Consider the following 114509-nt stretch of genomic DNA (forward strand, 5'->3'; position numbering starts at 1 on the left):
TCTTTTAGCAGTTCAGTTCGGCTCAATACATCTTCCTTGCCTTTCTTGGAAGATTCTATTTTTTCGTTCAATGCCTTTACTTTTTCTTCGAGTCCACTGAACTCTTTGTTGTATTCTTCTAAAAGGCGTTTGTGCTTTGTGATCACATTCTTGATCAATTCATTTTTGTCAAGAATGGAAACTTCATTATTTTGTGTACTCTCACTCATAGTTCCACCAAATTCATGTCATAATTGTAATATTTTATAATTTATATAATTGTGCATGTGGTATTCCTTCAATATATATAACGCATCCGGAGTCGATCACGCCGGCATCGATGGCGCATTGTACTGCGCGACTGCCAAATATATTTGCGGTTGTGGCGTTTGATATAGCTTCGATGATCTTCTCTTCAGATGCTATCTCGCCTTTGTAGAATCCCTCACTAATCTCGATGACCAGTTCGCCTTTTTTAAGCTTTTTACCTATCAGTTCTTTATCGCAAATTGCAACGATCATCTGATTCCCGGACTTGTGTATTTTCAGGTACATGTGTTCACTTTATCATACTAATTTTATATGTTTATTATCGGGTGCAAGGAGGTCTCCCTGCCTTTTCATTTTTGTGACAAGCTCTTCTGCTCTTTCCCTGTCTATATTTTCAGTCTCAGCTTCTGCAAAGACCTCTTCAAGGGGTGCCTTTGAACCGGCATGCCTTTCACTGACGCGTGTAATGATCTCTTTTATCAGGTGTATCTTATCTCTCTGGCTCTTGCTTGTTCCGGATGCGACGACATCTACATCGAATGCGCCTGTATCCGGATCGACTCCTACCTGTCGCATGCATGCCATGGAAATTCTGGTGGTTCTTTTCGCATCATCCATTGTAACTACATTACTTAAACGTATGCGAGCACTTGCTTCAGCAAGTCTGACAAGGGCTTCGAGCTGTCTTGCGGTGACAGGCACTGGTGAATCTTTGCCTTCTCCCTGTCTCCTAAGGTCGAGATAGAAATTAATTATGTGTTCACGGGCATCGTCTTCCATGATTGGGAAAACTTTTCTTCGTGCATAAGCTACATATTTTCTCAACAGGTCATTTTCGATAGTAGGAAGTATGACATCTATATGTGCTTCTACATCCTCATTCGTCACCTTGGACGATGGGAGTCGACTCTTCTGTTCTAAAAGTTCTCCGGCATATTGGGATTTCAATATGTGGTTTGCGATGTTGCTATCCTTTGTGCGGTCAGGAACATCGAGAAGTATGAAAATAAGGTCGAACCTGGATATCAGTGCAGGTGGCATATTGATCTGTTCGGCAAGTCCTTCATATTTGTCGAATCTTCCATATTTAGGATTTGCAGCACCAAGGAGCGCACACCTTGATTTAAGCGTCGCTAGGATTCCTGCTTTTGCAACACTTATGGTCTGTTGTTCCATTGCTTCGTGCAATGCACTCTTATCTTCCCTGCTCATTTTATCCATCTCGTCCACTGCTGCAAGACCCATATCTGCCATTACCAGTGCACCGGCTTCCAGCGTCCAGCGTCCGTCTCCAAGGTCGTCTTTTACTGCTGCAGCTGTCAGACCACTGGATGATGCGCTTTTACCTGATGCGAACACACCACGGGGTGATATTTTCACCATGTAGCGAAGCAACTGACTTTTAGCGATACCCGGATCTCCGACTAGCAGTATGTGTATGTCTCCCCTGACGCGTGAACCATCGGGTAACATTTTAGGGACTGCTGAGAATAGCTGGAGGCTGAGTGCCTCTTTTATGTCCTCATAACCGTAGATGGACGGTGCGATCGATCCGGTTATATTTTTATAAATATTTGGATCATTGCCCATTTCGATAATCATTTCTTCGTCTTCGGGAGTTATGTCGAGTTCATCGAATTCCTGATCTACATATTCGATGGAATTCGCGTGAAGGACGAGGTCGTAAAACGTGGATTTTCCCTCTCTCAGGGTTCGCTGGTGTGAGCGTAGTATTCCGTTTATTACAAGACGATCGCCAGGCTTGACAAGTCCTGCAAGATCATCCTCTGCATCAACATCAAGGCTTTGTGGTTGTGTGCCGCCCTTGAGATTCTCTGGTGCTTCCTGTACCTGAAGCTTTTGTGCATCTACAAAGCTGGACTGGTCGATAAGCAATTTGAAAGGTCCCTTTTTGCCGCATGATTCATTCTCACACTCGTTAGGTTCTACGAACTTCGGTCCATCCTGTGGCTCATAGCTTGTGTTCTCACACCGCATACACATGAATGCTGCATTTGTGATCTTTGGCCTGACTTCCGTGGCTTTGCGTATCATTCCTTCAATGGATATGAACTTCAGCAAGTGCTTACTACGCAGATCCCTTATTGCAACACGGTTTGGGATGTTAATGAACTGTACGTGGGCATCATCGAGGTCTTTCTCGATAGGTATATCAATTTCACGAAGCGCCTGCTCAGCATATGGTATCACATCATCGGGATGCTCGAGTAGTTCATATGCAAGATCTGCATCGAATTGTTCAAGGTCCGGAAAATCGACTGTAATGCTACGTAGCTCGGGGTATTCATTAGCAAGCAGGAGTATATCGTCCCAGCAGTATCTTTTTAGAAAATCCCTGAATTTTTCATCCCATTTAACTTCACTCATTTGATTCACATTTTTCCTGTTTTGGAATGATACTTCATTTATCGAAGATTACAACATATCATAATACATATCAATATTTCGAGTCGGTATCATATTAAATAATAATTTGAGAAGATTAGTACTGGTCAAATCCGTTTGATGATCATTTCAGCAGTTGTTGTATCTTTCCAAAAAAGCCTCTCAATGTCTGCACTTCTCTTGGCATGAGTTGTGCCCTTCCGAATATCCTTTTGAACATAAGGTGTGTCTTTTCCTTTTTGTGTTCCGGGTATTGGATATCGTCCAGAAGTTCTCCAATATGCTCATGTAGGAGCTTGAGGTCGAAACCATCAGCAAGTTGCTGTTCTCCTGCATCGATCTGGCTTAATTCATATAGCATAATAGTTGTGGCATGTGACAGGTTCATTATTGGATATATTTCTGAAGTTGGGATGCTCACTATCATATCGCTTAGTTTTAGCTCATCATTGGTGAACCCATTATCTTCCCTGCCAAAGAGGATGGCAATCGTTCCATTCGTTCCATTGAACTTTTCTTTAAGTTCATGTGGTGTATATGGGGGCATGCGTATATGTTCATCTGTTTTAAGCCCAGTGATGCCTGTTGTTGCAACCACGACATCAGCTCCTTCAATGGCTTGTTCGATGTTGGTGACTATCCTTGCGCTGCTAAGTACATCCCATGCATGCGATGCCAAGGCTCGCGCTTCATTTTCCAGTTTGCATGGATTTACCAGCACAAGGTCACTGAATCCAAAATTTTTCATAGCTCTTGCTACTGATCCGACATTACCCTGGTATAAAGGTTCCACCAGAACTATCCTCAAATTAAAAGTCATCTCATCCTTCAATATCATCAATACATGTATATTTTGCGCAATCTGGAATATCATTCATTAATGGAATATATATGCGGAACTGCTATTAAACAACAGTATCTGTCAGTATTCCATAAACGTTATGAAGAATCCTGCTAATCTATACTATGCAATTTGTATCAAGGAGGTAAACAAATGAGTTTAGACAAGATTCTGAAAGCTACTTTTAAGGGTGAGACTACTGAAGTTGGATGGTACCTTGCAATGTCAAAACTGGCAGAGCGTGAAGGTCATTTTGATGCTGCTCTCTATTTCCGCCAGATCGCTATGGATGAGGCATGGCATGCTACAGAGGTTGCTGAGATCCTTGGTGCTATAAAAGGCACTACTATCGAGAACATCGAGATGATGCTCGAGGGTGAAGCCATGGCTGAGCAGGAGAAAGCTGATGCTGCACGTATCGCTCGCGAGGAGGGTAACGAAGCTGCTGCATTGTTCTTTGCAAGAGCATCACTTGATGAGGCAAGACATCATGCAGGTCTTGCAGGTCTCCTCAAAAAACTGAAAAAGATTGAATAAGTAATATATTAAAATCTTAAGTCGGATGTGGGACTATTGGTAAAGGATCTGTTAAATAAGAGTGCTATACTTCAGCGTGACAAGTGTTCTTATGCCATAGTTCCACAAACTCCGGCAGGCATCGTAAGTCCTGGTGAATTACAAAGGATAGTGGATGTTGCAAGGAAATATGGTGTTGAAGTTCTTAAATTTACATCGGCACAGCGTATTGCTATTGTCGGCTTAAAAGAAGAGGATCTTGATAATGCGTGGTTGGAACTTGAAATGGAACCTGCATCTGCGATCGGTAAATGCGTTCGTAGCATAAAGGTCTGCCCTGGTACTACTTTTTGTAAAAGAGCACAGCAGGACGCTGTTTCTCTTGGTTCTATTATTGATGAAAAATATCATGGCGTGCAGCTTCCCTCAAAGTTCAAAATGGCTGTAAGTGGGTGTATGAATTCCTGCTCCGAACCGGCTGTAAAGGATATTGGCATAATGGGAACTCCCCGGGGCTATACTGTGATGGTCGGGGGGAATGCTGGTATTAGACCAAGACTTGGTGATGTTATCAGTGAAGGTCTCAACGAGACTGAGGTTCTTGAACTTATAGAAAAAATCATTGGTATGTACAAAGGCTATGCTAAAAGATATCGTATTGGCAGACTTATCGATGATATGGGTCTGGATAATTTCAAGAAGGAGCTTGGCTTAATATAATTTCTATTTTTCTTAATCATCTGATAGCTTTATAATCTGTAATGAGTTTTTATCTCATATCTTTTCAAGTTTCTTATCTGTCTTTAAACATTCAGTTATTATAAAAATCATTTCTGATCTTAAACTGAGGCTATATCTAATAGATTTTTGACTATTTTTGACTCTTCTGATAAGCACTCTGCTAATGAAAATATTTAAATACAATAGGTTCCACCAATACACAAACCGTATTCGGTATCATTATACTTTTTAGAACTATGTAGTAATAATGTTTCGTAGCAATATCAGGAGAATAATTTATGAGTATGGAATATTTCAGTGGACTTACTGAGTCTACGGAGATCGTAAACAGTTTCGGGATGCTTACTGAATCTATGAGGATCACATTTGCAGCGGTCATGATCATGGCCACAATCTCAATCGCGATCTTCATGGTCGGTATGTATATCAATCTTAAAAAATGGGGCGAAGGTTCCGAAGGATACAGTCTTAAGCCTTCAGGAAGCATACTTGCATTCCCTAAAGCGTTAGCCTATCAGATGAGTGCAAAAGGACACGGCCATGGCCAGAACATATTTGTTACACTTATTCTTGATGCTCTCCTTCAGAGACGTGCTTTACAGCGCAGTCCTGCAAGATGGGCCATGCATCTAGCTATCTTTGGTGGATGGATCGCTCTTTGTATCATGTCAATAGCTATGTTCGTTGTTGAAGTAATTTACCTTCTTGGTGTACATGTTCTCTCACCTGAAGTTTTCAGAGAGATGCTCAGTTTCCCTAATGATGTATTCAGCTATATCCTGTTGTTCGGTATCATCATTGCAATTTTCAGGAGACTCTTCGTAACAAAAGCCCGTGAGAGCACTATTGCTTTTGATTCTGTCCTTCTTATCGGACTTACTATCATTGTCATCACAGGTTTCATTGCTGACGGTGTAAGGAATGGTACTTTCTGGGGTATGGGGATGCAATCCGATCTTGCACCACCTGCATCATTGTTCCACGTTGTGATCTCATTGTTCTTCTGTATTGCATATATCCCATTCAGCAAATATATGCATATGATCGCAGGACCACTTACTCTCATGGCTAACAAGGGAGGCGAATGATCATGAAAGGCGAACCTTCAATTAATACAAATAACTTTACTGCTGTGCAGCTCATGGAGCTCGATGCTTGTGTACGCTGTGGTGAATGTGTCAACTGGTGTCCAACCTATGATGCATCCGAAAAAGATCCTGGACTTGCACCAAGGGACAAGATCCTCAGGTGGAGACAGTTCATGAATAAGTCCTATGGTCTTCGTGCAAGGCTGTTCGGCCCAAAGGCAATTCCTGAGGAAGAGATCGAGCAGTTCAAGGATGATGTCTATGGATGTACTACCTGTGCAATGTGTGCAACTGTCTGTGAGGTCGGTATAAACACTGTTGAACTCTGGGAATCCATGCGTGCAAACCTTGTAAAGCGTGGAAACGGTCCATTCGGTAAGCAGGGAATGTTTGTTAAGCTCATCGGTGAGTACATGAACCCATACATGGCTGACAACAAGGACAGGCTCAACTGGATCACTGAAGATATCAAGATCGCTGACAAGGCAGAGCTCCTCTACTTCGGAGGATGTACTGCAGAACTCAGGGAAGCAAAGCTGGCATTAGCTACAGCACGTGTGCTTAACAAGCTTGGCATTGAGTTCACAATGCTTGGTGAAGACGAATGCTGCTGCTGTTCCGCACTTGTCAGGACCGGTCAGTATGAGATCGAGGACATTGCACGTAAGGCTGCAAGAAGCAATGTTGATGGTATCGTTGCAAAGGGTGCAAAGACTGTTGTCTATGCATGTGCAGGATGCTTCAGGGCTTCACTCGTTGATTGGCCAAGGCTTCTTGGTGAAGAGCTTCCTTTCAAGGTTGTTCATATCACAGAGTATCTTGAGGGACTTATCAAAGAAGGAAAGATCGAATGGGAAAAGCCATTTGACAACCTTACTGTAACATACCACGATCCATGCCACCTTGGTCGTCACGTAGGTGTCTTCCAGCCTCCAAGGAGTGTTCTTAACGCTATCCCTGGTATTACTCTGAAAGAGATGGACCGTATCAAAGAAAACCAGCGCTGCTGTGGAGCTGGCGGTGGTGTGAAGGCAGGTATTCCAGACCTTGCTCTCAAAGTCGCTGAGACTCGTGTTCAGGATGCTCTTGCAAAGAACCCTGATATTCTCTCAAGCGCATGTCCATTCTGTAGAAGGAACCTTTCTGATGGAAGGGATTCCCTTGGTGCAGATGAGCTTGTTGTTGAGGATGTTATCGTTCTTACAGCTGAAGCACTTGGAATTGAACTTGATGACTGAGTAGAGGGCTGAGCTCTCTACTTTTAATCTCTTTTTTTCTTATTTTTATTTTTAACGCAGTTCTTTTCCACAGTTACTTTTAAATATTGCTACTTCCTCTCTGATTCATGGAAATTCCCTATGAACTTCTGGGTAAGCTATTCGTATATATGCTTCTCTTTGCTCTACTGGGGATCGTTTTAGCTTTACTTGTTGGATCTTACAGTTTTAAGAAGAAAAAGGTTGTCTTCCCGAACTTTGTTCTATTCATGCTTTATCTGTTCTACTCGCCTGCCAAATGGATGTGTGGTGTCTTCTCTATAAGGGTTACTCTTGTGGATGAGATCCTTATTGAGGTAAGGAATGCAGTAATGCGTGATGATTTTATCAATGCAAAAGGCCCAAGGGCTGTATTTTTGCCCCAGTGTATGCGTCATGCCAATTGCAGGGCCCGATGTGATCCTATAATTGGATATGAATGCAAAAAGTGTGGTCTATGCGATATCGGAAACATCTGTGAAGCTGCTGATGAACATGGTTTCAGGGTTTACGTGATCCCTGGTGGTAGTTTTGTAAAGAAGATAATGAAAGCACACAGGCCCAATTCATGTATTGGTGTGGCATGCTATACTGACCTTTCGGAGTCGATGGGGGAAATGTCATTTATGCCGGTTCAGGGTGTTTGCCTCTTGAAGGATGGTTGCTTCAACACAAAAGTAGATGTTGCTGAAGTGATCGAAAAAATGGAGCTCTGCAATGTATAACTTGATAGGCAAATTATTATTGGTCTTTTTAGGGCTATCTATTTTTATTTCAGCTCTATCGCTTTATGTTAGCCGTGTAAGTCTTACTCGAAGCGTCTGGCTTTCCGGTTTTTTTGCGAATGTACTGGATTTCTTTTTCCTGCCACTTAAATATCTATTTTGTAAGTTCTCAGATCCAAGAAAACTTGATCGTTGGATGGTCTCTTTAAAGAATTCTGCACACAAGTCTGATTTTGCAAAGACAAAGAAACGGCTTATGTTCGTTCCGCATTGCATGCGTTCACTTGATTGTCCTGCATATGCAACGAAGTATGGTATACAGTGCAAGTCCTGTGGCAATTGCGTTATGGGCGAGTTGAAAGAAGATGCAAAAGAATATGGGTATGATCTCTACATTGTAACTGGTTCTTCTTTTGTCAAGAACATCCTGAGGGACCACTATGCAGATGGTGTACTGGTCATTGCATGTGACTATGAGATAAATAAGGGGATGAGGTCACTTGCAGGAACAAGTGTTGTGACCTATGGTGTCCCTATGCTGAACGATGGTTGCTATAATACAAAAGTAGATTACGATCTGGTCACTGACACTATGAAGATGTTTGCCTGATCGTTCCTGTAATTTTATTCCGAAACAAAAATGTGGTTTGTGAGTGAGGAGAGTAAGCTCCCTTCTGTTGGTGCAAAATTCCTTATCTGCAGGGCGGACAGGGAAGTTCCTTACGGACTCTTGCACTGACGACATTCGGCTAAGCGTTAATAACTTCGGGACGGTCCAGAAACCCGTTTTATCCCTACTTCCAACTTGCACCCACGAGGTTTCGCCGTTCCATCCACTTTCCATGCGACCTCAACCTTTCAGTATCATTGCATTAACATGGGGTGGTATCGTTTCTGTGCCAGCGCCCTGGCTCTCGCCAGATACCCTTCACAGGCGTTCGTGTATCTGGATGATGGGGAGACTTTCCTCAGGCCAAAGGCCCGGCGGTCGTCCTTCCTCTCTCGGGTGTAAGGTTGTGTATGTTAGATATATATCTGGCGCTAAAATCTGTCTTCTGTTCTGATCTTATTTTGTTTTATTTTTTCTTATTTGCATTTTGGTTAATTTTATTTCTTTTTGTCCTGCCGATTGAGTTTATTTCTATATTTGATTTTACAAAGGTTATAAATGGTATTATTTATATACTTTATATTGTTATTAGTACTCTTAAATGACTTTTTCTGTGGTGGAAATATGTCTGAAAAAACAGTGTTTGATCAATATAAAGAAATGGTCGAGAAGACCAAACAACTTCATTCGGAACTAGTGGTGTTGTCTTCAAAAGTAGGTGGTATGGTGGAAACTATCGATTCAGGTCTGCCTGGTTCAGTTACACCTGCACAAGGGGTTACTTTGCGTGGTTCTGATATTAATGCTGCCAATGGTTTTGGGAACTACTCTTCGAAGTCTGCTTCTTTGAAGGGACGTGAATCGGACATTAATGACTGAATTTATATTATCCTTTGATTGATTATTCCCTCATTATCTTTTCGATAAGTTTTTTATTGTCCCTCTCGATCAAGTTCTTTATTTTTTTAGGAATAATTAAAAAAGACGTAATATTTATGTACTGTTTAACATTAATGATTTATTGTAATGTCTATGTCATGTGAATTCATTGTTTATGAGGTCGATTAGGGGTTCTGTTGCATTGAACAAGAAAATAATGATAGTTGATGATGATGCTGACACCATTTATCTTGTCAGTTCTCTCCTTGAAACAGAAGGTTTCGAGGTGGTGGGGGCTGGCAGTGGTGCTAAATGTCTGGAAATGCTTGATATTGAAAAACCAGATGCTATATTGCTGGATCTAATGATGCCTGATATGGATGGCTGGGAAACTTTCCATAAGATCAAAAAAGAATTGCCTGATGTTCCGGTCTCGATCCTTTCCGCAAAAGGGCAGAAGTTCGACCGGATGCTTGGACTTAATGTCTTGAATGCAAATGATTACATTACAAAGCCATTTAATAATACTGAATTTGTAGGACGTATCAAGTCCCTTGTTGGGGATGCTTGATACAAACTAATTCTTGCATTTTTATTTATCTATTTATTTATCTTTCTGAAATCTAATTTTTGAACTTGCAAGTTCAATACATTATCTTGCATATGATGGCTTTCCCATCCTTTGCAAAAAGATGTACTGTACCTGAACCCGTTAGACCTTCCTCTATCTCATTTCGCATTTTCCAGTATCTTGCAGGATCAATTCCTGCTCTTAATATTACTGTGTCAACATCTTCTTTCCGGAGTTCCTTATTAATTAGTGCAGTGTCCAGCTCCACTACCTTAAGCACTTCATAATTGTTTTTTGCAATAGTGTTGTTTATCGGAGATTCGGACGTAAGCAGAATCCTCTTTTGGTCAATGTTAAAAAGGCTTACTTGCGAACTTGAATCTGTCATGATCGCAGCTGCAAACTCTGGGAGCAATTCGGCTTTGACGACTGAAGGTTCCGGTTCACAAGCAAATGGTCCAATATCTTCTGTTTTTACTACTTCTGCCTTTGGGTCATTCGAATCGATCCTTTTTTCGGAGGGTAGTGAAACTGCTGAACGGTCGCATGATCTGATATCTCCAAAGTACAGGTTCAATCGATTTAACTGTCCGTTAAGTGACAGGTACTCTTTCTCACAATCGAAAGGGATCCTGGCAGGAGTCATTTGTGGTGGTGCTTCGAATGCAAAATTATTCGTTTTTTCTGCATAGGCAGAAAGTACATTTGGAATTCCCGGTTCAAGGCTTGAAACGTGACGCTTATCTTCTGATGGTGGTCTTGCAGGATCTGAGAACAGGATATCTATCTTTGGGACCTGTTCGATCACTTCCTCTGAAAGTGCATCTCCGCAGATGAATTTCACGTTATCCAATCCATAACGTTTGCAGTTCTTTTCTGCATATTCTATCTTTTGAGGATCTATCTCTATGGCGTAGACCTTTTCACATTCTTTTGCAAAGAATATGGTCTGGCCACCAATCCCGCAACTTATATCTGCGATAGTTCGGCATTTGAGGCGTTTGGCACGGTAACTTGCAACTACTTCCGGTGTTGCAAAACGCAGGCCATCATTATCGGCTTTAATTCTGTTATCAAATTTCTTTTTTCGTGACACTTATGATCAGTATGAATGAAAGGTTCAATCGATTTAAATCCATCCAATGATTTGAGCTTTATTCTCCGGTACATTTAACTATGTCCGGGGATGTTCAGAAAATATCCATTAAAATCTCTGGATATGTTTAATGATTATCTCTATTTTTCATCGGTTGTGTGAAAACCCTTGGTCGTATGCATTTTCATCGGACCACTTAATATGGAATCCGTGCAAAACCTTTATATATTGAATCTAACATTTAGGAACCCTAAGTTAGGATTAAGTATGTAATTTGGCCTTGCCACTTTACAAAACTAAAGATCATAACGTAGGAATAAGCAAGTGTGAAAAGTCGGATTTAACAGGAAGTGTTCATGGGCCTCTTCACGGAATGCCCGCTCTTGTGTGCAAATGTGTGCAAGGGAGCACCGAATGGCTAGATCTTTTAGAGATGATTGAGTACGAACGTACGGAAGGATTCGTCCTATCCGTTATGACCAGTATGTTAGTTATCTTGCTTTCCGCGTAATGTGGGCAGTCAGTCTGCATAGCTCTGTTTTGAGCTATAAGATATGCTGCATACATTTTGGAATTTAAACTCTTTTCATTGTCTTGTCCTACATCATGAAAAAACGAAACGTTGTTTCAAAAAGAATCGTAAAAGAAGGAGAATACAAATGGCAAAAGGACACAGACCAAGACGGGGTTCCCTTGCATTCAGTCCACGCAAGCGAGCACAAAGTCACATTCCAAGGTTTAGATCATGGCCAGAGTCAAGCGCCGAACCTAAACTGCAGGGTTTTGCAGGTTACAAGGTCGGTATGACTCACGTTATCATGATCGATGACACAAAGAACAGTCTTACAGAGGGTACCGAAATATCCGTTCCTGTAACTGTCATTGAGACCCCAGCAATTCGTGTTGCAGCAATTCGTGCATACGGCGAGAACACTCATGGTGAGAAAGCTCTTGCAGAAGCATGGACAAATGTTCTGGACAGCGATCTTGACCGCAGGATCAAAGCTCCAAAGAACCATGACGTCAACGCAGCACTCGAAAAGATCGGGTCACTTGTCGAAAACGGCAAGGCAACAGATATCAGGGTCATCACATACACATTACCTTCAACACTTACTGGTGTTCCAAAGAAGGTACCGGATGTAATGGAAACTGGTGTAAGTGGATCTGATGTGGGTGCAAAGTTCGAGTTCGCAAAAACCATTCTGGGAACCATGGTGGATGTTTCAGATGTGTTTGACAATGGCGGAATCATCGATGTTGCAGCTATCACAACCGGTCACGGCACACAGGGCCCTGTAAAGAGATGGGGAATCAACCTCATGAAGAACAAACACTCCCGTCAGGGAAGTTTGAGACAGGTCGGTACCCTCGGTCCATGGACTCCTGCACACGTTAGCTGGAGAGTTCCGGCAATGGGTCAGATGGGTTACCATCAGAGAACTGAGTACAACAAGAGGATCTTAAAGATGTCTTCAGACGCTGAAGAGATCAATCCTGCAGGCGGATTTACCAACTATGGTGTTGTTCGTGGCAACTATATCTTGATCAAAGGCAGTGTTCCAGGTCCATCAAAGAGACTGATCAGACTCAGGGAACCAACCAGATCAAAGGTATCCAGCATGGGAGAACCTCAGATCGTTCACATTAGTACACAGTCCATGCAGGGGTGAAGTGAATGACCACAGCAAATATTATTGATTTATCAGGAAATGCTAAAGGCGAGATCGCATTGCCGGAAGTCTTTAATGAGATTTTCAGGCCGGATCTTATCAAGAAAGCAGTTCTTTCTGCACAGGCTAACAGACTCCAGCCATATGGTCCTAAGAAGTATTCAGGTATGGAAACATCAGCACACTCCTGGGGATCAGGCAGAGGTGTTGCACAGGTTCCAAGGATATCCAATGGAAGCCGTGTCGCAAGAATCCCACAGGCAGTGGGCGGAAGGCGTGCACATCCTCCAAAGCCGGAGACTGACCGTACAGAAAAGATCAACAAGAAAGAGAAGCGTCTGGCTATCAGATCCGCAATTGCAGCAACTATCGATGCTGACCTTGTAAAGGCACGCGGACACAGATTCGACGCAGAAGTTCCTCTTGTTGCAGAGAACACCATTGAAGGTCTTTTGAAGACAAAGGACGTAATCAGCTTCCTTCAGGCAGCTGGTGTCTATGATGATGTTATCCGCGCAAAGGAAGGTAAACACATAAGGGCCGGTAAAGGCAAGCGCAGGGGCCGTAAGTACAAGACAAGGAAGAGTGTTTTGATTGTGACTGGAGAGGAAAGTCCTATCCTTAAAGCAGCTAACAATCTTTCAGGTGTCGATGTTGCTACAGTAGACTCCCTGAATGCAGAACTTCTGGCACCAGGTACCCATGCAGGCAGACTTACTATATGGACTGAATCTGCAATAACCAACATGGAGGGTATGTTCATATGAGCGCTATTAGGTATCCATTCATTACTGAAAAAGCAATGATGCTTATGGATGATAATAAGCTTCAGTTCGTCGTCGACACACGCTCTAACAAGAAGCAGGTGGAGGCTGACGTGGTCAAGATGTATGGCTTTTCTGTAAAGTCAGTACGTACAATGACCACCATGAAAGGCTTAAAGAAGGCATTGGTCACATTCGAGGAACCGGATGCTGCACATGAGATCGCAACAAGGATCGGTTTGGTGTGAGGTGAAGGTACATGGCTAAAAGACTTATATCACAAAACAGAGGTCGAGGAAGTCCAACATACAGGGCTCCATCACACAAGTACAAAGCCGCACTCAAACACCCACGTGTGGATGAAGAGAGCGTTCTCAATGGTACAGTTATTGATATTACACATGATCCTGCAAGGTCAGCTCCTATTGTCAAAGTAGCCTTTGAGAATGGTGAGGAACAGTTGATCCTTGCTCCAGAAGGAATTGCTGTTGGTGAGAAGATCGCCTGTGGTGTTTCCGCAGAGGTCAAACCAGGTAACATTCTTCCTCTTGCAGAGATCCCTGAGGGTATTCCTGTATGCAACATTGAGTCAAAACCAAACGATGGCGGTCAGTTCGCAAGATCCTCAGGTGTTTATGCAACACTTGTTTCCCGTGAAGCTGCCAAGGTCGTTGTAAGGATGCCATCCGGTGTCTTGAAATGGTTCAATCCTAAATGCAGGGCAACAATCGGTATCGTTGCTGGCGGCGGAAGGGTTGACAGGCCATTCCTCAAGGCAGGTAAGAAATACCACAAGATGAAAGCAAGGGCTGCAAAATACCCACGCGTATCAGGAGTTGCCATGAACGTTATCGATCACCCGTTCGGTGGAGGTAACAGAAAGCACCCAGGAAGGCCAACTACTGTGAGCAGGAATGCACCACCAGGACGTAAGGTTGGTCAGATCGCAGCACGTAGGACCGGAAAACGTTAAACAAAGAGGTAATATACATGGCAAAGAAATCAACATCAAGATTACCAAAACGAAAGGGAGAGTTCATATTCCGTGGTCTTACGGTTGAGCAGCTCCAGCAATTGAGTTTTGATGAATTTGCAGAACTCCTGCCTGCTAAGGAACGCAGGTCTATACGCCGGGGTCTTTCTGATAATCAGAAGGATATTCTGCAACAGTTCAAGGACGGTAAGGAAAGCGTACGAACTCACTACAGGAACATGATCATCTATCCAGAAATGATCGGTAAGACCATCGAGGTCTACAATGGTAAGACGTTCGTAGCAACAGAGATAATGCCTGAAATGATCGGGCACAGATTCGGCGAGTTCGCTCCAACACGTAACAGGGTTTCACACGGAAGCGCTGGTGTCGGTGCAACACGTTCGAGTAAATTCGTACCATTGAAGTAAGGTGATGTGAATGGCAAGAATCAACTATACAACAGATCTCGATCCAGAGACCAGTTCAAAGGCAATGGGTTCAGAGCTTCATATCTCACCTAAGAAATCACGTGAACTCTGCAAAGCAGTTAAAGGTATGAAAACAAAGGCAGCAAAACGCTATCTCGAAGAGGTCGTCTCTTTGAAGCAGGCAGTGCCTTTTGGCAGGCACAATGACAGCCTTGGTCACAGAAAGGGTCCAATGGCAGCAGGTCGTTATCCTGTAAAGGTTGCATCTGAAATGCTTAAGTTGCTCAAGAATGCAGAGAGCAATGCAGAATACAAGGGTCTGAATGCAGATCACATGTACATTGCACATGCAGCAGCAAAGCGTGGACGTGTGATTCATGGTATGAGACCAAGGGCTCGCGGAAGGGCAAGTCCGAAAAACACGGAAACTGTCAATATTGAGATGATCATAAGCGAGGTGCGCTAATGGCTGTAGAGAAAAAGTTCGTTCAGGATGGATACATTAAGGCATCCATGGATGAATATTTTGCAAAACAATTAAGCAGGGCTGGTTATGGTGGTATGGAACTCAACCGTACTCCAATGGGTACCCAGATAACAGTCTATGCTGAGAAACCAGGTATGGTTATCGGAAAGGCTGGTAAGGTTATCCGTAAACTGACCCGTGATGTAGACAGGTTATATGACCTGGACAACCCTCAGATCGATGCACAGGAAGTCAAGAAGCCTGAACTGAATGCACAGATGATGGCATCAAGACTTGCTTCATCCATCGAAAGAGGATGGTATTTCAGGAAAGCCGGTCACAACACCATGCGTGCTATCATGAACGCTGGTGCGCTTGGCTGTGAGATCGTCATCTCCGGAAAACTGACCGGTGCAAGGTCAAGGGTGGAGAAGATGGTCAACGGTTATATCAAGCACGCAGGAAAACCTGCTGAAGATATTGTTGACGACGGTTTCGCTGTTGCTGTCAAGAAACTCGGTACCCTCGGATGCAGGGTACGTATCATTCATCCTAATGCAGTCCTTCCGGACGCATACAGAATGAAGACTGCCGAGGAACTTGCAGCATCAGGTGTCGTTGCTCCTGCTGAAGAAGCAAAGAGTGCAGGCATTGAGGAGCTTGTAGAAGCTGAAGGTGCAGTTGCAGAGGCTGAAGAAACAGTTGTTGAAGCAGCAACAGAAGTAGAAGCTGAAACTGTAGAAGCAGCAGTTGAAGAAACATCAGAAGCAGAAGTTGTAGCAGAAGAAACTATGGCTGAATCAGCAGACGATGAATCCGAAGCTACAATTGAGATCGTTGATGGGGAAGAACGCCGTGAGGTCAACAATGTATGGCAGCACAAACATGAAGGTCACGACTATTGGCACCCAATGGCCCGTGTCCACAGGGAGGGCTAATCATGGCAATTCTTCGTACAAAAGAAATAAGGGATATGAACCCACACGAACGTGTGGACGAACTTGAGAAGATCCGAAGTGAGCTTATCCGTGAGCGCGCACTTGCATCAGCAGGTGGAGCTCCTGATAATCCAGGTAGGATCGGTGAGCTTAGAAGGACAGTTGCAAAGATCAAAACGATCCAGAACGAACTGAAGGAGATCTGATTTGGAAGCATCGGCTTCTAATCTGATTTTCCACGAGCTTATCGGGCTTGTTACGGAAATAATCGAGTCAACAAATCCCACACTAAATAACATAAAAGGCAGAGTGGTCAACGAGACACGCAATATGCTTGTGATCGAAACGGAAGATATGGAAGAGAAAATGGTTCCTAAAGAGGGAACTGTTTTTATATTTCATATCCCATCCCATTCTGCTAATCAAGATCAACGTGTTATAACAGACGGGAAATTATTGCTCTCACAACCCGAGAATAGAGTCAAGAATCTTAAGAAAATACGCATGAGGTAATAATCATGGCAAAAGATATTGGATTGGATGTACCAGAGCCGTCCAAGGAATGTGATGACGTAAATTGTCCATTCCACGGCAACCTCTCCGTAAGGGGACAGATCCTCGTCGGTACTGTTGTAAGCGACAAGATGGACAAGACAGTGGTCATTCAACAAAGGCGTGAAAAGCTGATAAATAAATACCAGAGATATGAGAAGAGGCAATCAAAGATCCACGCTCACAATCCACCATGCATCGATGCAAAGGTTGGAGATATTGTGACATTCGCTGAATGTCGCCCTCTCAGCAAAACCAAATCATATGTAGTCGTTAAGTCGGAGGTGCAGGCGTGAGGGGTATTCGTTCAACGATCCCACGCGCACTGAATGCCGGCGCTAAGATCGAATGTGTTGATAACACTGGTGCACGTACTGTAGAGATCATCTCAGTCAAAAAGTACCGAGGTGTAAAGAACAGGATGCCAAAGGCAGGTATTGGCGACATGTGTGTCGTATCTGTAAAGAAGGGTACTCCTGAGATGCGCAAGCAGATCATTTACGCAGTCGTTGTACGCCAAAAGAAGGAATTCCGCCGCCCGGATGGTCTGAGAGTAAGTTTCGAAGACAACGCGGTAGTGATCGTAGATGATAAGGGTATCCCAAAGGGAACCGACATCAAAGGTCCTGTTGCAAGAGAAGCAGCAGAAAGATTCCCAAAGATCGGTACAACAGCATCCATGATCGTATGAGGTGTTAAATTATGGTATCAAATCAGCCAAGAAAACAGAGGAAAGCACGTTACAATGCACCCCTCCACATCAGGCAGAAATATATGGCTGCACCTCTTTCAAAGGAGCTTCGCGGCAAGTATGGTCGCAGTGCAAGCGTTATTGTCGGTGACACTGTTGTGGTAATGCGTGGTGACCATGCAGGTACTAAAGGAAAGGTCGAAGCATTGTCCTTGAAGAGCGGAACCATCGTAGTCGAAGGTGTTTCTGTTAGCAAGGTAGATGGAACCGAGGTTCCAAGACCGATCTATCCTTCAAATGTGATGATAACATCACTTGAACTGAACGATAAACGCAGAGAATCAATATTATCTAGAGGTAGGTGATTCTAGTGGGCAATCATCAAAAGAGAATATCTGTCCCAAATAGCTGGCAGATCTCAAAGAAGTCCAACAAATGGATAACATCCACAAGACCAGGTCCTCATAACAGATTACAGAGTCTTCCTCTTGCTGTTGTGCTTAGGGACATGCTTGGTGTCGTTGACAACCGGGCAGAAGCAAAGAGAATACTTTCAGAAGGCAAGGTCCTTGTTGACGGAGTCGCAAGGAAGGATCTAAGGTTCCCTGTAGGTTTGATGGATGTAATTAGCATCCCATTGAACAATACAGAATACCTTATATTGCTTGATGGTAAGGGAAGGCTTGTTCTGAACAAGCTTGAGGGTATGGGCGCAAACAAACTGTGCCGTATTGAAAATAAGACTGTCATCAAGGGCGGAAACGTACAGATGAACCTGAACGATGGTACAAACCTTAATGGTTCCAACGATTACAATACAAAGGATTCAATCATACTTTCCCTTCCTGACAAGTCAATTGTAAAACACATCAAGTACGAAGTAGGCAATCTTGCAATGATCGTTGGTGGAAGCCACTCTGGAGAGATCGGTACTATCAAAGAGATCAACAAGGTAAGGAGCTCTAAGTACAACACAGTGACCATCTCCGGTGAAACCGAGTTCGAGACAATCGAGAACTATGTTTTCGTAGTAGGCGAGAAGGAGCCAGAGATCAGCTTAGGTGGTGAGTCAATTGAGTAACTCAATGAGAGATCCTAAGGTCGATAAAGTGGTCGTCCACATGGGTGTTGGAGAAAGTGGTCAGCACCTTGTAGATGCAGAAGGGATCCTTGAAGCTGTTACCGGTCAGACCGTTATAAGAAGCTATGCAAAGAGAACTTTGCCTGCTTTCAGTATCAAAAAGAACGAGCCTATCGGATGCAAGGTAACTCTCCGTGGAGATGCTGCAGAAGATTTCCTGACAACATCTCTGGAAATTATCGAAAAAACACTCCGTGCATCCCAGTTCGATGACTATGGTAACGTTTCTTTTGGTGTTGAAGAACACACTGACTATCCTGGCATGAGGTACGATCCTAACATCGGTATCTTTGGAATGGATATAAATGTGGTTGTAAACCGTCCTGGTTACAGGGTAAACAAAAGAAGGGTCATGAAGCGAAAGATACCAACTTCCCACAAAATCTCAAAAGAGGATACGATATCTTTCTTTAAAGAAAATTATGGTGTGGAGGTAGAATAATGACTCAGACAGAGAAGAACTTTGGAAGAGGCGCAAACGAGTGTAAAAGATGCGGCAGAAAGCAGGGTCTCGTACGCAAGTATGGTATCTACCTTTGCAGGCATTGTTTCAGGGAAATTGCCCATGATATGGGATTTGAAAAATATACATGAGGTGAACAGGTATGGTATTATTAGATCCTCTTGCTGACGCGTTATCTATGATCAAGAACGCTGAAGCTGTTGGTAAAGATTCCTGCACTATCAAGCCCGCATCAAAGCTCATAGGGAATGTCCTTAAGGTCATGAAGGACCGTGGATATATCGGTGAGTTTGAGTTTGTGGAAGATGGTAAGGCTGGAGTATATACAGTAGAACTTATTGGACGTATTAACAAGTGTGGAGCTATCAAGCCACGTTATTCAGTTGGAGCAACCGAGTTCGAGAAATGGGAGAAACAGTTCCTTCCTGCAAAGAACTTTGGTGTTCTGATCCTTACAACACCTCAGGGAGTAATTTCCCAGTATGAGGCTCGTGAGAATAACGTTGGTGGCCAGTTATTATCATTTGTGTACTAATTTAAGGGTGAGATGATATGGCAAAAGAAATCAAAAAAATAATCTCGATTCCTGAAGGTGTGACAGTAACGTTAGAAAATAACGTTCTGTCCGCTTCAGGGCCCAAAGGTACTAACACAAGATTCGTGTGGTATCCAGGTGTAAACATTGAAGTGAACGGTTCAGAAGTGATCGTTGACTCTCCATCATCGAGGAAAAAACAGAAAGCAATGGTCGGAACGCTTTCTTCCCACATCAATAATATGATGAAGGGAGCTGTGGATGGATTTGAGTACCACATGAAAGTGGTCTACTCTCACTTTCCAATGCAGCTTAAGGTCGAAGGAAAGCAGTTTGTCATCAGTAACTTCCTTGGTGAGAAGAAGCCAAGGGTTTCCAAGATCCTTGGTGAGACAACTGTAAAAACAAGTGGTGACGAAGTCATTGTCTCCGGTATCAACAAGGAAGATGTCGGTCAGACCGCTGCTAACATAGAGCAGAAGACAAAGATCAAACGCTTTGATCCACGTGTGTTCCAGGATGGTATATACATCGTTGAGAAGAGGGTATGAGAGAGAAAGTGTAGGTGATCTGAATGGAAGATACAGTTAATGAAACTAACATGAAAGAAGCAGTTACCACTGAACTTGCACTTGATGATGAGTCCAAGAGACTTTTTAAAGTCAGGAAAGTCCAGAAGGCTAAGAAACCTGCATTCAAGAGGACTGATTCACACAAGTACAAGCGTCTGGATTCCAACTGGAGAAGGCCAAGAGGTCTTCAGGGCAAGCAGCGCAAGCACATTGCTGCAAAAGGTGCTCTTGCACAGGTAGGATATGGCAGTCCTGCAGCAGTAAAAGGTCTTCACCCATCCGGGTATGCAGAAGTTCTTGTGAACACCGTTAAAGACGTTGATGACGTTGATGCTTCCTTTGAAGCTATAAGGATCGCAAGGACCGTTGGTGGAAGGAAGAAAGCAATCATCGAGGCAAAAGCAACTGAAATGGGTATTAAGATATTGAACCCTACCAGGAGTGAGTAAGATGACTAATCTCACAAACCAGAAAAAACTTGCAGCAAAGGTCCTGGGATGCGGAGTCCACAAGGTCTGGTTAGATCCTGAAGCTTCTGCTGAAATAGCAGTTGCTATTACAAGAGAAGATATCCGTGGTCTTATCGCAGGCGGAAGCATAAAAGCAGAGCTTGTAAAGGGTGTTAGCCGCGGACGCGCAAGAGAAAGGGATGCAAAACGTAAATACGGCCACCGCAAGGGTCATGGTTCCCGTAAAGGTAGAAAGGGTGCACGTAACCCGAGGAAAGAGCAGTGGATGAAAAAAATCCGTGCTCTCAGAAGGAGGCTTAAAGAGCTTCGTGCAGATGGTACACTCGATAAGTCCACATACTGCAAGGTCTACCGTAAAGCAAAGGGTGGCGAGTATAGGAACTTAGCTCATATGGAAGCGCATCTTAATATTAAGAAGACAGAATGAGCCTGAGGAATAAACAATGAAGACAAATTTACATGTTAAGTTGATGTGGAGGATCTAATATGGCTACAGGAGCCCGTTATAAAGTCCCATTCAGGCGACGAAGGGAAGGGCGTACAGATTATCACCAGAGACTCAGGTTACTTCTGTCAAAAGAGGATCGTGTGGTTGTGCGTAAGAGCACAAGGCACATGCAGTTGCAACTTGTGGCACCAGATGCAAAGGGAGATATGACATTAACGTCAGCTATCTCTACTGAGCTTGGGAAATATGGATACGAGGAAGCAACCGGTAACACAACCGCAGCATACCTTACAGGTTTCTTGTTCGGACACAAGGCACTTAAGGAAGGCTATGAGAGCGGTGTACTGGATATCGGAATTCAGGCATCATCACCAGGATGTCGTGTATATGCAGCACTCAAAGGTGCTGTTGACGCAGGACTGGATGTGCCTCACAATTCCTCAGTATTCCCATCTGATGAGCGTATAAGAGGAGAACACGTTGCAGAATATATGGAAGGATCCAATCTGCCGGAAGTGTTCGAAGCAGTTAAGGAAAAGATCCTTGCAGAGTTCAGTTAAGGTGTGGTTATATGGCATATGAATATAATGAGGAATGGGTACCCAAGACAAGGCTTGGTACGCTTGTTTCAGAAGGACAGGTTACTTCCATGGATGAAGCCATGGATTCCGGTCTCCCTATAAGGGAATCAAAAATCGTTGATATATTATTACCTGATCTGGAGGATGAAGTTCTCGATATCAACATGGTTCAGAGGATGACTGACTCTGGAAGACGTGTCAAGTTCAGGGCAACCGTTATCGTTGGAAACGGCGATGGTTTTGTTGGACTTGGTCAGGCAAAGGATGTACAGGTAGGACCTGCTATCAGAAAGGCTATTGACAATGCAAAGATCAACATCACACGTATCAAACGTGGATGCGGTTCATGGGAATGCGGTTGTGGACTTCCACATACCGTTCCTTCCGAGGTCACTGGAAAGGTAGGTAGTGTCACTGTAGTATTGAAGCCTGCACCACGTGGACTTGGACTTGCTGCTGGAGGCACTGCAAAGAAAGTGCTTGAAAAAGCAGGTGTCAAGGACGTATGGACCCGCACAGAAGGTCAGACAAGGACCACTCTCAACTTCGCAAAGGCAACATACATTGCTCTGATGAACACAGGCACTGTAAGAAGGCCAATTGTATTTGATGAGACGGAGGACTGAATATGTTCGCAGTAGTCAGAATGAGGGGCCAGGTAAATGTTCGCGGTGAGATCGAGGATACTCTCGGTATGCTTCGCCTTCACAAGGTCAACCATTGCGTATTCCTTGCTGACAACCCTAACAACAAGGGTATGATCCAGAAAGCAAAGGATTACATTGCATACGGTGCTATTGATGCTGATACTCTGGCAGATATAATTGCCAAGCGCGGCAGGCTCGAGGGCGATGAACGTGTGACAGATGCTTATGTGAAGGAGAATACTGATTTCGACTCCATTAAAGCATTCGCAGAAGCTCTTGTCAGCGGTAATGCAAAGATCAATGACGTTCCTGGTCTGAAGCCGGTTTTCAGGCTTCACCCACCAAGGAAAGGTCATGCTGGTATCAAGAGGACCGCTCAGCAGGGCGGTGTCCTTGGAAACCATGGTGAAGACATAAAGACACTTTTGAACAAGATGAGGTGATGTTACTATGAGCAACAAAACCAACACAAAGAAGTTCAGGGGTTCCCGCACCTGTGGTGGCGGTACTACTAAGAATCGCCGTGGTGCAGGTAACCGTGGTGGACGTGGTAGATCAGGTGAAAATAAGCATCACTTCACAAGGGCTTTACAGGGTGGATACATCCGTGGAAGCGGTCGTGGTTTCTCCCGTCCTTTGAAGATGATCCGCGATGTTTCAGTTGTGAACGTCGGTGAACTTGACGAACTTGCAGATCAGCTTGTTGAAGATGGTTTTGCACAGCTTGAAGCTGGTGCATATTCTATCAATCTTGCAGATCTCGAAATTGAAAAAGTTCTTGGTACCGGAAAAGTAACAAAGAATATGGTTGTTACAGCAAGCAGCTTCTCAGGAGTTGCACGGAACAAGATCGAAAATGCAGGTGGATCCTGCGTAGAAACCGAAGAGTAATGTCTTTTCAGACATTACTTTTATATTTGTTGCGTTTTTATTACTGCTGATTAATTTGATTAAAGAGAGTCTAATGGACTTTCAATCCGAATAAAGGTGTAGTTAATGAGTCTCAGGGAGAGTTTGGAACCGTTTTTTAACAGATTGCCCGCCGTTGCAAGTCCAGAGGGGCATGTGCATTTTAAAAACAAGTTAATGTGGACTCTTGGAATACTGGTACTTTACTTTGCTCTTGCAAATGTACCACTGTTTGGTCTTTCAAGTGATTCCATTGATTTGTTCGAACAATATAGAGCGTTCTTTGCTGGAGCATCAGGATCACTAATGCTTCTTGGTATAGGTCCTATTGTTACCGCATCTATTGTCCTTCAGCTTCTTGTGGGAGCTGACGTTATCAAGCTCAACATGTCCGATCCTGCAGACCAGGCGTTCTTCCAGGGTGCACAGAAATTTATGGTCTTTGTAATGATCGTTCTTGAAGCTCTTCCACAGATCGTAGGAGGCTATATCCAGCCGGATGCCGGAGTAGCATCTGCTCTTGGAGTTGGTCTTGGAGTTGTTACGTTCATTATATTCATCCAGATCTGTATCGGCGGTATGCTTATCCTGTTCATGGATGAGATCGTGTCAAAATGGGGAATTGGTTCCGGTGTGGGACTGTTCATCGTTGCTGGTGTTTCGCAGCAGATCGTAACTGGATTGTTCAACTGGGAACTCGACACCGGAGGTCTTCCTATCGGAATTCTTCCAAAGTGGATATATATAGCTCAGAATGTGGGACTAGATTACATTTTCACAGGCGATGGGGCCATGTTCCTGCTTATCAGAGGTGGAATCCTGGCACTTGTGAGTACAGTTGCGATCTTCCTGCTGGTAGTATATGTAGAAAGTACCCGCATTGAGATCCCATTAGCACACAGCGCTGTAAGAGGTGCAAGGGGTAGGTTCCCTGTAAAGCTTATCTATGCATCCGTTCTTCCGATGATCCTTGTAAGGGCTCTCCAGGCGAACATACAGATGATAGGTCTGCTACTTTCAGGACGTGGTATTACTCTGTTTGGTGAATACTATGGTTCCACTCCTATTAACGGTGTGATGTATTATCTTTCACCTATAAACAGTCCATATGACTGGATACCTTCACTTGTACGGGAAACATTTACAGGATATGGTGCTCCGGTGCCTTCAATGTGGCAGGTAGGACTGCATGTTCTCGTTGATGCAACGTTCCTTATCGTTGGTGGTATCATATTCGCTCTGTTCTGGATCGAAACTACTGGCATGGGTGCCAAACCTACTGCACAGAAAGTGTTCAATTCAGGAATGCAGATCCCTGGTTTCAGGCGTAATGTTGGAAGTATTGAGAAGGTCATGGTCAGGTACATCCCGAAGGTAACCATTATTGGTGGTGCTTTCATTGGCGGACTTACACTTCTGGCAAGTTTGCTGGGTACCATTGGTGGTGCCGGAGGTACAGGGTTACTGCTTACAGTAAGTATTGTATATCGTTTGTATGAGGATATTGCATCTGAACAGATGATGGAAATGCATCCAATGGTCAGATCTTTCTTCGGACAAGAATAAACGAAAAAATGGAGATATTTAAATGAATGTTGTGTTATTTGGTCCACCGGGTGCAGGAAAAGGCACCCAGGCCAAGGAACTGGCTAAGCATTATCAGATCCCTCACATATCTACCGGTGATATTTTGAGGGCTAACGTGCGTGATGGTACCGAACTTGGACGTGAAGCCAAGGGATACATGGATAAAGGCGAACTTGTGCCTGATGAAGTGTTGATTGGCATTATCAAGAACCGTCTCACAGAGTCTGACTGCAAGACCGGTTATCTTCTTGATGGATATCCAAGGACAACTCCTCAGGCAGACGCTCTGTCAGGCATCCTCGATGATATTGGTATGCCTCTTGAAGTCGTCCTTAATATTGATGTTGCCGATGAGGAACTTGTAACCCGTCTTTGTGGAAGGTACATGTGTAATTGTGGTGAGAGTTATCACATCAAGTTCAACCCTCCAAAAGAAGAGGGTGTCTGTAACGCGTGTGGTGCACAGCTCTACCAGCGCGATGATGATAAAGAGGATGTCATCAGGCAAAGACTCGATTCCTATAAAGAGAAGACTCAGCCTCTTATCGATTATTACAAGGAGAAAGGTATCCTTGTTAATATTGATGGGGCTGGTGAGATCAGCAGGGTATTTTCAGATATCTGCGAAGTACTTGACCAGTACAAGTAAACTAATAGAAGGTGATGATGCATGGCAGATTCAAATTTCAAGAAAACAGCAGAAAGGTTTGTACTGGCGGTCGGTATCTCTTTAATGATAGGGATTCTTGTTCTCGGTGAGGAGGGCAGGGAGGGTATCGGAGCTATTGTTGGCATCCTGATGGATCCTATAAGTGCTATGGTCGGTGATGGCAACTTCCATATAATGTTGTTCATCATGGCAGCGATCACTGCTTTGTATGCATCACTTATTCAGAAATATACCATTAACTGGCAACTTATGCGCAACACACAGGAGCGCATGAAGTCCTTCCAGAAGGAATTCCGTGAGGCACAGCTCTCACAGAATACCTATATGGTCAAGAAATTGGAGGAACAGCGTGCTGATATGATGTCTGACCAGATGGAAATGTCAAAGCAGCAGTTCAAACCGATGGCATATATCAGTATTATCTCTTTGCCTCTTTTCATGTGGGCATATCATTACATTAGCCTGCATCCGGGTGCTTCACTGGTATTCCCATTTTGGGGAGAACAAGAGCTTGTGACTACTGTTCTGGGTCCGATCCAGTATTGGATATTCTGGTACTTCATTACATCACTGGCTATCAGTCAGGTAGTGCGTAAAGCACTGGACATTGGTGGCGTCTAAGCATGCTTTTAACTATTAGTGGGCTGCCGGGCAGCGGAACCACGACTGTGGGGAAACTACTGGCAGAACATTATGGTGTGGAGATTATCTCTGCGGGTGATGTTTTCAGAGGTCTTGCAAAAGAACGTGGAATGACACTTGCAGAGTTTGGTGCTCTTGCAGAGTCTGATCCTTCTATTGATATCGAGATCGATAAAAGGCAGAGCAAGATCGCGAATAGTTCTGATTGTCTTATTCTTGAAGGTCGCCTTGCAGGTCATATGGCTGAAACTGCTCTGAAGTTGTGGGTAAAAGCTCCAATGGAAGTCCGTGTAAGGAGGATAGTTGAAAGAGAAGGCTCTTCCTTTGATATACGCCTGAGGGAGACTGTGGAACGTGAAGCTTCAGAAGCATTACGTTACAAAGAGATACATTCAATTGACATTAACGATCTTTCTATTTATGATATGGTTATTGATTCCAGCCGCTGGGACCAATTTGTGATCACAGACATTCTCATAAAGGCCATCGATGGCTGTGGCGGATTTTAATAAATAACTTGTAGGTACTATGGTTTCATCACGAATTTCTAAAGACGTGGACATGATGGTCGTAAAGGCACATGCCACTACGAATGCCGCATACGGTTGCAAGCCTGAAGATCGTCCTATTCTTGATTATATTAATCTGGGTGTCGTGAACATCGACAAACCTGTTGGTCCAACCAGCCATGAGGTAACAGCATGGATAAGGGATATGCTGGGTGTAAGCAAAGCCGGTCATTCAGGTTCACTTGATCCTGGTGTAACAGGTGTGCTTCCAGTGATGCTTGGAAAAGCTACTAAAGCAGTCTCAGCCCTGCGCCTTTCAGGCAAAGAGTACATCTGCCTCATGCACCTTCACAATGACGTTCCTGAAATAAAGATCAAGCGTGTATGTAAGGACTTCAACGGTCCCATTTACCAGACCCCGCCTATTATCTCTGCTGTCAAGAGGCAGTTGCGGATCAGGAATATCTATTATCTTGATGTTCTGGAGATCGAAGGTAGGGAAGTGCTCATGAGGGTGGGCTGTGAGGCAGGGACATATCTGCGCAAGCTTTGTCATGATATTGGTCTCATACTGGGTTGTGGTGGCCACATGAAGCAGCTACGCAGGACAGGTACAGGTCCATTCAGGGAAGACACTCTGGTGACTCTCTACGATCTTAAGGATGCCTGTGTTTTCTGGCAAGAGGACAACGATGAGACCGAGCTTCGGAAGCTTATACTCCCAATGGAGGCTGGTTTGTCTCATCTGCCCCGCATTGTTATACGCGATACTGCCGTAGATGCGATATGCAGGGGTGCATACCTTGCAGTTTCAGGTATCGTTTCTTTTAGCAAGAGCATAAAAAAGGACGACAAGATCGCGTTATTTACCTTAAAAGGAGAAGCTGTGGCACTATGCAAGGCATCTATGGATTCCGATGAACTACTGAACAATGATCACGGAATAGCCTGTATCACCGAAAGAGTAATAATGGATGCCGCTATTTATCCAAGTTGCTGGACGACAAAATAAACGCCAGTCAGCACGAATAAGGCTTTTTTGCCGAGGTAGTCTAGTGGTAGGGCGCAAGCCTGGAAAGCTTGTGGGGCCTGTCCCCTCGGGAGTTCGAATCTCCCCCTCGGCGCTTTAATATTTTTCTGAAATTAATATTAAGCTCTTGATTACTATTTTTCTTCAATTATCCAAATATTCTTTGGTAATTTATATATCCCGAAAACTCACATTATTCTATGTGATAGGTATGTTGGGGGAAATAACAAAAACCATAGTAATAGTTTCAACAGTTTTAATTTTATTTACGACTGTGTGTATAGCGGTAGATTTTGATGATTGTACGGACTGTCATCAGGAATCTTATGATCAGTGGAGTTCTTCTGCTCATGGTACTGCAGATTGTGAGATATGTCATACTCCTGCTGAAGGAGGATTTGATGGTCATGTCGTGGATCCTTCTGGTTCAGTTCCAACTGCAGATCTGTCTTCAGAGGTTTGTGGGGATTGCCATGCTGCTATCTTTGATGAGTGGAATGAGTTTGCAGGCGAGGAGTTCGATATGGAAGCAATGGCAAGCCATTCCGAGCCGACGGAGGTCGCAGAACCATACGTATTGCATTCGGATGTCTCCTGCGTAGTGTGCAAGAGTACTGATGGTGCAATACTGAACCTTGAAGAGGCTGAGGTATATATGCTAAATGAGGAAGCTGCTCACGACCTTGAAGTGACCGAATGGGCAATAGCATGTGTTGCCTGCCATGATCCTCATGAAGGTGGCCTCTGGTTGGAGGAAAGCACACTTCTGTGTGGCAATTGTCATAATACGGAGGGAGTGGTTGCAGATGGTAAAACTCCTGTCGTCAGGCACGCTCAGTGGGATATGGTAAGTACTTCAGTATATGTTGACGGAACTCACCCTACGGGGATAGGTTGTGTTGACTGTCATATGTCAATGGTCCCATTGGATGGTGAAGTTACTACCGGTCATGACTTTGATTTTGATGCAGTGGCGCTTTCCGATCCTGATTCATCTAATGAATGTTATTCCTGCCATCTTGACTCATTATCATCATCTGTCGAGGTCAAACAGGAAACAGTTTCCCAGAGGCTCTCTTATCTTAATTCATTAAAAGAAGAATCAAATGTTGTCCTTGAAAGTTTCAATGGAACAGATGTCTATGGACCACAACTTGCCAACTATAACAACGGGCTTTTCTATCTTACAGAAGTTGAAAATGATGGGAGCCTTGGAATCCATAATATGTTCCGAACTGAGGACGATCTTGACATGGCAGAAAGGTACTTCAATTTGGTTATTGGGGAAAGTTTAGGGGTTGATGAACCTGTAGGCCAGGTTCCTGCACCAGGCGGAATTGTTGTGGTAATGATATTTGCTACAGTTGCCTTTTTAATAAAGAGGGATTGATGGCCATCCCTCTTACCTATCTATTTTATCTTTTTTAATTGAACGCTTTAAGGACTGCTTTTCCATACTCCTTAGCGCTTTTTGGATCTCTGCCGGTAACGATCTTTCCATCTGAGATTACACCTTTATCTTTGTGCTTGGCCCCTTTGTCCTTAAGTATGCTGACGGTCTCATCATTCTTGAAAACTGTACTTTTCTTTCCTTCAAGAACGCCTGCATTTGCTAGTACGACAGGTGAGATGCATATTGCAGCGACGACCTTACCCTTCTCATATGCTTTTTTGACGATATCCTGCAGTTCATTGTTGTTCCACAGGTATTGTCTGGAACCTCCACCACCGGTGATGGATATGGCATCATATTCATCAATGTTCACATCAGAGATGCTAAGGTCAGGTTTAACTTCGCCTCCGAGTATTCCCTTTGCCTTTTTTGTGGTATTACTGGCAACGGTGACCTTTGCACCACTTTTCTCAAACACTTCCTTTGGTTCAAAGAATTCCTCGTCCCTGAAGTTTTCCTGTGCAACTATCATGAGTATTTTCTTCTGCTCTGTCATTTGATCACCTTTAGATATTGTTTATGTTATCATTTTGAGAAATGTTTCTATTGATTCAATGTTCTTGCACCATCTTATAAATCAATGGCGAATTTTAATTCATTTTTTCTTCAATTCCTTTCTTCTTTTTTTTGTTCCTTTTTATTCTCTTCAGCTTAATTCTATCTTGTCTTTTTTCCTTCTCCTTGTCTACATTTAGAAAACTGTTTAAGCTAACAATACTTTAGAAAACTAGGTGTGAAAGAATGGAACGTATCTACAAGTATTATCCAGAGGATTTTGGAGAACTGACAGTAAAGGTCATTCATATGGACCTTTTGTTCGATGTTTATGATGATCACACTTATGTGAGTTCGGATCTCAATGTCAGGACCCTTGGAAAGCCGATAACATCACTTGATCTTAACTGCCGTGATCTCGATATCAAAAAAATTAGCTGCAAAGAATATGATGTTTCTTACGATTACAAGGCAGATGAATACATTCTCTCAATTGAATTTGGTTGCCAGGTCCCGGCAAACACAGAAATTGTGATCCACACGGAAACAATATGCAAGCCAACCTGGAACATTCTTGAAGGCCTTTATTATGACGAGACTCCTGCAGGGGCACCGCCACAACAGATAACACAGTGCCAGCAGTGGGGATTCCAGCGTATCGTTCCATGCATCGATGACATGACCGCTAAATGTACTTACACTACCACCATCATCGCAGACGAGCGTTATACCAATCTCATAACCAACGGTGATGTTGTGGAGGAAAAACATTCTATTGGTAATGGCAGGGCCAGGATCGTCTATGACAATTCCGTTACACCAATGGCAACTTACCTTTTCTTCCTCGGGGTTGGAACTTACCGGACATTTACAAGGGAGTTCGAGTATCCTGATGGACATACTTTCGATCTTGAGTTGCTGGTACCGCCGGAATCTGATGTTTATCCAGCAGAAAAGGCACTGGATGTACTTTATGATTCAGTGATGTGGACTTACCTTTTCACAGGTCCTGAGCAGTACACTGACATTGATAAAAGGAAGGAGATATATGATCTGATCCGGGTACGCGATGCTCTCAAGGCTGAAGGGAAGTCCGATGATCTGGTATTCTTACGGGATGAGCTCAAAAAACTCGACAGCTCGCTTACGATGGGGTACAAATATACAGGTACTGTCTATCGTGAGATCGGTATGCAAAACTCTGATTTTGGCGGCATGGAGAATGTTGGCAACACCACGATCACGACCAATCGTATCATGCCATATCCGGAAACTACGGATCCATCGTTTGAGTACATGGTACGTGTCAAGGTCCATGAATATTATCATAACATAAATGGTTCGGAGGTCACAGGCTGGAGCCCGTTCGAAATATGGCTAAATGAGGCAGTGACCGTTCACATCGAGCATCAGTTCCATGCATTTGTCTTCGGAGAGAACTACAGTCGTTTGTCCAACGTTCTTGATCTTCTGGCACCCGGGGTCGGTACCTTTGCACTGGACAGTGGTGCAGCTTCCATGTCCATTGTTCCTGAAGGCTTCAATGATCCCAATGATCTGATCACAGCGGTAACGTATGTAAAAGCTCCTGAATTCGTGAGAATGCTGGAAACCCTTATGGGCAAGGAAAATTTTGCCCGTGCTCTTGATATCTATCATACCAAGTTCAGCCATTCTAATGCAAAAGGTTCTGATTGGTTGAAGACCATGGAAGAGATTTCCGGAATGGACTTTTCCGAAATGTCGGAAACGTGGCTGACACAGACAAAATTCCCAATGGTTCAAATTGATACTTCTTATGATGCGGAAAGTATGTTCTTTACACTAGATATCCATCAGGAAGTTCCGGAGGGTGGTAAGCATTGGGAGTTCCCCTTTGTCGCAGCTCTGGTGGATGGGGATGGAAATGACATTGTGGAAATTAATGAATGGATATCTTCCGAGGATGCTAATATTGCCATAGAGAACGTTGAAACGCCTGCATTTGTATCTATAAATCGTGGCTATTCCTTCTATGGAAAGGTCGTTCGTGAGGTTTCTGATGAAGAACTTCTTCTGCAGGTAAGGAAGGACAGCGATATGATCAACCGTTTCATTGCCTACTATACACTTGTGGACAGGGAGAAAATGAGATTGCTGGCTGATCCTCAGGCAAAAGTATCTGAAATGTTCATCGAACTGTTCAATGGCCTCATTAGTGATGATGTCTTGATGGAAGAGGTGGGTGGTCAGTTCCTTGCCATCTTTGAATCAGTTGAAGATGAAAGATTAGCACATCGTTATCAGATGCTCTATGATGTGAAAAAACGTATCCTTGAAGGCATTGCAAGAAATAACACAGTGTCTCTCCTGAATCTTTACCACAAGTACCTGAAGGTGTCGATACCGCAGGATGATACGCTTGAAGAGCATGCTCGTGTTATTAAGGCACGTCAGGTGAAGAACACTGTATTACGAATCCTTGCTACCCTTGACACTCCATTTGTACATCAGTTATGCAATAAGCAGTTTGTTGAAGCATCATGTGCAAGTGACCGGCTTGTAGCATTTGACTGCTACATTAACAGCTCTGCTGAGGATAAGATCGAATTTTTGGAGAATTTCATGGAAGAATCCAGGAAGAACCTTGTTGCATGGGAAGCTTTCCTTTCAATAGTTGCAGGAAATAGTAGTTCCGATGCTGTTTCTCTTGTGAAGAACATTGAGGCTTCAGAGTCCTTCCGCATTGAACAGGCCAATGATCAGCGCGCTCTATATGGTGGTTTTGGAAGGAATCGGAAGATATCCCTGCAGACGGGAGCTGGACGTGAACTTCTTCGGTCCATTCTGCTCAAACTTGCAGCGGTTAATGAGTATAGCACTACAAATCTTCTCAATGTCTTTGCTAACATCGACCTCATGGAAGATGAATATCATGTGCCTTTGGTCTCAATACTTGCAGAGATGCTTGACAGCCTTGACGCAGAGAAAGTTCCAAGCGTTTACAACAGGATCAGAAAGCTGTTACAAGGTGCTCCAAATGCAGTGGAAGTTTATGAAGCACAGTTTGGAAAGATCAAAGCTATTTGATATCGAAATTGAAAGGAGAATCAAAGATATTCTCCTTGCTCTTTTAATTTATGAGGATAAAGTCCAGAACATCCGTAATGCCTGATAGTATTATATCTGCTTCAACCTCTTCTGAATAGTGCCGTCGATCTCCATAAGCAGCGTAAGCTGTTCTCATTCCTATTTGTTTTGCAGGTTCGATGTCTCTTCTGGGGCTATCTCCTACAAAAACTGCCTGTGATGGTTTTACTTCCAGAAGATCAAGTGCAAAATGGAATACTTTATGATCGGGTTTTTTAGCGCCTGTCATGTCGTTGGTCACAATGAAATCAAAATATTCTATTATTTGCATTCTTTCCAGTCTTTTGGTGGCATTGTGGGAATGGGCATCGGTGACAAGTGCCAGAGAAATTCGTTCTTCTTTCAGGACTTTTAGTGTATGCTTCACTCCGGGATACAGCACAAGGGCTTCTATTTTAATGGTTTCGTAGATAGTGCAACAGCTCTCATAATTATCTTTGGAGTAAAGGTCATTGTCCTGGAGGTAGTCCTTAATGTTCTCGAGATCTTCAAAACCGGGGTTGCCTCGCAGGAAATATCTGAGCATGGCTTCCGGATCTCCTGCACCGAGGTGCTTTACCATTTTTTTACATGCAGTAAGTTTAGCTTCAAGAAAATCAAATAGGGTGTTGTCCATATCAAAAAGGACAGCCTTTATGTTCCTTTCCATGGGGCAGGATTTCCTCCACTTTAATACTCGAAAAAGGCAAGATATCCGGGTAACCCCAAGTTAAGGATTGGTACTAATATGACAAGTCCCAACCATCGTGACTTGTTGACGGCATATGCTATTTCTCCCCAGATGTAGGCAGCATAAATGATGTTTATAAAAGGTATGAAAAATGGTATCAATGCTATGCCTGATAGTCTGCATATTCGTACCATCAGTAGAAGGTTCAGTATCGGTATCCATGCCATCCATACATTTACTGTCTGTGTCTTTGTAGCAATTACCTGTAATGAATAGGCGAAGTATATGTAGAAAAATAAAGCTGCGAACAAATGTGAGATTCCAAATCCCGGGAATAGTAGTCCTGTATCCATTTTATTCACCTATATTCAATAAGTTGTCAGATGTTGTATTTATCCATACTGGTGATACTAGCAATACTAGCAATACTGGAGATGTTCTATATAGTGTGTATTCCATATGATCGATCATGGGTTCAGCACCGATAAGGGGCTATCTGGAGATCACTTCCGGGTGTATAATATATGGTATGGTGGGAGTATTTCTCGCTTTCATACATGATATGGGCACTCTGCCGATCATATTTTACAAACTTTTGATAGGTATAGTGTTCATGCTGGTCTATCTCTACTTTACCGGAAAGGCAGGGATCCTGAGATTGAGTGGGAAAAAGCGCCATCTTCTGCTTCTTGGTGTTTTTAAGCTTATGACCATATCTTTCTATTTTACATGCATCATTTATTCAGGGCTTTCAATAGCAATACTCTTACTATATACTGCACCTATGTATGTGACCTTATTGTCTCCGATCGTACTCAAGGAGAAGCTGACGCGGTCTGGTCTTGCCGGACTGGTCCTGTCCATGATCGGGATATTCCTTATTGTGGATCCTGCAACGTTTATTCGCTCTGGTATCGGGGATATTCATTTTATCGGGATTTTGGCTGGTATTCTGTCGGGAATCTCTTTTAGTTGCATTATCATGACCGCCCGTTATGTCAGGGATGAGTATTCCGGCTTTTCACAGTTTTTCTGGGCAACTGCCTTCTGTGTTGTTGTGCTTGCGCCATTTGCCCCCACTGTGTCCATTCCAGTACTAAGGGAGAACTTCCTGATGCTCCTGCTTTTCGGGTTGGTGAATACAAGCATCAGTGGTGTTCTGTATTTCAACGGGCTTTCAAGGGTTCGGACCCAGGCTGCCAGCATACTAGCAATGCTGGAACCGGTTAGTGGTATCTTTTTTGATTATACTATTCTTCATAATGCGATCTTTGCCGAAACGATAGTTGGGTGTATGTTCATCATTACAGGTGCTCTCCTTGCCGTTACTGAACATATTTCCTTTGGAAAATATCTTGAATTTGGGACTTGAACTTCTGGTTATATGGTTTTCGATATTGGAATTTTTATTTGATTCTGTGCTGGGATTCGACATGGCTATATATGATATTGCTATTTGTAAGTCATATTCTGGTATTATTTGGTATGGGATGCTCTTATTGAACATGCCAAAGAATTGCAATAAATAATGTTATATACCAGAAATTGTATATTCAGCGGAGTCGCTTTTGAATTTATAAAAATTTAAAAAGCCACATGGCTGTGTCGGAACCAATGTGTTCCGAGGCTACGGGGTGTTGTTTACACCCTTAAGGAGGATATTATATGGCAGACGAAGAAATTAGACATCTGGTTCGTATAATGAATACTGACCTGCAGGGAAGCCAGCGGGTTAAGTACGCATTGACCGGTATCCGTGGTATCGGGTTAAGAGCCTCTCGTGTTATTGTAGATAGTACTGGTGTCGATCCAAATGCAGTGATCGGTTACCTACCTGATGAGGACGTTGAAAAACTTGATACTGCAATTGCGCAGTTCGAGCAGCACCTTCCTGTATGGATGCTCAACAGGCAGCGAGACCCAACAACCGGGGACAACAAGCATCTTCTTGGTCAGGATATCATTATGACCCTGAAGGAAGACCTTAACGATCTTAAGAAGGCACGCGCATACCGTGGTCTCAGACATGAGAGAGGTCTTAAGGTCAGAGGACAGAGAACCAAGTCCACTGGAAGACGTGGTAGCACCATTGGTGTAAGGAAGAAGAAATAAAGGTGATGCAATATGGTATATCCTGGTAAAAGCACAAAATCTTATGATACACCAAAGCACCCCTGGCAGGCTGCTAGGATGGCAAGCGAGGTTGAGCTCGTCAAAAAGTATGGTCTCCGTAACAAGAGGGAACTTTGGAAATCACACAGTGTACTGAGAAGGTTCAGGGCAGACGCAAGACGTCTTCTTGCTGAATCCGCAGAAGCTGATCTTTCCGGTCATGCAAAGACCGAAGCAGATCAGATCCTTGCAAAACTCATCAGATACTCAATTCTGAAATCTGATTCCAGCATTGATGATATTCTTGGTCTTCAGACCGAGGCTATTCTGGAGCGCAGACTTCAGACACAGGTTCACAGGCTTGGACTTGCCCGCACTGCACGTCAGGCAAGGCAGTTCATCACCCACGGTCACATCTCCATAGATGGAAAGAGGGTAACTGTGCCTGGTATGATGGTCACAAAGGAGCAGGAAATGGCAATCGACTACTATGGTAGGTCACCTATTTCCAAAGAAGCTCATCCTGAAAGACCTGCACAGATCGCATCATCACTCGTTGAGGAATAAGGAGGAGTAAAATATGGCAAACGGAATCTGGGGTGTTGCAAACATCAAATGTTCATTTAACAACACGATCATCACCGTGACAGATCTCACCGGTGCAGAAACCATCGCAAAATCCTCTGGTGGAATGGTTGTAAAGGCAGCAAGGGACGAAAGCTCCCCATACACTGCTATGCAGATGGCAAGCCAGCTTGCAGATACTCTTAAAGACAAGGGTATCGAGGGTGTTCACATCAAAGTAAGGGCACCTGGAGGAAACAAGCAGAGAAGTCCGGGTCCAGGCGCACAGGCCGCGATCAGGGCATTTGCAAGAGCAGGCGTCAGGATCGGAAGGATCGAAGACGTTACACCAGTACCCCATGATGGAACTCGTCCAAAAGGCGGAAGGCGTGTATAATCACAAAGAACAGAGGTTTTCCAATGGAAATAGATATACTTGAGTTATCCGATAGGTCAGCAAAGTTCATTTTATCAGGCACAACTGCAGCTTTTGCAAATGGTGTCCGTAGGGCAATGCTTGCCGATGTACCGACGCTAGCGATCGATGACGTGAATATCTATAATAATACTTCTGTTCTGTATGACGAGCAGCTGGCATTGAGGTTGGGTTTGATCCCCCTCACTTCCAGTCTTGAGGACTTTGTGCCGCAGGATAAGTGTACCTGTGAAGGTAGTGGCTGTCCTGCATGTACTGTCTCTCTGACTCTCAGCGCCGAAGCAGGTGAAGAGGAGCAGGTCATCGTTCATTCCGGTGACATTGTTTCATCTGACCCTAACGTACAACCAGCAGACAAGAACATCCCTATAATTGATCTCAGGACCGGCCAGAAGGTTGTGCTTGAGGCAATTGCTCACATGGGTTATGGAAACGAGCATGCAAAATGGCAGGCAGGCGTTGCTTGCGGCTATAAGAACATGCCAGTTATAACCTTTGAGGGGTGTGACAGGTGCGGCATATGCGTCAACGCATGCCCAAGAAACATAATTCAGCTAGGTGAAGAGACTGCTGAGATCTCCAAAGATGATCTTCTCAAGTGCTCATTATGCAGATTATGTCAGGATTCATGTGATATAGATGCTATTACCGTTGGTGTAGATGAAAGATCTTTCATTTTCACGATGGAATCCGATGGTTCCTACACTGCTCAACAGTTAATCTTAAATGCAGTGAATACGATTAAGGGAAAAGCCTCTGAGATGCAGGGCATCTTAGATACACTGTAAATCGGAAATACCAATTTCCTTTTTACTTTATTTAATTTCATAAGCATCCCGCGTGCGGGGGTTGCCCAGCCAGGCCAAAGGCGCTAGGTTGAGGGCCTAGTCTCGTAGGAGTTCGTGTGTTCGAATCACACCTCCCGCACCATACCACTTTCCGGTAAAGACCGGAACAATACGGTCCTGAGATCTTTCAGGATGGTAACTCGATAACTTAACAACAACCACTTTGCGGGGGTTGCCCAGCCAGGCCAAAGGCGCTAGGTTGAGGGCCTAGTCTCGTAGGAGTTCGTGTGTTCGAATCACACCTCCCGCACCATACCACTTTTCGGTAAAGACCGGAACAATGCGGTCCTGAGATCTTTCAGGATGGTAACTTGATAACTTAACAACAACCACTTTGCGGGGGTTGCCCAGCCAGGCCAAAGGCGCTAGGTTGAGGGCCTAGTCTCGTAGGAGTTCGTGTGTTCGAATCACACCTCCCGCACCATTTTCTTATTCTATTATTCTACTTTTGTTTCACTCTGATACTTTTGCTTAGTGATTCTATATTGTCGATAACATATGCTATGTGACAGTAACTGAAAAATCTAAAAAAGAGGGGAGGATGCAAAAGAATCTCTCTGAATATAATTTCGTGAATAGTTTCTCTTTTATTCGTCTTCTTCGATGTGCTCAGCAACACCCAGTACAACGATCTTTGCTTCTATCAGTGTATCAAGCCCTTCAAGAAGCACTTCATCCTTTTTGATGTCTATCTTAACTGAATCCGGATCAAGATCAGCTTCTTTCATGTATTTGTAGATTGTATCTTTGCCAAGACTTATTGCATGTTCTACTGCATCTTCATATTCGTAGAAGTTCTCTCTTCCCTTTTCTGAATAGACATAGAACTCCCATTCCGGTGCGGCCATGGAAGCGGGGCGTATCAATATCTCTACCCTCCTTATTCCTTTTGCAGCTAATGCTCCCGCAGCATTACCCACATTTGCAAATTCCGGCAGGATGATTTCTGCATCTATCAGTTTCTTCATCTCTTCAAGATATGCTACCACAGGGCCGCCGATCAGCACTACCGGCACATGCACTTTGAACTGGATTGGTGATTCTACATCGAATATATTACGAATTTCCTCTCTTGATATCTTTTCGAGGAAGAATGAAACAAGGTCTGCTGCCATGTTCTTGGCAAATTCTCTCTTTACATAGGCAGCGAACTCATCTCCTTCCATCTTATAAAGGGGAGCCAGGTGCTCTGCACCGATGCGTGAAGCCTCAGCATTATATTCCGTATACTCTCCTAGCACATGCAGGGCGTCCGTGGGTGTGAAGCTGATGGGTTGTATCAGCCTTTTCTGCATGAGGTTATCCAGATGTTTTGATGCCGGATATTTGTTGATACGCGAACGTATCTCCTTGAGTGATGTTGGTTCAGCAGGAATGGCATTGAGGATTTCTGTTTCCAGTTCGGTCAGCTCGAGTGGTTCATAGTCTGTCCTTATGTAGAACTTGGCGGGCTGGAAGTTCCTTCCCAGTAAAGCTTTTGAAGGCATTGGGTTGGTCGCGATCTGCTCGAGGAATTTTGGGAACTGTGCTGCTGCCCTGCATAGTGGTATGACCCTTCGCGGTCCGAAGTTTACCTTTCCTGAACCGATCCAGATATCACTATCACCTCCGAGTGCAGAGGTTTCCATCCTTATGGCCTTGACTCTGGTCTTCCATCCACCCACTACAGCACCGGATTCACTCATTTCCGGGACACCGCTTCTTATAACGGACACGTCAGTACTTGTTCCGCCTACATCTATAACTGCACAAGTATCCCTTTTTGAAAGGAATGATGCGCCTACCAGACTCCCTGCAGGGCCTGAGAAGATGGACTCGATCGGCTTTTCCACTGCACTCTTTATCCCGGTTACTGACCCGTCACATTTGAGCATGAATATCTTGGCTTTCATACCTCTGTTCCTGATCTCAGTTTCCACACTGGACATGAACTTCTCTGTTATGGGCAACAACTGGGCGTTAAAGAATGCTGTGACAGCTCTCTCAAATGCTCCCAGATCCTGTGATAGTTCATGTGCACATACTACAGGCATGCCAGTGATATTCCTGATGATCTCCTTGACTCTCAGCTCATGTTCGTTGTTACGAATACTGAAATACGAGGAAACTGCAAAGGCTGAAACATTCTCTTTTGCCTTCCGGGCAAATTCTTTCACTGCATTCTCATCAAGGGGTTCTGCTTCACCACCTCTGTGGTTGTGTCCGCCTTTGACCTGCACAAAGTGTTCTGTGGGAAGGTCATTGCTGATAAAAAAGTCCCCTACGAGGATGAGTCCAACCGGGAATCCTGTTCCTTCCAGGATGGTGTTGGTGGAAAGTGTTGTGGATACCGATACAACATCCACTTGTGAAAGTATGTCCTGATCAACTCCGTCGAGTGCTTCCCTGATGCCCTCCAGTGGATCTGGATATGTTGTCAAGGCCTTATAGGATGCAATTATGGCATCATCTGAGCTTCTTACAACTATGGCATCTGTATATGTGCCACCTGCATCAATTCCAAGATTTAATTTCATATTTATCTCCGTTATTTAAGTTACGCGAAATTATGCTGGCATCACAATTCTTTAAGCCTGTAGTCCATATAGAGTATGTCTTCTATCTTCTTTGGATTTTTCCTGATTGATACCAGACGTGTCTTTCCATACCTTCCTCTGCTACGCACAGGTGCTGAGATAATTCCTCTCATATCGAATTCTGAGACAATTCCTGAAACGCTTGTGCGTCCCAGGGGGTTAGTGCCTATACGATCACAAAACTTCCTGTATAGTGTATCTATCTGGCCTGTTGTGATCTTATCATTCAGCTCCTCGCTAAGTCTAATGATGCTGAGCAGTACAAGCTTTGAATTGATTGGCAGATTTTCCAGTGAGGTGAATAGGTCCTTTTCTCCCATCACTTCATTTGCGAGCAGAACATGTTTTTCAGTCACTCTTTCCTCATTCGAGATATCTGCGATAGCACCCGCCCTTTCAAGCAAAGTCAGGGCTTTTCCGCAATCATGTTCAGCTCCTGATATCTCTGCACATAGTGGTACTACTCCCCCATCCACAACATCTTCCACAAATGCAATTCTACAGCGGTCATTCAGTATCTGCTCAACCTCTTCCTCGTTGTAAGGTGGGAATACTATGTTCCTATACTGGAGTGCCGAAAGAATAGTATTCTCGGCCTTCCCGTAAAAGAAGATGTCATTACTAATTCCAATGATGCCTATGAATATGTCTTCTTCGATGCTCATATTCTCACCGGCATGGCTGAGTTCATTGAGTATATTTTTGTCTTTCAGAGTCTCGATCTCATCAAGGACCACAATTATTGTAGTCCTCTTTTCGTTCAGCGCTTTCCATAATGCTCTATAGTATTTTCCCATTGAGAGTCCCGTTCTTGGAACTTCTATTTCGGGTGATATCTTGCTCAGTATCTCAAGTATGATCTTACTGGTTGTGCTGATCTTCCGACAATTTATGAAGACCGGGACAACGCTAAGGCCTTTCATCTCAATGTTAGCGCTCAGTTTTTTCAGGACAAATTTCACAATAGTTGTCTTACCTGTCCCTTTAATTCCGGATATCAGTACATTAGCAGGCTCCCCTCGGTGGAGAACAGGTCTCATCAGTGAAGCAAGTTCTGTTACCTGCTTTTCTCTTCCAACAAGCCTGTCCGGAAGATGCCTTGGAGAAAGCGCTGCTCTGTTCCTGAATATCTGGATCCCATCTGTTCCGAAAATATCATTCATGTTGAGTCCACAGTTATCATTCGATTCCACAGTATTTTCTAACTTCAGCGAATACTTCCTTGTAGAGTTTCATATATTCATCTGTAGGCTTCATTTCATACTCTGATTTCACTTTATAGCATTCGTTGAAAGGTTTGCCTTCGGGAGCATGTACCAACAGATTCTCATATTTCCTATAGATGTTACGGGCAGCCTCATCTGCTTCTAAAAGTGACAGATCGGTTGCCATGTGTGCAACTTCTCCCATAAACCTGGATTCAAGTCCTGTGGAGTGATCGGTACCTGCTCCGCGGGCACCTACCGGTCCGATCAGCATGTCCCTTCCACAAACCGTATCTCCTATGGCCTGTGCAGCGGTCTCATAGAACATCATGTCAGTGCAGCATCCTGCAAGGTTCCAGTAATATCTTCCTATGTGATGGTGCATGTTGCGTGAAATGGCAAGGGATGACAGGTTAGAACCCCACATGATCTCTTTTGTTGAGGATGAATTGGTATTCACATGGACTGCACCGGAAACGTGTAAACTAGCACCTGTGATTATCTTTGACTGGATGGTCTCTGCAACATCAACGATAGCAAGTCCTTCGGGTGAGCCGATACCTGTTCCTCCAAAGACCGGACACTGGCCGCTCAGAAAATGGTTTCCGTGCTCAAGGTGGAATATGGATTTGTAGAATGTCTCATAGTCGGTCTTAAGCTCATCCAGCTGGTAGGCCTCCTGGACATCTGCACTGGAGTACAGTTCATCGGAAGAAACCAGCATGTATGCCTGTGAGACGGTTGGTGTGCCCGGTCCCATCAATGCAAGACCTTCACGTCCTGCAAGTTTTGTTGCGAGCCTTTCCTCTCTTGCTTCCTTCAGTGCAGCAAGCATCTCAAAGGGTGTTTTCCCGCGGATTCCTTTACCTCCCATCTTTTCAAGTGCGCCTGCATATATGCCCTGCACAATAGGCTCCATGGCAGAACTCAAATGAACCTCAAGGAAGTTTTCCTCGGAAACCGTACCTCCCATAGGACCTCCGATTATGACCGGTGGCTCAGAGTCCATAATGTACCTTAATGGAACTGTTACCTTTTCGTTCTTCCTTCCGATCTCAAGCGTTTCGGAAGTGTTCAGGGACTTTACAATATCCTCTTCTTCGATCTGTATCGCTCTCTTTGTGTCAATACAGTATATGCCCACAGATGTCAATAGCTGAACTGCAGCTTCAAATACGGAGTCTGCAAGGCTCGTATCTATTGGTACAATACTTTCTCCGTCATATTTGATATCGAATTCTTCCGCCAGTTCCTGTGACTTCATGAAGACTTCCATATCATGTTCATTTTCTGACTTCTCTTCGCCTGTGGTGGCAGATCTGAGATATTTGTAGATGTTGTTCATTGTATTGACTCCTTTGTTTTTCACTCGTGGATCTGGTCTATTTGTAGAATTTCCATGCAAATGCTTTCTATACCTATATTGACATGGAACTTTATATATAGTTTTCCATGTTTCTGAATTCTAACCATTATTGACATGGAAACCTCTAATGATTGAATACGATAATCTGTGGTTTTTAAAATATAACTGGTAAAATCAGAATACTTTCACCCCGCTTGGCAGTCCTTAATATATTCAGAAGTAATACTAGTAATTGAGGTGAAATATATGGATGATTTCTTTACAGAATTAGTAAACAGGGCAAGATACTATGAACAATTCGAAGAATTCGTAAGAGCACACAAATGAGCTCGCTTAAGCACTGGCCGTAGTTCCTCCATCCCGTCAGGATCGTTTGCTTTCGCTGCGGCCCATCTTTTTTAAATTGTTTTTCTGTTAAATAATTCTTGTTTACTTCTGCTTTGATGTATCCGAATGTGTTCGGTGATCAATATTGACTTTTACTCGTTTTCCGAACCTTATTAAGAAAACGTGTTGTACGATGTTTTTCCTTCATTTTTTGTTCAGCCAGACGTGCCTGGTATGTGCGAATTGAGCGTAAAAAGTCTATCTTGCGGAACTCCGGCCAGAATGGTGCACAGAAGTATGCGGCACATTCGTTCCCATTGGCCTGCCACGGAAGGAAATTCGAGATCCTTTCATTTCCTCCTGTGCGTATTATAAGGTCAACGTTAGATACCGCTGCTCCTTCTGCAGGATAGAAATGATCGCCAATTGTGTTCTCGTCAATATCTTCCAGTGATAATTGGTTTTTTAGTACCTTATCTGCCATTTTCCTGACAGCCTGTACGATATCCTGCCTTCCGCCATAAGCGAGTGCAACGTTCAGGTTGAATTTGTCATAATCCTTTGTCGCCTTTTCTATTCTTTCAGCTGATTCCTGAAGGTCCTCTGGTAGGAGGGTGCGGTCTCCTATCACTCGCACTCTGATCTTTTTTTGATGTGTACGTTCGCTCTCTCGCATATGATCGAACTTCTTTCCAATAAGCTCAAAGAGTTGCACAGTTTCATCGGTGGAGCGATTGAAGTTCTCCGTAGAAAATGCATATATAGTAAGTTCCTTAACACCGATCTCGTATGACCATTCTATGACCTGCTCGGTTATATCGGCTCCTCTTGTGTGCCCATAATTTGTCTTTTTCCCAAGTTTGTTGGCAAACCTGCGATTTCCGTCCATAATTATGGCTATATGTTCGGGAACATGTCCACTCTTGACGTCTTTTGAGAGGGACTTTTCATAAGTACTATAGAAAAGGTTCAGTATGGATCTCATCATGAAGATTCCACCCAATGAACTAGTAAAAAAGATTGGTTAACATCCTGTAGATGTTTAATAGTTGTCAAGAACCGCTTTAACTATAGGTTTATAGTCTTCTTTCAGCAGGTATATATTATGATCACCGGTAACGTCTATACTGAGTATACCAAGTCTTGTGTTCATGAGACCAACCATTGCTGAAACGCCTCTGTAACTTACATCAAATTCTTTCTCATTAAGATGTTTGTAGACATCGCCTGTAGTGAAGGTTCCTCCTTCCAGGAAGAGTTTCAAAACATCTTCACGTATACCTGTATCGTCGCGGCCTAAATATTTAATAAGCCTTGCTTTAACCCGGTCTTCAATAGTCTCCAGCACAAACACCTCATTTACATCTATGTAATTTCTATTTATAAACTTATGCTAATTTATTTGTTTTATGATACAGAACGCGTTTCCACTACAACATTAATCCTTATAAATGTTGGTATCAGAGTGGGATCACCTCAACGACCAGTCCCTTCTCAAAAGGGTATCTCTCAATGATCGATGGAACTAATCCTTCATCCTTTAATTCTTCTGCCATGTCCTCGATGAGCCACCAGGGCAACTCTATGGTTTTATCCTTTACTTCGAACATGTCATCAGATAGTTCGAACTGATGTAATACCTCGATAATCTTGTCAGTATCAGCACCTTCAATGGATCCATAAACAATGGTTCCTTCTTCTGTTATCTCATCGATATGGCGTGCTGTCTTTCTGGCTATCCTGAGCAGACGCTCACGCAGCTGCCCTGCATCCTTGTATCTTGACGAACAAAAATGTATCTTTGGAAGATTGTCTGCAAGTTCGATCGCATATGCTTCCGATCCTTCCACGGCGTTGCTCATATCGTTCTTAAGCAGGAATTTCCTCTCTTTCATAGCAATTGCATTCGTATCTGCGAATTCGAGTTCATTGAGGTTCAGGAAACAACCTGTATCTATGACAACATCCCTTACATCGCTCACTCCTTCTATAGAGGGAATTTCCATGCCTGCTTCCATGCCAAGTTCAATGGAATCTTTTATTGCACGTTCAAATTCAGACCCTTTGAGCTTCTTCCATAATTGTTGTGGGGGATGGAACCTGATCTCATCGAGTCCTGCTTCGGCGAGGGCTTTCAGTAGATCTCTCTCAGGGGCGATCGAAGTGTACAGATGTATATGATGTTCTTTACCAAACTGTTCTTTCAGAAGTTTGATGTAATGCAGGACAACGTCCGACCTTATAAGTGGCTCTCCACCTGTAATGCCTGTTCCCAAAGCATCCATCTGGAGCACTTCATTGATAACATCCTCATCACTTTTAACCAGACGTTCATTGGCATATGTCACATCCTTCTTTCGTTCCTCTGAAAGCGGACAATAGAAACAGCCCCTGCCGCATATGCCTGTGATGAAAAGCACCATCTTGGCACCTTGCTGGCATAGCTTGCAGCCTTCTGTGAGATAATTGTAGAAAGACCCTTTATCCGTATGGATGATCTCTTTCATATTGTCGTTCATATTTCCTCTTTGTATAAGTCTGATTTAGATGCAAAAGTGTATCTATTTTGTGATATTATTGTTTGAAGATGAGTCAGACAGAAGACTGTATAGCTGTCATCGGATGCAATAATTGTGGCAAATGTGATAACATTTGTCCCTACGGGGCTTTACAACGCAGGGACGGAAAGGTAAGCATCGATTATAGCAGATGCACGGTTTGTATGAAGTGCATCAACGTCTGTCCTGTGAAAGCTCTTGTATATGTGGATTGATCTCTTTTGAATTTTGTTTTTGATCATTCTCTTTTGAATATCAATCCCTTATTATTGCTTTTTGAATATCGGATTTTGGAGATTTTTTTTGAAATGGTCTTTTTGTTTGTCGTTTTTATCTTTAGCTTGAAGGATTCCTTTTCGGATATCATCATATAAGTCCTCTGAAGAATATCCTTGAGACTATTGCAGTGACAGTAAACACGATTATGGAGATCGGCAGTGATTGCCCGAGATCGTACATGAATTGTGTTCTTTCTCCTCCATTTTCGATCGTGCTTGAAAATCTCACAAGAATTGCTGTAATTAATATGAGGTATATCCCAATTGACAGCATGAACAGGTCCGGTGATATTGTCTGGTCAAGATTTTCCGGAGATATCTGTGCAGGTCCCGGGACGATGTTCTGAGGAAGTCTTGAAATCCCTTCTGCGACGTTCTGGAGGATCCTGGAGATAACTTCCGAGAGCGCTATGGTCACACCTGCGATGAGTGGTGCAAATATACAAGCGGTCGTTCTCATTGTTGATGTCATATCATACAATGAGTGCTTGATGTTCTTCTCCACGGCCTGCAACTCTTTCAGGTGATCAGCAAGTTTGATGATCGCAATACCTGCTGACAGATGACTTTTGTGCACACTTTCTGTGAACATGATCATTGTAGTCTGGATCCTGTCCGAATATATGTCCTTGAAAGCCCCGAACTCCTCATCGAATATTGCTGAACGTATGTTCGTTCGCATGGTTATCAGGTTGATGGAGATCCTTTCGAACACTTTTCCGATATGTGACCCCTTCATGGTCTTAGAGGTGTGTGCAAATGATTCTTCCGCAGAACGCCCTTCTGATATCCTTCTGCCAAGTATGAACAATGCATCTGCAAATTCACTTTCCATCTTGTGGATATCGTCGCGTATCTTCTTGTATGGTGAATATACCGCATTCATGTAGATGGAAAAAGCAATGACTATTCCCCATATGATGAGCAATGTTGGGGGCATTATTCCTTCAAGGGTCGCTGTTGAAATTATGTTCAGGGGATTTCCAAGATATATGTAAATGTAGCCTGAAAAACTGACGAATGCCCCGATCATAATTGCCATGGTAGTTGCAACTTTTCTCTTTTTCCTTATGTCCTTTAGTTGGGGGTGGCTTTCCGGAATGGCCTGAGGGAGAAATGTTGCCGGTCGCTGCATCAGGATATATTCAGCGTACACAAAAGTCGCAAGCGGCAATATCACATTGTAGAGTACTACAAGGGTCAAAGCATCGAACCTTATTCCTACAACTGTAATTGCAGGAAGTAATGCCACAAGTGCCAGGGGAATGAGTATAAAGATCGAATACAGGACGTATGTTGGGGTCTTCAGGCGTGCCGCATACTGTTCCATCATTTCCTTTGTACCATCCAGTACGATGTCAAGGGCACGGTTTAGTGTAATAACTCTCTGGGCTTCATCAGGTTCGCTGGTTGAACTTTTGATCAGGTGAAGGGAACGTTTGAAATGTTCGCTGTTCTTTCCCCACATCTCTGCAAAATCCAGCAATGCATCATCCATGCTTGAATACATGCGCACCTGAAGGTTCCAGAGCATCTTCCTGAGATCATTTGCAAGTGGCCGGTTTGAGTTCAGTGCAGCAAAATGGATTGCCTTCTCCATGTTCGAGACCAACCTCATGGACATTACCACATAGCTCAGGACCTCGGGTATATCTCCTATGGATCGTATTTTCATGTACTTCGCATGTATCTTCACATACTCGCTCAGGTAGAGCAGTATTCCTAAGGGTACAAGTAATGTCATCAAAGCTACGAATATCAGTACAGTTGGGTTGAACGTGGTGATCTGGAACAGTACTGCATCCATGATGAGAAAAAATATAAGAGCGATCAACGAACCTGCGTAAGAGAAAAGCACGGTTTCGAATGGCTCTATCACACATCCTGTAAAGATGATCGCATCCCGGTATTCCTGACTGACCGATCCTTCGGCTTTTTTAGAAAAAGCATCAATGTCTTTTATGAATCTGGAAAAGTGAAGTGATGTGAACTTGCAGCCACTCACATACCAGTTCTCTGACATTCCTGTTCCCATTTTACCACTCCTCTCGTATGTGGGTGGAGGTGAAATTATCAAACCAACTGTTCCATTTCTCATAGACATTTTCATAGTCTGGTCCATGGGTGCTGTTCTTTTCCATATCCATGTACAGCCAGAAAATATTGTTTGCTTTACTCACCATATCTGCTTCCACAAGCCTGGCATCCAGTGAACCTGCATGGGCAATTTTCTGTTTTATTCTTGCTCTTATACGTATGTTGAGCGATGCATCATCGATGGAGATGCCCCATTTGCGTGCGATCTTCTCAATGAGCTGGGATTGTCCCCTGTCCAGTATGTCTGTGGGGATCAATGAGTCATCAGCAGCACTGTATCGCATGATCTCTGTAAATATCTCCTCCGGGTCAGCATCGTCATCCCATCCAGTGGTAACCTCTGAGATCTGTGTGAGCCTGCGTTTCTTACTCATACCTCCTCCGACTCGTGTGTTGGTACAGACCACCACTGCATCAGTTGACTTGAAAGATGCAGGTGGCACTCCAAGGGTGTGTACTATCCGCTCATAGACCGTTCTTGTGGATGCTCCGTGTATGGTTCCCAGAACAGAATTGCCTGCAGTGCCTACCTGCATTGCTTCATAAAGCACTTTGACCTCAGGTCCTCTGACCTCTCCAATAACAAGCGAGGAATTCCCAAGACGCAGGGCTGCTCGTAATGCAACATCAGGGCTTACTTCGATACTGGTATTCAGTATCGATGAGCGTGAGCTCATGCCCTGTATCTTCCATCCCAGCTGCTGCAGTTCCTCAATGGGGATCTCTCTTGTATCTTCTATTGTCAGGATGCGGTATTTCTGAGGGATCTCCATCATCATTGCAGATAGCAGTGAGGTCTTGCCTGCTCCAACATCTCCTGCTACAAGGATCGATGCTTCCCCATCCATGAGGAAGCTCAGGAGGCCGGCTGTAAGCGGTGAGATCGATCCGGTATTGATGAGCTTTGGCAATGTCCATGGCGTTCTTGCATGTTTCCTGAATGCATAAGCAAGTCCATTGGCACTTAGGGGATCGCCGATAACGGATACACGCACTCCAAATTCCGGAAGCTCCATCTCCAGTACGGGTGTTGCTTCTCCGAAAGGTCTGCCGCTAATGGCTCGGAATCTTGAGACCATGGAGTCCAGATCGTCCTGTGAAAGAAAAATGTTGGTGATACATTCATCTCCATCCACTACCACATGGACCGGGTTGATGTCTGCAGGTGCGTTCACATAGACATCCGTGATCTTCGGGTCTGAAAGCACATCTTCCAGTATTCCCAGTCCGGTGGTGTATTTTGCAAGAATGTCAGAATATGTCCTCATTTCAAGTGGGTTAAGCGTTATCCCATGAACATTTGAATCCTCTTCAAGCATCTGTTTCCCGATCCTGCGAATATATTTTCTTGAGTTCACAGGATCTGCGAAGTTCATGTTGTCAGGGCGGAACCTTATCAGTTTTTTCCTGACCCTTTCGATAAGTCCGAGGTCTTCATGCTTCAGGTTGTATTCAAGGGGAATTGCCATGTACAGCTTTTCAGGTCGATCCGTCATTTCATATATGGATATCTGAAGCATTCTTCCATCATTGTTCCTGACGTCATAGCATTCCATGAATTGGGTATTCTCGGGTGGTTCCGTATATATGCGGGACGATGAAAAGGCGGGTCTTACGTGAGGCTTGATCTGTTTATCATAGTCATACTCAATTCGATCACTATCATTGTTCTCATTGCTACCAATGCTACCAATGCTACCAATGCTATCATCGTTGTCAGGATCGATGTCATTGTCGCAGACAATTTCACAGGTAATGTCGATGTTAAGTTCAGAAGCTATATCCTGCATTTCCCTGATAATTGAATGGTAGTTTGCAATACATCCGGGGCATTCCTGGCGGTCAGGAATCTTCATCATTTCAATGTCGCTCTTTTTTAGGAGCTTGTATGATGATGCAGGTTCACTCTTTGAGCAACTGATGATGTTATTTACCAGTTCTTTTCTATGGGACAGGCAGTCGGCATGTTCTCTGTGTGAACAATTGCATGTGACTCGAACATTATTGTAATTTGCAAGAGTATCTCCCAGCTTTGCAAGTTCATAAAGGGTCGAAAGTTCCTTTCCTTCATAATCTCGCTCGTAAAGGTGAGAAAGAATTAGCCTGTTGGATATGGGTTCTGTAAGAATTATGTTGAATATCATCTCACGGCAGACTGGATCATTAAGAGTAGAAGTGTGACTGCATTGAGAACAATTTATCTCTATGGTCCTTTGGTTCTTCGTCTGGCGGACCTTGTACTGACAGATATTTTCAGATTCGGTTTTCCTTTTTCGGATCGGATTGTGCAAATAACTTAGGAGTTTCACGTTTTTTATCCTTGGATGATTTGCACAAGCATATTGTCAGCAATTATTAAAATATTCCTAGATTCTTTAGTCTTCATATAAATTTAATATTGGTTCTATAATGTAAGGTAGATTCAGTTGCTAAAAATAGGTGAAGAAAGGCTGGAATTCTGATTATTCTGTTTTCTTTTCTTTTCCTTTCTTCTTTTGTCGGCTCAGCTCAGAGTACTGCTGATCAGGACTGAAGTGCCCTTGTGTTCAGATTGGTCAAACGATCGCATGATCGTTCTTGTCTCCCCTTCCAATTCCCTTGTACACAAAACCATTATTGATGTACGTGTCCGGATCCACAACATTCCTTCCATCGACAATTACTGTATTTTCCTTTCCGGTCAACTGTTTTAGTTGTTCTGGTCCAAGTTCAAAGTAACCTGAATGCCCTGTCATTATTGCAATAACATCTGCATCTTTTACAACTTTATCAAGGTCCTTTATGATCTCAACGTTCGGGTAACTCAGAACATGTGGGTCGTGTACCAAAACCTCTGCTCCTCCCTCTAACAGAAGGTCTCTGTAAGGCTCTGAAGGTGGGTTACGTGCATCATCTGAATCATTGATAAATGCCCATCCAAGAATAGCTACCTTTGAACCTTTCAGTTTCTTATCGATCCGTTCTAAGGCTGCGTTTGTAAGGTGATGCATGTGTTTTGGCATGAAGTCATTTACCTTTCTTGCAAGTACAAAAATGGAATCCAGATCCTCTGGGTAATCCAGTGTTCCTTCGCTGGTTGTAACTCCTCTTTCGAGGTGGTATGTATCCTTGGTCAGGCAATGCCCTCCCACTCCTGCGCCGGGGTAAAGTATTGCACGTGTGATTCCTTCACCCTTGAGGCTATCGATCCCTGCTCTCACATCGTAAACATTGATCCCCATGGCTTCACAGTATAATGCCAGCTGGTTAATGGCTGCTATCTGCAGGTCCCTGAAAGTGTTCTCCGCGGTTTTGGTAACCTCTGCAGCTCTTGCTGTCATTGGTATGATCCTGCCTTTTGTGAGTACCGGGCTGTAAAGTTCCACGGCGCGCTTTGTGCTGGCTTCATCGATACCACCTACAATGCGGTCGTGTTCCTGTATGTTCTTCAGCAGGCGGCCGACCATGACTCTTTCCGGTGCATGTGCAAGTGCAAAGTCCTCGCCGGCTTTAAGTCCGGACTCCTCTTCAAGTATCTGCCTGGCAAGTGTATCTGTGGTTCCGGGGGTGATGGTAGATTCCAGTACTACGAGCATACCTTCTTTCAGGTATTTTCCTACATTTCTTATGCCGTCAGTAAGTGCACTAAAATCTGGCTGGAGGCTTGCAGGGTCTGAGAATGGTGTTTGTATAGCAAGGGTAATCGCATCGAGTTCGGATATTCTTGAAAAGTCCGGTGTGCATTCGAACTTGCCTTCGTCCACTACGTTCTTTAGTAGCTCTTCAAGGCCTGGTTCCTCTCCTTTTAACGGGCTCTCTCCATTGTTGAGCATCCCGATCTTGTAACCGGAACTCTTGGAGTCCCTCTGGAATCCCAGAACATGGTAAAATTTATCGGAGTTGGCAAAAAGAACAGCTGCAGGGATTCCCACGTATCCCATTCCAAGCACTCCTATCTTTTTGATAGGACCTCTGTTTTCAAGGATCGAACCTAATTTGTTTGTCATGGCTACCACTATCTCCATTTTATATTGATGTATCTGCAAGTACCATAATATATATTCATTAAATAGTATTTAGTCTTTTCAAGTGACCGATCTATCACTTGATGAGGCCTTTGGATAATAGGGCAGAATTAACAGCATCAACCAGCTCTGTTCTTCTCTCAAATGTTGACATGATCGTTTCCGGTAATCTAATGATCGTTACCCTGTACCTTGTTGCGATGAAATAACTTACCATGGCTAGAATGAAACCTCCGATCATGTCAGTTATCCAGTGTATTCCAAGATAGAGTATCGTAAATTGAATCGCAATTGTAGTTGCCAGTGAAAAGATCTTAAACCTCGTAAGGTCGGTCCTGAATATCATCAACATGGCCATGATGGATAATGCTGCATGAAGGCTGGGGAAGCAATTGTCAAGGAAAGGGTCTACAATTGTAACTCCTTGCAGGATTATGGGACTCAGGTCATACAGCAGGGGGGCAACGGTTGGTAATGTAAAACCTGTTACTGATACAGGTACATAAATGTAAAATGGTAGTGCCACCAGATAGATCGCGACGAAAGCTATGGTATATTCCTGCAATACCTCAAGTTTCTGTGTGTGCATGAGCAACAGGAATGTGAAGATCAACAGGAAAGAAAATCCGATCAAATAAACGGCTGCACTGATATATGTCAACATTGGGCTTGCAAAATTCTGGAAATAAGAGACTGCATCTCCTTCGATGAGCATCATATATCCGGCATAGTTGGTGTATGTTCCTTTATCAAGAAAATTTGCAATTGCAAGCTGGGATTTCACAAGCATGTAGACAAAACATGCCGATAAAAAATATGGCAATGTATCCAGAGAATACATCCATCTGTAGTTCTTTTTATTATTATTCTTGAACTCTTCCGGCACAAAAATATAATACGCCAAAGCTATCATGCAGATAAGTATTGGCGTCATTATTAGAGACATTAAATATGAAGCTGTCATTCCCTATCAATCCATTTGGTTCAAATTAATCGATCAGACAGGCTCTTATTAAGCATATTTCGGGTATAAATGGTTTATGTACACTTGATCAAAATTATGCTTACAAATAAAATAATTACGATAAAATAAGTTATGCTATATAGGGCACGATTTAGGGTCCTATGTAAAGGTATGTTACATGAGCTGCTAAACACAGCATATTCATGTAACAAATAAGTCTTATGAAGGCCAGATCAGTTCTTTCTTTCTTTCTTTTTCTGAACGATCTTTTCCATCTTTTTAGCCCACATGTCTTCGTTCATATCAGTGTACTCACATTCAAGATAGTGTTCAACAGCGATGGTTAGTGCTTCCTTTGTAGATGAGCTGTTGCATTTTTTCTTTAATTCCTGTAGTTGCTCTTCTGCAAGGACTGTTTGTGCGTGTACTATCTTCATATGTTTATTCTCCTCTTTTGAAGTGGTTAACCCCAATGCCCCCTCATAATTATAATAATATATAATCTTGTCGAATTCTAATTATGGGAAGTTTCAGCTTTCAAATTATCAATGAAGTTCCTTTGCCCAGCATTTTAACCAATAAGTTTAAAAGAGTGATCGACATTACAGGAGTATCGCGAGGGCGTGTGGCCTAGCCAGGATATGGCGGCAGCCTCCTAAGCTGTAAACCAGGGGTTCAAATCCCTTCACGCCCGCCATTATTCTTCTATCATTTTTACAAACACAGGAGCTTGCATATTGATCAGAAAAGCTGAGTTAAGGGATGTTGATGCTATCAAAAAGATCATCAATTATTATGCAAGCCAGGATCAGATGCTACCTCGATCGGTCAGTGAACTCTATGAGGCGATCCGCAATTTTTATGTTTATGAAGTAGAAGAGGAAGTCGTTGGTTGTTGTGGACTTCAGGTCCTGTGGGTGGATCTTGCCGAGGTCCTGTCCTTTGCGATACTTCCGGAATATCGGGGAAAAGGGATCGGCACTCAACTTCTGGATGCATGTCTTAATGATGCCCGGGAACTTGGTGTTACAAAAGTATTCACATTAACCTATGCACCTGTCTTTTTTGAGAAGAATGGGTTCAAACGTGTGGACAAATCGTCCCTTCCCCATAAGATCTGGAGCGGCTGTATCAAATGCCATAAGTTCCCGGATTGTGATGAGATAGCGCTTTCCATGGATATTTCCTGATCTAATAGGCGATGTATGGTATTTATAAATCGTAAGATATATCTGTTGAGCTAGTTTCAGTAACTACGGGATGATCACAATGATAAAGACACGTATCAGAGATTTCATTATTACAAAAGATGACTGGATATTTGCAGTGGCTGACTACTTTCATCCTGATGGGGTGAGGTGTATATTAAGGTACGTTCCGGATGAATCTGGTGACCGTCAGCTAAACGGTATGAGCTATCGAAAATACGATTTCGATGTTTCTTTCGATTTTATGCGTGAGAACAAGCCTGAGTGGGTACAGGATGTTCACATCGTCCCTGAAGATCAGGTGAAGCAAGTTCTTTATCCCTCAGATCCTGTCCCTGAACTCATAAATCAGGATGGGAGGGTGAAGGCTGTTGCAGATGTGCTACTCAGTGCTGGCATTCCTCTTGAAAAAATGGGCGTTACCGGATCATTCCTTCCTGGATTGCAAAATGAACAGTCTGATGTTGATTTTGTTGTCTATGGCAATGATTGGTTCAGGGCAAGAGATGCAATTTCAGCTGCAAAGGAGAAGGGCGGTTTTATTGAAGATATCGATGAGGATATGTGGCATCGAATATACAACAAGCGCATCCCTGAGATCTCCTATGAGGAATTCATCCTTCATGAAAAGCGCAAGGGTAACAGGGGCATGGTTGGAGGTACCTATTTCGATCTGCTGTTCGTGCGTGACTGGGATCAGATAAATGAGCCACTTTCACGAGGCACAGACGTTGGTACTATGAGGATCGAAGCAACAGTTACTGATGATGGACTTGCTTTTGATAATCCTTCTGTTTACAAGGTTGACCACGATGAGATCGATCATGTGTTGTCATACACTCATACCTATGCAGGGCAGGCTCTGGAAGGAGAGGTCATTGATGCACAGGGTGTCGTCGAACAGGTGGGTGACATCAAGAGACTTGTAGTGGGCACTTCCAGAGAGCCAAAGGGTGAGTGGATAAGATCCCTGACATTGCTTGAGAAGAACAGTTAATAATGGGACGCCAGTGTTCCAAAATTCATATGTATGTTGTCTTTATCAGAAAGGGATAATATTAGGTAATAAACACTTGGAAGATAAACAATTACAAAAAAAGGTTAACAACGGAGGCAGGAAAATTAACCTCCTCCTGTTGCCTGGAATACTTCTTCCAATGTGCTTGATTGTGCATCTTCGGCTTGCCTTTTGATACGTTCTTTCATCTCTTCTTCTGAAATTGCGTATTCTTTGCCTGCACTTGCTTTTTTATCTGTGATCTGTAGAGTGTCCACCCTGTAATAAAGCTCGGTTGTATCGAGAAGTGCCCATGTGCCTTCATCATCTGTTTTGATTTCGACAATTTCTCCAATGGTATCTGTATTGATATACCTGACATTGCTGCCAATAGTTATTGGGGCACCGTTTACATCAACAACTACATCGACAACTGAAGCCTCTTCATCCAAGATGTGATCTCTCCTTAATTGTTCTCTATCTCGTCTCTTAGTTTACCGAGAAGTGCAACCCTTTCTGCAAATGCATTATGCCTGTGTATGCTCTCTTCGTTGATCTGCTTGATCGTAACAATAGCCTCGTCAGGGACATGTGTGAACTCGCTGACAATTTTCTTTGCCATTGTCCTGACACAATCTTCAACGAACTTAGGGTTCTTGTGAGCTCTTTCTACAACAAGTGCCTCGTCTGAACGTTTGAGAAGCTCGACAATACTGGAGCTCATTGAATTTTCAATGATCTCAATGATCGTATCCAGTGAGATCACTACGTCACCGCTGACCTCAAGTGAGATTATGCCACGTCCTCTCTGGTTGTGAGTTGCCATTGGGACCTTGTTCAGGAAATTAATGACGGTTTCGAGGTCAACACCAAGTTCGCGCAGTGCTGCCTTTGCATTGTCTCTCATAATTTCCTGGGCACATGGGCAGGCGGTCATGCCGACAACTTCTGCACCGATGAGCTTTTTGACATCAATATCTTCTTCGTTTGGTCTTGTGGCAATGGCCTCTGCAAATATATCCACAACTTCCTGACATTGCATTTTGGTGGATGGTGATTCTCTTTTGACCACGTATTCACTTTTCATGCGTACTTCGGAGCGTGTGGCATACTCGTGCCTGCCCAGAAGGTTCCTTGCAACATCGCTGCAGAGTTCCTCTATCTCATAAACAGGCATATTGATGGCCTTTTCAAGAACCTCATCGATTGCCTCAAAATTACGAGAGAGATTTGCACCTTTACGATCTGAAGGTAGGTCCACGAAGATTTCAAAAGTTGAAATAAGTACGATCGGACGCTTGTCTTTTCGTTTGATCTCAACAAGTTTTTTTACTTCGGTCACACCTACGCGTGTAAGGTTTATAGGTATTTGTGGTTTATTTGCTTGTACGTCAGGGAATTGCGCAACTGGAAGCTCCATTTTTATGACCTCTAATAAGAAATTAAAATAAATTACGTTTAAGTTATGCTTTTGGATTAATAACAATCACAAACATAGTCATTACATGTAAATGTTTTGTTGTGATGCATCATTTTAGCACCGGGTGCTGGGTGGCATACTTATATATTTTTGGGTATTGGGCAAATATATAAATCTTTTTTCATTATTTTTCCGAAGCAGTCCGTATGACAAATTAACTTGATTTGCAGAAACATGATCGAAAGGCAACATTAAAAGAAAACTATTTATACCTCGTAAGTACAAGTACATATAACCGATAACGGGTAAGTAAGGTGATAAAATGTCTGAAACAAGAAACTTTGTGTTACGAGACAGTAAGGGTAAAGAACATGGCGTATTCACCGGTAAACAGCCACGTCAGGCAGCTCTTAAAGTTGCTAACCGGGGCAAGGGTACCAAATCCAAGCCAGAAAAGATCATGCTTCGTGAGCGTGGCACTAAGAAAGTACATGTGTTCCTTGGATGGAAGCAAATGGTCGCTGCACCAAAGAACAAACCTGACTGGATGCCTGACAAGATCAACAAGCCATTCGTCAAGAAACAGAAGCCAGGTATTATCAAACTGGACAAGATCTAATCTTCTTACATTAATTTGTGAGGGTCTGCTTAAGGGCCCTGCAAATTCTACTTTTTGAGATATTTGTTCTGGTTCTTTTTTGTTTTTCTTTTCGTCCTTTCGTTTATCTATAAACTGGTGTTATTCTGTGAGCCAAGGCTATTCCTATATCAAAAAGCTTTATAAACTGGACTCCGCTATTGTATTCATATGACAGGAAAAAGAGAGAACGTTCTGATCGAAGCTCTTCCTTATATCCGGGATTTCCATGACTCTGTAATGGTGATCAAGGTCGGAGGGCATGCTATGGTCAATCCTTCTGTTATGAACGACATCATGCAGGATGTTGTCCTTTTACGTTTTGTAGGGATCCATCCGGTCATTGTTCATGGCGGTGGGCCTGAGATCACTGAAAAAATGGAGCGTATGGGGAAGAAACCTGAGTTCGTAGGTGGATTAAGGATAACCGATGATGAGACCATGGAGATCGCACGCATGGTTCTTGTGGGCAACATCAATACGAAGATCGTATCCCTGATAGGAAAACATGGTGGAAAGGGTGTAGGTCTTTCAGGAAAAGATGGGAAAATGATAATGGCCAGGAAAAAGGCCACTCAGCGGATTATGATCGAGGACGTCGAGCATGATGTGGACCTTGGCTGGGTCGGAGAGACCGAGATCATCAATCCGGAACTCATTAACATCGTCACAGCTAATGATTATATTCCTGTTATCTCGCCGATCGCAATGGATGTGGAAGGTAATGCATTGAACATCAATGCTGACACTGTCGCCGGTGATCTTGCAGATGCTTTGCACGCAAAGAAATTGATATTGATGACGGATGTTCCGGGAGTTCTCAGGGACCAGTCGGACAGGTCCAGCCGTATCTCCCGTATAAGGGTGGATGAAGTGGAGTCACTGATAGAAGAAGGCATTATAAGCGGCGGAATGATCCCAAAAATGAGAAGTGCCGGGGCAAGTGTACTTGGTGGCGTGGAGCGCGTCCACATAATAGATGGTAGTGTATCCCATTCTGTCCTGCTCGAGCTTTTCACCGATCAGGGAATTGGTACGATGGTATATCAGGACACGGAATAAACGTGTCCTTATCCATTCTTTTCTTTTTTATTTTAAAGTGCTGATATCTTAATCCAGTATGGGGCTTCCATAGGTAAGATCGTCCAGCTCAAGAACTTTCTTCCATAGATCCTTGCATTCGCAGTTAAGCTCTTCAAGTACCCTCAGGTCCTGAGTTCTGGAATAAAGATGTACGGCATCCGATACATCCCTGCTGCATTTCTTACAGTTATGCGGGCCACGTTTTGAGCCTGCACCTACCGGATCTGAAGTGATGACAAGTTCCGGATGCTTCTGTTTCGCTCGCTGAAGTATCTCAACAATACTCCATAACCATGGTGGCCTGTATTGACCTCTTTGCCACAGGTGTTCCACATAGGTACCGTTCTGCACATTGCACAGGTTGATTGAAATGGTCTGTGCATGTTCAGCAACGTCATCAATGGTCTTGACAATGTCTTCCAATGCTTCCTTTTCCGAGAGGAAAAGTGGTTTTAACAACAGGTAAGCTTTCATGGTTACCCCATTGTTTCTGGCCACTGTTGCCGCATTAGTATAATCAGTGAACTTGAATCCTTTGTTTATGGAATTCTTGCGAATATTATCTGAACTTGTTTCAAGACCGATGGCGACCTCAAATGGTGTATCTCCAAGAGCATCAATGCAGGACTTCAGGATCTCGTCGGTGACAAATTCTGGTCTGCTTTCAACGATAACTTTGAACACACGCTCATCCGCTGCCAGCTTTCCCAGTATGTTCTTCCTTGTCTCAACAGGTATCTCTTTTTCATCGAGGAAGCTGCCTGAGGTAAATATCTTGACCATGAATCGCTCAAGTCTTTCACCTTTGTGCATGGCATTCTCAAGCTGCTTCTCAAGTTCTTCAGGTGTTGGGGGAACCTTTGCACTATCATAGACAAAGCCACACATAGTGCAGCCGCCCGCCTTTCCCCACCAGCATCCTGATGTCTTGAAGATGATCGTCAGTGTATCTGCTGTTTCTCCGTTGAAGTGATCAGTACTCCTCCAGACAGCAGCAGGATAGTCATTAGATGATGGCTTTATACGCTGGCGGTTGCGTATGTCCAGTACGGCTTTGTTGAGTGACATTATTCGAACTCGATTGTTGCAGGTGGTTTTGGTGACAGGTCGTAGAGTACTCTGGCAACAGATGGTATCTCGCCGGAGATCCTTGTCTCGATCTTTTTAAGAGTTTCCCATGGAAGCTCAAGTGCTTCTGCGGTCATGCCATCTCTTGAGCCTACTGCACGAACTGCGACTATCCAGCCGTGTACCCTGACATCACCTTTGACACCGGTTCCCTTGCCGATAACTGCGGCGAAGGTCTGCCATGGCTTGAACTGCTCAAGCAGTTCTTCCTCAACGATAGCATTTGCCTCACGAACCACATCCACTTTCTCCTCGGTAACCTCTCCGATTATCCTTACAGAAAGTCCCGGTCCGGGGAATGGCATTCTCTCGCAGATCTCTTCAGGCAATCCAAGTTCCCATGCAACCTCGCGTACTTCATCCTTATACAGGTCATCTATAGGTTCGATTATCTCCTTGAAATCGATACGATCGGGCAGTCCTCCTACGTTGTGGTGGGATTTGATACCGCCTTCTGATTCGATCTTGTCCGGATAGATGGTTCCCTGAATAAGATATTCTGCTTCGAGCTCACGTGCTTCTTCTTCAAAAATACGGATGAATGTCTCACCGACGATCTTCCTTTTTTCCTCAGGGTCCTTTACTCCAACCAGTGCTTCGAGGAAACGGTCCTTGGCATGTATCACCTGAAGGTTCATGTCTGAAAATATCTTCTCGATGACTTCGGTCTCACCTTTTCTCATAAGTCCTGTGTCAATGTAGATCGGGAAGAACATGTCCCCAAGGGCACGGTTTGCAAGAACCGCACAGACCGAGCTGTCGACTCCGCCGGAAAGGCCTACGATAGTTTTTCCTTTGGCTTTTTCTTTTATCCTGTCTATGGCTTTAGGTATGAATTTTTCGACTTTTACCATGAAAATGAACTCCGGTTATGATGTGATGATAATCAATTAGTTAATATTGGTGGATTTCTTAAATAATGCTGTGCTTAATATGTTTGTTGGTTTTAATAGTATCGATGTTAGATTAGAATCTATTCAATATTTTGTTTTTGTAGAAATCCCCTATATTTAAGAGACAAATCTGATTGTGATTCTTTTAAACTTGTCCATCGATATTGACATAAAATTACTTTTTTTGGTAGGGAAATTGATTTTAATAGTTTTCTACAAACCAAAACGTATATTGCTAAATCATGTCTCGGAGCTACAATGATTCAAGATATATTGATTCCTTTCCTGCTGGTCGGGCTTGCTGAACTCGGCGATAAGACACAGCTTGCAGTGCTGCTTCTTTCTACAAAAACAAAAAAATATACATCACTGCTTTTGGGCATTATGCTGGCATTCTTCTTTACTACCGGGATTGCCATACTTTTTGGAAATTATATTGCCCAGAAAATTCCTGTGGATTATGTACGCATAGGCGCCGGATCATTGTTCATTTTGTTTGGTCTGCTTACCCTCTACAAAAGGGGCCAAACTGAAGAAGGGGATTCCAATGAACTTAAAGGTCCTTTCCTGTCAGGATTCTGGTTAATCCTCATTGCAGAGATGGGGGATAAAACACAGCTTGCTGCAGCCCTTTTTGCCACCCAGTACAACCCTTATCTGGTATTTGTCGGGGTGATGCTGGCTTTGTTCACAATGTCTGTTATGGCTGTGTATCTTGGGAAGATCATAATGGAAAGAGTGGATAAAAATATCATATCCACGATTGCAGGAATCCTGTTCATTGTGATAGGCGGTTCATTCTTCCTTTAAATTTGGGCTTTGCCTGAATCAGTTATGTAGAAAGTAGGTTTTCGACAGAGCTAATATTTTAGCCTTATGTAAACTCCTGGATCGGCATTTTATAATTTTTACTGTTGTGGTATGTGCATCACTTTCACCCCGCATGGTCTGCTCTTAAATATCTGTAGCCTCTTTAGTAGAATAAACATTAGATGATCATCGGTATTCACATGCACAGGACACTCCAGAAATATTTCGGTTATAGCGAATTCCGCCCCCTGCAGGAGGATATCATCAGTGATGTCCTTAACAAAAAGGACACATTCGTACTGATGCCCACCGGGGGCGGGAAGTCTATTTGTTATCAGATCCCGGCGCTGATGATGGATGGTCTTGCGATCGTAGTTTCTCCTTTGATATCCCTCATGAAGGATCAGGTAGATGGTCTGGTCAGCAACGGTATATCTGCAGCTTATCTTAACAGCACATTGAGCCATCGCGAGGTTCAGGAGACCACACGTGCTATTCTGGATGGCAACCTGAAGATCCTTTATGTTGCACCTGAAAGACTTTGCATGAAGAGTACACTGGACCTTCTCAGCTATGTCAATGTCAGTTTGTTCGCTATTGATGAGGCACATTGCATTTCTCAATGGGGTCACGACTTCAGACCCGAATACCACCGTCTGGGATTCCTGAAAGAGAAATTCCCTGATGTTCCTGTCATCGGGTTGACAGCTACTGCCACTCCAAAGGTCAAAGATGATACTATCAAGCTTCTGAAATTAAAGTCTCCTTCTGTTTATGTGGCGAGTTTCAACCGAAGTAATCTTACCTATGATATAAGGCCGAAAAAGGATTCATACGGCGATCTGGTTAAATATATTCAGGGGCAGGCCGGTAATTCCGGTATCATATACTGCAACAGCCGAAAGAGTGTGGAATCCATCTCCAAAAAGCTCAACAATAAAGGTTTTCACACGTTGCCCTATCATGCAGGTCTGTCTGATTCAAAAAGACATGAACATCAGGAACGTTTCATAAGGGATGATGTTGACATCATTGTGGCAACAGTTGCATTTGGAATGGGTATTGACAAACCGAATGTGAGATTTGTTATTCATTATGATCTTCCCAAGAACATTGAAGGCTATTATCAGGAAACTGGCAGGGGGGGCCGTGATGGTCTTGAATGTGAGTGCATCCTGTATTTCAGCCGTGGGGATTGGTACAAGATTAAGTACTTCATCGATCAGATGTCAAAAAAGTCAGAACGTGATATTGCAACTGTAAAGCTTCGGGACATGATCGATTATTGTGAAAGTACGACATGCCGCAGGAAGGTGCTACTGAGCTATTTCGGGGAGGAACTGGAGTCTGATTATTGTGGCGGATGCGATGTCTGCCTTAAGCCTCGTGATACTTTTGATGCTTCGGATGCTGCAAGAACACTGTTATCCTGTGTGGATGAGGTCAATGAACGTTTCGGGATGACTCACATAGTGGACATTATATCTGGTTCCATGGCAAAAAAGATCAAAAGTTACAAGCATGACAGGCTTAAAAGTCATGGCACTGGTGACGGGTACAGCAAATCTGAGTGGCTTGATATGGCAAGAGAGATGGTTCGTCTTGGTTATCTTGACGTGAAAGGTGCACGATACCCTCTCTTAAGCCTGAACAAAAAAAGCCGGGAAATACTTGCAGGAGGTGAGGTTTACCTGACGCGTTCCTCTGGTGCGGTTAGTGTGAAGTCCAGTAGATCTAAAAGCACTACTCCAAAGGTTTCTGTCTCAAAGAACGTTACTCCAAAGACCCCTGCTTCAAAGACTACTGCCTCGAAGACAACGAATTCAAAGGGTGCTACCTCAAAGAGATCTCCTGCTCCTAAAAAACCAAAGAGGGTTCCAACGCCGATATCCCGGCCTGACAAAAAACTGTTTGATAGGCTTAAGATATTACGGAAAAAACTGGCAGTGGATGAAGATGTTCCGCCTTACATCATCTTTGCGGATACCAGCCTTCGGCAGATGGCGGTAAAATATCCTATAAGGAATGAGGAATTCCTGGACATTACTGGTGTGGGTGAGTTCAAATTGAAAAAGTACGGGCCTGTCTTCATGGAAGAGATTGCCCGATACTTAAAAGGATCTAAGTGACCATTTCTCAAAAAAAGAAACTTAACGTTAGCTGGAATATAAGGTCTCCGTATATCACCGCCGCTATGAATCCTGCAGTTATGGGTATCATGAATGGTAGGCCGGGTGTGACCCATACTCTCTCACCAATAAGACCTTTTTCTGCATACATTTCCATTTTTGATATCGTATCCTCATCAAGTTTTGTACCATATTTGGTAAATTTATTCTTTATCTCATCATTGCCTTCTTCAAAGGTTTCCATCAGTCTTATATGAGGTTTATCAAGTTTTGATACCGGACATCTGTATCCGACGAACATGTAATGTGGTTTCTTCAGTGTCTCTTTCAATGAAGGCTGACTAAGATTGTAAAGGAACAATCCGATTGGTACTATTATTGTCAGTATGACTGAATTGCCAAAGACACTAAATGTGAAAAGGTTAAGCGGTGGAATCCCGTAAATTGGCAATTGTCTGCCGAATAGTTCCATTGCGGGATATATTGGCAATATAAGGGAAATAACCATCAGGACCTTTGCATCTGCGCCTCCAAAGGCATTCATGTAGAATAATATATAGACGAATGTAAAGATCAGTATGAATGAAATGGCTGTCCATTTTATGTAAGGTATGCCGTATCTGAAAGCATCATATGCCATGAAGATGGCACCTGCTCCTAGCATCTTGGGCCAGAGGCTGTTTGTCACTCTTCGTGTCTTGATGTCGGAGTAGCAGGCATATATAAGGAAGGGAGTGCAGACAAGCACCTTAAGTAGTTCGATCATTCACATTTTCTCCCATTTCTTAAGTTTAAGAACTTCGGAAAGCGTGCTTCCACGTTTTATCTCCTCGTACAGACGTTTCTCGTTCTTCTCAACCTCTTTTGCACGCCTTGCTATTTCATAAGCGCGTTCCTTTTCGATCACAACAACTCCGTTGTCATCACCTACGATGTAATCTCCGGGGTTGACAACCTGTGATCCGCAATTGATGGTGGCATTGATCTCGCCGAAACCTTTCGGATCACCTGCATTGGGGACGTTGGCGGTTGCAAATACGGGCAGTCCTATCCTTCTTATCTCATCAATATCCCTTACAGCACCATCAATGACTATGCCTGCAATTCCCTTGTTCAGGCAACTGAGTGTGGCAAGCCCGCCCCATGGTGCAATGTGTGGACTTCCGTTGTAGATCACAATGACATCTCCCTCTCCGGCGACTTCGATGGCCTCAACACTTTTTGCCCAGTCCCCTTCAAAGGTCTGTACTGTGACAGCTGTGCCGACCATCTTTTTGTCGGTTACCATGGAATGGATGTTCTTCATCGCACCTTTTCGATGCATGGCATCTGAGATATTTGGTGTGGAAACCTCTGATAGTAACTTTCTGGTCTCCTGTTCCAACGTCTGGCGTTCAAATTCAGGGATCTCAATGGCATCAACACTTTCACGTATCTTTTTTGCAGACGCTGTCACATCATCTGATTGTGTGATGTTCCCTCCGACAATGACAATACTGGCACCTGCTTTGACTGCCTGTGCAGATGTGTTGGCATCAAGTCCGCCTGCAGCTGCGACTGGTATGTTCACTCCCTGTATGATCCTTTCGAGCAAGGGGGTGGGGTCCTTTCCGGTCATCTGCTGGTCTATCCCTGCATGCATGTTGATATAGTCAATTCCCATCTTTTCCAGCTCTTGCGCCCTGGTGACCGGGTCTTCTACGATGATCAGGTCAGCCATAAGCTTGACACCGTATTTTCGTGCAGATCTGACTGCATCCTTTACCGTGGAATCATCTGCATTGCCGAGCAACATTACAATGTCGGCACCGGCTTTGGCAGCCATCTCCACTTCAAATGCACCTGTATCTGCAATTTTCATATCCGCAAGGATGGCGTGATCAGGGAATTCCTTCTTGAGCTGCCGGACAGCATTCATCCCTTCGCTTTTGATAAGTGGAGTTCCTGCTTCGATCCAGTTCGCGCCTCCCTGGATCGCTTCTCTTGCGATCTGTATGGCCCGGTCGATCTCCAGCAGGTCAAGTGCTACCTGAATTATTGTATTAATATGATCACCCATTTGGAGTTTAATAACGTAGTATACCTGAATAAGTATAAATCTAACCGGGTATATGGTTATAATACTTAAAAATTGATGGTATTTTTTCCTCAATTGTGGGTCTGTTGAGTATGGTGGATGATCAGCTAATAACCAAAAATCAGCGTGCAAAGCTTTTAGCCCGACTTCACAGGCACTTGTTCTGGTGTGGTGAGCGAATACCTGATGAGGTTGAGATCGAAGGTAAAATGATACCACTACATGAGATCATATGGAAGCTTATCAATAAACCGAAGCTGACCGGGGAAGATAGGGTGTACATTGATCACTTTATCGTTGCTCTCAGGAAAAAAGCAAGGTCTTGTGAAAATTATCTTGAGAAAACTGATCTGACCCTTGAACAGGCCAAAGACGTTTTTGACAAGACTGCCGGACTTCTGCGTGCCATAATGGACCTTAAGGATATTGAAGAGCTTTCCGGTCCTGAACGCATGAAAAAGTATCAGGAAGAAGCTGAAAAGTGTAAACTTAAGGATGCAAAGAGCTGGATGAACTTCATAGCTGAACTTGAAGGCTGATCCTTCAGCGTTCTCTTGTATTTTTCATATCTTTTTATATTCTCTTTTTTCATAGGCAAATATTATATTTCATGCAATTCTTTTCTCTACGAATGACATTCAAAGACCTTCATATCATTTCGATGAAATCCTTTTCCCGGGATATGATCGATCATATACTTGATACTGCTGAAAAGCTTGAACCAATAGCAAGCAGCAAATCGAAGTCCGATCTGCTGAAAGGTAAAGTGTTGGCTGTCATGTTCTTTGAACCCAGTACCAGGACACGCATGTCCTTTGAGACCGCAATGATGCGTCTTGGGGGGGATGTTCTAAGCCTTGGTTCTGTTGATGCAAGTTCTATTGCAAAAGGGGAGACACTTGCTGATACCATTCGTGTTGTTGAAGGTTATTCCAATGCAATTGTGTTGCGTCATAACAAAGAGGGTGCTGCCCAGCTTGCTTCGGAGTTCTCTTCGGTTCCTATTATCAATGCAGGCGATGGGGCAGGTCATCATCCTACGCAGACATTCCTTGATCTTTACACCATAAGGCGGGAAAGTCATCTTGATGGGCTTAAGATAGCTCTTGCAGGTGATCTGAAATATGGCCGGACAGTGCATTCGTTATGTTATGCTCTTTCTCTTTATGGGGCCGAGATCACACTTGTATCTCCGAAAGAGTTGCGTATGCCTGCTGAGATAATAGATGACCTTAAAAGTCACAACATAAAGGTCAGGGAAACCGATTCTATCGAAGAGGCCATCAGTGATGTAGACGTACTTTATGCTACAAGAATACAGAAGGAACGTTTCCCTGATCCTGCTGAGTATCGTAAAGTTGCTAATAGTCTTCAGATAACTCCTGAGCTTCTGGAAAAAGCAAAACCGGAGCTTAAGGTCATGCATCCTCTGCCAAGGACAAATGAGATCGATCCGAGGGTTGATGGTACGCCCCATGCCTGCTACTTCAGGCAGTCTTTCTACGGTGTCCCGGTAAGGATGGCATTACTTGCACTTGTCATGGGGGCATTGAAATGAGTATGGAAGAAACTCCCATCCCGGAGATCCGGGTACATCCGATAAGAAATGGAACTGTCATCGATCACATTACTGCAGGGCAGGCACTGAATGTTCTGAACATCCTTAATATTCCCAACCCCTCTTCAGGTGTTGTAAGCATAATTATCAATGCTCCGAGTGTTCATGGGATCAAAGATGTTGTTAAGATCGAAGGCAGAGAGCTGAATGTAGAAGAGGTTGACAGGATATCCCTGATCGCACCGAAAGCTACGATCAATATTATCAGGAATTTTGAAGTATCAGGGAAAACACATGTGCACATTCCGGAAAAGGTGAGTGGTGTGGTAAAATGCATAAATCCAAATTGTATTTCCAACAGTAACGAACCTGTCACATCTAGGTTTACTGTTAAGCCGGATGGACGAAAGATAACTCTCCGTTGTTCTTATTGTGAAAGAACAATTTCAGAAGATATCGGGAATCACCTTCTCTGATCCTTCCCGAATTCTTTTCATTCAAACCTTTGTATTATTTTTAAAAATTAGAGCTCATATAGAATTCTCTATTAAATTATCAATGAGTTCTATATGAAAAATTAATTAAGCTTAAAAAAAGAGTTAGATGCCCAGGATATCATCCATTGTATAGATGCCTGGTTCTGCGTTTGCTATCCAGATAGCTGACTTCACAGCTCCTGATGCAAATGCATTTCTTGAGTGAGCCTGGTGTTTGATCTCTATGCGCTCACTACCACCGGCGAAGAGGACTGTGTGATCGCCTACGATATCTCCACCGCGTACTGCGTGGATGCCGATTTCTTTCTCCCTTGGGGCGAGACCTTCTCTTCCGTATACGAAGTCCTTTCCGCCCAGTGTTTCACTGATCACTTCAGCAGCTCTCATTGCGGTGCCGCTGGGTGCATCCTTTTTCTGGTTGTGGTGAGCTTCGATGACCTCTATGTCATAATCGGAAAGGTATTTTGCAGTTTCCTGTAGTATCTTGAAAAAGACATTAACGCCCATGGAGTAATTTGGCGAGATTATGCCTGTAGTATTGTTCCTGTTAATTGCGTCCTCGATAATTGAACGCTGCTCCGGGCTGAAACCGGTAGTTCCAATTACAAGGTCAACGCCTGCATCTGCTACAATTGGTGCGTTCACAACTGTTGCAGCTGCAATTGTAAAGTCTATTACTACATCCGTTTTTGACTCTTTGAGAACGATTGCCATATCAGCAACATCGGAGACCTCAACATCAAGCTTTCCTAACTGTGCAACCTCTCCTACATCCTTGCCAATGTTCACAAGGTCGAAGGCAGCAGAAAGCTGGATCCCATCCATCTCGATTATGTTCTCGATAAGGAGTTTCCCCATTCTTCCTGAAGCGCCGGTAACTGCTGCGTTGATCATCAGATACACCCAAGTCCTTTCAGGCAACTGATCAGGGTCTGTTCATTCTCACTGCTGATAGGTGCAAGAGGCAATCTCAGATGACCTGCATTAAGTCCTATTAGCTCCACTGCACGCTTGACAGGGACTGGATTTGTTTCCGTGAACAATGCACGGATAAGTGGTGCTATCTCGTAGTGGATCTGTCTTGCTGTTCTCATGTCACCTTCATTGGTGGCATTTACCAGCTTGACCATCTTTTCCGGTACAACGTTTGCGACCACGGAGATAACTCCGCTTCCACCAAGGCACGTTATGGGCATGGTCAGTCCATCATCGCCGGATATGACATTAAAGTCCTCATCCATCGTATTTTCGATGATCTGTGAAACCTTGTCCAGATCGCCACTTGCTTCCTTGATGGCAACGATGTTATCAACTTTTGCAAGTTCGATGATGGCATCAAGTGGCATGTCCTGGCTTGTACGTGATGGTACGTTGTAAAGGACGATGGGCATTTCCACAGCGTCTGCGATAGCCTTAAAATGAGCAATAAGTCCTGCTTTGTTCGGTTTATTATAGTAAGGAGATATTACAAGAGCGCCAGCTGCCCCTGCATCTTCTGCATGCTTTGTCAGCTCTATTGCCTCTGCCGTATTGTTAGAACCGGTTCCGGCAAGAATAGGCACCTTTGCACAATCAACTGCGATATCAATAAGCTCCATGTGTTCCGCAGTGGACAATGTGGCTGATTCGCCAGTTGTCCCGCAAGCGGTAATTCCGGAAACTCCACCATTTTCGACAAATTCGATATTCTGCTGAAGACCTGTCTTGTCTATGGTGTCAGCTTTTGTGAAAGGAGTTATGATGGCAGGTAATACTCCTTCGAACATAAAGATCCACTTCCCGAAATTAGATCTTCTTTGGGTGTGTGATCTTACGTGTAACGTAGCCTGCGACACGGTTTCTGATGACCTTGCTCTCGATAGTTGTGTATTGTGAAACGAGAAGCTTGTTCTGGTCAAAGTCTGTTGTGAATACGTCTCCGTGGTTGTCGATCAGGCGAAATGCAATGTTCTTGATGTTTGTCTGTCTAATATTTCCCATTATATATCTCCAGTATAATTTAGATAGATATGATTAAGATTATCGCCATAATAGAAAACCTTTACATTTATATCTTTTGGATTGAGGGCACATCTTTCAGCTCTTCATTTGCTTGCATGTGGCCTATAGTGGCTTGCATGTACTTACTCTATGTCTGTTTTTCCCCAAAGTCGCTCCTGGGTGGTTGCATCATTGAAAACATTTTCGCGCACACCTTTGCGATTTATATAAAGGCCTATGAACACAATTACCAGTCCAAGTTCGGCATTAATGCCTACCAAGATGATGCCTGCAAGTATCACGGTAGATGCCACGAGTCCTTTAAGTGCGCCTTTCCTGTATGATGCCAGTCGTGTACGACGGAATATCCTGATGTCTCTCAGGGTCAGGAAAAGGACTACGCAATATGCTGCAATGGCTATGTATTGGTACATTTTTACCTTCCGTGTATTTTTGATATTTATGTCGATATCTTACTCATCTTCATACATTCCATGCATAAAATCCTTTGCCAGGCTGCATGCTATCTTATCAGCAATTGTATTTGGACAGCTAATAAGTGTGTTCCTTGTAATGTCCATAAACATTTTTAATAATGCCACTCATGAGCTTGACCGGTGAAAAACATTAAGATAATATTCCATGTGGATATGGACAGCTTCTATTCATCAGTAGAGGTTGCAGTAGACACGAATCTAAAAGGTCTGCCTGTAGTTGTCGGCTCTGATCCAATGAATGGTGAGGGCAGGGGTGTCGTCAGCACCTGTTCCTATGAGGCACGTGAATATGGTATACATTCGGCCATGCCTATCTCAAAGGCCTATCGTCTTTGTCCAAATGCTGTCTATCTCCGTGTAAATATGCCCCTTTACAAAAAGGTCTCCGCAAATATCATGGATATTCTAAGGAGTTACTCTTCTAAGTTCCAGCAAGTAAGTGTGGATGAAGCTTATCTTGATGTAACTGACCTTGTATCTGATTTTGATGCAGCGGCTGATCTTGCATTGAAGATAAAGGAGGAGGTCCATCTCAAAGAAGGGATCACCTGCTCTATAGGAGTAGCTCCTAACAAGTCCATTGCAAAGATAGCTTCTGATTACCAGAAACCCGATGGATTGACTGTGGTAAGGCCGGATGATGTGGGAAGTTTCCTGTTTCCACTGGATGTCTCCAGGATATCCGGCGTAGGCAAAAAGACCTCTTCCTTGCTTAACGGTATCGGCATCCGGACCATTGGTGATCTGGCAGGATATGATGTGCAGGCTCTGCGTGAACGTTTCGGTAAGTTTGGTCTTGTGATGCACCAGCTTGCAAATGGGTTGGATGATCGAAGTGTTATGGAAAGGGGGGATGTAAAATCGATCAGCAAGGAAGATACGTTTGACCGTGACACTTCTGATATGGATCTTGTGGAAAATGTGATCGATACTCTTTCAGAGAATGTACATACTTCCCTTTTGAAAAAGAAATACCTGTTCAAGACAGTTACCATAAAAGTGAGACTTGAAGACTTCACAACATACACAAGGGCAAAGACATTGGGCGCTTATTCAAATGATCTTTCTGCCATCAAAAGGACTTCAAAGGTGCTTCTTCAGGAATTCAGGGGCAGGGGCAAGCTCCGACTGGTGGGTGTTGGGGTTACTAAGCTTGATAAAATGGATGAAAAGCAAACGCGACTGACTGATTTTGTTTGATTTATGGGTAAAGCTGACTCAAATCTGCAATGCCTGTGGCGTATAATAATATCACGAGTACCGGTTGATGGAACAAATAGATCATCAATGATCTCTCTCCCATGTAACAGAGAGTTTTTACAGGCAAAAGGTCTGAAATATTCGGCATCCTGGATATCGGGGATGTCCTGTTGTAGTCTGGATATAATGAATTTCCCAGAAAGATTCCAAGGAGCAAAATTCCGAACCACGGGAAAAGTGGGAAGTAATCATATGAATGAAACCCGTCCGATCGAAGTCCAAGCCAGAAAAGCCATGTACTTCCTATGGCAAAGGTCTGCATCCACGATCCGATGACAATAACGGGTATGGCAAGCATGAGGTTTGCTACCTTATATCTTAGGAATGGGTATGCAAGGATGATGGCAACTCCGATGAAATGGAGTATGCCAAACACGATCACACCGTCCCTGAGGAAAATGTAGCTGCCAGCAGTTATGATCATTCCCCAGAGGAAAATCTTAACCCCCCTTTTTGTGTATTTCATGAGTCCGTTTTCTGGATCATGTATTCTCTTTTTTCTGGAATTACTAAGGGATAGTGAGATCCCGACGATTATTATGAACAGTATTGCACTGAGCCTTCCGAAAATGAATCCTGCTCCTGATGCGAGGTTGATATCATAGGCGCCCATGTGGTTGATATCGTATAGTAGATGAAATCCAACCATCATTATGATAGCTATGCCTCTTAGAAGGTCTATTTCCCAGAATCGTTCATGAAGTTCTGTCATCCGTTCCCCGGCTTATCAGAATTAAGTTATAATATCTAAAAAATGTATGTCAGAATAAATGCTAAAGTAAAAAAATATGGGTGCAAGTTATCACTCAGGTTTCTTTCTTTTCTTGCGGAATGCAGATGAGAGATCAACTGCGTATGTTCCGTCCTGTTTTATTGCCATCACAATTTCGTCACGCTCAAGAAGTGAGTTAAGGTTCAGTTCATAGGATCCAGGTCCGAGTATCCTTACGGATTCCACTCTTTCTCCTTCTTCCTCAACTACCTCTCTTTCCTGGTGCTCAATGCCAATGATGTCATCTATTTCCTTGATGAACTGGTCTGCGGGATCGGTTACTTCTGTCTCTTCTTTTTCAGGCAGCTCTTCAGCAACAGCATCTTCGATATCTGTTTCTGGTTCCATGTCCTTGACGTAGAGGAACTTGTTCCATCCACAGTTCGGACAGCCGCTTAGAATTACCTCGGCCCCGTCTTCAAATATTTTTTCGCATCGGGTACATTTGTGTGGCATCTATTCACCGATTCTCCTATTGGTTGTGATATATTTAAAGATTTATGGCACGAACTTGTTGGAAGATGGTCATATCTCTGGTAAATATTGCCAAAATCTAAATGCGGAAGCGTGATATGCGCAACCTTTATCTACCATCAAATCGTTGGGAGGGCTGCAAGCGTGAATACTCACTCTGAAGCGGGGTGGGGTAGCCAGGAGATCCCGACGGGCTCATAACCCGTAGACCGATGGTTCGAATCCATCCCCCGCTATAAACTTTCTTTCTGAGATTGTTTTGCTAAGAGATAACTTATTTCTCTTCGAGTTTTTTGTATTGTCGCTTTACTTCAATATCTTTGACATCCGGTCGTTCATCGTTGAACGGTTCGTTGTTATTGCGTTGGCAACCTTTATCTACCATCAAATCGTTAGAAGGGCTGCAAGCGTGAATACTCACTCTGAAGCGGGGTGGGGTAGCCAGGAGATCCCGACGGGCTCATAACCCGTAGACCGATGGTTCGAATCCATCCCCCGCTATATTCTTTCCTTTTGATATAAATCTGATAAGAGCTTTCTATGTGTTTTTCTTGTTCTTAGAGGCCTTTTTTCAAAAGGTTATTAAATAAAGATGGCATTTTTGTGTCAGGTCAATTTAATATTGCTACTTTCATATGAAAATTATACAGGATGATTCTTAAATGGTAATGGACAAACTCGGCAGCTCCCTGCAGGATGCACTAAAAAAACTGGTTGGCGCCGGCCGTATAGATGAGAAAACGGTCAATGAGGTTGTAAAAGATATACAGAGGGCATTACTTCAGGCAGATGTCAATGTCAAGCTTGTTATGAAGATGTCCAGTCACATAAAGGAGCGTGCATTGAAGGAGGAAGTCCCTTCAGGCATGAATCCCCGTGAACATGTTATCAGGATCGTCTATCAGGAACTTATCAATATTGTAGGCAAGAGTGCAGACATTCCTCTAAAGCCGCAGAAGATCATGATGATCGGTCTGCAGGGCAGTGGTAAGACAACTACTACCTCAAAGCTTTCACGCTATTTCCAGAGGAAAGGTTTGAAACCAGCTGTCGTTTGTGCTGACACCTTCCGTCCGGGAGCATTCCAGCAGCTAAGCACTCTCTGTACTAAACTGAACGTGCCGTTCTACGGTGAAGAGGGCAATCCTGATGCAGTTGGCATTGTGGAAAGGGGTCTGAAAGAGCTCGAAAAGAACGATGTCCTTATTGTGGATACAGCTGGCAGACACTCGCTGGAAGCTGATCTTATCGATGAGATGGAGCAGATCCACAAGGTCGCACAGCCTGATTATAAATTGCTTGTACTTGACGGTGCTATTGGTCAGCAGGCAAGTGAACAGGCAAAGGCATTCAATGATTCGGTTGGCATTTCCGGTGTTGTTATCTCCAAACTGGATGGTACTGCCAAGGGTGGTGGCGCACTATCTGCTGTTTCTGAAACGAATTCATCCATTGCATTTATTGGGGTGGGTGAGACTCCGGATGATCTTGAGAAATTCGAGCCGGACAGGTTCATCTCCAGGCTTCTGGGAATGGGCGACATTAAATCACTTATTGAAAAAGCAGAGGAGACATTTTCTGAAGAAGACATTGACATGGAAGCCATGATGAAGGGTCGTTTCACTCTCAAGGATATGTACTCTCAGCTTGAAGCCATGAACAAGATGGGTCCAATGAAGCAGATCATGCAGATGCTGCCTATGGGTGGTATGGGTATGAAACTTTCAGACGATGCATACAAGGTCACCGAGGATAAAATGGGACGTTATCGTATCCTGATGGATTCCATGACTGAGGAAGAATTGCTTAACCCAAGGCTTATCGGCAGTTCCAGGATCAAAAGGATCTCAATGGGTTCAGGAAGCAATCCTGAGGATGTGCGTGAACTTTTGAAGTATCATAAGATGATGCAAAACGCAATGAAAGGACTTCGTGGCGGCAAGTTCAATATGCAGAAAATGATGAAAAAGTTCGGTATGTGAATAGACATGGAGGTTTATCCTCTCTCTATCCTTTTTTATATTACAAAATAAGGTCACTGGCAGACCACGATCTGCCAGTATTTTTCATTATCTCTTTTTTAGTTATTAAGGCTGGGATTTACTCAGTTCTGATTTAGCCATCATGTTGGAACCGAATACGTATACTATAATAATGAAGCCAAGCCACATGAAATGTTTTCCGATTTCAGCTCCTCCAGCATATATGCCAGCTTGGTCCGCATATTTGAGCAAAAGACCAGTACCAAGAATCAGCATGTCGATTTTAGCGATCTTCCTGTTTCGTCTTGTGATCTCCAGATATTCCTGCCTTGCGACATTATACTCTTTTTTCTCTGCTTTCAATTGATCCCTTCCGTTTATGCATTGATTATCCTGTCAGCTGCTTTCCTCAATCGATTAAAGACCGCTGCTCCAATACCTTCCTTATTCAGTGTCCCATCGACTATGATGAGATCAATATTTGTACTATCAAGATGTCGCAGACCCATAAATATACTACGGGCAGCCTGTGATGGTGTATTCCTTTTCCCGAGGGAGTATATTTCATCGGCATTAACGACTTTTGCAGTTTCCTCGGTAACAAAAAGACCTACTCTTTCTCCTTCCCGATGGCAGTCCAACACAATCTCGGTCATTGCTTTGTGGACATCTTTAATGTTGCCTTCGATAAGAATTACCTTCGTCTTTGGTGAGTAGTGAGTATATTTCATGCCTGGTGAGCGTGCGACCTCACTCTCTTCAAGTGTTCTGTCTGCATATCCGATCCGTACATCACCAACACATTTCCTGATGTCTTCTGCGGTGATATGTCCAGGGCGCAATATGGTAGGTATGTCGCCTGTCATATCAACAACAGTGGATTCAAGTCCTATGTCTGTAGGGCCACCATCCAGAATGGCATCGATCTTACCATCCAGGTCGTTAAAAACATGCTCAGCAGTTGTGGGGCTTGGACTTCCGGATGTATTGGCGCTGGGCGCAGCTAATGTTTTATCTGATCTTTGGATAAGCTCAAGGGCTACGGGGTTGTCTGGCACCCTCAGGCCTACGGTGTTAAGCCCGCCGGTGGTTACATCGGGAACAACGTCCTTTGCCTTTAGAATGAGGGTAAGGGGCCCTGGCCAGAATTGTTCCATAAGTTTGAAAGCGTTTGCAGGTATCTCTTCTGCAAGTTCAGAACACTGGTCTATATTTGCTATATGAACTATGAGGGGATTGTCGGCAGGCCTGCCTTTTGCCTTGAATATCTTATGTACTGCATCGGCGTTCAGTGCATCGGCACCGAGGCCATACACGGTCTCGGTCGGAAAGGCAACTGTTCCTCCTTCCCTGATTATGCCGGCAGCTTGTTTAAGTCCTGCTTCAAAGTCTTTATCATCACTTTTAAAGACCAATGTCCTGCTTTTCATGTTCATCTTGCGGGATACTTTATTCAGACTTTGCTTTTAATTTGCCTATGGGGCAAGATTCTTTTTGGCAGTCTTTGCCATACTCGTCGATGACTGATCCCTTGCATAGGCCAACGCCATGCCTGTGAGCTGCTCTTCCGATCATATGGGCTGCAATAGGTGCGGTCAGGAACAGGAACAGTCCAACTGTTATGGCCTTTACTCCTATAGGGCTGAACCCTACCTTTGCAAGGATGCTCATCATCACTCCGAAGGTGCCCAGGGTGCCGATCTTTGTGGTTGCATGGAGTCTGTTATAGACATCCGGCAGGCGCAGTAGTCCGACCATGCCCAGGAACACGAAGAATACTCCGATCAGGAGCAGTATGGTACTTGCTACGTCCAGTGCAATATCCATTGTTGTCAGAATACCGCCCCCTCATCAAGGTATTTTGATATTGTAACGGTGCCGACAAATGATATTATCGCAAGTACAAGGGCAACATCCATGAAGAATACTGATCCCTGCACGTATGAGTAGATACCAAGTATTGCAACAATGACCGTTGTCATGGCATCCACGGCTATCACACGATCGGGTATTGTAGGTCCTTTAATGACCCTGTATATGCATGGTATGATTGCGATGACCATGAATGTCAGTGATATGTCAAGTAGTAATGAGTTCATTCGAATGCCTCCAGTACATATTTTTCAAGATCATCCCTGATGGACTCACGCAATCCTTCTGGATCGGATGCATCGATGGCATGCACATAAAGCACTTTCCTGTCATCTGACACATCGATTGTAAGTGTTCCAGGGGTCAAGGTGATCGTATTGGCAATAGCAGTTATGCCTATATCGGTCTCTGTGCGTATTGGAACTGCAACAATTCCCGGTTTTATGTCCAGCTTAGGACTGAGGACGATCTTTGCGACTATGATGTTCGCTTTTATGATCTCGATCAGAAGGACTGCCAGGAACTTCAGCTGTTTTGGTATCTTCATTATTGTATTGGCGTATGACTTTTTCCTTGTGAAATCGTACAGTTCCCGGAATGGGTATATCACTATAGGTCCGAGTATCAGTCCCACCAGGAAGTTTGTAGCACTTATTGTACCGTGTACAAAGCACCATACAAGTCCAAGAGCTACTGAGTATATGAAATATCGTTTCATCTTACCACCCTCGTCATCACTGCATCAATATAGGGTTGTGGATCGATCAGTTGTTCCGCTATTGCCTGTGACAGGGCTATCAGCGGTTCAGCATAGATTCCAAAGACGAATGCCAGTGCTGCAAGTGTTATTATGGGTATTACTATCATGTAGGAAGGTTTGTGTGAGGAGTATTCTCCGTATTTTTCGACGTCCCTTATTTCTCCCCAGAACATCAGGAGCCATGCCCTGAACATGTAGAACAGGGTGAAGACTGCAAAGAAAAGGGCTATGGCAATGGGTATGTAATACTCTGCAAGAAGTCCTGCGTCAAAGAGCACGAACTTTGCAATGAAACCACCCATTGGTGGTAATCCTGCAATGGACATGGCACCTATCAGGAAAGCCACGCTCATTACCGGGCTTGTCTTCATCATTCCTCCCATTTTGGTCATGTCCCTTGTTCCTGCATGGTGGATGATCCCTCCTGAGGTCAGGAACAACATGGACTTTGCAATCGCATGGTTCACCAGGAACACAAGAGCTGCTGCGAGTGCATAGACAGTTCCGAAACCAATTCCCAGGAATACATATCCTATCTGGCTAACACTGGAATATGCTAACAGTCTCTTGACATCCTTTTGTCCGACCGCGGATACTGCTCCGATGATGATCGTTGCGAGAGCCAGGAATATTATGATGGGTTGGAATATGTATGTTGCATCCCTGAATATCAGGAAGAAAACCCTGAGCATGCCGTAAGCACCGACCTTTATCATCACTCCGCTAAGCATTGCGCTGATGGGTGATGGTGCAGTGGGGTGCACATCCGGAAGCCAGTAGTGCATCGGGAATATTGCTGCTTTGTTCCCGAATACAACGATGAAGAGCAATGCAATAGCGAATATGTGCCATGGTAGGGTTCCGGCAGCGCTCATTGCGCTGATCTTGACAGAGAGGTCTGCCATGTTGAGAGTTCCTACGGTGGCGTAAAGGGAAGCTACTGCTATAAGCATTACAATGGAGCCTATCATGTTCAGTACAAGGTACTTGAATGTGGCTTCCATCTTGTCGGAACTTTTTGTGACTCCTCCTTTCTCGTTTGCGACTACGAGTGCGCAGGAGGACAACAGGAGTATCTCAAAGAATACGAACATATTGAATATGTCTCCTGTCAGGAAAGTTCCGTTAAGTCCTGCTACAAGCAGGTTGAAGAGTGAATGGTAACTGGAGCTTAATGACTTGCCTTCTATGTAGTCCAGTGAGTAGAGGAGTGCGAGGAAGGATACAAGTGAGCTTAGTACTACCATTCCTGAACTTAGCAGGTCGGCTACAAGTATGATGCCGTATTTGCCCCATTCTCCTACTTCATATACCTGGATTCCTCCGTTCCAGACCTGCCAGAGGAGCACGAAGCTCAATGCCATCATAATGAATGATACTGTAATGTTCACTCCTTTCTGCAACCCTGCGTTGGAGCGCAAAAAGAGCATGATGGCAGCCATGAGTATTGGCACGGCTATCAGTAGTATTGGTAGGTGTGATATTTCTGCGATCATCCCCACAGCCTCCTGAGCTCGCGTATGTCAGTAGTCCCATATTCTTCATATATCCTGTAAGCAAGGATCAGTATGAATGCTGTTGTTGCGAGACTGATCACAATTGCAGTTAGTACAAGTGCCTGAACAAGCGGGTCAACGAAGTCCACATGCGTTGAGGCAGAGACTACAGGTGCCAGCACACCATCTGCAAGATTATCGTTGAATATTATGCCGGATGCTTCTCCTTCGTGCCCGGAGCCTGTGATGATGGGTACTTTTGTGCCATCAAATATTCCTGTAGAGACGATAAGCAGGTTCACCGCATGGGATAAAACTGACAGTCCGATTATGACCTTTATGATGTCCCTTCTTAGCATAAGGAATGTGCCTATGCCGAAGAGTAGTGAGATCGTAATTGTAAGTAATGTATTATTCATTGTCATCACCTACGTTCTTGAAGATGAATAGTAGTGATCCTATCACTACGAAATAAACGCCGATATCAAAGAGTCCGGCAGACACGAGTTCAATTTCTCCGAAAAGTGGAATGTGGACGAACTCCACAGCACTCCTGAAGAAGTTATGTCCGAAGAACATCGCTGCGAATGCGGTCAATGATGCCAGCGTGAGCCCGAATCCGAACCACTTGGCCCAGTCAGGGTTAAAGAATGTTTTTACATATTTCAGTCCGAATACTACATACATCAGTGCAATGACTGATGCGAACATCACGCCTCCGATAAATCCTCCTCCTGGGTTATTATGACCTGCAAGTAGCAGGGATATAGAGAAGAGGATGACCAAGGGGATGCATACTTTCGTTATTGTTTTAGTTATTATTGTGGTCATTGTTCCTCACCTCGGCTGTGTATCAGGTTGTATACTCCGAGTGCTGCAAGACAGAGTACTGATATTTCTCCAAGGGTATCATAACCTCTGAAATCCACGATGATCACATTGACGATGTTGTGCCCTCCTGCAAGTGGGAGGCTGTTCTCAATGAAGTAGTGGGACAGTGATTCAAATGGTGCCACTATTCCCTGTGTCGCGTTGAGCAATACTACAAATACGCTTGCTGCAACTGCCAGGGAAATTGCGAGGTCCCTGAAAAGGACCGATTTTGGTATTATCTCCTTGTACTTCTGTGGTATCTTTGTGATAGCAAGCAGGAATATTATGGTAGAAAGGGTTTCCACCAATATCTGTGTCAGGGCAAGGTCGGGTGCTTTCAGGTAAATGAAAAGCAGGCTTACTCCATACCCAAGCGCAGATAATGCAATAATGGCTGGCAGGTATTTCGGGAGAACTGCTGCAGCCAGGGCTGCCACAATTAGCAATAGTAGTAGAATTGCTTCATATGGGGCGATGCTAAAGTTCAATGTGGACGGTACTATGTTAGTAGCCAGGGTGATGACTGGGATCGCTACCAATGCTATCATGAGAAGCAGCATTGCGGTCATGTAGTACTTGATGTTTCCTGGCTGTGTGATGGTAGAGAATCTGAATGCTCTTTCTTTTGCAGAATTCACTGCATTGTCATAGTAGTAATTGACGCTGATCCATGGGAACCTTGCGTTGAACTTATCCTGCCAGGCGGCGATCCTGTCGTATCTGGTGTATATGAGTATGCCCAGTATGAATGTGACAATGGTCATCATCAGGGATGTTGTAAAACCATGCCAGAGCTTCACGTGCAGGTGTGCTGTTTCCAGCAGGATGCCTGATACGGTTGGTTCAATTATGGTGTGTATCGGCAGGGATGGGACAAGTCCGAAAAGTATTACAAGCAGTGCAAGGAATGCCGGTGGTATCAGCATTGTAAGTGGTGGCTCGTGTATATGTTCCGGGAGATGCTCTTTTGAGCGTTCTCCAAGGAATATTCCGTCGATGAGCTTTATGGAATATGCGAAAGTGAAAACACCACCAAGGACTGCGCATGCAGGGATCAGGAATGTGAATCCTCCTCCAAGTAGTGCTCCCATCTCAAGGGACGATTCATAGAACATTTCCTTACTAAGGAAGCCGTTAAGTGGTGGTACGCCTGCCATTGAAAGGGCGGCAATGCTCGCCACGATGAAAGTTATCGGCATCTCACGCCGCAACCCACCAAGCTTTCTTATGTCACGCGTAGCGGCTTCATGTGCAACGATACCCGCTACAAGGAAAAGGCAGGCTTTGAATGTTGCGTGATTTAGGAGGTGGAATGTTGCTGCTGCCACGCCGATTCCCGGTTCGTGATGGGTGGTGTAACCATACATGGTCATGATGTATGCCAGCTGACTGATGGTGGAATATGCGAGGATACCTTTAATGTCGGTCTGCCTGAATGCAAGGAATCCGGCTACAAGCATTGTAAAGATACCTATTCCACTTACAAGGATGAACCATGCATCTGTTCCTGAGAATATCGGGTGTATCCTTGCAACGAGGTAGATACCTGCTTTGACCATTGTTGCTGAGTGCAGGAAAGCACTGACTGGGGTTGGAGCTTCCATTGCGTTTGGAAGCCATATGTAGAACGGACCCTGTGCAGATTTTGCTGCTGCACCGATCAATATGAGTATAAGTGTTATAAGGAAGAGCTCGTGTTCCTTGACTGCATTGATGACCTGTGGGTCACTCAGTATGGTGGCAAGGTCGAAAGATCCTGTGATGGTGCGTAACAGAAGGAAACCTGCAAGCATTGCAAGCCCACCGGCAGCGGTGATGAGGAGGGATTTTGTGGCACCATAGATGGATTCGGGCTTGTGCCTCCAATATCCGATAAGCATGAAAGATGTGATACTGGTAAGTTCCCAGAAAATGAACAATTGTATCGTATTTGCGGAAAAGACCATTCCAATCATGGATCCCATGAAGAGAAGCAGATACTGGTAATATCTTTTCAGATCCTCTTTCTGGGACATGTATCCATTGGAGTAGGACATGATAAGGACTCCGATCCCGGATGCGATAAATCCGATCATCATTGCGAGTCCGTCTGCGTAGATCGCAAAGTTAACTCCTGCAGAGGGTATCCATGATATTGAGCCCTGTACGATATGCCCTTCTCCAAGTACTTCCGGCGCTGCCAGGCCGATGAGTGTGAAGGATGTAAGGGCTGTGGCTGCTGCAAACCAGCCCACGCGTTGCTTTAATAACTTTTCCATTACGGGTATGAGCCCGGCAAATATGAACGGCAGGAATATAGCTGCCGTTATTGCATTAAATGAATCCATGTCTTCTCCCTAAATATAGTCACTATATATAACTGTTTTTCATTACAATTATAAACCATGATAAATCCCTTTTCCATCTCCGGTCTATTTATAAGATTTTATGGGTATATATTAGATTTATGAAATTAACTTCTGATCAAAAGGAGCGGTATGCAAAGCACATCATGATGAAATCTATGGGTGAGGATGGACAAAAGCTATTGCTGGAGTCCCGAGTTCTTTGCGTAGGTTCAGGTGGGCTTGGTTCTCCTGTGATACAGTATCTTGCTGCAGCAGGCATTGGAACTCTTGGTATTATCGATGATGATGTTGTGGAGATGAGCAACCTTCAACGCCAGGTGATCCATGCAGGCAACCTTGGCAGGTCTAAAGTAGAGTCTGCAAAGGAATATGTGGAAAGCCTGAACCCTGATGTTAAAGTGCTGGCGTATGACCTGCGCTTGAGTCCTGATAATGTTGAGGAGCTTATCGTTGATTACGATGTTGTTGTGGATTGCTCTGATAATTTTGCTACTCGCTATCTCCTGAATGATGTATGTGTGTTGCAGAACAAACCTCTATTCCACGGCAGCATCTTTATGTTCGAGGGCCAGGTCATGACAATTCTTCCTCACGAGGGGCCATGCTATCGATGTATTTTTTCCAGTTCTCCTTCAACTGATGCTGCAAGGGCTGCTGGGGTTATGGGCATTCTTCCAGGTGTGATCGGGACTATGCAGGCAACAGAGGTGGTGAAGTACATTTCTCGTCTCGGAAAGTCGCTGGTAGGGCGCATGATCTACTATGATGCCCTCGGAATGAGGTTCGATGAGATAAAAGTTAACAAGAATCCGAAATGTCCAGTTTGTGGTAAAAACCCAAAAATAACGTCGATTGATGCTGAAAATTACTAAATTCACGTGTTTTTGCAGGTGGGCTGCAATAGCCTTCAATTGCACGATTAATAGAAATGTTTTTATACCATATGTCGGTTATAGGAGTTTGCTTCGGGCAGCATGGTTCGAAGCAAATACGAAACAGACGCGTTGTTCAGGATTCAATTTTACTGGACAACAAACAAGCAGAATGGGCTCGTGGTCTAGATGGTTATGACGTCGCCTTGACATGGCGGAGGTCCGGAGTTCGACTCTCCGCGGGCCCACCACAAATCTTTAAATTATGTCGATTCGATAGGTTTATATCGAAAAACGATATGTATTGGTTGCTCTCAAAGCCCAGGTAGCTCAGTGGGAGAGCGCTGCCCTGAAGAGGCAGTTGTCCCCGGTTCGAATCCGGGTCTGGGCACCAAAAAAATGCATATCACACCAGTAGTGTAGCGGTTATCACCGGGCGTTGCCAACGCTCGAACCCGGGTTCGATTCCCGGCTGGTGTATTCTCTTATTTTTTCTTGTTTTATTTCTCTAATTAATTATATTTTTTGATCATGTTTCATTTTCATGTGCCTTTGCTCATAGAGTTTTAACGAATCAACCTAGGGCTCAATCCAATTAATTTGCCTCTATTTTTACCCATCTTATATCGGGTAATTTTTCATTTATTTCTATTATTGCCAAAGGGATCTGTTATATTCCGTTCAAAGAGGTCAGGTCTATATTTTTGAACGCTATCCTTTGTTTGACCATATCCTGGATCTGTCGTGATCTAATAAGGGTAGTAATCTTTAATTGTGACTTGGATGTTTTCTAGATATCCTGCATAATGATATTTGGATGAATGTTTATTTTTGCTTGATTAATTAGTAACTTTGGTGTAAAAAAGTCATCAATTTATGTGGTGGGGTCGTGTTGCAAAATTCTCCGATCCTATAATGTATTCTAGTCCCTCTGTTTATTTTCAAGATTGTTATTGGTGGACAAATTTACATTGATTTCTGGTTCTTAAAAAGCAATGCTGATGCAAATCTGCATTAATATTTGATCGTTCGAAGTATCAAATCACCCTTGCATATATATCCATGTCACTCACTGACACACAATATATAAATACGAGTGAGCTATTGTAGGGGTGCTCTCAGTGAGCTGGTCGCTGTCGATTCTGACACGATCTACTGAGAGTTCGAAAAACGTCATAGATTTCACGTATATCGGCACATTCTCCAAAAATGTGTCATAATCTTCCGATCAGGAAGGTATATATGCGATGAGATATATTATGAGAATCCCGCACAACGTGCGTGGAATTTCAATCACCTCCATTTCAAAATCATTAGTGGAGACCGGAGCTTTTCCGGTCTGACGTTGAAAGTGGCAGTTCGGTTAATTCTGACTGATAGTGACTTTATCTATCAAACAGAACTAACCAACATTGTGCAAAGAAAACAACTCTCTAATTAAACAAAAGAGTTCTTTTCCGACAATTTTCTTAGTTAACTTCCAAATTTTGTGTGCTTTAACAAATAACTCTGGTTGATCCTGCCAGAGGTTACTGCTATCGGTATTCGACTAAGCCATGCGAGTTAAATGTTCTTCGTGAACATAGCGAACTGCTCAGTAACACGTGGATAACCTGCCCTTAGGTTCGGCATAACTCCGGGAAACTGGAGATAATTCCGAATAAACCATTCATGCTGGAATGCTTTTTGGTTCAAAGACTTCGGTTGCCTAAGGATGGATCTGCGGTCTATCAGGTAGTAGTGGGTGTAAGGTACCTACTAGCCTACGACGGATATGGGTTGTGAGAGCAAGAGCCCAGAGATGGATTCTGAGACATGAATCCAGGCCCTACGGGGCGCAGCAGGCGCGAAAACTTTACAATGCGGGAAACCGCGATAAGGGGATACCGAGTGCCAGCATATTATGTTGGCTGTCCACATGTGTAAACGGCATGTGTTAGCAAGGGCCGGGCAAGACCGGTGCCAGCCGCCGCGGTAACACCGGCGGCCCGAGTGGTAATCACTTTTATTGGGTCTAAAGGGTCCGTAGCCGGTTTGATCAGTTCTTCGGGAAATCTGACAGCTTAACTGTTAGGCTTCCGGGGAATACTGTCAGACTTGGGACCGGGAGAGGTAAGAGGTACTACAGGGGTAGGAGTGAAATCTTGTAATCCCTGTGGGACCACCAGTGGCGAAGGCGTCTTACCAGAACGGGTCCGACGGTGAGGGACGAAAGCTGGGGGCACGAACCGGATTAGATACCCGGGTAGTCCCAGCCGTAAACGATGTTCGCTAGGTGTCAGGGACGGTGCGACCGTTTCTGGTGCCGTAGGGAAGCCGTGAAGCGAACCACCTGGGAAGTACGGCCGCAAGGCTGAAACTTAAAGGAATTGGCGGGGGAGCACTACAACGGGTGGAGCCTGCGGTTTAATTGGACTCAACGCCGGAAAACTCACCGGGGGCGACAGCAAGATGTAGGTCAAGCTAAAGACTTTACCTGAATCGCTGAGAGGAGGTGCATGGCCGTCGTCAGTTCGTACTGTGAAGCATCCTGTTAAGTCAGGCAACGAGCGAGACCCGTGCCCACTGTTGCCAGCATGTCCTTCGGGATGATGGGTACTCTGTGGGGACCGCTGGTGCTAAACCAGAGGAAGGTGCGGGCTACGGTAGGTCAGTATGCCCCGAATCTCCCGGGCTACACGCGGGCTACAATGGCTGGGACAATGGGTTCCTACACCGAAAGGTGATGGTAATCTCCTAAACCCAGCCGTAGTTCGAATCGAGGACTGTAACTCGTCCTCGTGAAGCTGGAATCCGTAGTAATCGCGTTTCAACATAGCGCGGTGAATACGTCCCTGCTCCTTGCACACACCGCCCGTCAAACCACCCGAGTGAGGTATGGGTGAGGGCACGGATTTTGTGCCGTGTTCGAACCTAAATTTCGCAAGGGGGGTTAAGTCGTAACAAGGTAGCCGTAGGGGAATCTGCGGCTGGATCACCTCCTAAGCAACGATCCGCACAAAGCGGATCAACGCTATCAGTCAGAAATCGATAAACTGCCACTTTCAACAAACCACTTCAATGAAACAAGATTTCGCTGGAAAAAATGCGAGCGAGGGCTTGTAGATCAGTTGGAAGATCGTCGCCTTTGCAAGGCGAAGGCCCTGGGTTCGAATCCCAGCAAGTCCATTGGATCAATTACGATTCACAATCATCAAGTGCACCGAGCAAGTAATGTTGCTTGGGAAGGATGGATGCGCCCTTTCCCCGATATTGGGCGCTATGAGATCATGTATATATTACATATCAGACGCTCACTGGACAAAGTGAGATGGACTCTGGTAATTATGCCGTCAGGTGGATGGCTCGGCTCAAGCGCTGATGAAGGACGTGCCAAGCTGCGATAAGCTCAGGGTAGACGCATGGAATCTATGAACCTGAGATTTCCTAATGAGACCTCTTAGCACATTTGTGCTGATCAGTCATGATCGGGAACGCCCCGAATTGAAACATCTTAGTAGGGGCAGGAAGAGAAATCGAAGAGATGCCGTTAGTAATGGCGAATGAACACGGCAAAGTTCAAACTGAATCCCTCCAGTAATGTGAGGGAGATGTGGTGTTGTAGGAACTTTCTAAGGTTCCGACCTTTTCTTAGCTGAACTTTTCTGGAACGTTAGACCGTAGAGTGTGAAAGTCACGTAAGCAAAGAAAAGAGGAACTGGAAATGTTCCTGAGTACCGTGTGTTGGAAATCACGCGGGAATTTGGGAGGCACCAACTTCCAAAACTAAATACGTCTTGAGACCGATAGCGAAGTAGTAGGGTGACCGAAAACTGAAAAGTACCCCCAAAAGGGAGGTTAAAAGTGCCTGAAACCTGATGGTGATGGAGCGATATGGCATGAAAGGATCTTTAGTTCGAAGGAATCAACCGCGAGGTTGTAGTACGAGTTCTAATGCCGATGTCATATCATACGTTTTGAAGAACGGGCCAGGGAGTGTAACTAAGTGGCGATGGCTAACCTTTTATCTGGGAAGCCGAAGCGAAAGCAACAAGCACGCAACCCCTCACGGGGTGAGGTGCGGCGTATACAAGTGCGTGGAGTCACTAAGTTACGACCCGAAGCCGGGTGATCTAGGCGTGGGCAGGTTGAAGCGTGGCGAAAGCTACGTGGAGGACCGCAAGCGGTATTGATCTGCAAATCATTCGTGTGACCTGCGTCTCGGAGTGAAAGGCTAATCTAACCCGGCATCAGCTGGTTCCTTCCAAAACATGTCGCAGCATGACCTAACTGGAGATAGTCGGTGGAGTAGAGCACTGATTGGTGGTCCCGGGGGAGAAATCCCTCAGCCGCTTGTCAAACTCCGAACCCACCGTCGTCGTAGAAGGTTGGAGTCCGGGCTACTGGGGTAAGCTTGTAGTCCGTAAGGGAGACAACCCAGCCCGTGGTTAAGGTCCCTAAGTGTCGACTAAGTGTTAATACTAAAGGGCGTCCTAAGCCCTAGACAGCTGGAAGGTTAGCTTAGAAGCAGCTATCCTTTAAAGAGTGCGTAACAGCCCACCAGTCGAGGTTTGGGGCCCCGAAAATGGACGGGGCTCAAGTCGACCACCGATACCACGGAGTACCGAAAGGTAATCTTGTAGGAAGGCGTTGCGTTTGGGCAGAAGCAGGGCTGTGAAGTCCTGTGGACCGAGCGGAAACGAAAATCCTGGTAATAGTAGCAGCATAGTCAGGTGAGAATCCTGACCGCCGAAGGGGCTAGGTTTCCTCGGCAATGATCGTCAGCCGAGGGTTAGTCGGTCCTAAGTTGTACCGTAATTCGAGTACATCAAAAGGGAAACAGGTTAATATTCCTGTACCATTTAACAATAAAACTGACGTTTCGGGGCAGGCTGAGCGGCGCCGTCGCGCCGTCTAAGCATCGAACTCTGTGGAGAGCCGTAATGGCGAGAAGCAGACGAATATGTTATGGCGAAAGTCAGCTTCACCCTGGAACCCGTGAAAAGGGAGTTAAATGTCCGTACCGAGATCTGACACAGGTGCCCCTAGCTGAAAAGGCTAAGGCGTGTCGGAATAATTTGGCTAAGGGAATTCGGCAAATTGGCTCCGTAACTTCGGGAGAAGGAGTGCCTGCCGTGTAGACGGCAGGTCGCAGTGACCAGAGAACTCTAACTGTCTAATATCAACATAGGAGATCGCAAACCCGTAAGGGCTAGTACGATCTCTGAATCCTGCTCAGTGCAGGTACCTGAAACTTCGGTTCAACGGAAAGAAGGGCCTGTAAACAGCGGGGGTAACTATGACCCTCTTAAGGTAGCGTAGTACCTTGTCGCTTAATTGGCGACTTGCATGAATGGATCAATGAGAGTTCTACTGTCCCTAGCCAGAGTCCGGTGAAGCTTACATTCTAGTGCAGAGTCTAGAGACCTCTAGGGGGAAGTGAAGACCCCGTGGAGCTTTACTGCAGCCTGTCGCTGGGGTGTGATTTTGGATGTACAGTGTAGGTAGGAGACGTCGAAGCCGGTGCGCCAGCATCGGTGGAGTCAATTGGGACACTACCCTTCCAAAGTTACGCCCCTTACTCCGAGAGGAGGACCCCGATAGGTGGGCAGTTTGCCTGGGGCGGGACGCCCTTGAAAAGATATCAAGGGCGCGCAATGGTTAACTCAAGTGGGTCGGAAACCTACTGAAGAGTGCAAGAGCATAAGTTAGCCTGACGTGATTCGGCACAGTAGCGGATCACGAGACGAAAGTCGGTTCTAGCGAACCTTTATGTCCCGCTTGGTGCGGGCTAAAGATGACAGAAAAGTTACCCCGGGGATAATTGAGTCGTTGCCGGCAAGAGCACATATCGACCCGGCAGCTTGCTACCTCGATGTCGGTTCTTTCCATCCTGGCTGTGCAGCAGCAGCCAAGGGTGAGGTTGTTCGCCTATTAAAGGAGATCGTGAGCTGGGTTTAGACCGTCGTGAGACAGGTCGGTTACTATCTACTAGAGGTGTCTGTAGTCTGAGGGTAAGTTGCTTTTAGTACGAGAGGAACAGAGCAACGGCGCCACTGGTCGATCGGTTGTCTGACAAGGCACTGCCGAGCAGCTACGCGCTAAGGAATAAGAGCTGAATGCATCTAAGCTCGAAATCTGACCTAAAAAGAGACTACGTTAAGGATTCCGGTAAAAGACCGGATTGATAGAGTCGGGATGTACGCACCAAGGCAACGAGGTGTTCAGTCCGCGGCCACTAATATCTGTGCCTCATCCGTTTTGCTTTGTCCAGGCGAAATCTGATATGTAATATAATAACATGATCATTTCCAGTATTAGAGATGAGTATGGCGGCCATAGCGGCAGGGCAACTCCTGTTCCCATTCCGAACACAGAAGATAAGCCTGCCCACGTTGCTTACTGTACTGAGGTACGAGAGTCCTCGGGAAATCTGCGTCGCTGCTATGCTCACTCTTTACCTTAACTTTTCTTCGATCTGCTACAACTCATGAGTAGTAACTTTATCTTTTTTCTTGTATTCAACAGTCCTTGAGCTTTGCTTAAAGTTAGTACTGAGCGGGTGACTAATCATCAGACTTGTGCCTTCATTGTCGGAATGTAAAGGCTTATATGCCTGTATTACCTACTAGGATTCGTTCAAATGCCAAGGTGGCGGAGCGGCTACGCAATCGCCTGCAGAGCGATTCCATTCCGGTTCGAATCCGGACCTTGGCTTTCATTCATTAACAAAAGTAAGGTCTTATTCAGTATCCTGATTTCTTGAGCAAAGCTCAAAGGTCGCGCGCTGCAGAAGCGCTGATCTGGATTCGGATCTTGGCTTTCATCCATTAATAAGAGTCAGAGTACGGCGGCCATAGCGGCAGACACACTCCTTTTCTACTCAATTGCCCCTTTTCTTTAACTGATCTTAACTCACTAGCTTTGGGTTTGCTGTTCTGATATGTTCTTATTCATGATCACAGTTTTGCAGATCATAGTTGCTATACTTATCTGATTATTTTTAGTTTAGTTGAATGATCTCTACAGCCTGCAGTATGCCTTCTAACTAATAATTAAACCATTGGATAATAGAGATAATTGAAAATATGGGATTGTTTCTTGATCTGAATAAACCATTCCAATCATGTTGGTGATCTGACTATAATTTCAATACTCTTCATATATCTAATCTGAAGATGTATCCTAATGATAATTTATTTTCATTATCGATTTACAAACGATATTTTGGGAAAATAAAAAATAGTTAAAAATGAGTAATGAGCTCATTATTCTCACAATGAGTTCGCCATTGGTTGTAACACCTTTTACCAATTGATTTTGATAATTGGTTTCCAGGTTATTAAGTTGATCTTTTTTTACAGAATTAAATTTATGTTGCCAATACTTCGTACTCCTTAGGTACAGTATATACATTGGCAAAATCAAATTCAGCCTGTGAAACTGTTTCGCCTGCTGCCTGCTGGTTGGTCATTTCTTTCAGACCATACAGGCTTTGCCTCGCGTCTTTGAAGTAGAATCTTTCTTGCAGGAAATTCTCATCCTTCAGTCTTCCCAATGCATATCGGATAGTGCGTGGGGGAAGATAACTTTGTTCGGCGATTTCTTTCTGTGTCAGAAGACCACCGTATTCAAGTACCTTGTAGACAAGTTTTGCAGAAGGTGGCAACGCTTCAATTGTCTTTCTCAGGTGTTTGTCCTTTGGCTCTTCGATGCTTTTCTTTATCTGTACGTTTTTCTCGTGATTGTCAACAAAAGCGATCCCTCATTTTCATTACTCCTTTGTATAGGTTGAATATAGTCGCACCATAGTTTGATATGGTACGTTGCAAATTCACTATTGTGAAGTCACACTTGTGAATACAAGTCTCTAATATATAAGCATATCGGCAATACACATCTGTTAAATAAGATCTACGGCATATTTTGTATTCTGGTCTTACAGTGGATTGATGAAGAATACGTCTTTATTTGCCTGTATCTTAGCTCTTATATCTTTAGAAGTAGAGCTATTTTCATTCCAATATTAATGACCAAAGGTGAAAAAATGACTGAAGACTCGATCGAATTAGATCTTAGGGGGGAGATTTGTCCCTTTACTTTCGTAAAAACCAAATTACAATTAGAGGAGCTGGAAAGTGGTGATAATCTCACGGTCGTTTTTGATTATGCACCTGCGATTTCAAATGTTCCTAAAAGTGTGAAGAATGAGGGTCATACGATTCTTGGTATTGACAAAGAAGAAAATAACATCTGGAAAGTTCACATTAAAAAAGCCTGATCTCTCGGTAAAGCCTTATTTTTAATTATTTTATTCTTTTAAAAGTAAACAAAAGTAGATCTTCTACAACTCATGTGAGATCCACTTTTACTAAAAATTCACTGTATCGTCTTGCGCTTGAATTTAGCAACACGGTCCAGCATTACTTCTATTCCGTTGTTAACAAGTGCGTTGAACTTTTCAGGTTTCATGGCTGCACGTCTTATCGGTTCGTGGAGTTCGATCAGCAATATTGCATCCATCCAGTTGTCCCTGAGGCGATAGTTCATCGGTTCCTCGAACAGGTAGGATGCCATATCATCTGAAGCTTTTGCTGCAGCCGCATCTTTGAATTTGACTGGAACATGCAGTGTAACTGAAGAGCTCTTCCCGCTTTCGTCTTTTGGAATGTATAGCCTTACGATCTCATCCCCGAAACGTCCGATGAAATGATCCGTGCCTTTCGTGAAACCAAGTGCAAGGATTGCATCCACCAAACGTGCCGGCAGGTCATCCATAAGACAGCCACAAAGTGCTTTTGTGATACTCTCTTCCTTCAGTGATTCTGTGAGCTCAACAAAGGCCTCCATAGGGAACCCGAACACGATCTCATCGTTCCTGTAATCGCTGAACATACGAGCTCCGGCACACAAAAGTGAGAGGTTCACCTTGTTCTCCATTAACGGGATGGTCGTACATTCTCCACAGACAGCGAATTCACCTTTAAATTTTGCATTAACCATATCTCCTTTCACTTTGGAGAGTGTTGCAGCTACACGCATGAGTTTACTTGCGGTTCCTACAACCACCACAACATCAGGTTCGAATTCACATCTGTCAAGCGGTGTGACGGTCATTGTCCTGGTATCCGCAGGTTTCATTCTTGGATACACATCCCCATAAGCAGGTTCTGTGAAACCAAGTGCCAGTTCTGCGCTTGCACATGACATATCATCAGCTGAACAAGTATAGGATGTACCAAAGGCTGCTGCTTTTCTCACGATCTCACAATAACGCATTGGGTGCGGAATATTTGGCTCATCGTCGCTATTGAACTTCACGGCAACCGGTGTAAGCGGCAACTCGAAGAATTGTCTGAACTGTTTTGTCAGTTCCGTATATTTCATGCTTCATCCTCCACCGGTATATCATATTTCCTTGCTATCTCAATGAAAGCGTTTGCGACGTATTCTACCTGAACTCTGCTGAGTCCGAATGTATTTAATTTGAAACTTTTGCTCATCCCGGGCTGGATTCCAATTATCTTTCGCTTCTTAAGTTCATGGTATAGGAAATAACCACGTTTCTTGGTCTTGGCAGCAGCTTCAAAGAGCGGGAGGGATTCGAATGCTACAAGTGTATGTTCTGTTGGCTTGACACCCATCTGGTGAAATCCTTCTATACGCTCGAGCTGAGATGCAAGGTATCTTGCATTCTCGACATGTTCATCCCAGTGCTTCACACGTTCCACAACACTCGGGAATGATGCCATAAGTGACATCACCGGAACTCCAAATACAGGTGAGCATCCAAACAGGGCAACCTCCTTTTTAGTGAAGCCACGTCCACTCCAGTCACCTCGGATGGTTGACTTATCGAATACCTGCTGGTTCCATTCAAAGGTAGTTGCAAGTATTCCCATTGGGGCGGATGCCGCCCAGCTTTTGTGTCCGGAAGCACACAGGAAGTCCACACCAAGTTTCTTTCCATCAATAGGCATTATTCCTGAAGAGTAAGCTGTATTCAGCAGGAACGGAACACCGTATTCTTTACAGATCTTCCCAACGGATGCAGCATCTGCCACATTTCCATAACGATAATCAACATGTGTAAGCAATGCCAGTGCTGGTAGTGAACCGGTATTGCGTTCAACTTCCTCGAACTTTTCTGCGTATCCTTCAGGATCGATTGTAAATTCCGGGTAGCCGCTATGTGGTACCTCAACGACCTTCAGCTGGTTCGCCTCTGCTGCAAGATATGATGTATAATGTGCAAGTGAATCCAGTACAAGGGTCTCACCGGGTTCTGTGACCATGTGCATTGCTGCCCATTTTGCATGGCGGCAACCGGCTGTGAACCTCACGTCATCCATATTCAGGAATTCTGCAATATCTGCTGTAAGATTCCTTACAGGGGGGTTTTGGACAAGATCGACCCTTGATTCGAAACAGAAGTCACAAACTGAATAACCATCCGCAAATTCAAGTGCTGCTTTTCTGGCCTCAGCGGTAAGCACTCCTCCCCGCTGGATCGGGTTCAGGTTAATGTATGTGCTTTCAATACCCCTGTTTAAATTTTTATAAATATCAAGATTCAGTTGGAATTCCTCCTGTATTCTGTTGGTCTAATACAATTCTTCTTGCTCAGAGGAAGCCTTCAAGTTCCTCTTGTATCTCGTCCTTTTCCACTCGACCGATAAACACAACTTCCTCATTAATAGTGATAGTAGGCACTTCTTCTATCCCGAGTTGCTTTGCTCTTTCAGCACCTTCCAGGCTTGTTACGTTTATTTCCTTGAACATAACACCTTCGGGGAGAACTTCTATTATCTGGTTCCTGACATAATGGCAGTTCATGCAAATATCGGAATAATACAGTTCTATTAATGTCATCGATGGTCTATTAACTGCCAGATAAATAACAAATGGTATCCTGACAATTATTGCCTCCCCCATTACCTTATTAATATCTTGCATATATAAGAAGTTCTATGGACGCTACAACGATCAACAGGACAAAGTCAGCGATAGACGCTCTTATCGAGGTACAACAGTTGTGGATAGACAATGTACCTGAGTATGATCTTTCAGACAGGGAACTTGTACTATTGAAAAAGCGCCTTAATCGCGCAATGGACAATGTCCGGAAGATCTATGAAGACAATGAAGAAATTATGACCAGGGCAGAAGAATCGCTTAAAAAAGAAAATGCCAGATGAAACTGTCAGAGCTGATCACTAATATTACGCATTTTAATATTGAGTGAAAAGATATTATATTCCATAATGCATCGATCCGAATTAATATTATCCGGATCGGGTATACTTATCTTTTTATGAAACAAGACTGATGGCAGTATATGCTATCAGACCTGCTACCAGTGGTGATGTGATCCACATGGTCACGATCCGTTTTACAGTTTTGTTCTTTATTGTATCTATGCCCCTATTAGCACATCCAATACCAATGACAGCTGCAGGTACTAACTGGCCAAGTGCCACAGGAATGCCGTAATGGGATGCACCATGTACGATGATAGCTGCAATGGCTTCGATGAAGATCGCACGTATAGTACAGATCTCCGCGATGTCCGTTCCAACTGTCTGAAGGATACGGCCACCTATCAGTATAGCTCCAATGCCAAGTGTAAGCCCTCCGATAACAGCTCCGGTTGTCGGATCCATAAATCCTGCTCCCACAATAGGACCAACAGCATTTGCAGCATTGTTAGCACCTGCTGAATAAGCAACATAACAACCGGTCACAGTCAGGAGTTTTGCAATAGTGCTTCTTATCTGTGCTTCAGATTCATGTTCTACAAGCCAGACCACAAGCCTGGGGTGAATATATTTGCCAGAAAGATACGCAAGCACGAAGGCAAGTACCGGTGTGGCTATCCACCAACCCACGATCTGTGATAGCAGCTGGGTATCGAGTACCCCGTAGAATATGCCAATTCCGACAATAGCTCCTACAGCTGACTGACTGGCTGATATGGGGACCTTCAGTATATTTCCGATGAACAGGCTGATGGCAGCTGCACTTGTTGCAATGATCGCTGCAGTAAGGGTTATCGTGTTGCCTGGAACAATTCCCTCACCAAGGGTCCTGATAACTTCCTCACCACTAAGTACAGCACCAAGCAGGGAAAATATTGCAATTAATGTTACTGCCTGTCTTTTGGTACGGGCTCGTGCACCATATGCTGCTCCCATGGCAGCGGCTGCATTGTTCCCGCCAATGTTGATCCCCATGAAGATCGCAGATGCAATGGCAGCCAGTGCTATGATCATTTGTTAGTAACTCCCTTGATTTCGTTCCGTTTACTTTATAGCTCTCGATTTACTTAGCTTTATTTACAAGTTTTATTTACAAGTTTTATTTTTGGAGTAAATATATAGCATATGAAAGGTAATTTGTTATATAGCAGTGGGGAATGGGGCTAAAATTACCACTAAAAAGAGTGCAACTTTTGCCTTTTTATATACATATATATCTATATCTGCGGAACTTACGGTGATAATACATGGGTAATAAGACTATCAACTATGACAGGCTCAAACAGGGCGGTTTTCTTCGCCAGAGGCAGAAGGAAGACCTTTTCTCAATGCGGCTTCGCGTTGTCGGTGGTCAGCTGACCGCTGATCAGCTTCGGGCACTCGCTGATGCTTCTGAGAAGTATGGCAAGGGTGAGGTTCACATAACTGCACGACAGGGGCTTGAGATATCATATATTCCTTTTGATGATGCAGAGAACCTTCTTGACGAACTCGAGAACAGAAATGTTCGCCAGGGTACCTGTGGTCCGAGAGTTCGTGGAGTAGTTGCCTGCCAGGGGAATCTCATCTGTCCGCGTGGACTGATCGATGCAGAGGATATCGCAAAAAAGATCGATGAGAAGTACTTTGCCATGGAACTTCCCGGCAAGTTCAAATTTGCAGTTACAGGCTGTCCATCATCATGTATGAAACCACAGGAGAACGACCTTGGTGTAATGGGTGGGCTTGAACCAAAATGGGTAGAGGATAAATGTACCTATTGTGGTCTCTGCCAAACAGTATGTCCAGTAGATGCTATCAAGGTCGAGGATGGTGCCCTGCATTATTACAGGGACAAATGCAACTTGTGTGGTCAGTGTCTCCTGATATGCCCAACTGAGGCATGGGTCAAGTCAAGAGAAGGGTACACGGTCTACGTTGGTGGCAAGGTTGGAAAACATCCAAGACTTGGTATCAGACTGACCGAGCTTGTAGACGAAGATACTCTGTTCAGGATCATTGAGAGGTCTGTGGAGTTCTTCAATATAGAAGCAACTTCAGGAGAACGATTTGGAGATACTATCCAGCGTGTAGGGCTTGAAGAGTTCAAGGCCTTTGTGCTGGAATAATTTGAGAGTTTGTACCATCAGTAAGGAACTGCTGGTACGGACCTCATTTTATTTATGCTTATAATCACAGTTTCTCATAATATTTCATCAAGATCACAGGAAAAAGAGATCATGCCAGAAAAGGATCCGGAAATAATAAAAGAGATCGAACAATTTGCTGAAGATTATAAAGACAGTTCACCGCAGGAGATCCTTGAGTATGCACTGAACAGGTTTGGCTCAGGCATATCTATTGCATTCAGTGGTGCTGAGGATGTTGTGCTCATTGATATGGCAACTAAGATCAAGGCACAAGTCAGTGTATTTTCCCTTGATACAGGTCGTTTGCACTCTGAAACCTACAAGTTCTTCGACGTGGTGCGGGAGCATTATAACATCCCACTGGAGATCTTCTTTGCTAACAGGGAAAAGACCGAAGAACTTGTCCTCAAGAAGGGTATGTTCTCATTCTACAAGGACGGTCACCAGGAATGTTGTGGTGCCAGAAAGGTCGATCCACTAAGACGTTCCCTTAGCAAGAGGTCTGCATGGATCACAGGCCAGCGTAAAGACCAGAGTCCTAACACGCGTGCAGAAATACCCGTGGCTGAATTTGATTTGGCATTTGGTGACGGTACACTTGTGAAGTTCAATCCTCTGGCCAACTGGACTTCCAAACAGGTCTGGGATTATATAAGGGAAAACGATGTTCCGTACAACGAACTCCATGAGAAGGGATATGTCAGCATTGGCTGTGAACCATGTACCAGACCTGTACTGCCGGGACAGCATGAACGTGAAGGACGCTGGTGGTGGGAAGAAGCAACCAAGAAAGAATGTGGACTTCATTCAGGAAATGTTAGATCACAGTCTTAAAAATCAGAATCAAGATTTCAGAATAAAAGATCACAGGTTCAATTGAGAACGTCATTGAATATATTTATCAAAAAATAAGTGGAGGGTCAAATATGGTCACTACGGAAGAATCTTATCGGCTTTCAAATCTAAAGACACTTGAAGCAGAAAGCATAGGCATTATCAGAGAAGTTGCTGCAGAATTTGAAAATCCAGTGATGTTGTATTCGGTAGGTAAGGACTCGTCGGTCATGGCCCATCTGGCGATTAAGGCCTTTTATCCGAAAAAAGTGCCTTTCCCTTTATTGCATATTGACACCGGATACAAGTTTCCTGAAATGTACGAATTCAGGGATTATTATACAAAAAAACACAACCTTGATCTGAAGGTTCACAGGAACGAAGAAGCCCTCAAAAAAGGGATAAATCCACTTACGGTGGGGACGGTCAAATGTTGTGCCGAGCTTAAAACAAAAGCACTCCTTGATGGTTTAAATGAAGGTGGCTATGATGCAGCGTTTGGTGGTGCCCGGAGAGATGAAGAAAAATCAAGGGCAAAGGAAAGAATTTATTCATTCCGCGACAAGCATGGCCAGTGGAATCCAAAGGACCAGAAACCTGAATTATGGAATCTCTTTAATTCAAAAATAGATCCCGGGGAATCCATAAGGGTATTCCCGCTCTCGAACTGGACAGAACTTGATATCTGGACATATATTTACCATGAAAATATTGAGATCGTTCCTCTTTACTTCGCAAAGAAAAGACCGGTCATTGAGAAGCATGGTCAACTAATTCCGGTTTATACGGATGAGCACGAGGAAGAGGTCAAGGAGGTCATGTGCCGCTTCAGGACACTGGGATGCCACTACTGTACAGGTGCAGTAAGGTCAGAGGCAGACACTCTGCCGAAGATCATTGAGGAGATGATGGTTGCCCGCCATTCCGAGCGTATCACAAGGGTGATCGACCACGACCAGGATAGCTCCATGGAGCAAAAGAAGAAGGAGGGATACTTTTGAAGGGTTCCGAATCTTTAGTTGAACAAAATCAGAATATTGATCTATTACGCTTTGCCACTGCAGGAAGTGTGGATGATGGTAAATCAACCCTTATTGGGAGATTACTATATGATTCAAAATCAATATTTGAGGATCAACTGAATTTAATAAAGACATTCTCGAAAGCCCACAGAAACCAGGAAATAGATTATTCTCTGGTAACTGATGGTCTTAAATCTGAAAGGGAGCAGGGAATTACAATTGATGTTGCATACAGGTTCTACTCGACCCCTAAAAGGCGCTTTATTATTTCAGATACCCCAGGGCATGAGCAATATACAAGGAACATGGCTACAGGTGCATCAAATGCATCTCTCGCCCTAATCCTCATTGACGCCAGGAACGGAGTTGTAACACAGACAAAACGTCACTCATTTATCTCATCGCTTCTTGGTATCCGGAACTTTGTAGTTGCCGTCAATAAAATGGATCTTGTTGACTACTCAGAAGAAGTGTTCGAGAATATTGTAAGTGAGTTCAATGCCTTTGCTGATAAATTATCGGATGAATCAATTTACTTCATACCCCTAAGTGCCCTCAAAGGTGACAATGTAATCGAAAGAAGCGACAATATGCCTTGGTATAAGGGATCTACGTTGCTTGATTATTTGGAGAACGTAAATGTGACCGGTGGTCGCAACCTGACAGAATTCAGATTCCCCGTCCAGTATGTTAACTGGGGAGGGGGCGATGATTTCAGGGGTTATTGTGGCACAATAGCTTCAGGCGTGGTCCACAAAGGAGATAAGGTAAGAGTTCTCCCTTCGGGAAAAACCAGTAAGATCTCAAGTATCGTTACGTATGATGGTGATCTGGATTATGCTTATGCTCCTATGGCAGTAACCCTTTGCCTTGAGGATGACGTTGACATAAGTCGCGGTGATCTGATCGCAAAGGTTGATGACCTTCCTGTAATTGCCGGCAGTCTGGAGGCAAACTTGGTCTGGATGGATAATGCTCCCATGGAGGTCGGGAAAGATTATGTGATCAAGCATACTACCAGCATGGTTAAAGGAAATTTCTCAGAAGTACTTCATGAGTTCGATCCTGAAGACATCAGCATGAAAACTTCGGAGTTCTTGAGCTTAAATGAGATCGGAAAAGTTAAGATCGATTTAAAGGCCCCGATATTTGCCGACATTTATTCTGAGAACAAGATCACAGGTTCATTTATTGTAATTGATCCTCACACCAACCAGACTGCTGCTGCGGGTATGATCACGAAATACAATCAGGTATCTCCTGACAAAGCATGCAAGGCTGTGACTGCGAAGGTTATCCGTTATCCTGGAGATAAAAGGGAAGAGGCACAGTCCAATTATGACCGCCTTTCCATGAAGGGTACACATTGTATCTACGTGGATGATGATCTGCTACAGGAAACCCTTTGCAAAGGAGTCCCGGTTGGAAGTGAGCAATATTCCGACACAATTGAGGATCTGTGCAAGATCGTTACGAGATCAGGCGTATCAGTAGTTTTGTGCTCTGATCATTTGAGCAGTTGAATTGATTGAGATGGGATGCCTCTGCATTTAATAGATAGGTGCAGAGTTATTTCCTCTCTATTCTGGACACATTTCCGATTGGTATGCTGCTGATGAGGTTATTGCAGATGTAGCTTCTTCTTTAAAATCTTTTTTCAGAGCTTAAAACCGAAAAAGCTAATTTAAGATAAAAATGACTAAAAAACAAAAAATGTGTATGCGAAAAAAGCTATGAATATAAAAAAGTACAAAGGTAAAATGGTTAGTTTAACGTCCCAATTTTTCAACAAACCGAAGGTCGAAGATATCCTTCTGATTGAGTTTCTTTGAAATATATCCAAGTTCGTTCAGTACATCTACAAATCTCATGGTGGAGCTGATATATTCTTCTGATATGCCTGCTGAGTATTTTGGTGATACTTTATACATCTCGTTCACAAAATCAGAATCAATTATCTCTATGGTCTCGGCAACCAATTTTGCTGCTTCTTCAGTGTTCTCACGAATGAATACACAGGCTTTCTCATGCAACTTTATGAACTTCAAAAGAACATCCGGTGAGCTTTCGATCATCTCAGAGGTTGCAACTATACCGTAACTTGGATTGTCAGGCCATAGTTTTTCAGGCGGGGTCACTATCTTTGTATCACAGTATCTCTTTGCCACAACAGCCAGTGATGGTGTTCCAACTGCAACTTTGATCTCCCCGTCTGCTATTGCTTCGGGGATCATGTCAGCCCACTCATAGTTGAGGACATCAATGTCATTCTCAAGCCCTGCTTCTTTGATATAGTTCTTTATAATCACATCATGAATGGAGCCGGAAGGAGGGCAGGCTACCGTATAGCCTTTGAATTGCTCCAAAAAAAGTGTTCGGTCATTTCTACATTCATCGAGTGTTAGAAATTCGGGATTAGCGATCATCACTGTGCCTTCGACATGACCGCCTGCAATGCACTTGATCTTCAAACCGTGATCTATTCCTATCATTGCAGGAGGAAGTCCGATATATCCGATATCAAGCTCGTTGTTCTCAAGCGCCCGGACAATTGCAGGCCCTCCTCCAAAAAGTTTCCACTCAGGTTCTATGCCTGCGTTTTTAAGCCAGTCCATTCCCATCAGTATGAATGAGGTATGGTACATGGTTGAAAGGTGTCCGATTCTCAATTTCATCATAGGTTCACCACTCCAAGGACTGGCAGGCCTTTTGTGCTCGATCATTTTTTCGGATTTACCGGCCTGCTTTCCCCTGTTATTTTAAAGATCAGCCTCCGCTTACTGCTGGCAATATTGAAATTTCGTCAGCATCGGTAATTTCTGTAGCAAGACCTGAAAGATGTCTTATATCTTCCCCATTGACGTAGACATTAACGAATCTTCGCACCTCTCCATCATGAAGCAGGCGTCTTTCAAACTCTTCGCCGTACTCAGTAGTAAGTGTATCAAAAAGGGTCTTTACTGTAGTATCACCCAGATCGATGCTTGTTGATCTTGTTTTCGTTATGTTGTTCAATGCTGATGAAAATCTTATAGATACCATTTTACTTCACCTCTTGATCATTAGTTATTGTTTTTTGTAATATTGCTGTACTTCTTCGTGAATTCGGAATATAACGGCTTGATTGATTCAGGACTCTCAACTGCTCCTGCAATCGTATCCTGTGCTTTTAGACCATTACCTGTTACATATACAACTGTTCTTTCATCGGGGTCAATATGGCCGCTTTCTACAAGTCTCTTAAGACCTGCAACCGTTGTCCCGCCGGCAGGTTCTGTGAAAATACCTTCAGTTCTTGCAAGCAGGAATATGGCCTCAAGTATCTCCTCATTCGTCACAGATGCAGCATATCCATCGGAATTCTGGATCTCCTGCTTTGCATAATATCCATCAGCAGGGTTTCCGATCGCAAGGCTGTGGGCTATCGTGTCAAGTTCCCTTATTGGGATAACTTCCGTGTCGTTCTGGACAGCAGTCGAGATCGGAGAACAACCTGTTGGCTGTGAACCTGATATCCTGATCTTCCTTTCGGGTTCAACAAAACCTATCTTTTCAAGTTCTCTGTAACCTCTGGTAAGGGCACAGAGCAGTGCTCCGCTTCCAAGTGGTGCAACGATGTGATCCGGAGCATTCCATCCGAGCTGTTCAGCAGTTTCAAACGCAAGTGTCCTGGAACCTTCCGTATAATATGGTCTTATGTTTATGTTGACAAATGCCCAGTCGGGATTCTGGTCTGCGACCTCACTTGCAAGGCGATTTGCATCATCATAGGTGCCATCAACTGCTACGACGTTTGGTTCGTATGCGAGCATCTGTGTTATCTTTCCAAGCTCGATCGAGGAAGGTATGAAGATATATGATGGAATCCCTGCTTTTGCAGCATGTGCTCCTACAGCGGATGCGAGGTTTCCTGTGGATGCACATCCAATTGCGGTGGCGCCGAGTTCTAATGCCTTGCTTACAGCCACGGATGTTACCCTGTCCTTGAACGAATTTGTGGGATTGACAGAATCATCAAGAATGTATAATTCTTTAAGTCCCAGTTCCTTTCCAAGGTTCTTTGCATGATGTAACTTGTTGTAACCTGAACCAAGGTCAACATAATTCGTACCATCTATTGGAAGCAGGTCTGCATATCTCCATATGGACGGAGGGCCTCTGGCGATCTTCTCCTTACTTACTGTGTTCTGTATCTCGTCCCAGTCGTAGTGCACTTCAAGAGGTCCGAAACATTCATAGCAGGTATTCTGGATTCCACTCGGATATTCAGCACCACATTCTCTGCATTTTAATCCAATTACTTTACTCATTTTATTTGTCTCCTAATAATGTATGAATATTAACTATTAAACATAAAAACACATTATAATATTACCATTGGTTATGGGGCAATAATTGCCTATATTCTAATTTGATGTCTTATGAGTTGGGTTTTGTGATATTTGGGGCGTGGTTGCACAAAATTGCCGCTTTCTATACCTATTTATTAGGAAATTACACTTTTTTGAAAATGACAGTACGAATTGCAATCCCTCACAGAAATTGTGAAAGGATCATGGTCGATGCAATTCATTGCGATAAATTATTTCAGGGAGGCAAAAATGTTAGGCGAATTTACTGAAGAACAGATCCGGCGGTATTCAAGACACATCATACTGCAGGAAGTTGGCGGAAAGGGACAACAAAAACTGTTGTCTTCCAGGGTACTCTGTATAGGTGCAGGAGGACTTGGATCTCCTATCATACAATACCTGGCTGCTGCCGGGGTTGGGACTATCGGGATAGTTGACGATGATGTTGTGGATCTCAGCAATCTTCAAAGACAGGTCATACATGGTGGGAATGTCGACATTCCAAAAGTTGAATCTGCAAGACAATATGTTGAGAATTTAAATCCCGATGTGAAGGTTATCACTTATCAGAAAAGGATAAGTCCTGACAATATTCTTGATATAATAAACGATTACGACATCGTAGTGGATGGTTCCGACAATTTTGCAACCCGCTATCTAGTAAACGATGCCTGTGTGCTTGCAAAAAAACCTCTGTCACATGGCAGTATTTTCCGATTCGAAGGTCAGGTCACGACCATCCTTCCGGATGAAGGTCCCTGTTACAGGTGTCTTTTTGAACATGCACCACCTGCCGGAATGGTTCCAAGCTGTCAGGAAGCCGGAGTTATCGGAGTACTTCCGGGAATCATTGGTGTTATTCAGGCAACGGAGGTCATCAAATACCTGCTGGGATTCGGAGACCTGTTGAAAGGTCGGCTTATATTCTATGATGCCTTTGGAATGTCTTTCGATGAGATTAAGGTCCGTAAGAACCCTTCATGTCCGGTATGTGGTGAAGATCCGTCGATAACATCAATTGAGGATGAGAACTACCAGGACGGTGGCGGCGTCTGTAGTATTGGATAAAAAGGTCAAAGTATTATAGCATCAGAGAACAAAAACATCAACGGGAATGAATATCAGGCTTTGCGGACGTATATGTTGAAAATGCCTCCCTCTTCTTCAACAGCAAGCAGTACATTCCCTGTCTTTTTTGCCCAGGTGGCGATGTTTTGAGGTGTCATGGCCTCATTTGCTATGACCAGCAGTATTTCATTTGTTTCCATCTCATCCACCATCTCCTTTGTCCTGATAAGTGGGTAAGGGCAGCACTGTCCTCTTACATCAAGTTCAAAGTCTGCTATTATTTTATCCATTTGAATCAACCATAATTATTATCTGTTTAATATTGTAGATATTCAATGAGGCAATATTTGTTATCACTATATCTATATTCTTCTGTTTTTCTCTTCATCGGCACTTCTTACCGCAAACAGTGCTGCTATGTATGTGAGAATATTTTACTAACCTAATTCAATACTTTAACAATGATGTAACCTTAGAAAAAGCCTGCTATAATATTTTACAATATCATTAACGGAGGATAAGGATCCATGAAAATGCTAATGTTCGATACGGAATATTTTTGGTTTGAAACCTTCAGCAAGACCCTTGATCACGTAGATGATGCTGAAAGAGAGGAAAAGATAGAAGATACGGCAGTTGTTTTCATTCATGTTGAGGCAGAGGATGAATTAAGAAAGAACAAAGTGGTAAAAAGTGCAGTGGCAAATTTGAAATGGTACCTCAATAAAGTAAATAAAAAAAGAATAGTCCTTCATTCATTTGCTCATCTCTCTTCTAGCAAATCTTCTCCTGAGTTCGCAGTAGAGGTAATTTTAGCTATCAAAGAAAAGCTGGATAGTAAAGGATTTGATGTTCACACTACTGTCTTTGGATACTTCTCTGAATTTTCGATCCATGTTCGTGGCGAGTCAATGGCAAAAGTGTTCAAAGAGATCTAAAAAGCAGATCATCTTTTCTTATTTTATTACATATCTATAATTAACAAAAGCAACATTCTCCAAATGTATGGGTAATGAGGATGAACTTCCTAAAAGTGAAGGCTTTGAAGAACTTATCAGGTATACTGTTCCCGGATACGTCCTGGGACTTATTGCAGGTATTTTCCTTGATATGCAGGGTTATCAGACAAGTCCTGTGGGGCAATGGCTTGTCAGGACATTATCCGGTGAAGGCGAAAGCATACTGGAAGGTATCTATTCGATTCGTCAGCGCTTTCTTGGTGGAGCGAGTACAATGGCAGAAGCCTACGGTTGGGGCAAGCTATTTGGATTGGCAATTCCCTGGATTATCGATATTGCCAGTCGCCTTGCAGGTGTTAATGTATATGGTGTTGAGGGTTTCTATATCCCTTACTTCTATGCACTTAGTGACCAGATCGGTGCAAACATTTCCGGGATGCTTTTCCTGAAGAAAAAGGAAGGTAACTGGGTCGGAGCGTTCAATAGATATGTGCATCATCCTGTTATGCTCGCAAGCCTTGCAATAATTATTATCGTACCTGTCGGTCTTTTACTTTTACGCATATATGGTTTCAGCCCGACCACCCAAACATTTACTGCCCTTGAGACCATTGTGGCAAACCTATGCTGGGTTCCACCTCTTGTGGGCTGGTATGTACAGAAAAAAAGAGGGATATGAGGATATTCTATGGCAAAAGATGATGTAAGTAAGATCGTTGAGAGGTACATTGCTTCCGGCAGATCTGAAAAGGATGCTGAAAGGAAGGAACATTACTTCAAGATGGCTTTGCAGCTGCAGCCTAAAAATGTCCACGCATTGAACAATATGGCTCTTCTTTTGCAGCAGGAACGAAAATTCAGGAAAGCTGTAGATATCTATGAAAAGATCCTGAGCATAGGTGTTGTGGCACGACCATATCCTGTATTTTATAATATCTCACTTTGCCTGAAAAGTCTTGGTAACCTTGAAGGTGCAAAAACATACATAAACAGGGCACTGGCAATAAAGCCTGACGATGAAATATTTCTTGAGTTAAAAGAAGAGATTATTGATCTTTTAAGTAGTGGTTCAAAAGAATCAGCTCCAAAGATAACTTCGAATGCTCTGGAGATCGGTGCAACCTATGGTGAATGGGATCCTCCGGCAGTTTCGACACTTACCAGCCAGATATATTATGCTGACTGGAATGATTACAAATATCATCGTGGATTGGGTGAGGCCGATCTTCACGAAAAGTTTGTCCGGGACAAATTGGAACAGCGGGTCTACTGCTGCAATTCATGTCGTTATTTCTCTGCAGGTAAATGCAGGAAAAAAGGGAAAGTTGGCAGGAAAGTATTGCCGGATTCGATATGCAAAAGTTTTTATCCGGAAAAGCATTGATTCAATTTTGATTTTCACGAAATGTATTATTATATTTCAAGCAATAAGTAAGTTATTTTTAGAAAATCAATTTCTTTTTTAAAAAAACCCGTTCATTTATGGAAAGGTTTATCTATTAAGCAATTATAGTATATTTTGTCCTTAGGAGAGAACATTGAGACCATTCCTGAACACAAATACATAAACTATTGTACCACCAACATATTCCCCCACTCAAACTCAAAGTTCTCTTCTAGTGGTTCCAATCAACAGATAGATATGTTAGAGTGGACTAATTTTTTCTTATAAGTGGTGCTCAATATGATCAATAAAAATATAGTTCCAGATAGTTTTACGATTAGTCAGCTAAAAATCCTTGATTCTAATTTGCCCAGATATTTCTTGATGGCTTTTATGTTGGTACTATCAATATGTGCTATCATGAGCCCGGTCTCTGCAGAAACAGGCGTGAGTCTTTCTCCGGCTAACCAATCCGTGGGATTGGGATCGGAAATTGTTGTCAATGTCTACGTCGAGCCAGACATGCCTATATCCGGGGCACAGTTTGATCTTTATTTTGATGGTTCTGTACTTGATGTGAAAAGTGTATCTGAGGGTGATCTGTTTAGCAAAACCGGAAACACTTTTTTTGATGGAGGTACTGTTGATAATTCAGCTGGGACCATCATATATGCACATAGTGTTATTTTGGGAAAAGATGAGGTCACGAGTCCAGGAATACTTGCAACGATCGTTTTTAAAACAACCGGTTCTGGTCAATCCAACTTGCAATTGGCCAATGTTGTGGTAAGTAATTCCACTGGGGCAGCAGTCCCGATAACTGTGGGAAATGCTGTGGTGAGCATATCTGATACGTCTTCATCCGGAGGGAGTACTGACAGTGCTGGTTCAGGAAGTAGTGGGGGTGGAGGTGCCGGTGATTCAGGCGAGCAATTTGGGAATATTGAATTTAAAGATGTTACTGAAAGGACGGTTAATAAGGGTATGAATGTGTCTTATACTTTTAAATCTCCTGAGAACCCTATTGTGAACGTAAATTTCACTCCACTAAAAAATTCAGGTTCTATAACTACAACGATTGAAGTTTTGAATGAGAGGTCTGCTCTTGTCTCGGATGATCCTGAGGGTCTTGTTTATCGGAACATGAACATTTGGGTTGGCAAATACGGCTTTGCAACTCCTGCAAACATTGAAGCTATGACAATTGGTTTCAAGGTAGAAAGTTCATGGATGGAGGCAAACGGCGTAAATAGTTCTGCTATCAGGTTGAACAGGCATTCTGATGGTAAATGGGATATTCTTCCAACAATGATCGCAGGTGAGCAAGATGAGTATGTTTACTTTGAATCTTCAACACCAGGGTTTTCACCATTTGCAATAACTGCAGTTCCAGATTCAAGTGTAATCTCAGATGATGTTTCTCTAGAGGATTCAGCATCTGAAGATTATGAAGATCAAACCCTGGACCAAAATTTGGCTTTGGTACTTTTTATTGTGCTTATGGTCCTGATTGCAAAACGTGGCAGAGATACATAATCTCTGTCAATAAACTTTTATCATTTATACTTGCCTTGGATCAACAAATTCACTAAAGTAGAATAAGTCTGTCCGGAGTACATTGCAGATATTGCCTGCTTCCCGATTTGGTTAATATAATAATGAAGTCTCCGTTTCAACATATCTGGAGTTGGAACTTCAAGTATATTGTCGCCTTTATTATAATCTTCAAGGGTTTTGTACTTAATAAAAAAGGTAAAGGTCCTAAAAAATCACATTAAGGCTGGACCAATTCAGTCGATCTTTATTATGCCGCCCCTATTGTAGGATCCTATGGCTGCGAGTGCAACTTTTAATGCATGTTTTCCGTCAATGCCTGATTCGAGTGGCGTCTCGCCTGTCTCTACACAGTTGATGAAATGTTCGAGTTCCTTTTGCAATGGTTCAGCTTTCTCAACCTTTGCATCTCTTATCCATTTAGCATCATGTATTGTAACTGTTTGATCGATATAGTCCAGGTATCCGACCCCATTTACTCCAATAACTTCCATTTTTCTCACTCTGTGTGGGGTCAACCAGTTAACATTAACTACGCCTGCCTGTTCATCATCAAATCTAAGCATTATGGATGCGTGGTCTTCCTTTGAATGAATATCCTTGCCGGCAATAGCGTAGACTTCTGTAGCATTGCTGCCGTACATATAGGATATAGCATCGATGTCATGTACTCCAAGATCTAAGATGATTCCCACATCCCTTATCCTCGGGTTGTACGGGCCAACTCTCTTTGTGGAAATAGATACTATCTTTCCAAGGAGTCCGCTATCGATTATTTCTTTCATTTTTGTAGTTGCAGGGTTGAATCTCTCGATCTGTCCTACCATAAGGATAACTCCTGCTTTTTCAGCGGCTTCTATCATTATGTCGGCATTTTCAAGTGTATCTGCAATGGGTTTTTCTACAAGTACATTCGTATTTGAATTTATAGCATCTAATGTGACATTTTTGTGGAGTGTAGTTGGGACAACAATACTTACTGCATCAAGATTCTCTTTTAAGAGTTTTTCATAATCGGTATAAGCTTTAACATCATATTCTGCTGCCAGTTCTTCGGCTCTTTCCTTATCAACATCAGATATTCCTACAAGTTCTACTCCTTCCATTTCTTTGTAGATCCTGACATGGTGCTGGCCCATAGCACCAACCCCTATAACTCCTACACGTATCATTTTACTTGACCCCCTCGATTACAGTTTTGATTATATGTTTAAGGTCGTTCTCTAAAATACCCGGGTGTACCGGGAGTGAGATCACTTCCTTTGCTGCCTTTTCACATACTGGCAGATCGTAATTGTATCCCGCTTCAATATATGTCGGCTGCATATGTATTGGTATTGGATAATAGATGCCTGTACCAATGCCATTCTCAGTCAGTTTTTTGATAAGACCATCGCGTGATTCCACTCTTATGGTGTATTGGTGGAACATGTGCTCACATCCTTTCCTGATAGTTGGAATGGTAATGCCACGTGTACTTTTCAGTCCTTCTGAAAGGATATGTGCATTCTTCTGGCGCTTAAGGTTGAACCCATCGATCTTTTTGAGCTGAACAAGACCAATTGCAGCTGAAATATCGGTCATTCTGAAATTATAGCCTACCATTTCGTGAAGGTAACGTTCCTGTGAACCATGTGCACGTATCATCCTGGCTTTTCTGGCAACTTCGCTGTCATTGGTAGTTATTATTCCGCCTTCGCCGGTGGTCATGTTCTTTGTAGGGTAGAAACTGAACGCTCCTGTTCCGAAGGAACCTACTTTCTTACCTTGATAAGTTGCACCATGGGCCTGGCATGCATCTTCAATAATGGTCAGATCGTGATCTTCTGCAATTTCATTTATCTGCTTCATCTCTGCTGGATGGCCGTAGAGGTGTACTGGCATCAGTGCCTTTGTGTCTTTGGTTATACTCTTCTCTATCAAACTTGTATCAATATTGAACGTTTCAGGTTCAATATCTACGAATACTGGCCTTGCACCGGTATACATGATACTGTTACCAGTTGCTATGAAGCTAAAGGACGTTGTGATGACCTCATCGCCTTTACCTATTCCATGTGCCATTAGTGCGGCATGAAGAGCAGCTGTCCCCGAGTTCACCGCGATCGCATGCTCTGTTCCGATAAATTCTGCAAAAGCACTTTCAAACTCTGCAACACGCTTTCCTTCCGCAATAATTCCTGAAGCCAGCACCTCGGACACTGCCTCTATCTCTTCATTGCCAAGATTGGGTTTTGCTATTGGGATCATTTTATTCCTCGTGTGTTTGGAATTATTCAAATGGCTGATTAGATTAGATTGATTAGATCAACTGGGGTGGGCTAAATTAGATGCTATTTAAGGATCTCAGCTCTTCTGGGAGCTCTTCTATCTTTGCGGGACATCCGATTGCAAGTTTCCATGGGGGGACTTCACGTGTCACCAGTGCCCCACCTGCTATAAATGCACCTTCTCCTATCTCAACTCCCGGGAGTATGGTTGCATTTGCACCAATTGATGCTCCTTTTCGAATGATGGGGCCTTCAGGCCTGTATTCTTTACGAATTGGATATTTATCATTTGCAAGTACTGCACATGGACCAATGAAGACGTTGTCCTCTATCATTACATTAGTGGGGATATAGGCATTCCCTTGTATACTGACATTATTCCCGATAGTCACATTTCCGTCGATGATAACGTTGGTCCCTATCAGGACATTATTGCCAATGGTGGTGTTCTCACGTATCATGCAGTTGTGTCCGGTCTTGAAATTGCTACCTGTCCTGACATTACTGAAGATCGTTGTATTTGGTCTTATGAATGAGTTTGGTCCAATTTCGCATCCTTGAAAATCAGAATCTTCGATGCGGGTATCGTCCTCTACTATTCGGGAGAGGATCTTATGTTCCGGATATCCAAGTATAACGTTCTCAAGTACTACTGAATTTTCTCCTATGGTGCTTGATCCATATATTTTGGCAGAAGAATGTATTTTCAAATTTATATTATTCAATATAAGCTCCCCGGAATCTTATATGTCAGTAATATATTGATAATGTTTATGGTTTGTACCATATAGTATTTTGGAAGTATTCTTTGAAATTGACAGTACCTGTTGGTGGTATTTTTTCATCTAATGGACAATTTACTGTTGACTTACACTTATATTCAGTTGGAATGAGTGATCTAATATTGTTCCCATTCTCTGTGTCAATTATTATTTCAGTAGCAAAACGATGCCAATTTTCTTAAAATCTCCAATGTTGCCAAATGCTTTATATGTATAAACTGCAATTTCCCCCTCTATGTTTACTATTCTGACAGGATCACAGTTTGGTGATGAAGGAAAAGGAAAGATCGTTGATCTGCTCTCAAAAGACTACGATCTTGTCGTCAGGTTCCAGGGTGGCGACAATGCCGGTCATACGGTAACAGTTGGCGAAGATGTCTATAAGTTACACTTGATACCTTCAGGTTTTTTACTTGATTCAAGGGTGCTGATCGGTCCGGGTACTGTCCTGAACCCTGAGGTTCTGGCAGAGGAGATCGATATGCTTGGAAAGGGTGGTGTAGATGTCCATTCTGATAAGCTTGGTATCGATGCTAAGACCAGTATCATTATGCCATATCATATTGAGCAGGATGCTCTTCGTGAATCTTCTCGTAAGGAGAAGATCGGCACTACTAAGAGAGGCATTGCTTTTGCTTACATGGACAAGATCGCAAGGGATGAGATCCGTATGGGTGACCTTGTCGACTCCGAAAAGCTCCTGAGCAGGCTTTCAGAGATGGCACCTTCCAAAGAGGCAGCTATTAAGCAACTCGGTGGTGATCCTTCAATTGTCACCGATAAGGAACTTATTGATAAGTATGTGAAACTTGGTCAGAGATTAGCTCCTTATGTTACCGATGTTTCCTATGAGGTGAACAAAGGTATTGAAGATGGCAAGAACGTAATGGCTGAGGGCGCACAGGGCACTCACCTTGATGTTATCCACGGTACGCAGAAGTTTGTGACCTCTTCAAGCACTATTGCAGGTTCAGCATGTGCAAATCTTGGTGTTGGTCCTACTAAGGTGGATGAGGTTCTGGGTATTGTTAAGGCTTATATTACAAGGGTCGGAGAAGGTCCGCTTCCAACAGAGCTTGATGATGAGGCAGGCAAACATTTACATGATGTGGGTCATGAGTTCGGAACTACTACCGGAAGGTCCCGCAGATGTGGTTGGTTCGACCTCCCACTTTTGAAGAAGGCGATCTTCCTGAACGGCTACACAAGTGTTGCATTGACAAAATTGGATGTGCTAACAGGTCTTGAAATTAATAAGATATGTGTTGCCTATGAGCTTGATGGGAAAAAGCTGGATTATCCGCCTATTGATACTTCCGATCTTGACAGGTGCAAACCTGTTTATGAAGAGATGCCTGGGTGGTCTGATGATCTAACAGAAGTCAAAAGCTATGCAGATGTTCCTGAAGCTGCCCGCAACTATGTTGAGCGCCTTGAAGAATTGATGGGCGTACCTATTGAATACGTGTCCGTAGGACCTGGCAGGGCGCAGACTTTCAGGAAATAATGCTCTATTATCTATGATAGGGTGCATGTGTATGGTGGGATATGCGAAAGCTGCCGAAACACGTATATACTAACCAATAAATTACAACCCTATTTCCATGCACACATTATGATAGATAATTATACTTGCTGGTAACAAGTTTACTGAATAAATCAACTACAAATAAAAATCCAATCGATACATTTCATTCCAAGGAGGATAAGATGACTACAGCATATGATGTTCCTGCTGCAAATATTATTGCAAAGGTGGCAGAGAAGTTAAAAGAGAACGAGCAGATCAATGCTCCCGTATGGGCAGCTCACGTTAAGACAGGTGTTCACAAAGAATTACCACCTATTGATAATGAATGGTGGTACACCCGCTGTGCAGCTATCATGAGGACCATTTACATGGAAGGCCCTATCGGCGTGGAGAGATTAAGGTCTGTCTATGGTGGTAAGAAGAGGAGAGGCGCAAACCCTTCCAAGAAAGCAAAAGGAAGCGGCTCTGTCGCAAGGGAAGCAGCTCAGCAGCTCGAAAATGCAGGCTTTGTCCGCAAGTTGAAGAGCGGAAGAGTAATTGCTCCTGCTGGCCAGTCACTGCTTGACAATATGGCAGTTGAGGTCAAGAACGAGCTTGTCGAAACAATTCCAGAGCTTGCAAAGTACTGAATGGGTTTAAGGGAGTTGATCTCCCCTCCTGCTCAGACACATAATAATTGCTATATGATGGTTCCATTGGAGCCATTATAATTAAATCGGAAAGGACGTGATGAAGTAATGGTGGACGATATTGAAGCTATCCGAAGAAAGAGACTTGCTGAAATGCAGCAGCAACAGCAGGCTGCTCCCCAGATGCAAAATGATGCCCAGGCTGCATACCAGCAGGAACAGGCACAGGCTGAAAGGGATGCCCAGGTCCAGGCGGTCCTTCGTCAGATCATGACTCCGGAGGCGCGTGAGAGGCTGACTCGCCTGAAACTATCACGCAAGGAACTGGCTGAGCAACTTGAATCCCAGCTTGTGATGCTTGCTCAAAGTGGTCGCTTACAGTCAATGATCGATGATGATAAGCTTAAAGTGCTCCTTTCACAGATGCAGCCTAAAAAACGTGAACCAACCATCACACGCATGTGAACATGAAAGCTCAGGTACTGTTCAGTGGAGGAAAAGATAGTTCACTATCGGCAATATTGCTTGATCCCTTCTTTGATGTCGAACTTGTGACCTGCAGTTTCTCGATCCTACCGGTTGGGGAAGTTGCAAAGGTTGCCGCAGATGAGTTGGGTTATTCCCACAGAGTACTGGAACTTGACAGAAGCATATTAGAATCCGCTTTGGAGATCATAATAGATGATGGTTATCCAAGGAACGCTATCAATCACATACACAAGGCCGTGATCGAGACACTTGCAAAGGAAGATGAGGTCTCTCTGATCGCGGATGGTGTCAGGCGCGATGATCGTGTTCCAAAACTGACCGATGCAGAAGTTCGAAGCATAGAGGACCGGTTCGGTGTAAGTTACATATGCCCTCTTCATGGCTATGGTAGAAGTGCAGTTAATTTACTGGTGAGCCAATATCTGGTTATCGAAGAAGGTCAAAGTGATAGTATTGCAAAAGCAGACTATGAAACTGAGCTTCGTGAACTGATAAGGCAGCAATATGGTGATGAAAAAGTACTTGAAATATTTCCGGAACATGTTCAATCGAGGGTTATCAGGCGTGTCTGATGGTCTGACGATGTTTTGGATAAGCAATTTAATAAGCAATTTGTTATGTGAAGGCAGGAATCTATCGTACATAGATTAATAATTTATAGGATAATCGATTTATAGACGCAAATCTTTTAGATTGGCGTTACAATTAATCAATTCACAGGTGAGATAAGTGAGCCACAATACAAAAGGACAGAAAATAAGGTTGGCAAAAGCGCACAATCAGAATCAGCGCGTTCCAACCTGGGTTATCATAAAGACTAACAGACAAGTTGTTAGCCACCCTAAGAGAAGACACTGGAGAAGAAATAGTTTAGATGTAAAGTAAGGTGATGACAATGGCAGAAGACGCGGTAAAGGAACAGATATACACAATTCCACTACGCCAGGCAAAGCTTGCACCAAGGTGGAAACGTTCCAGCAGGGCAATTTCACTTATCAGAAAATATCTGGTAAGACACATGAAGGCAGAACCTTCACAGATCAAGATCGATGCTTCCGTCAACCACAAGGTTTGGGAGAGAGGTTCTCAGAAACCACCATCTTCAATACGCATTCGTGCAGCTAAGTTCGAAGATGGGGAAGTTCAGGCAGAACTTGCCTGATCCTTCTTTCGATGATGGATAATATTCAACAAAAGTATAAAGGACAATAATGATCAAAACCGTGAACATTTACGACAATCCCGTTCTAGGGGTTTTTGCCACATGCACAGAGGATGTGGCAGTTGTTCCTATTGGTACAACTAAGAAGGCCATTGATATGATCGCAGAACTGCTTGATGTCAGGGTCATCTCTACACTGGTAAATGGCAGTACTGTTGTTGGCTCTCTTTCCAAGGGCAACTCGAATGGTTTTTTACTATCCAGGGATGCTAGTGTCAACGATCTCAAAGACGTTGATGTCCCTGTGGAAGTGCTTCCAGACAGGCTCACTGCCACTGGGAATGTGATATTGGCAAATGATACGGCTGCACTGGTGCATCCGGATATCAGTGACAGATCCATGGAAGTTATATCAAGGGTTCTTGGTGTGGATGTTCATAGGGGTACAATTGCAGGCCTCGGTACGGTTGGAATGTCCGGCGTAGCTACTAACAAGGGACTTCTGGTTCACCCAATGGTGACGCAGGAGGAACTTGCACATCTTGAGGAAGTGTTCGGACTTTCTGTGGATGTGGGAACTACAAATTATGGCTCACAGGCCGTAGGTTCCGGATTACTGGCCAACTCGAAAGGGTATGTAGCAGGTTCCAATACAACTGGACATGAGCTAGGTAGGATTGAGGATGCTCTGTTCTTTGATTGATCATATTATTGTTAAAATTTAATTTATAA

126 protein-coding genes, 12 tRNA genes, 3 rRNA genes and 1 other RNA gene (1 of these 142 cut by a window edge) are annotated in these 114509 nt (G+C 43.7%); 89 read left to right on the plus strand and 53 right to left on the minus strand.

The features are described from left to right. The 4 genes from J7W08_RS00895 to J7W08_RS00910 all read right to left on the minus strand — a co-directional run. Positions 1–209, minus strand: the start of a protein-coding gene (locus J7W08_RS00895) for a hypothetical protein (RefSeq protein ID WP_233084828.1). It extends 454 nt beyond the left edge of the window; the window shows 209 of its 663 coding nt (coding positions 1–209); the start codon lies at positions 207–209; its stop codon lies beyond the left edge, outside the window. Positions 210–243: 34 nt separating this feature from the next. Continuing rightward, positions 244–534: a DUF424 domain-containing protein gene (locus J7W08_RS00900; protein WP_233084829.1), complete on the minus strand. Its 291-nt coding sequence runs from the start codon at positions 532–534 to the stop codon at positions 244–246. A gap of 12 nt (positions 535–546) precedes the next feature. Further along, on the minus strand, positions 547–2637 hold the full coding sequence (locus tag J7W08_RS00905; protein WP_233084830.1) for a minichromosome maintenance protein MCM: 2091 nt from the start codon (positions 2635–2637) through the stop codon (positions 547–549). Positions 2638–2779: 142 nt separating this feature from the next. Then, entirely contained in the window at positions 2780–3475 is a 696-nt protein-coding gene (locus J7W08_RS00910) for an RNA methyltransferase (RefSeq protein ID WP_233084831.1), read from the minus strand. A gap of 174 nt (positions 3476–3649) precedes the next feature. Here J7W08_RS00910 and J7W08_RS00915 point away from each other — a divergent pair, with 174 nt between their 5' ends. The 6 genes from J7W08_RS00915 to J7W08_RS00940 all read left to right on the plus strand — a co-directional run bounded on the left by J7W08_RS00915 (position 3650) and on the right by J7W08_RS00940 (position 8432). Next, a complete protein-coding gene (locus J7W08_RS00915) occupies positions 3650–4033 on the plus strand; it encodes a ferritin-like domain-containing protein (RefSeq protein WP_233084832.1) in 384 nt (127 codons plus the stop codon). 36 nt (positions 4034–4069) lie between these two features. Then, entirely contained in the window at positions 4070–4732 is a 663-nt protein-coding gene (locus J7W08_RS00920; RefSeq protein WP_233084833.1) for a ferredoxin-like domain-containing protein, read from the plus strand. A gap of 299 nt (positions 4733–5031) precedes the next feature. Continuing rightward, the gene (locus tag J7W08_RS00925; protein WP_375141055.1) at positions 5032–5841 is read left to right on the plus strand and encodes a disulfide reductase; all 810 of its coding nucleotides are present in this window, start codon (positions 5032–5034) and stop codon (positions 5839–5841) included. Then, entirely contained in the window at positions 5841–7079 is a 1239-nt protein-coding gene (locus tag J7W08_RS00930) for a (Fe-S)-binding protein (RefSeq protein WP_233085711.1), read from the plus strand. The genes J7W08_RS00925 and J7W08_RS00930 overlap by 1 nt, the downstream gene beginning before the upstream one ends. A 107-nt stretch (positions 7080–7186) precedes the next feature. Continuing rightward, positions 7187–7822 carry a DUF116 domain-containing protein gene (locus tag J7W08_RS00935; protein ID WP_233084834.1) on the plus strand — a complete coding sequence of 212 codons (636 nt, stop codon included), beginning with the start codon at positions 7187–7189 and terminating at the stop codon, positions 7820–7822. Next, positions 7815–8432 (plus strand): DUF116 domain-containing protein, encoded by a 618-nt coding sequence (locus J7W08_RS00940; RefSeq protein ID WP_233084835.1) that lies wholly within the window; start codon positions 7815–7817, stop codon positions 8430–8432. Before J7W08_RS00935 ends, J7W08_RS00940 begins: the two co-directional genes overlap by 8 nt. Before the next feature lie 41 nt (positions 8433–8473). Here J7W08_RS00940 and rnpB read toward each other — a convergent pair. Further along, positions 8474–8826: RNase P RNA component (rnpB, locus tag J7W08_RS00945), an RNA gene on the minus strand. 230 nt (positions 8827–9056) lie between these two features. Between rnpB and J7W08_RS00950 the strand changes: the two genes are divergently transcribed. Both J7W08_RS00950 and J7W08_RS00955 read left to right on the plus strand, forming a co-directional pair. Beyond that, positions 9057–9311 carry a hypothetical protein gene (locus tag J7W08_RS00950; RefSeq protein WP_233084836.1) on the plus strand — a complete coding sequence of 85 codons (255 nt, stop codon included), beginning with the start codon at positions 9057–9059 and terminating at the stop codon, positions 9309–9311. 175 nt (positions 9312–9486) lie between these two features. Continuing rightward, positions 9487–9882, plus strand: coding sequence for a response regulator transcription factor (locus J7W08_RS00955; protein ID WP_233084837.1), 396 nt, complete (start codon positions 9487–9489; stop codon positions 9880–9882). 73 nt (positions 9883–9955) lie between these two features. Here the strand turns inward: J7W08_RS00955 and J7W08_RS00960 are convergent, their stop codons facing one another. Further along, on the minus strand, positions 9956–10978 hold the full coding sequence (locus tag J7W08_RS00960) for a methyltransferase domain-containing protein (protein ID WP_233084838.1): 1023 nt from the start codon (positions 10976–10978) through the stop codon (positions 9956–9958). Positions 10979–11637: 659 nt separating this feature from the next. On the opposite strand from J7W08_RS00960, the gene rpl3p reads away from it, so the two are divergent. From rpl3p to J7W08_RS01110, 30 genes are all read left to right on the plus strand, one after another. Further along, a complete protein-coding gene (gene rpl3p, locus J7W08_RS00965; RefSeq protein WP_048193250.1) occupies positions 11638–12651 on the plus strand; it encodes a 50S ribosomal protein L3 in 1014 nt (337 codons plus the stop codon). Positions 12652–12656: 5 nt separating this feature from the next. Beyond that, complete coding sequence (gene rpl4p, locus J7W08_RS00970) at positions 12657–13418, plus strand: 50S ribosomal protein L4 (protein ID WP_233084839.1); 762 nt, start codon at positions 12657–12659, stop codon at positions 13416–13418. Next, positions 13415–13663 carry a 50S ribosomal protein L23 gene (locus tag J7W08_RS00975; RefSeq protein WP_233084840.1) on the plus strand — a complete coding sequence of 83 codons (249 nt, stop codon included), beginning with the start codon at positions 13415–13417 and terminating at the stop codon, positions 13661–13663. The genes rpl4p and J7W08_RS00975 overlap by 4 nt, the downstream gene beginning before the upstream one ends. Before the next feature lie 11 nt (positions 13664–13674). Next, positions 13675–14388 (plus strand): 50S ribosomal protein L2, encoded by a 714-nt coding sequence (locus tag J7W08_RS00980; protein WP_233084841.1) that lies wholly within the window; start codon positions 13675–13677, stop codon positions 14386–14388. Between the two features lie 17 nt (positions 14389–14405). Further along, a complete protein-coding gene (locus tag J7W08_RS00985; RefSeq protein ID WP_233084842.1) occupies positions 14406–14819 on the plus strand; it encodes a 30S ribosomal protein S19 in 414 nt (137 codons plus the stop codon). Between the two features lie 10 nt (positions 14820–14829). Next, the gene (locus J7W08_RS00990; protein WP_135606321.1) at positions 14830–15285 is read left to right on the plus strand and encodes a 50S ribosomal protein L22; all 456 of its coding nucleotides are present in this window, start codon (positions 14830–14832) and stop codon (positions 15283–15285) included. Continuing rightward, positions 15285–16223 carry a 30S ribosomal protein S3 gene (locus J7W08_RS00995; protein WP_233084843.1) on the plus strand — a complete coding sequence of 313 codons (939 nt, stop codon included), beginning with the start codon at positions 15285–15287 and terminating at the stop codon, positions 16221–16223. The genes J7W08_RS00990 and J7W08_RS00995 overlap by 1 nt, the downstream gene beginning before the upstream one ends. 2 nt (positions 16224–16225) lie before the next feature. Next, entirely contained in the window at positions 16226–16429 is a 204-nt protein-coding gene (rpmC, locus tag J7W08_RS01000; RefSeq protein WP_233084844.1) for a 50S ribosomal protein L29, read from the plus strand. Position 16430: 1 nt separating this feature from the next. After that, on the plus strand, positions 16431–16736 hold the full coding sequence (rnp1, locus tag J7W08_RS01005) for a ribonuclease P protein component 1 (RefSeq protein ID WP_233084845.1): 306 nt from the start codon (positions 16431–16433) through the stop codon (positions 16734–16736). 5 nt (positions 16737–16741) lie between these two features. After that, positions 16742–17071, plus strand: a complete 330-nt coding sequence (locus J7W08_RS01010; protein WP_233084846.1) for a 30S ribosomal protein S17 — start codon at positions 16742–16744, stop codon at positions 17069–17071. After that, a complete protein-coding gene (locus J7W08_RS01015; protein ID WP_135613091.1) occupies positions 17068–17466 on the plus strand; it encodes a 50S ribosomal protein L14 in 399 nt (132 codons plus the stop codon). The genes J7W08_RS01010 and J7W08_RS01015 overlap by 4 nt, the downstream gene beginning before the upstream one ends. Positions 17467–17477: 11 nt before the next feature. Next, positions 17478–17831, plus strand: a complete 354-nt coding sequence (gene rplX, locus J7W08_RS01020) for a 50S ribosomal protein L24 (protein WP_233084847.1) — start codon at positions 17478–17480, stop codon at positions 17829–17831. A gap of 5 nt (positions 17832–17836) precedes the next feature. Next, positions 17837–18547 carry a 30S ribosomal protein S4e gene (locus J7W08_RS01025; RefSeq protein ID WP_233084848.1) on the plus strand — a complete coding sequence of 237 codons (711 nt, stop codon included), beginning with the start codon at positions 17837–17839 and terminating at the stop codon, positions 18545–18547. Between the two features lie 4 nt (positions 18548–18551). Continuing rightward, positions 18552–19049 carry a 50S ribosomal protein L5 gene (locus J7W08_RS01030; RefSeq protein WP_233084849.1) on the plus strand — a complete coding sequence of 166 codons (498 nt, stop codon included), beginning with the start codon at positions 18552–18554 and terminating at the stop codon, positions 19047–19049. Beyond that, positions 19049–19201, plus strand: a complete 153-nt coding sequence (locus J7W08_RS01035; RefSeq protein WP_048193264.1) for a 30S ribosomal protein S14 — start codon at positions 19049–19051, stop codon at positions 19199–19201. The genes J7W08_RS01030 and J7W08_RS01035 overlap by 1 nt, the downstream gene beginning before the upstream one ends. An 11-nt stretch (positions 19202–19212) precedes the next feature. Then, positions 19213–19605, plus strand: coding sequence for a 30S ribosomal protein S8 (locus J7W08_RS01040; protein ID WP_091690577.1), 393 nt, complete (start codon positions 19213–19215; stop codon positions 19603–19605). Positions 19606–19622: 17 nt separating this feature from the next. Next, positions 19623–20156 carry a 50S ribosomal protein L6 gene (locus tag J7W08_RS01045; RefSeq protein ID WP_233084850.1) on the plus strand — a complete coding sequence of 178 codons (534 nt, stop codon included), beginning with the start codon at positions 19623–19625 and terminating at the stop codon, positions 20154–20156. Between the two features lie 23 nt (positions 20157–20179). Continuing rightward, complete coding sequence (locus tag J7W08_RS01050) at positions 20180–20626, plus strand: 50S ribosomal protein L32e (protein WP_233084851.1); 447 nt, start codon at positions 20180–20182, stop codon at positions 20624–20626. A gap of 1 nt (position 20627) precedes the next feature. Further along, positions 20628–21074 (plus strand): 50S ribosomal protein L19e, encoded by a 447-nt coding sequence (locus tag J7W08_RS01055; protein ID WP_233084852.1) that lies wholly within the window; start codon positions 20628–20630, stop codon positions 21072–21074. Positions 21075–21133: 59 nt separating this feature from the next. Further along, positions 21134–21655, plus strand: coding sequence for a 50S ribosomal protein L18 (locus tag J7W08_RS01060; protein ID WP_233084853.1), 522 nt, complete (start codon positions 21134–21136; stop codon positions 21653–21655). A gap of 11 nt (positions 21656–21666) precedes the next feature. After that, a complete protein-coding gene (locus tag J7W08_RS01065) occupies positions 21667–22302 on the plus strand; it encodes a 30S ribosomal protein S5 (protein WP_233084854.1) in 636 nt (211 codons plus the stop codon). A 2-nt stretch (positions 22303–22304) separates the two neighbouring features. Then, positions 22305–22766 carry a 50S ribosomal protein L30 gene (locus tag J7W08_RS01070; RefSeq protein WP_233084855.1) on the plus strand — a complete coding sequence of 154 codons (462 nt, stop codon included), beginning with the start codon at positions 22305–22307 and terminating at the stop codon, positions 22764–22766. A 7-nt stretch (positions 22767–22773) separates the two neighbouring features. Further along, positions 22774–23214, plus strand: a complete 441-nt coding sequence (locus J7W08_RS01075; RefSeq protein ID WP_233084856.1) for an uL15m family ribosomal protein — start codon at positions 22774–22776, stop codon at positions 23212–23214. A 105-nt stretch (positions 23215–23319) separates the two neighbouring features. After that, positions 23320–24798, plus strand: a complete 1479-nt coding sequence (gene secY / locus J7W08_RS01080; protein WP_233084857.1) for a preprotein translocase subunit SecY — start codon at positions 23320–23322, stop codon at positions 24796–24798. Positions 24799–24820: 22 nt separating this feature from the next. Beyond that, positions 24821–25468 (plus strand): adenylate kinase, encoded by a 648-nt coding sequence (locus tag J7W08_RS01085; RefSeq protein ID WP_233084858.1) that lies wholly within the window; start codon positions 24821–24823, stop codon positions 25466–25468. 21 nt (positions 25469–25489) lie between these two features. Further along, positions 25490–26110, plus strand: coding sequence for a DUF106 domain-containing protein (locus J7W08_RS01090; RefSeq protein WP_048193274.1), 621 nt, complete (start codon positions 25490–25492; stop codon positions 26108–26110). 2 nt (positions 26111–26112) lie between these two features. Continuing rightward, positions 26113–26640 (plus strand): (d)CMP kinase, encoded by a 528-nt coding sequence (gene cmk / locus J7W08_RS01095; protein ID WP_233084859.1) that lies wholly within the window; start codon positions 26113–26115, stop codon positions 26638–26640. A 19-nt stretch (positions 26641–26659) separates the two neighbouring features. Continuing rightward, positions 26660–27652, plus strand: coding sequence for an RNA-guided pseudouridylation complex pseudouridine synthase subunit Cbf5 (locus tag J7W08_RS01100; protein WP_233084860.1), 993 nt, complete (start codon positions 26660–26662; stop codon positions 27650–27652). 29 nt (positions 27653–27681) lie between these two features. Continuing rightward, positions 27682–27764 (plus strand) — tRNA-Ser (locus J7W08_RS01105). Positions 27765–27944: 180 nt separating this feature from the next. After that, positions 27945–29060: a cytochrome c3 family protein gene (locus tag J7W08_RS01110; protein ID WP_233084861.1), complete on the plus strand. Its 1116-nt coding sequence runs from the start codon at positions 27945–27947 to the stop codon at positions 29058–29060. A 34-nt stretch (positions 29061–29094) separates the two neighbouring features. Here the strand turns inward: J7W08_RS01110 and J7W08_RS01115 are convergent, their stop codons facing one another. After that, complete coding sequence (locus tag J7W08_RS01115) at positions 29095–29619, minus strand: DJ-1/PfpI family protein (RefSeq protein WP_233084862.1); 525 nt, start codon at positions 29617–29619, stop codon at positions 29095–29097. Between the two features lie 245 nt (positions 29620–29864). On the opposite strand from J7W08_RS01115, the gene J7W08_RS01120 reads away from it, so the two are divergent. Beyond that, positions 29865–32687: a M1 family metallopeptidase gene (locus J7W08_RS01120; protein WP_233084863.1), complete on the plus strand. Its 2823-nt coding sequence runs from the start codon at positions 29865–29867 to the stop codon at positions 32685–32687. A 43-nt stretch (positions 32688–32730) separates the two neighbouring features. Here the strand turns inward: J7W08_RS01120 and J7W08_RS01125 are convergent, their stop codons facing one another. After that, the gene (locus J7W08_RS01125) at positions 32731–33396 is read right to left on the minus strand and encodes an HAD family hydrolase (protein ID WP_233084864.1); all 666 of its coding nucleotides are present in this window, start codon (positions 33394–33396) and stop codon (positions 32731–32733) included. Positions 33397–33416: 20 nt separating this feature from the next. Next, a complete protein-coding gene (locus J7W08_RS01130) occupies positions 33417–33770 on the minus strand; it encodes a DUF5684 domain-containing protein (protein WP_233084865.1) in 354 nt (117 codons plus the stop codon). Positions 33771–33886: 116 nt separating this feature from the next. On the opposite strand from J7W08_RS01130, the gene J7W08_RS01135 reads away from it, so the two are divergent. The 8 genes from J7W08_RS01135 (at position 33887) to J7W08_RS01170 (ending at position 37801) form a co-directional block, all read left to right on the plus strand. After that, positions 33887–34789 (plus strand): DMT family transporter, encoded by a 903-nt coding sequence (locus tag J7W08_RS01135; RefSeq protein WP_233084866.1) that lies wholly within the window; start codon positions 33887–33889, stop codon positions 34787–34789. A gap of 293 nt (positions 34790–35082) precedes the next feature. After that, positions 35083–35529 carry a 30S ribosomal protein S13 gene (locus J7W08_RS01140; protein WP_233084867.1) on the plus strand — a complete coding sequence of 149 codons (447 nt, stop codon included), beginning with the start codon at positions 35083–35085 and terminating at the stop codon, positions 35527–35529. Positions 35530–35541: 12 nt separating this feature from the next. Next, positions 35542–36096, plus strand: coding sequence for a 30S ribosomal protein S4 (locus J7W08_RS01145; protein WP_233084868.1), 555 nt, complete (start codon positions 35542–35544; stop codon positions 36094–36096). Between the two features lie 13 nt (positions 36097–36109). Next, entirely contained in the window at positions 36110–36490 is a 381-nt protein-coding gene (locus tag J7W08_RS01150; RefSeq protein ID WP_091690598.1) for a 30S ribosomal protein S11, read from the plus strand. A gap of 23 nt (positions 36491–36513) precedes the next feature. After that, positions 36514–37317 (plus strand): DNA-directed RNA polymerase subunit D, encoded by an 804-nt coding sequence (locus tag J7W08_RS01155; protein ID WP_233084869.1) that lies wholly within the window; start codon positions 36514–36516, stop codon positions 37315–37317. 54 nt (positions 37318–37371) lie between these two features. Next, positions 37372–37459: transfer RNA gene (locus J7W08_RS01160), tRNA-Leu, on the plus strand. Positions 37460–37542: 83 nt separating this feature from the next. Next, positions 37543–37630, plus strand: a tRNA-Leu gene (locus J7W08_RS01165). 83 nt (positions 37631–37713) lie between these two features. Continuing rightward, positions 37714–37801: transfer RNA gene (locus tag J7W08_RS01170), tRNA-Leu, on the plus strand. A 163-nt stretch (positions 37802–37964) separates the two neighbouring features. Here J7W08_RS01170 and J7W08_RS01175 read toward each other — a convergent pair. From J7W08_RS01175 to J7W08_RS01200, 6 genes are all read right to left on the minus strand, one after another. Then, a complete protein-coding gene (locus tag J7W08_RS01175) occupies positions 37965–39893 on the minus strand; it encodes a hydantoinase/oxoprolinase N-terminal domain-containing protein (RefSeq protein WP_233084870.1) in 1929 nt (642 codons plus the stop codon). A 41-nt stretch (positions 39894–39934) separates the two neighbouring features. Next, on the minus strand, positions 39935–41116 hold the full coding sequence (locus J7W08_RS01180) for a Cdc6/Cdc18 family protein (protein ID WP_233084871.1): 1182 nt from the start codon (positions 41114–41116) through the stop codon (positions 39935–39937). Between the two features lie 16 nt (positions 41117–41132). Beyond that, complete coding sequence (locus J7W08_RS01185; protein WP_233084872.1) at positions 41133–42503, minus strand: monomethylamine:corrinoid methyltransferase; 1371 nt, start codon at positions 42501–42503, stop codon at positions 41133–41135. A gap of 487 nt (positions 42504–42990) precedes the next feature. Beyond that, positions 42991–43839 carry a polyprenyl diphosphate synthase gene (gene uppS / locus J7W08_RS01190; protein ID WP_375141056.1) on the minus strand — a complete coding sequence of 283 codons (849 nt, stop codon included), beginning with the start codon at positions 43837–43839 and terminating at the stop codon, positions 42991–42993. 54 nt (positions 43840–43893) lie between these two features. Then, on the minus strand, positions 43894–44205 hold the full coding sequence (locus J7W08_RS01195) for a DUF2551 domain-containing protein (protein WP_233084873.1): 312 nt from the start codon (positions 44203–44205) through the stop codon (positions 43894–43896). Between the two features lie 106 nt (positions 44206–44311). Further along, complete coding sequence (locus tag J7W08_RS01200) at positions 44312–45370, minus strand: radical SAM protein (protein WP_233084874.1); 1059 nt, start codon at positions 45368–45370, stop codon at positions 44312–44314. 68 nt (positions 45371–45438) lie between these two features. Between J7W08_RS01200 and J7W08_RS01205 the strand changes: the two genes are divergently transcribed. Beyond that, positions 45439–45624 carry a 4Fe-4S binding protein gene (locus J7W08_RS01205; protein ID WP_233084875.1) on the plus strand — a complete coding sequence of 62 codons (186 nt, stop codon included), beginning with the start codon at positions 45439–45441 and terminating at the stop codon, positions 45622–45624. 151 nt (positions 45625–45775) lie between these two features. On the opposite strand, the gene J7W08_RS01210 is transcribed toward J7W08_RS01205, so the two are convergent. The 5 genes from J7W08_RS01210 to J7W08_RS01230 all read right to left on the minus strand — a co-directional run bounded on the left by J7W08_RS01210 (position 45776) and on the right by J7W08_RS01230 (position 53189). Further along, positions 45776–47722 carry a hypothetical protein gene (locus tag J7W08_RS01210; protein WP_233084876.1) on the minus strand — a complete coding sequence of 649 codons (1947 nt, stop codon included), beginning with the start codon at positions 47720–47722 and terminating at the stop codon, positions 45776–45778. A gap of 1 nt (position 47723) precedes the next feature. After that, positions 47724–50093 carry a type II/IV secretion system ATPase subunit gene (locus tag J7W08_RS01215; protein WP_233084877.1) on the minus strand — a complete coding sequence of 790 codons (2370 nt, stop codon included), beginning with the start codon at positions 50091–50093 and terminating at the stop codon, positions 47724–47726. Between the two features lie 246 nt (positions 50094–50339). Further along, positions 50340–51770 (minus strand): nucleotide sugar dehydrogenase, encoded by a 1431-nt coding sequence (locus J7W08_RS01220; protein ID WP_233084878.1) that lies wholly within the window; start codon positions 51768–51770, stop codon positions 50340–50342. Positions 51771–51864: 94 nt separating this feature from the next. Further along, positions 51865–52734 carry a phosphatase PAP2 family protein gene (locus J7W08_RS01225; RefSeq protein WP_233084879.1) on the minus strand — a complete coding sequence of 290 codons (870 nt, stop codon included), beginning with the start codon at positions 52732–52734 and terminating at the stop codon, positions 51865–51867. A gap of 251 nt (positions 52735–52985) precedes the next feature. Then, positions 52986–53189: a DUF5371 family protein gene (locus J7W08_RS01230; RefSeq protein ID WP_233084880.1), complete on the minus strand. Its 204-nt coding sequence runs from the start codon at positions 53187–53189 to the stop codon at positions 52986–52988. Positions 53190–53371: 182 nt separating this feature from the next. Here J7W08_RS01230 and J7W08_RS01235 point away from each other — a divergent pair. The 3 genes from J7W08_RS01235 to J7W08_RS01245 all read left to right on the plus strand — a co-directional run bounded on the left by J7W08_RS01235 (position 53372) and on the right by J7W08_RS01245 (position 54957). After that, positions 53372–53449, plus strand: a tRNA-Arg gene (locus tag J7W08_RS01235). 40 nt (positions 53450–53489) lie between these two features. Next, a complete protein-coding gene (locus J7W08_RS01240) occupies positions 53490–53942 on the plus strand; it encodes an N-acetyltransferase (protein ID WP_233084881.1) in 453 nt (150 codons plus the stop codon). A gap of 79 nt (positions 53943–54021) precedes the next feature. Then, complete coding sequence (locus J7W08_RS01245; RefSeq protein WP_233085713.1) at positions 54022–54957, plus strand: nucleotidyltransferase domain-containing protein; 936 nt, start codon at positions 54022–54024, stop codon at positions 54955–54957. Between the two features lie 125 nt (positions 54958–55082). On the opposite strand, the gene J7W08_RS01250 is transcribed toward J7W08_RS01245, so the two are convergent. Beyond that, a complete protein-coding gene (locus J7W08_RS01250; RefSeq protein WP_233084882.1) occupies positions 55083–55409 on the minus strand; it encodes a DUF2098 domain-containing protein in 327 nt (108 codons plus the stop codon). Between the two features lie 14 nt (positions 55410–55423). Next, on the minus strand, positions 55424–56377 hold the full coding sequence (gene mptA, locus J7W08_RS01255; protein WP_048193301.1) for a GTP cyclohydrolase MptA: 954 nt from the start codon (positions 56375–56377) through the stop codon (positions 55424–55426). 322 nt (positions 56378–56699) lie between these two features. On the opposite strand from mptA, the gene J7W08_RS01260 reads away from it, so the two are divergent. Further along, complete coding sequence (locus J7W08_RS01260; protein WP_135613059.1) at positions 56700–56996, plus strand: non-histone chromosomal MC1 family protein; 297 nt, start codon at positions 56700–56702, stop codon at positions 56994–56996. Between the two features lie 189 nt (positions 56997–57185). Continuing rightward, positions 57186–58076, plus strand: coding sequence for an acetylglutamate kinase (gene argB / locus J7W08_RS01265; RefSeq protein WP_233084883.1), 891 nt, complete (start codon positions 57186–57188; stop codon positions 58074–58076). A gap of 48 nt (positions 58077–58124) precedes the next feature. Here the strand turns inward: argB and J7W08_RS01270 are convergent, their stop codons facing one another. After that, entirely contained in the window at positions 58125–59165 is a 1041-nt protein-coding gene (locus J7W08_RS01270; protein ID WP_233084884.1) for an archaeosine biosynthesis radical SAM protein RaSEA, read from the minus strand. Further along, positions 59165–60079, minus strand: a complete 915-nt coding sequence (gene guaA, locus J7W08_RS01275) for a glutamine-hydrolyzing GMP synthase (protein WP_233084885.1) — start codon at positions 60077–60079, stop codon at positions 59165–59167. Before guaA ends, J7W08_RS01270 begins: the two co-directional genes overlap by 1 nt. A 297-nt stretch (positions 60080–60376) precedes the next feature. On the opposite strand from guaA, the gene J7W08_RS01280 reads away from it, so the two are divergent. Together J7W08_RS01280 and recQ are read left to right on the plus strand one after the other, a co-directional pair. Then, positions 60377–60928, plus strand: a complete 552-nt coding sequence (locus J7W08_RS01280) for a TMEM165/GDT1 family protein (protein WP_233084886.1) — start codon at positions 60377–60379, stop codon at positions 60926–60928. Positions 60929–61110: 182 nt separating this feature from the next. Further along, positions 61111–63057, plus strand: a complete 1947-nt coding sequence (gene recQ, locus J7W08_RS01285; protein ID WP_233084887.1) for a DNA helicase RecQ — start codon at positions 61111–61113, stop codon at positions 63055–63057. Positions 63058–63064: 7 nt separating this feature from the next. Here recQ and J7W08_RS01290 read toward each other — a convergent pair whose 3' ends face one another. Beyond that, positions 63065–63823: an A24 family peptidase C-terminal domain-containing protein gene (locus tag J7W08_RS01290; RefSeq protein WP_233084888.1), complete on the minus strand. Its 759-nt coding sequence runs from the start codon at positions 63821–63823 to the stop codon at positions 63065–63067. Next, positions 63824–65116 carry a 3-hexulose-6-phosphate synthase gene (gene hxlA, locus J7W08_RS01295; RefSeq protein WP_233084889.1) on the minus strand — a complete coding sequence of 431 codons (1293 nt, stop codon included), beginning with the start codon at positions 65114–65116 and terminating at the stop codon, positions 63824–63826. A 95-nt stretch (positions 65117–65211) separates the two neighbouring features. On the opposite strand from hxlA, the gene J7W08_RS01300 reads away from it, so the two are divergent. From J7W08_RS01300 to pyrI, 3 genes are all read left to right on the plus strand, one after another. Beyond that, a complete protein-coding gene (locus J7W08_RS01300) occupies positions 65212–65673 on the plus strand; it encodes a DUF5788 family protein (protein ID WP_233084890.1) in 462 nt (153 codons plus the stop codon). A gap of 92 nt (positions 65674–65765) precedes the next feature. Further along, positions 65766–66692: an aspartate carbamoyltransferase gene (pyrB, locus tag J7W08_RS01305; protein ID WP_233084891.1), complete on the plus strand. Its 927-nt coding sequence runs from the start codon at positions 65766–65768 to the stop codon at positions 66690–66692. Between the two features lie 2 nt (positions 66693–66694). Continuing rightward, positions 66695–67168 carry an aspartate carbamoyltransferase regulatory subunit gene (gene pyrI / locus J7W08_RS01310; protein ID WP_048193347.1) on the plus strand — a complete coding sequence of 158 codons (474 nt, stop codon included), beginning with the start codon at positions 66695–66697 and terminating at the stop codon, positions 67166–67168. 123 nt (positions 67169–67291) lie between these two features. Here pyrI and dapB read toward each other — a convergent pair whose 3' ends face one another. The 4 genes from dapB to J7W08_RS01330 all read right to left on the minus strand — a co-directional run bounded on the left by dapB (position 67292) and on the right by J7W08_RS01330 (position 69603). Then, positions 67292–68083: a 4-hydroxy-tetrahydrodipicolinate reductase gene (dapB, locus tag J7W08_RS01315; protein WP_233084892.1), complete on the minus strand. Its 792-nt coding sequence runs from the start codon at positions 68081–68083 to the stop codon at positions 67292–67294. Then, complete coding sequence (dapA, locus tag J7W08_RS01320; protein ID WP_233084893.1) at positions 68083–68955, minus strand: 4-hydroxy-tetrahydrodipicolinate synthase; 873 nt, start codon at positions 68953–68955, stop codon at positions 68083–68085. Before dapA ends, dapB begins: the two co-directional genes overlap by 1 nt. 19 nt (positions 68956–68974) lie before the next feature. Beyond that, complete coding sequence (locus J7W08_RS01325; RefSeq protein WP_048193312.1) at positions 68975–69169, minus strand: 30S ribosomal protein S17e; 195 nt, start codon at positions 69167–69169, stop codon at positions 68975–68977. Between the two features lie 143 nt (positions 69170–69312). Beyond that, the gene (locus tag J7W08_RS01330; RefSeq protein ID WP_233084894.1) at positions 69313–69603 is read right to left on the minus strand and encodes a hypothetical protein; all 291 of its coding nucleotides are present in this window, start codon (positions 69601–69603) and stop codon (positions 69313–69315) included. A gap of 183 nt (positions 69604–69786) precedes the next feature. Here J7W08_RS01330 and dinB point away from each other — a divergent pair, with 183 nt between their 5' ends. Then, positions 69787–70866: a DNA polymerase IV gene (gene dinB, locus J7W08_RS01335; RefSeq protein WP_259370108.1), complete on the plus strand. Its 1080-nt coding sequence runs from the start codon at positions 69787–69789 to the stop codon at positions 70864–70866. A 1-nt stretch (position 70867) separates the two neighbouring features. Here dinB and J7W08_RS01340 read toward each other — a convergent pair whose 3' ends face one another. Together J7W08_RS01340 and J7W08_RS01345 are read right to left on the minus strand one after the other, a co-directional pair. Continuing rightward, positions 70868–71638, minus strand: coding sequence for a heparan-alpha-glucosaminide N-acetyltransferase (locus J7W08_RS01340; RefSeq protein WP_233084895.1), 771 nt, complete (start codon positions 71636–71638; stop codon positions 70868–70870). A gap of 90 nt (positions 71639–71728) precedes the next feature. After that, entirely contained in the window at positions 71729–72154 is a 426-nt protein-coding gene (locus tag J7W08_RS01345) for a Zn-ribbon domain-containing protein (RefSeq protein ID WP_233084896.1), read from the minus strand. A gap of 179 nt (positions 72155–72333) precedes the next feature. Between J7W08_RS01345 and J7W08_RS01350 the strand changes: the two genes are divergently transcribed. The 3 genes from J7W08_RS01350 (at position 72334) to J7W08_RS01360 (ending at position 74154) form a co-directional block, all read left to right on the plus strand. Then, positions 72334–72408, plus strand: a tRNA-Met gene (locus J7W08_RS01350). A gap of 190 nt (positions 72409–72598) precedes the next feature. Continuing rightward, positions 72599–72673 (plus strand) — tRNA-Met (locus J7W08_RS01355). A gap of 161 nt (positions 72674–72834) precedes the next feature. Further along, positions 72835–74154 (plus strand): signal recognition particle protein Srp54, encoded by a 1320-nt coding sequence (locus J7W08_RS01360; protein ID WP_048193317.1) that lies wholly within the window; start codon positions 72835–72837, stop codon positions 74152–74154. 105 nt (positions 74155–74259) lie between these two features. Here J7W08_RS01360 and J7W08_RS01365 read toward each other — a convergent pair whose 3' ends face one another. The 9 genes from J7W08_RS01365 to mbhE are packed head-to-tail and all read right to left on the minus strand — an operon-like array spanning position 74260 to position 81482. Next, the gene (locus J7W08_RS01365) at positions 74260–74517 is read right to left on the minus strand and encodes a hypothetical protein (protein WP_233084897.1); all 258 of its coding nucleotides are present in this window, start codon (positions 74515–74517) and stop codon (positions 74260–74262) included. Between the two features lie 14 nt (positions 74518–74531). Then, the gene (locus J7W08_RS01370) at positions 74532–75584 is read right to left on the minus strand and encodes an L-threonylcarbamoyladenylate synthase (protein ID WP_048193319.1); all 1053 of its coding nucleotides are present in this window, start codon (positions 75582–75584) and stop codon (positions 74532–74534) included. 19 nt (positions 75585–75603) lie between these two features. Continuing rightward, positions 75604–75981, minus strand: a complete 378-nt coding sequence (mnhG, locus tag J7W08_RS01375; protein WP_233084898.1) for a monovalent cation/H(+) antiporter subunit G — start codon at positions 75979–75981, stop codon at positions 75604–75606. 5 nt (positions 75982–75986) lie between these two features. Next, positions 75987–76253: a cation:proton antiporter gene (locus J7W08_RS01380; protein WP_048193321.1), complete on the minus strand. Its 267-nt coding sequence runs from the start codon at positions 76251–76253 to the stop codon at positions 75987–75989. Then, a complete protein-coding gene (locus J7W08_RS01385) occupies positions 76250–76744 on the minus strand; it encodes a Na+/H+ antiporter subunit E (RefSeq protein ID WP_233084899.1) in 495 nt (164 codons plus the stop codon). The genes J7W08_RS01380 and J7W08_RS01385 overlap by 4 nt, the downstream gene beginning before the upstream one ends. Next, the gene (locus J7W08_RS01390; RefSeq protein WP_233084900.1) at positions 76741–78282 is read right to left on the minus strand and encodes an NADH-quinone oxidoreductase subunit M; all 1542 of its coding nucleotides are present in this window, start codon (positions 78280–78282) and stop codon (positions 76741–76743) included. Before J7W08_RS01390 ends, J7W08_RS01385 begins: the two co-directional genes overlap by 4 nt. After that, positions 78279–78701: an NADH-quinone oxidoreductase subunit K gene (locus J7W08_RS01395; RefSeq protein WP_048193323.1), complete on the minus strand. Its 423-nt coding sequence runs from the start codon at positions 78699–78701 to the stop codon at positions 78279–78281. The genes J7W08_RS01390 and J7W08_RS01395 overlap by 4 nt, the downstream gene beginning before the upstream one ends. Next, a complete protein-coding gene (locus J7W08_RS01400; protein WP_233084901.1) occupies positions 78694–79113 on the minus strand; it encodes a monovalent cation/H+ antiporter subunit B in 420 nt (139 codons plus the stop codon). Before J7W08_RS01400 ends, J7W08_RS01395 begins: the two co-directional genes overlap by 8 nt. After that, positions 79110–81482: a hydrogen gas-evolving membrane-bound hydrogenase subunit E gene (gene mbhE / locus J7W08_RS01405; RefSeq protein WP_233084902.1), complete on the minus strand. Its 2373-nt coding sequence runs from the start codon at positions 81480–81482 to the stop codon at positions 79110–79112. The genes J7W08_RS01400 and mbhE overlap by 4 nt, the downstream gene beginning before the upstream one ends. Before the next feature lie 119 nt (positions 81483–81601). Here mbhE and J7W08_RS01410 point away from each other — a divergent pair, with 119 nt between their 5' ends. From J7W08_RS01410 to J7W08_RS01450, 9 genes are all read left to right on the plus strand, one after another. Further along, entirely contained in the window at positions 81602–82375 is a 774-nt protein-coding gene (locus J7W08_RS01410) for a HesA/MoeB/ThiF family protein (protein WP_233084903.1), read from the plus strand. A gap of 174 nt (positions 82376–82549) precedes the next feature. After that, positions 82550–82626: transfer RNA gene (locus tag J7W08_RS01415), tRNA-Val, on the plus strand. Positions 82627–82694: 68 nt separating this feature from the next. Next, positions 82695–82769: transfer RNA gene (locus J7W08_RS01420), tRNA-Phe, on the plus strand. A 14-nt stretch (positions 82770–82783) separates the two neighbouring features. Beyond that, positions 82784–82855 (plus strand) — tRNA-Gly (locus J7W08_RS01425). Between the two features lie 1026 nt (positions 82856–83881). Continuing rightward, a 16S ribosomal RNA gene (locus J7W08_RS01430) occupies positions 83882–85358 on the plus strand. A gap of 112 nt (positions 85359–85470) precedes the next feature. Beyond that, a tRNA-Ala gene (locus J7W08_RS01435) sits at positions 85471–85543 on the plus strand. Positions 85544–85687: 144 nt separating this feature from the next. Next, positions 85688–88615 (plus strand): 23S ribosomal RNA (locus J7W08_RS01440). A 67-nt stretch (positions 88616–88682) separates the two neighbouring features. After that, positions 88683–88804, plus strand: a 5S ribosomal RNA gene (gene rrf, locus J7W08_RS01445). Together the 16S, 23S and 5S rRNA genes with 2 tRNA genes alongside form the textbook arrangement of a ribosomal RNA operon. A gap of 195 nt (positions 88805–88999) precedes the next feature. Continuing rightward, positions 89000–89071, plus strand: a tRNA-Cys gene (locus J7W08_RS01450). Positions 89072–89726: 655 nt separating this feature from the next. Here J7W08_RS01450 and J7W08_RS01455 read toward each other — a convergent pair. Next, positions 89727–90023, minus strand: a complete 297-nt coding sequence (locus J7W08_RS01455; protein ID WP_233084904.1) for a winged helix-turn-helix domain-containing protein — start codon at positions 90021–90023, stop codon at positions 89727–89729. A gap of 360 nt (positions 90024–90383) precedes the next feature. Here J7W08_RS01455 and J7W08_RS01460 point away from each other — a divergent pair, with 360 nt between their 5' ends. Then, a complete protein-coding gene (locus tag J7W08_RS01460) occupies positions 90384–90635 on the plus strand; it encodes a sulfurtransferase TusA family protein (protein WP_233084905.1) in 252 nt (83 codons plus the stop codon). 98 nt (positions 90636–90733) lie between these two features. Here J7W08_RS01460 and J7W08_RS01465 read toward each other — a convergent pair whose 3' ends face one another. From J7W08_RS01465 to J7W08_RS01475, 3 genes are read right to left on the minus strand one after another with little or no spacing between them, the layout of a single operon-like run. Then, the gene (locus tag J7W08_RS01465) at positions 90734–91741 is read right to left on the minus strand and encodes a DUF169 domain-containing protein (protein ID WP_233084906.1); all 1008 of its coding nucleotides are present in this window, start codon (positions 91739–91741) and stop codon (positions 90734–90736) included. Further along, on the minus strand, positions 91738–92949 hold the full coding sequence (gene pscS / locus J7W08_RS01470) for an O-phospho-L-seryl-tRNA:Cys-tRNA synthase (protein WP_310742513.1): 1212 nt from the start codon (positions 92947–92949) through the stop codon (positions 91738–91740). The genes J7W08_RS01465 and pscS overlap by 4 nt, the downstream gene beginning before the upstream one ends. A 28-nt stretch (positions 92950–92977) precedes the next feature. Then, the gene (locus J7W08_RS01475) at positions 92978–93310 is read right to left on the minus strand and encodes a thioredoxin family protein (RefSeq protein WP_233084907.1); all 333 of its coding nucleotides are present in this window, start codon (positions 93308–93310) and stop codon (positions 92978–92980) included. Positions 93311–93324: 14 nt separating this feature from the next. Here J7W08_RS01475 and J7W08_RS01480 point away from each other — a divergent pair, with 14 nt between their 5' ends. Further along, entirely contained in the window at positions 93325–93552 is a 228-nt protein-coding gene (locus J7W08_RS01480; RefSeq protein WP_233084908.1) for a hypothetical protein, read from the plus strand. A gap of 114 nt (positions 93553–93666) precedes the next feature. Here the strand turns inward: J7W08_RS01480 and J7W08_RS01485 are convergent, their stop codons facing one another. After that, the gene (locus tag J7W08_RS01485) at positions 93667–94626 is read right to left on the minus strand and encodes an inorganic phosphate transporter (protein WP_233084909.1); all 960 of its coding nucleotides are present in this window, start codon (positions 94624–94626) and stop codon (positions 93667–93669) included. Positions 94627–94859: 233 nt separating this feature from the next. Here J7W08_RS01485 and J7W08_RS01490 point away from each other — a divergent pair, with 233 nt between their 5' ends. The 4 genes from J7W08_RS01490 to cysN all read left to right on the plus strand — a co-directional run bounded on the left by J7W08_RS01490 (position 94860) and on the right by cysN (position 99120). Further along, positions 94860–95720 carry a ferredoxin-like domain-containing protein gene (locus J7W08_RS01490; protein ID WP_233084910.1) on the plus strand — a complete coding sequence of 287 codons (861 nt, stop codon included), beginning with the start codon at positions 94860–94862 and terminating at the stop codon, positions 95718–95720. 54 nt (positions 95721–95774) lie between these two features. Next, the gene (locus J7W08_RS01495) at positions 95775–96575 is read left to right on the plus strand and encodes a phosphoadenylyl-sulfate reductase (protein ID WP_233084911.1); all 801 of its coding nucleotides are present in this window, start codon (positions 95775–95777) and stop codon (positions 96573–96575) included. A 92-nt stretch (positions 96576–96667) separates the two neighbouring features. Beyond that, on the plus strand, positions 96668–97576 hold the full coding sequence (gene cysD / locus J7W08_RS01500) for a sulfate adenylyltransferase subunit CysD (protein ID WP_233084912.1): 909 nt from the start codon (positions 96668–96670) through the stop codon (positions 97574–97576). Further along, complete coding sequence (gene cysN, locus J7W08_RS01505; protein ID WP_233084913.1) at positions 97573–99120, plus strand: sulfate adenylyltransferase subunit CysN; 1548 nt, start codon at positions 97573–97575, stop codon at positions 99118–99120. The genes cysD and cysN overlap by 4 nt, the downstream gene beginning before the upstream one ends. A 246-nt stretch (positions 99121–99366) precedes the next feature. On the opposite strand, the gene J7W08_RS01510 is transcribed toward cysN, so the two are convergent. The 3 genes from J7W08_RS01510 to thrC all read right to left on the minus strand — a co-directional run bounded on the left by J7W08_RS01510 (position 99367) and on the right by thrC (position 101907). Then, positions 99367–100275, minus strand: a complete 909-nt coding sequence (locus J7W08_RS01510; RefSeq protein ID WP_233084914.1) for an ABC transporter substrate-binding protein — start codon at positions 100273–100275, stop codon at positions 99367–99369. 88 nt (positions 100276–100363) lie between these two features. Next, positions 100364–100639, minus strand: coding sequence for a ubiquitin-like small modifier protein 1 (locus J7W08_RS01515; RefSeq protein WP_233084915.1), 276 nt, complete (start codon positions 100637–100639; stop codon positions 100364–100366). A 20-nt stretch (positions 100640–100659) separates the two neighbouring features. Next, complete coding sequence (thrC, locus tag J7W08_RS01520) at positions 100660–101907, minus strand: threonine synthase (protein ID WP_233084916.1); 1248 nt, start codon at positions 101905–101907, stop codon at positions 100660–100662. 291 nt (positions 101908–102198) lie between these two features. Here thrC and moeB point away from each other — a divergent pair, with 291 nt between their 5' ends. Next, a complete protein-coding gene (moeB, locus tag J7W08_RS01525) occupies positions 102199–103017 on the plus strand; it encodes a molybdopterin-synthase adenylyltransferase MoeB (protein WP_233084917.1) in 819 nt (272 codons plus the stop codon). A 53-nt stretch (positions 103018–103070) separates the two neighbouring features. On the opposite strand, the gene J7W08_RS01530 is transcribed toward moeB, so the two are convergent. Beyond that, positions 103071–103307 (minus strand): sulfurtransferase TusA family protein, encoded by a 237-nt coding sequence (locus J7W08_RS01530; RefSeq protein ID WP_233084918.1) that lies wholly within the window; start codon positions 103305–103307, stop codon positions 103071–103073. A gap of 237 nt (positions 103308–103544) precedes the next feature. Here J7W08_RS01530 and J7W08_RS01535 point away from each other — a divergent pair, with 237 nt between their 5' ends. The 4 genes from J7W08_RS01535 to J7W08_RS01550 all read left to right on the plus strand — a co-directional run bounded on the left by J7W08_RS01535 (position 103545) and on the right by J7W08_RS01550 (position 106896). Continuing rightward, complete coding sequence (locus tag J7W08_RS01535; protein ID WP_233084919.1) at positions 103545–103955, plus strand: threonyl-tRNA synthetase editing domain-containing protein; 411 nt, start codon at positions 103545–103547, stop codon at positions 103953–103955. A gap of 67 nt (positions 103956–104022) precedes the next feature. Beyond that, positions 104023–104655, plus strand: coding sequence for a hypothetical protein (locus J7W08_RS01540; RefSeq protein WP_233084920.1), 633 nt, complete (start codon positions 104023–104025; stop codon positions 104653–104655). A 9-nt stretch (positions 104656–104664) separates the two neighbouring features. After that, positions 104665–105360 carry a tetratricopeptide repeat protein gene (locus J7W08_RS01545; RefSeq protein WP_233084921.1) on the plus strand — a complete coding sequence of 232 codons (696 nt, stop codon included), beginning with the start codon at positions 104665–104667 and terminating at the stop codon, positions 105358–105360. Between the two features lie 393 nt (positions 105361–105753). Continuing rightward, on the plus strand, positions 105754–106896 hold the full coding sequence (locus tag J7W08_RS01550; protein ID WP_233084922.1) for a PGF-pre-PGF domain-containing protein: 1143 nt from the start codon (positions 105754–105756) through the stop codon (positions 106894–106896). 254 nt (positions 106897–107150) lie between these two features. On the opposite strand, the gene J7W08_RS01555 is transcribed toward J7W08_RS01550, so the two are convergent. The 3 genes from J7W08_RS01555 to J7W08_RS01565 all read right to left on the minus strand — a co-directional run bounded on the left by J7W08_RS01555 (position 107151) and on the right by J7W08_RS01565 (position 109909). Further along, positions 107151–108086: a UDP-N-acetylglucosamine 3-dehydrogenase gene (locus tag J7W08_RS01555; protein ID WP_233084923.1), complete on the minus strand. Its 936-nt coding sequence runs from the start codon at positions 108084–108086 to the stop codon at positions 107151–107153. A 1-nt stretch (position 108087) separates the two neighbouring features. Next, positions 108088–109164, minus strand: a complete 1077-nt coding sequence (locus J7W08_RS01560; RefSeq protein WP_233084924.1) for a DegT/DnrJ/EryC1/StrS family aminotransferase — start codon at positions 109162–109164, stop codon at positions 108088–108090. Positions 109165–109240: 76 nt separating this feature from the next. Then, entirely contained in the window at positions 109241–109909 is a 669-nt protein-coding gene (locus J7W08_RS01565) for an acyltransferase (RefSeq protein WP_233084925.1), read from the minus strand. 292 nt (positions 109910–110201) lie between these two features. Between J7W08_RS01565 and J7W08_RS01570 the strand changes: the two genes are divergently transcribed. The 7 genes from J7W08_RS01570 to J7W08_RS01600 all read left to right on the plus strand — a co-directional run bounded on the left by J7W08_RS01570 (position 110202) and on the right by J7W08_RS01600 (position 114480). Continuing rightward, entirely contained in the window at positions 110202–111473 is a 1272-nt protein-coding gene (locus J7W08_RS01570; RefSeq protein ID WP_233084926.1) for an adenylosuccinate synthase, read from the plus strand. Positions 111474–111676: 203 nt separating this feature from the next. Beyond that, positions 111677–112126, plus strand: a complete 450-nt coding sequence (locus tag J7W08_RS01575) for a 30S ribosomal protein S19e (protein WP_048193899.1) — start codon at positions 111677–111679, stop codon at positions 112124–112126. A 108-nt stretch (positions 112127–112234) separates the two neighbouring features. Further along, positions 112235–112591 (plus strand): DNA-binding protein, encoded by a 357-nt coding sequence (locus tag J7W08_RS01580; protein ID WP_048193900.1) that lies wholly within the window; start codon positions 112235–112237, stop codon positions 112589–112591. A gap of 2 nt (positions 112592–112593) precedes the next feature. Continuing rightward, positions 112594–113187, plus strand: coding sequence for a DUF7411 family protein (locus tag J7W08_RS01585; RefSeq protein ID WP_233085716.1), 594 nt, complete (start codon positions 112594–112596; stop codon positions 113185–113187). 157 nt (positions 113188–113344) lie between these two features. Then, positions 113345–113500 (plus strand): 50S ribosomal protein L39e, encoded by a 156-nt coding sequence (locus tag J7W08_RS01590; protein ID WP_082087259.1) that lies wholly within the window; start codon positions 113345–113347, stop codon positions 113498–113500. Between the two features lie 10 nt (positions 113501–113510). Further along, positions 113511–113777 (plus strand): 50S ribosomal protein L31e, encoded by a 267-nt coding sequence (locus J7W08_RS01595; protein WP_048193902.1) that lies wholly within the window; start codon positions 113511–113513, stop codon positions 113775–113777. 49 nt (positions 113778–113826) lie between these two features. Further along, the gene (locus J7W08_RS01600; protein WP_233084927.1) at positions 113827–114480 is read left to right on the plus strand and encodes a translation initiation factor IF-6; all 654 of its coding nucleotides are present in this window, start codon (positions 113827–113829) and stop codon (positions 114478–114480) included. The last annotated feature ends 29 nt before the right edge of the window (positions 114481–114509 follow it).

Origin of the sequence: Methanococcoides orientis (assembly GCF_021184045.1) — an archaeon.
GTDB lineage: Archaea > Halobacteriota > Methanosarcinia > Methanosarcinales > Methanosarcinaceae > Methanococcoides > Methanococcoides orientis.

Coding starts and splice junctions, on each gene's coding strand:
- J7W08_RS00935 (WP_233084834.1), top strand. CDS start 7,187: ATGGAAATTCCCTATGAACTTCTGGGTAAGCTATTCGTATATATGCTT.
- J7W08_RS01155 (WP_233084869.1), top strand. CDS start 36,514: ATGGAAATAGATATACTTGAGTTATCCGATAGGTCAGCAAAGTTCATT.
- argB (WP_233084883.1), top strand. CDS start 57,186: ATGACAGGAAAAAGAGAGAACGTTCTGATCGAAGCTCTTCCTTATATC.
- dapB (WP_233084892.1), bottom strand. CDS start 68,083: ATGATCAACGCAGCAGTTACCGGCGCTTCAGGAAGAATGGGGAAACTC.
- J7W08_RS01045 (WP_233084850.1), top strand. CDS start 19,623: ATGGCAAAAGAAATCAAAAAAATAATCTCGATTCCTGAAGGTGTGACA.
- J7W08_RS00910 (WP_233084831.1), bottom strand. CDS start 3,475: ATGACTTTTAATTTGAGGATAGTTCTGGTGGAACCTTTATACCAGGGT.
- J7W08_RS01485 (WP_233084909.1), bottom strand. CDS start 94,626: ATGATCATAGCACTGGCTGCCATTGCATCTGCGATCTTCATGGGGATC.
- J7W08_RS01340 (WP_233084895.1), bottom strand. CDS start 71,638: ATGACAGAACTTCATGAACGATTCTGGGAAATAGACCTTCTAAGAGGC.
- rplX (WP_233084847.1), top strand. CDS start 17,478: ATGGTATCAAATCAGCCAAGAAAACAGAGGAAAGCACGTTACAATGCA.
- J7W08_RS01555 (WP_233084923.1), bottom strand. CDS start 108,086: ATGATACGTGTAGGAGTTATAGGGGTTGGTGCTATGGGCCAGCACCAT.
- rpl4p (WP_233084839.1), top strand. CDS start 12,657: ATGACCACAGCAAATATTATTGATTTATCAGGAAATGCTAAAGGCGAG.
- J7W08_RS00985 (WP_233084842.1), top strand. CDS start 14,406: ATGGCAAAGAAATCAACATCAAGATTACCAAAACGAAAGGGAGAGTTC.
- J7W08_RS01070 (WP_233084855.1), top strand. CDS start 22,305: ATGTTCGCAGTAGTCAGAATGAGGGGCCAGGTAAATGTTCGCGGTGAG.
- J7W08_RS01570 (WP_233084926.1), top strand. CDS start 110,202: ATGTTTACTATTCTGACAGGATCACAGTTTGGTGATGAAGGAAAAGGA.
- cmk (WP_233084859.1), top strand. CDS start 26,113: ATGCTTTTAACTATTAGTGGGCTGCCGGGCAGCGGAACCACGACTGTG.
- J7W08_RS01090 (WP_048193274.1), top strand. CDS start 25,490: ATGGCAGATTCAAATTTCAAGAAAACAGCAGAAAGGTTTGTACTGGCG.
- J7W08_RS01510 (WP_233084914.1), bottom strand. CDS start 100,275: ATGATGAAATTGAGAATCGGACACCTTTCAACCATGTACCATACCTCA.
- J7W08_RS01575 (WP_048193899.1), top strand. CDS start 111,677: ATGACTACAGCATATGATGTTCCTGCTGCAAATATTATTGCAAAGGTG.
- J7W08_RS01360 (WP_048193317.1), top strand. CDS start 72,835: ATGGTAATGGACAAACTCGGCAGCTCCCTGCAGGATGCACTAAAAAAA.
- J7W08_RS01115 (WP_233084862.1), bottom strand. CDS start 29,619: ATGACAGAGCAGAAGAAAATACTCATGATAGTTGCACAGGAAAACTTC.
- J7W08_RS01400 (WP_233084901.1), bottom strand. CDS start 79,113: ATGACCACAATAATAACTAAAACAATAACGAAAGTATGCATCCCCTTG.
- thrC (WP_233084916.1), bottom strand. CDS start 101,907: ATGAGTAAAGTAATTGGATTAAAATGCAGAGAATGTGGTGCTGAATAT.
- mnhG (WP_233084898.1), bottom strand. CDS start 75,981: ATGGATATTGCACTGGACGTAGCAAGTACCATACTGCTCCTGATCGGA.
- J7W08_RS01475 (WP_233084907.1), bottom strand. CDS start 93,310: ATGCAAGATATTAATAAGGTAATGGGGGAGGCAATAATTGTCAGGATA.
- J7W08_RS01290 (WP_233084888.1), bottom strand. CDS start 63,823: ATGATCGAACTACTTAAGGTGCTTGTCTGCACTCCCTTCCTTATATAT.
- J7W08_RS01140 (WP_233084867.1), top strand. CDS start 35,083: ATGGCAGACGAAGAAATTAGACATCTGGTTCGTATAATGAATACTGAC.
- J7W08_RS01205 (WP_233084875.1), top strand. CDS start 45,439: ATGAGTCAGACAGAAGACTGTATAGCTGTCATCGGATGCAATAATTGT.
- J7W08_RS01490 (WP_233084910.1), top strand. CDS start 94,860: ATGGGTAATAAGACTATCAACTATGACAGGCTCAAACAGGGCGGTTTT.
- J7W08_RS01010 (WP_233084846.1), top strand. CDS start 16,742: ATGGCAAAAGATATTGGATTGGATGTACCAGAGCCGTCCAAGGAATGT.
- J7W08_RS01245 (WP_233085713.1), top strand. CDS start 54,022: ATGATAAAGACACGTATCAGAGATTTCATTATTACAAAAGATGACTGG.
- J7W08_RS00925 (WP_375141055.1), top strand. CDS start 5,032: ATGAGTATGGAATATTTCAGTGGACTTACTGAGTCTACGGAGATCGTA.
- J7W08_RS01060 (WP_233084853.1), top strand. CDS start 21,134: ATGGCTACAGGAGCCCGTTATAAAGTCCCATTCAGGCGACGAAGGGAA.
- J7W08_RS01260 (WP_135613059.1), top strand. CDS start 56,700: ATGTCTGAAACAAGAAACTTTGTGTTACGAGACAGTAAGGGTAAAGAA.
- J7W08_RS01130 (WP_233084865.1), bottom strand. CDS start 33,770: ATGGATACAGGACTACTATTCCCGGGATTTGGAATCTCACATTTGTTC.
- J7W08_RS01550 (WP_233084922.1), top strand. CDS start 105,754: ATGTTGGTACTATCAATATGTGCTATCATGAGCCCGGTCTCTGCAGAA.
- J7W08_RS00950 (WP_233084836.1), top strand. CDS start 9,057: ATGTCTGAAAAAACAGTGTTTGATCAATATAAAGAAATGGTCGAGAAG.
- J7W08_RS01495 (WP_233084911.1), top strand. CDS start 95,775: ATGCTTATAATCACAGTTTCTCATAATATTTCATCAAGATCACAGGAA.
- J7W08_RS01180 (WP_233084871.1), bottom strand. CDS start 41,116: ATGAATGATATTTTCGGAACAGATGGGATCCAGATATTCAGGAACAGA.
- dapA (WP_233084893.1), bottom strand. CDS start 68,955: ATGTTCGAAGGAGTATTACCTGCCATCATAACTCCTTTCACAAAAGCT.
- mbhE (WP_233084902.1), bottom strand. CDS start 81,482: ATGGATTCATTTAATGCAATAACGGCAGCTATATTCCTGCCGTTCATA.
- J7W08_RS01100 (WP_233084860.1), top strand. CDS start 26,660: ATGGTTTCATCACGAATTTCTAAAGACGTGGACATGATGGTCGTAAAG.
- J7W08_RS01050 (WP_233084851.1), top strand. CDS start 20,180: ATGGAAGATACAGTTAATGAAACTAACATGAAAGAAGCAGTTACCACT.
- J7W08_RS01145 (WP_233084868.1), top strand. CDS start 35,542: ATGGTATATCCTGGTAAAAGCACAAAATCTTATGATACACCAAAGCAC.
- pyrB (WP_233084891.1), top strand. CDS start 65,766: ATGACATTCAAAGACCTTCATATCATTTCGATGAAATCCTTTTCCCGG.
- hxlA (WP_233084889.1), bottom strand. CDS start 65,116: ATGGGTGATCATATTAATACAATAATTCAGGTAGCACTTGACCTGCTG.
- J7W08_RS01515 (WP_233084915.1), bottom strand. CDS start 100,639: ATGGTATCTATAAGATTTTCATCAGCATTGAACAACATAACGAAAACA.
- J7W08_RS01040 (WP_091690577.1), top strand. CDS start 19,213: ATGGTATTATTAGATCCTCTTGCTGACGCGTTATCTATGATCAAGAAC.
- J7W08_RS01540 (WP_233084920.1), top strand. CDS start 104,023: ATGGGTAATGAGGATGAACTTCCTAAAAGTGAAGGCTTTGAAGAACTT.
- J7W08_RS01075 (WP_233084856.1), top strand. CDS start 22,774: ATGAGCAACAAAACCAACACAAAGAAGTTCAGGGGTTCCCGCACCTGT.
- J7W08_RS00900 (WP_233084829.1), bottom strand. CDS start 534: ATGTACCTGAAAATACACAAGTCCGGGAATCAGATGATCGTTGCAATT.
- J7W08_RS01385 (WP_233084899.1), bottom strand. CDS start 76,744: ATGAAACGATATTTCATATACTCAGTAGCTCTTGGACTTGTATGGTGC.
- J7W08_RS01210 (WP_233084876.1), bottom strand. CDS start 47,722: ATGGGAACAGGAATGTCAGAGAACTGGTATGTGAGTGGCTGCAAGTTC.
- rpl3p (WP_048193250.1), top strand. CDS start 11,638: ATGGCAAAAGGACACAGACCAAGACGGGGTTCCCTTGCATTCAGTCCA.
- J7W08_RS01410 (WP_233084903.1), top strand. CDS start 81,602: ATGAAATTAACTTCTGATCAAAAGGAGCGGTATGCAAAGCACATCATG.
- J7W08_RS01230 (WP_233084880.1), bottom strand. CDS start 53,189: ATGAAGATAGTACACGCACAAACAGTCCTTGCAGAAGAGCAACTACAG.
- J7W08_RS01395 (WP_048193323.1), bottom strand. CDS start 78,701: ATGAATAATACATTACTTACAATTACGATCTCACTACTCTTCGGCATA.
- J7W08_RS01390 (WP_233084900.1), bottom strand. CDS start 78,282: ATGATCGCAGAAATATCACACCTACCAATACTACTGATAGCCGTGCCA.
- J7W08_RS01125 (WP_233084864.1), bottom strand. CDS start 33,396: ATGGAAAGGAACATAAAGGCTGTCCTTTTTGATATGGACAACACCCTA.
- pyrI (WP_048193347.1), top strand. CDS start 66,695: ATGGAAGAAACTCCCATCCCGGAGATCCGGGTACATCCGATAAGAAAT.
- secY (WP_233084857.1), top strand. CDS start 23,320: ATGAGTCTCAGGGAGAGTTTGGAACCGTTTTTTAACAGATTGCCCGCC.
- J7W08_RS01065 (WP_233084854.1), top strand. CDS start 21,667: ATGGCATATGAATATAATGAGGAATGGGTACCCAAGACAAGGCTTGGT.
- J7W08_RS01220 (WP_233084878.1), bottom strand. CDS start 51,770: ATGACAAACAAATTAGGTTCGATCCTTGAAAACAGAGGTCCTATCAAA.
- J7W08_RS01225 (WP_233084879.1), bottom strand. CDS start 52,734: ATGTCTCTAATAATGACGCCAATACTTATCTGCATGATAGCTTTGGCG.
- J7W08_RS01185 (WP_233084872.1), bottom strand. CDS start 42,503: ATGAACAACATCTACAAATATCTCAGATCTGCCACCACAGGCGAAGAG.
- recQ (WP_233084887.1), top strand. CDS start 61,111: ATGATCATCGGTATTCACATGCACAGGACACTCCAGAAATATTTCGGT.
- J7W08_RS01545 (WP_233084921.1), top strand. CDS start 104,665: ATGGCAAAAGATGATGTAAGTAAGATCGTTGAGAGGTACATTGCTTCC.
- J7W08_RS01560 (WP_233084924.1), bottom strand. CDS start 109,164: ATGATCCCAATAGCAAAACCCAATCTTGGCAATGAAGAGATAGAGGCA.
- J7W08_RS01380 (WP_048193321.1), bottom strand. CDS start 76,253: ATGAACTCATTACTACTTGACATATCACTGACATTCATGGTCATCGCA.
- J7W08_RS00980 (WP_233084841.1), top strand. CDS start 13,675: ATGGCTAAAAGACTTATATCACAAAACAGAGGTCGAGGAAGTCCAACA.
- J7W08_RS01465 (WP_233084906.1), bottom strand. CDS start 91,741: ATGAAATATACGGAACTGACAAAACAGTTCAGACAATTCTTCGAGTTG.
- J7W08_RS01030 (WP_233084849.1), top strand. CDS start 18,552: ATGAGAGATCCTAAGGTCGATAAAGTGGTCGTCCACATGGGTGTTGGA.
- J7W08_RS00990 (WP_135606321.1), top strand. CDS start 14,830: ATGGCAAGAATCAACTATACAACAGATCTCGATCCAGAGACCAGTTCA.
- J7W08_RS01585 (WP_233085716.1), top strand. CDS start 112,594: ATGAAAGCTCAGGTACTGTTCAGTGGAGGAAAAGATAGTTCACTATCG.
- J7W08_RS01325 (WP_048193312.1), bottom strand. CDS start 69,169: ATGGGAAATATTAGACAGACAAACATCAAGAACATTGCATTTCGCCTG.
- J7W08_RS01345 (WP_233084896.1), bottom strand. CDS start 72,154: ATGCCACACAAATGTACCCGATGCGAAAAAATATTTGAAGACGGGGCC.
- J7W08_RS01580 (WP_048193900.1), top strand. CDS start 112,235: ATGGTGGACGATATTGAAGCTATCCGAAGAAAGAGACTTGCTGAAATG.
- moeB (WP_233084917.1), top strand. CDS start 102,199: ATGTTAGGCGAATTTACTGAAGAACAGATCCGGCGGTATTCAAGACAC.
- J7W08_RS01270 (WP_233084884.1), bottom strand. CDS start 59,165: ATGTCACTCAACAAAGCCGTACTGGACATACGCAACCGCCAGCGTATA.
- J7W08_RS01370 (WP_048193319.1), bottom strand. CDS start 75,584: ATGAAAAGCAGGACATTGGTCTTTAAAAGTGATGATAAAGACTTTGAA.
- J7W08_RS01035 (WP_048193264.1), top strand. CDS start 19,049: ATGACTCAGACAGAGAAGAACTTTGGAAGAGGCGCAAACGAGTGTAAA.
- J7W08_RS01175 (WP_233084870.1), bottom strand. CDS start 39,893: ATGAAATTAAATCTTGGAATTGATGCAGGTGGCACATATACAGATGCC.
- J7W08_RS01150 (WP_091690598.1), top strand. CDS start 36,110: ATGGCAAACGGAATCTGGGGTGTTGCAAACATCAAATGTTCATTTAAC.
- J7W08_RS01330 (WP_233084894.1), bottom strand. CDS start 69,603: ATGTACCAATACATAGCCATTGCAGCATATTGCGTAGTCCTTTTCCTG.
- J7W08_RS01085 (WP_233084858.1), top strand. CDS start 24,821: ATGAATGTTGTGTTATTTGGTCCACCGGGTGCAGGAAAAGGCACCCAG.
- J7W08_RS00915 (WP_233084832.1), top strand. CDS start 3,650: ATGAGTTTAGACAAGATTCTGAAAGCTACTTTTAAGGGTGAGACTACT.
- J7W08_RS01530 (WP_233084918.1), bottom strand. CDS start 103,307: ATGGATAAAATAATAGCAGACTTTGAACTTGATGTAAGAGGACAGTGC.
- J7W08_RS00975 (WP_233084840.1), top strand. CDS start 13,415: ATGAGCGCTATTAGGTATCCATTCATTACTGAAAAAGCAATGATGCTT.
- guaA (WP_233084885.1), bottom strand. CDS start 60,079: ATGGTAAAAGTCGAAAAATTCATACCTAAAGCCATAGACAGGATAAAA.
- J7W08_RS00995 (WP_233084843.1), top strand. CDS start 15,285: ATGGCTGTAGAGAAAAAGTTCGTTCAGGATGGATACATTAAGGCATCC.
- J7W08_RS01535 (WP_233084919.1), top strand. CDS start 103,545: ATGAAAATGCTAATGTTCGATACGGAATATTTTTGGTTTGAAACCTTC.
- J7W08_RS00955 (WP_233084837.1), top strand. CDS start 9,487: ATGAGGTCGATTAGGGGTTCTGTTGCATTGAACAAGAAAATAATGATA.
- cysD (WP_233084912.1), top strand. CDS start 96,668: ATGGTCACTACGGAAGAATCTTATCGGCTTTCAAATCTAAAGACACTT.
- mptA (WP_048193301.1), bottom strand. CDS start 56,377: ATGGAGCTTCCAGTTGCGCAATTCCCTGACGTACAAGCAAATAAACCA.
- J7W08_RS01595 (WP_048193902.1), top strand. CDS start 113,511: ATGGCAGAAGACGCGGTAAAGGAACAGATATACACAATTCCACTACGC.
- J7W08_RS01200 (WP_233084874.1), bottom strand. CDS start 45,370: ATGAACGACAATATGAAAGAGATCATCCATACGGATAAAGGGTCTTTC.
- J7W08_RS01460 (WP_233084905.1), top strand. CDS start 90,384: ATGACCAAAGGTGAAAAAATGACTGAAGACTCGATCGAATTAGATCTT.
- J7W08_RS01480 (WP_233084908.1), top strand. CDS start 93,325: ATGGACGCTACAACGATCAACAGGACAAAGTCAGCGATAGACGCTCTT.
- J7W08_RS00905 (WP_233084830.1), bottom strand. CDS start 2,637: ATGAGTGAAGTTAAATGGGATGAAAAATTCAGGGATTTTCTAAAAAGA.
- J7W08_RS01135 (WP_233084866.1), top strand. CDS start 33,887: ATGGGTTCAGCACCGATAAGGGGCTATCTGGAGATCACTTCCGGGTGT.
- J7W08_RS01055 (WP_233084852.1), top strand. CDS start 20,628: ATGACTAATCTCACAAACCAGAAAAAACTTGCAGCAAAGGTCCTGGGA.
- J7W08_RS01600 (WP_233084927.1), top strand. CDS start 113,827: ATGATCAAAACCGTGAACATTTACGACAATCCCGTTCTAGGGGTTTTT.
- uppS (WP_375141056.1), bottom strand. CDS start 43,839: ATGATGAGATCCATACTGAACCTTTTCTATAGTACTTATGAAAAGTCC.
- J7W08_RS01120 (WP_233084863.1), top strand. CDS start 29,865: ATGGAACGTATCTACAAGTATTATCCAGAGGATTTTGGAGAACTGACA.
- J7W08_RS00940 (WP_233084835.1), top strand. CDS start 7,815: ATGTATAACTTGATAGGCAAATTATTATTGGTCTTTTTAGGGCTATCT.
- J7W08_RS01280 (WP_233084886.1), top strand. CDS start 60,377: ATGATTCAAGATATATTGATTCCTTTCCTGCTGGTCGGGCTTGCTGAA.
- rpmC (WP_233084844.1), top strand. CDS start 16,226: ATGGCAATTCTTCGTACAAAAGAAATAAGGGATATGAACCCACACGAA.